We start from the raw sequence: 115343 nt of genomic DNA, 5'->3' as shown, positions 1-115343 counted from the left end.
TGGAGCTAGCCGAATACCTGACCGACGACATATTGATTCATCAGACTGACGCCTGCCGTGAGTTCATGCTGCAGACCAGCGTGCTGCCGCAATTGTCCGCGTCCTTGTGCGATGCAGTTACCGGACGCCAGGATAGCCGGCAGATGATCGAGTACCTGGAAAAATCCAATCTGTTTCTGCTACCTCTGGATGAAGAACGCCAGTGGTACCGCTATCACAACCTGTTCGCCAGTTTCCTGCGCGATGCACTGGAGCGAAAGCAACCAGGGCAAGCTCGCCACCTGCAACGCCGTGCAGCCGACTGGTACCTGGCGGACGGCAGACCGGTCCCCGCCATCGAGCTGTTGCTCAGCGCCAACGCTGAAGCCGAAGCTGTCGCGCAAATCTCGATCCATGCCAACAGCCTGATGGAGTCGGGACGTGCGCGCCTGATGTCGCGCTGGTTGGAACGCCTCAATCCGACGCTGTTGGATGAACACCCGAATCTGATCCTGACGTACGCATGGGCCCTAGCGTTATGCCAGCGATTCAATGAAGCCATCGACGTGATCAACCACTTCCTCCTACAAGGCCCGCAAGGCATCCAGCAGCAGCGGTGCGCTATGGAAGCCGAGTCGATCCGCTGCATGTTGTTAGCGATGACCGGGCAGGTCGAAGAATGCTGCAGGGCAGGCATGCAACTAATGGATCACCTCCCGGCACAAAAGTCATTCCAGTACGGTGTAATCGCAAACTCGCTGGCCTACAGCTTGATCTGCACTGATCAATACGACGAGGCCCGGCGTGTCCTGTCCCGGGCCATACGTGCGACCTCCAGCGATCCGTCGAACTTCATGCGCTGCATTACCGACTGTATCGAAAGCATCATTGACCTCGTCCAGGGTCGCTTGGGCAATGCGCTGGCGCGCTTGCAGGATTCGCGTGAACGTCACTGGGACGGCACCACCAGTGAAATCGTAGCCGGCAAACCGTCGTTCAACAGTACCCTGGCCCAAGTACTTTACGAAACAGACGCCACTGGCGAAGCCGAGCGAATCCTGCTCGAAATGCAGCCGTACAGTCGTAACAACGGCACGCCGGATGCGATGATCGCCAATCACATACTGATCTCGCGACTGGCCTATCAGCACGGTGACAAGGAAAGCTGGCAACGCTATCTGGCGGAACTGGAGCATAGCGGGCGGCAGAGTGACTCCACCCGAGCCATTTGTTGTGCTTGGCTTGAGCGCGCCCGCGTCGCAATCCTGGAAGGTCGTCTGGAAAATGCCGAACAGGATTTGCGCGCAGCCGATTTGCATGCCGATTGGGAGCGCCCGGGCGTTTCCATGCACAGCACGGACGTCGATGTACCGTCAATCGCACGCCTGCGCTTGCGCATCGCCCAAGGCGACTGCGCGGCAGCGGGCAAGGCACTGGCCCAGGCCATTGACCAGGCTCAGGGCCAGCAGCGTTATCGTCGTGTGCTCAAACTGCGGTTGTTGCAGGCCATGGCACTGGACGGCCAGGGTGAGAGCAAAGCCGCCTTCGAGGCACTGACAACAGCGCTGCGATTTGCCAGCCATGAGGGCTTCCTGCGGACCTTTATCGATGAGGGCCCCCGAATGGCGAACCTGCTGCATCGCTGGCATACGCAGCATCAGGAACGTGGGACGCCAAGTGGCATCGAAGCGGGCTTCCTGGTGACGCTGTTGGAGCGCTGCAAACCATCGGATGATTCAGGCAGGAGCACACAAGCCGCGGATAACGACATCGAGATGCTCACAGCCCGTGAAATTCAAGTGGTCCAGTTGCTGGCGGCCGGGCTGCGTAATCGGGCCATTGCCGAGAAGATGTTTCTTTCCGAGTTCACCATCAAGTCGCACCTGCGCAACATCAACGCCAAGCTGGGTGCCCAGGGGCGTACCGAAGCGGTGGCGATTGCGCGACAGAAAGGCTTACTCGACTGATTCGGCGATTCGCTGGAGAGCATGGCCGCAAGGAGTGCGGCCTGCTGTTTACATCAAATCAAGAAATGGCGCCCTCAGTCCTCAGTCGGGCTGTGTCACCCTCCCCTAACCTGAGCCCTTGCAACACACTGATCGTATGTTCTCCGGTCTGCGGCACACGTCCCGCTTGCGATGGCGTGCGACTATGGTGCTGCGCCGATGCCGGCCATTACCAGGACTTTTAGCCCTTGTAGCGGTCCTGCCCTTTCATCTCTCCAGTTGTTGTTCTTGTATGGCCAACAGGCGTTGCGCGCGGCTCAGAACCGGGGCATCAATCATCTGCCCGTCCAGTTGAAATGCCGCCTGAGCGCAATGCGCGGCAGCCAGCACTTTGCGCGCCCATTGCAATTCGACTTCGGTGGGGGCGAAGGCTGCGTGAATCGCTGGAATTTGTTTGGGGTGGATGCACAGAGCGCCGCCAAACCCCATGTCGCGTGCGCGACCGCTCGCCAGACGCAGGCCGTCAAGGTCATCGAACGCCGGGAAAACGCTATCCAAAGGCTCGACCAGTCCATTGGCCCGCGAATGCAGCAACACCGACAGGCGCACCTGGTCGAGCACGTTTTCGGCGGCGGCGCTGCCAGGGTTCAGACCGAGGTCCAGGCCCAGGTCTAAGGCACCGAAGGTCAGGCGTTCAACCCCCGGGCACGAGGCAATCTCACCCAGGGCGAGCAGCCCCTTGGCACTCTCGATGATGGGCCAGACCGGCTTGCCGGTCGCGGCGGCGCGAGCCACCTGATCAGCGTTTTCGGCCTTGGGCAGGACAATACCGGCGACGCCATCGTGACGCCGACAAAAGCTCAGATCAGCGGCATGCTCAGCGTGATCGGCCGAGTTGACGCGCACCAGCAGCCGTACCTCAACTGCCTCAGCGAGAAACTGATCGAGCATGTCACGAGCGTGCTGTTTGAGTTGTTCTTCGACGGCATCTTCGAAATCCACGATGACCACATCGGCGCCGCTGCTCAGGGCCCTGGAAAAACGCTCGGGCCTACTGCCCGGCACAAACAATGCCGAGCGGGCATTTGCGAAAGCCATTGCATCACTCCTCTATTAAACGATTAAACAGCGCCCATTCGACGCAGGCGTTCAATGTCGCCGGCGGCATAACCCAACTCTGCAAGCAGCCCGTCGGTGTGCTCACCAAGCCCCGGTACGCTGTCCATACGAGGCTCGAAAGCGCTGTTTCGCCCCGGTGGCAACAAGGCCGGAAGCCTGCCCACCGGGCTGTCGATCTCACGCCAGCTGTTACGCGCCTTGAGTTGAGGGTGAGCCCATACCCCGGCCATATCGTTGACCTGGGCATTGGCGATCTGCGACGCGTCCAGACGGGCGATCACTTGCCCGGTACTGAGCTGCGAAAAGACCTCGATGATTGCGTCGCGCAAGGCATCACGATTGCTGACCCGCAGACTGGTGCTGGTGAAACGCCCATCGTCGAGCAATTCCGGACGCTGCAGCACCTGCTGGCAGAACACTGCCCATTCGCGGTCGTTTTGCACACCGAGCATCACTGTTCCGCCATCACCGGCGGGAAAAGGCCCGTAGGGATAAATGGTCGCGTGTGCGGCGCCAGCGCGAGCCGGTGGCGTGGCGCCGTCGAAGGCGTAATACATCGGGAAGTTCATCCACTCGACCATACTTTCGAGCATCGATACGTCGATACGGCTACCCTCCCCGGTTTTGCCGCGCAAAAGCAAAGCCCCGAGGATGCCGGTGTAGGCATACATGCCCGCCGAAATGTCGGCGATGGAGCAGCCAGCCTTAGCCATCTGGTCTTTGCCCGGCCCTCCGGTCACCGACAGAAAGCCGCTTTCGCTCTGAATCAGCAGGTCGTAGGCCTTCTTGTCCTGATAGGGGCCGCCTTCGCCGTATCCGGAGATGTCGCAGACGATCAGTCGGGGGAAGCGTTCGTGCAAGGCATCGAATCCCAGCCCCATACGCGCGGCGGCGCCTGGGGCGAGGTTCTGCACCAGTACATCGGCCTGGCCCAGTAACTGCTCCAGCACGGCGCTGGCTTGATCCTGCTTGAGGTCAAGGGTCAGGCTTTCTTTCGAGCGATTGGTCCACACGAAGTGTGAGGCCAGACCCCGGGTGCGCTCATCGTAACCGCGGGCGAAATCCCCGGATCCGGGGCGCTCGATCTTGATCACCCGTGCTCCCATGTCCGCCAGCTGACGCGTACAGAATGGAGCGGCAATCGCATGTTCCAGGCTAATCACGGTGATGCCGTCCAGCGGCCGTGGCGTGTTGGTCAAGTCGTTCATCGGCTTACTCCGTCAAACCAATGAGGTCGGTGGTCGCGCGAAGCTTCCACACCCTGTCGATCAATGCACTGGCACGTCGGGTATCCGTGTCGCCGGCAAATGCCAGCAAACGCTGGAACTTGTCTTCCAGTTCCGGCCGAGACAGGGTGTTGCCCGGGTCACCTTTGGGCTCGTCAATGGCCGCCGTAAATTCACGGCCATCGAGGGTGCAAACGTCTACCCGGCCCAACCAGCGTTGCGGATAGGCATCGTCGACTTCGGCGTCCAACTGCATTCGGGTTTTCTCGCGCACGGCAGCGACGTTCGGGTCGGTCAGGGCGAACTGATCGAACTCGGGTAATCCGGCCTTGCCATGCACGGCAATCAGGCCCAGCACCGCGCCCATGGAGAACTTGGCCTGGTGTACAGTTTGCGGCACGTCCACCCGCCCGAGCACATCGATTGCCGCCTGATGCACGCGCGTGGTGATGCTGGCGATCTGATCGTGCTGCAGAGCCTCGCGTTGCATCAGCTCAAGCAAGGCGTCTGCCGCCGGGTGGGTATGGCGACAGGATGCATGGAACTTGAACGAGGTTTCCAACAAAGCCCAGCGGCTGCCCAGGCGATCGGACAAGCACGCCGGCCGGGCATCACTCGACATACCCGCCGCCATGCCCTGGTCGCCTTCCAGGATATTGCGCGCCCCGGTTAAGCCATCCGCTGTGAGGTAAGCGGCGAGCAGCCCATCGGCCGCCGCCTTGGCGGTGTGCAGTTGCTTGGAGTCGGCGGCGTCGCGCAAGAACTCCCACAATCCGGCAGCCTGGGTGCCAGCGCTGCCCAGCAGATTGATGAATTGCGCCTGGTCGAAGTTCATCAACTTGCCCACCGCCACGGCTGCGGCGAGGGTGCCCACGGTGGCCGTGGTGTGAAAAATCCGGTAGTGAGAACGTCCCAGGAATTCGCCGATGCGGATACCCGCCTCGTAACCGGCCACCGAGGCCAGCAACAGTTCCCGGCCGGACTTGCCCAGATCCTGGGCGGCGGCCAACGCGGCTGGAAATACCACGGTGGCCGGGTGCAGCACGGAACTGTTATGCAGGTCGTCTTGCTCCACCAAATGGGAGGACGCCGCGTTGACCAGGGCCGCGAAATAGGCCGAGGTGCGTCGACCGCTCACCAAAATGCCGGACGACCCGCCGTCCGGCCCCATCATTGCGGCATAGCGCTCGAACAACGGGATCGGATGCGCGCCCTTGCTGGCCAGGGACGAACCCAGCCAGTCGAGGAACAGGTCTTCGGTGCGTGCCAGCACCGCTTCAGGCAGATCGTCATAGTGCAACCGGGCGAGGAACGCCGCCAATGCTTTAGTGTGGTTCATTCACGTGCCCTCAGAAGCTGCGCGGCAGTTCGAGCAGATGCTCGGCGACATAGGAAAGAATCAGGTTGGTGGAGATCGGCGCCACCTGGTACAGGCGGGTCTCGCGGAATTTGCGCTCCACGTCGTACTCACAGGCGAAACCAAAACCACCGTGGGTTTGCAGGCAGGCGTTGGCCGCTTCCCAGGACGCCTTGGCAGCCAGGTACTTGGCCATGTTGGCGCTGGCACCGGCATTGCGCCCGGCGTCGTACTCCTCACAGGCACGCCAGCGCATCAGGTCGGCCGCTTCGATCTCGATATGGGCCTCGGCAATCGGAAACTGAACGCCCTGGTTCTGGCCAATGGGGCGGCCGAACACCACACGGTCGCGGGCATAGGCACTGGCCTTCTCGATGAACCAGCGGCCATCACCGATGCATTCGGCGGCGATCAGGGTACGCTCGGCGTTGAGACCGTCGAGGATGTACTTGAAGCCCTTGCCTTCCTCGCCAATCAGGCTTGAGGTCGGGATCTGCAGGTTGTCGAAGAACAGCTCGTTGGTCTCGTGATTGACCATGTTGGCAATCGGCTGCACGGTCAGGCCGTTGCCGATGGCTTCACGCAGATCGACCAGAAAGATCGACATGCCTTCGGATTTTTTCTGCACTTCGGCCAGCGGCGTCGTGCGTGCCAGCAAAATCATCAGGTCGGAATGTTGAATGCGCGAGATCCAGACTTTCTGTCCGTTGATGATGTACTTGTCACCCTGGCGCACCGCCGAAGTCTTTATCTTCGTGGTATCGGTGCCGGTGGTCGGCTCGGTCACGCCCATCGACTGCAGGCGCAGCTCACCCGAGGCCAGCTTGGGCAGGTAATAACGTTTTTGTTCTTCGCTGCCATGGCGCAGCAACGTGAACATGTTGTACATCTGCCCGTGGACCGTACCGGAATTGCCGCCACAACGGTTCACTTCCTCGAGGATGACCGAAGCTTCGGCCAAGCCCAGGCCCGACCCGCCGAATTCAACCGGGATCATCGCCGACAGCCAGCCGGCCTGGGTCATGGCATCGACGAAGGCCTCCGGGAAGCCTTTCTCTTCGTCGATCCTGCGCCAGTAGGCGGCATCGAATTGTGCACACAGGGCACGTACGCCCTCGCGGATAGCCATGATTTCTTGTTCTTGTGTAGAGGACAGCATTGCTTCAACTCCCGACTGCGGCGCAATGGCCGGATGTACTCGAAAACTGCTCGAAGTGAATTTCACTGGACTGGGCCAGCCCGCTCTCGTTACCGGCCCAGGTGCTTGCGATACCGGCACCGGTGATCCGTCCGCCGACCTCGAATGCATGGGGTGCAATCAATGGACGCAGTCCGCGGTAGGCGAAATGCCGCAGGCGTGCGTCCGGATGGGCGCGACAGAAGGCGGCCACGGTCAGGGTCGCGATCAGCGGCCCCTGCACGACGAGCCCCGGATAACCCTCGACAGCCGTGGCGTAGGGTTCGTCGTAATGGATACGATGTGCGTTGAAGGTCACAGCCGAATAGCGGAACAGCGCCACCGGCGAAGGCACGAACGTTTCCTGCCAGTCGCCGCTGATCAACCGCTGCGAACCGCCGGACTTGGGCGGTGAAAGCGCTCGAAAGACGATGTCCTGTTCTTCGCTGATCGCCAGGCGACCGTCCTGAATGTAGTCATGCTGGACAGTGACAAACAGCAGTGAACCGGTCGAACCGGTCTTTTCCTGAGCCTTGATGATGGTCGAGCTGCGAGTGGCCTTGATACCCACTCGCAGTGGCTCGACGAACTTCACCCGCCCGCCCGCCCACATGCGGCTGCGATTGGCCGGGGGTGGCAGGAATGCTTTCTCTTTTGGATGCCCGTCGTCACCCAGACAGGCTGTATCGAGCGGGCTCTGGAAGAATGCCCAATGCCATAGGGGGGGCAGCGTCTCTATTGGCTGCGCAACAGCTTGCCCCAGCGTCGCCGCGTAGCGTGCGACCTGACTGGGATCGATCAGGTCGTCGACCTCTTCGGTACGACCTGTCCAGTCGTGATTGACCACGTCATCCATTAAAAGATTCTCTTGTTGTAGTAGTCGTGGGAGCGTTCACACCAACAAGCCGAGCGCCTGTGCACGCATCACCGCCCGCGTGCGGCCGACGACGCCAAGTTTTTGTTTGACGCTGCTCGTATGGGTCTTGACGGTGTTGAGTGAAATAAACAGCTGGGAGCCGATTTCTTTGTTGGTCAGGCCTTGCGCCAGCAGCTTGAGGACTGCGGTTTCCCGAAAGGTGAGGACTTCCGTTTTATTCGCCTGCGTGTGCGTTGCCATCGGCGAAGATTCAGCCAGCCTCTGGTATTGCGCATCGAGCACGGGTTGAAACAAGTGCTTTGGAACGCGCCCGCATTGCATCAGCCGCTGAGCATCGCGCAGCAGCTTGAGTGCGCGCTCACCTTCGTCGCGTCGGGACGCCAGCTGTGCCTGACTCACCAGAACCTGAAAAATCCAGGGATCGCCGACGTCCCGGGCATGCTGCTCACTGGCGTGCAGATCTTCTGCGCATTCATCCAGATGCCCGGCTGATAAATGAAGCTCGGCGCGCAGCTGGCGCAATCGGCCGATCAGCAGGCGCTGATGCTCCTGGCCCCGGGCGTGTTCGAAACTCTGCTCCAACGTGGCGCGGGCCTGGGCCATTTCACCGCGGTGCATATGCAATCGAATGACGTCGACATCTATCATTAGTTCGCAGGTCAGGCTTGCGTTACGCCGCCCCAGTTCGATTGCCTGGTGCAGGTGGTCTTCGGCGGTTGCCATGTCATTGCAGCTCATGGCGACCCGCGCCAGCGTCGAGTGGCACCAGACCGACGAGCGCCAGTCCTCGGCCGGCAGATAAGCGATTGCTTCGTGGCAGTGCACCTTCGCCGATACGTTATCTGCGCGCAGCGCCGCCAGCGCCCCGGACAACGCCTGCAAATTGGCGAGTAGCCGAACGCACCGATCCTTGTCCGGCAAGGGCAAGAACTTGCCAAGGTTATCGATACAGGCTGCCGCCTCATCCAGGCGCCAGCTGATCAGCAACGCTCGGGCAAACAGGCACAACAATCGAGGCGTGCTGTGCAGCAGCTCCTCGGGAATTTGCTCTTTCCAGCGCAACAGCAGGGCCAGATTGCACTCACTGATCAGCCATTCAAGGCTTATGTGTTCCAGGTAGCTGGCCGCGACATCCGGCCTGCCGGCAAGCAGTGCCAGCTCGATGGCGGCATTGGATTGGCCCAGGCCGTGGTAGAGACGACATGCCCGTAGGTACAGAAGCTTGCGCGCACTGTTACCCAGCATGCTTTTCAGGGCCTGAGCCACCAGTGGCAGCAAACGGAAGTTGCCCCCCGCCCCTTCGGTTTGAAACAAAAAGGAATGGGCCTTTTGCAGACGAGTGAACATCTGTGCGCCCTGTTGTCCCTCCCACAGCTGCTCACAGTGCATCGCCGAGCATTCAGGCAAATGCGCCAATTCGATTAGCGCCGTGCATTCCTGGCCCTCAATTCGTTTCAGCCATGCCTGCTCCAGATAGTCCTTGAGCCATTCATCGGCGATACGCTCGCCCTCTTCACCGTTGCCATCGGCGGCCAGTAAAAAACGCGCCCCCGCGCACCAGCCTTGGGTACGCTGCCAAAGCGCTTGCGATTGGGCCATCGATGCATCAGGCGACTGGCGCAGTTGCAAACAGCGCAATTCCTCGACATTGAACGCCAAGGCTTTGGCATCCAGCTCCAGAAGGTCGTCGGCCAGCAAAAGTCTGGGCAACTGCCAGTCCGGTCGCTGACGGCTGGTGACATATAGGTGCAGCAAGATCTGGGAATGGCCGAGAAGCCTGTCGATAAGCGCGCTGAGTTCATCGCTCACCTGGACCGGAAAGTCATCGAGTACCAATCGTAAAACCGATCGGCGAAGGCGCAACCGCTCCAGCAACGACGCTTCGCTGTCCATCGAGCGCGGCGGCAGGCCCAGGGCCAAGGTGAGGCGAGCCAGAAACTGCTCCACCGATAGGGGACGTGCGCCCAGATCCAGCCAGACAAGGTCCTCGGTCGAGCGAGAGAAATACTCGGTCAGCAGCGCACTCTTGCCATAACCCGCCGGCGCCCAGAGCAACACCAGGCGTTTGGGCTGTGCTGCCAGCCGCTCGATCAGCCGGGGACGCGCCATGTGTGCAGAAGGCAACTCCGGCGCTCTGGAGTACTTGGTCAGGGTGACGGCCCGGTCGACAGTGTTGGATAACATAGTGCAGATCTCTTGCAGATGATTAACCGCGGCTGCGGCTGACAATCGACTGTAGAGATATACGCAAAGGGGGTTTTTGATGTTGAGCCGTAGCGGCCAAATACTGATCATCCCCGGCACTGAATGCCGGGGATGATCAGGCTTACTCAGCGAACGCCTGCGTTGCGCAGTGCGGCCGGGGTGAAGTCAGCCATTTTAGGGGCCATGTTGTAGGTAATGGCATGCTTGGCTTCGTTGCTCAACCCTTGAATGATGTAGCGACCAGCCATCAAGTCGTACAAGGCAATCCCCGCATAGTTGGCGATTCCTTCCTTGTAGTCGTTGATCGCAAAGCCCTCACCGACACGCCATAGCTGGCCACGTCCGTCGTAGTGATCGACTTCAACAGCAGACCAGGTGTCTTCATCGATGTAAAACGTGCGCTTGGCATAGACATGCCGCTCGCCCGGCTTCAGCGTCGCTTCCACTTGCCACACGCGGTGCAGCTCATAGCGGGTCAGGTCCTGGTTGATATGCCCGGCCTTGATGATGTCGGCGTATTTGAGCGAAGGCGAATACAACTTGTAATTGTTGTAGGGGATGTACATTTCTTTCTTGCCCACCAGCTTCCATTGATAGCGGTCGGGCGAGCCGTTGAACATGTCGGCGTTGTCGGCCGTACGCATGCCGTCGGCGGCGGTGCCCGGGCCGTCATAAGCCACTTGCGGTGCGCGACGTACGCGGCGTTGGCCGGCATTGTATTGCCAGGCCATGCGGGGCTCCTTGAGCTGGTCGATGGTTTCATGGACCAGCAGCACGTTACCGGCGAGACGCGAAGGCGCCGTAACTTCCTGCTTGTAGTAGAACAGTACGTTTTCGCTCTTCGCCCCATCAGCGCCCGACATGTATTGCGGGAAAGCCACTTCGTCCGTGACCTCAACGATGGTGTAGGCGCCATTGGTTTGCGGCACAGCCTGGGCCAGTTCGCGGTACAGGTTCTTGCCACGGTAGCGGGTCATGTGGTTCCAGACTACCTCGACCCCTGACTTGGGGATCGGAAACGCGTAGTAGCGCGAAATGAAATTGCTCAGGTCGTTGCCGTCATGCTCGGACTTTGTGTTGAGCGCGCTGGTCTTAGCCGCTTCGTAAACCTCCTGCGGCGAGGACGCGGTCCGGTGGGTCTTGTACACCGGGATCTTGTAGGTCTCGGGATATCGCTTGAACAGGGCCATCTGGCCCTCGCTGAGCTTGTCCTTGTACTGCGCGAAATTGGCGGCGGTAATAATGAACAACGGCTTCTCGTCAGCAAACGGGTCACCCAGGAAGCCCTTGCTGTCCACAGGGGCGGCATCGGCTTTCAGGCCACCGGTCCAAGCCGGGATACTGCCGTCGGCATTGCCCGCCTTTTCCCCACCCAACGGCGTTAGCGTGGTGCCCAGTTGTGCAGCTTCCTGAGGGGGCACTGATGCCAGAACATGGGTGGCGAGCAGTGTCAGCGCCACGGTACCGGCACGCAGCATTATTGTTGTTTTCATGTGCTTGTTCCTCACTTAGAAGTTCACGCCGAAGCTGAGCGCGACATAGTCGCGATCAACGTTGGTGTTGAAATCGCCGCCGAAAAAGTCGGTGTAACTGAGGCTGGCGGTATAGGCGTTGCGGTAATCGGCATCGACACCGACGCTAACGGCCTTGGAGCCTTCTTCGAAGTTCGGGCCGTAACCCTGAACGTCATGGGACCAGGCTAAGTTAGGCGACAGGTTGATACCGGCGATCGCGTTCGGATAGTCCAGCTTGGCGCGCGCTCGGTAACCCCAGCTGTTACTGGTGTAAAAGCCATCGTTGTTGCACTCCTGCGCCGGGTTGCTGGCGGTTGCAGTGCCTACGGCCGTACCGCGGCAGGCAACCGCACCTGCCGCACCAGGTAGCTCACCGGAGCCGTAGAGCGGGTTTCGGCCGAAACGCAACCCGGTGCCATCGGCCTTGTCCAGGCCGCCAATATGGTTGTAGCCAACCTCGGCGATCAGGGTCAGGCGGTCCGCTCCCATGACCTGTTCGAAGAACTGGGTCGCCGTGACCTGAGCCTGAGTGACTGGCATGCGCTTGTAGCCATTGACCTCAGCACCCAACGTATTACCGGCAAACCCGGTGGTGATCAGCGGCGAGGTGGGGGTCAACGTCGCCGCTGCCAGCAAATCAGTGGTGTTGATTTGCAGAGGCATGTTCGGCCGGTAGCTGACTTCGCCGCCCAGCGAGGTGCCCCCCAGGTTGGTCTGAAAACTCAGACCATACAGGCGGATATCTTCTGGATAGTCGATGAAATATCTGGCGCTGCGTACGCCGGCGAAAGGGTTGGCAGCCGATGCTCGCACCGCGCTCTGGTTGGCACTCAAGTACGGGTTGCGGCTGTGGTAGTTCATGGCATAGGCGGCCAGCTCGGTGTCGCTGAGCTCGGGGATGAACCAACGCAGGGCCAGGCCATACTGGCCACTGTCTCGCGCGTCGTTGTCCTTGGCGCGTGGAACGTAGACATTGTCCCGGCCAGCGGCGACAGCCGCCGGCCCCCCGGTGTTCGTCGCCACACCCGGCGCCAAGTCCCGGCCTGCGGCGACCAGGCGATCATCGCAGCCTTGGGCAATCGGGTCGGAACCAAAGAAGGTCCCGCAGTTGTCGACCACCGTTTTGTCCCATTCCAGTTGGTAAAAACCTTCTGCCGTGACGTACTCGCTCAGGCCTTGGGACAGGTAAAACATGTTGACCGGAATCAACCCCTCTTTCACTTCGGCACCAGGACGGCGTAATGCTGCCACGTCGACGGGGTTGATGGAGTTGATCGAGTTACCGATGAAGGTGCTTTCCCCCCAGCTCACCACCTGTTTACCCAAACGTACGTTACCGGCACGCTCGCCCAGGCTGTAGTTGTGGTAAATGAAGGCGTCGAGGAACTCGGCCCCCTTGGAACGCGCGGCCTCATCGCGGCCCTTGTCGGAGATGTCGTAGAAGTGCTGTTGACCGTCTTCCTGCTCGAAGTCGTACCAGTACTTGCCACGCACGAAGGCGCCACTGTCGCCGTACTGCAGCTCCAGATCGTGAGTGCCCTTGAAGATGGTCGAGAAATTTTCGCCGGCCCGAAAGTTCAGGCGGTTATCGTCGGCGGTACGCGATGACGCCCCGCCCCCTTTCACACCCTGGCTGTTGAAGTTGGAGATGAAACGCTTGTCCGCATTGGTCGTCGACCAGCTACCCCCAATCGACAGCGATGAGTCGAATTGCCCCTCGAGTTCCCCGATATTGAAAGCGACGGCCTGAACCTGACCGGCCAAACCCAAGGCAACGGCTGTTGCCAGCGCATGCGGCAGAAACGGCCCACGTATTTTTATTCTTATTGTGCTCATGCGGCTCTCCAGCAGAAACAGAACTTAAGTGGAGTGACGATGCTATTGAGCGCTTTGGTGATTTGGCACTGCCCGGATGGGCGATTTTGTGTCTCACCCTTTTGGTTGGGTACAGTGCCAATTGCAGCTGATTTCGCGCGTTTATTTCTCGTGGGTGACGTTTGAATCACTTGTATGGTCCCGCCGGGACTCAAGCTGTTACTACCGGTTACACAGATAACCGCTGAGGCGCGTAACCACGCAGAGCGCCCACCCTCCCTCCTTTATCCCTGCACATTTTTTGGCCCCTGAAGCCCACCCCACGCCGGCATTCGCTATTTATGCTAACCAGTCTGTTGCAGATCACCCATCAAACAACAACAATCAAATTGGAGTCGTCATGCCGATCCCTGCCAAACCGGTCCTGCTTGTCAGCCTGATTGTCGCCCTGGGCACACAACCGCTTTACGCTGCCGATCAGGTCGTCAGCAAACCTGCCAGCGCAATCACTACGGCAAAGAATGCCGAGGCGCTCAAAAACCTGCCTTTCAGTGACCGTACCGACTACGACTCGGTCAGTCGCGGTCTGATTGCCCCCTTTACCGGGCAGATCAAGAACGCGAGTGGCCAGCTGGTCTGGGACATCGACGCCTACTCGTTTCTCGCCCGGGAAAAGCCGGCCGACACCGTCAACCCGAGCCTGTGGCGCCTGGCGCAGTTGAATGTGCACGCAGGCCTGTTTGAAGTTGCGCCGAAGATCTACCAGCTGCGTGGCATGGACCTGTCGAACATGACCATCATCGAAGGTGACGATGGCCTGTTCATCATCGACCCTCTGACCGTGACTGAAACCGCTCGTGCGGCCCTCGACCTGTACTATCAGCATCGCCCTAAAAAGCCGGTGGTCGCGGTTGCCTACAGTCACAGCCATGCCGACCATTTCGGTGGCGTACGCGGCATAATCGACGAAGCCGACGTCAAGGCCGGCAAGGTGAAGATCTACGCCCCAGTCGGGTTCATGGAGCATGTGGTGAGCGAGAACGTCTTCGCCGGCACTGCCATGAGCCGTCGCTCCCAATATCAGTTAGGTTCGCTGTTGCCACGCAACGAGCAAGGTCAGCTGGAAGCCGGCATGGGTAAGACTGCTCCTGTCAACGGCTCGATGACGATCATTGCCCCCACCGATCTGATCAGTCAGACCTACGAGACACACAAGGTCGCCGGATTCGATGTCGAATTCCAGCTGACGCCAGGCACCGAAGCGCCAGCCGAGATGAACTTCTTCCTGCCGCAACTGCGCGCTGTATGCATGTCGGAAAACACCACCCAGATGATGCACAACATCCTCACGCCACGCGGCGCCCTGGTGCGTGACGCCAAGGCCTGGAGCGAGTACATCGACGCCAGCCTGGCGCGCTACGGTGACAAGGTCGATGTCATGTTCGTCTCACACAACTGGCCGACCTGGGGAGGCGAGCGTATCCGTACCTTGTTGGCCGATCAGCGTGACATGTATGCGTTCCTCAACGACCGCACTTTGCACCTGATCAACAAGGGCATGACGCCGACAGAAGTTGCACAAAACATGCAGAAACTGCCCGGTGACCTGGACAACAAGTGGTACACCCGCGGCTACTACGGCTCGCTCAGCCACAACTCCCGCGCGGTGTATCAGCGCTACCTGGGCTTCTACGACGGCAACCCGGCCAACCTCGATCCGCTGCCACCGGTTGAAGCCGGCCAGCATCTGGTTGAAGCTCTGGGCGGCGTCGAAGCCGTTATCAAGCTGATGCAGGCTGCCATCGACAAGGGCGACTACCGCTGGGCCGCACAACTGGGTAACAACCTGGTGTTCGCGGCGCCCGACAACAAGGATGCACGCAATTTGCAGGCCGACGCCCTGGAACAGATGGGTTACCAGGCCGAGAACGCCCTGTGGCGCAACATATACCTGACAGGCGCCATGGAACTGCGCAACGGCGTGCCGCAATACGAGGGATCCAAGGCGAAGCCGGACTTGGTCAAGGCCATGACCCCGAAGATGTTCTTCGACTACCTTGCCGTGCGCCTGGACAGCGAAAAAGCCGTGGGTCACGACATGGTCCTGAACTGGGTATTCGAGGACCTCCAGCAACCCTACACCCTGACCCTGCGCAATGGCGTGCTGACGCACCGCGATGGTGTGAAGAACGACCAGGCCGTGCTTACGGTGAGCATGGACAAGACCACCCTGGACAAAATCAGCTTGCGTGAATTGGACTTTCCGACGGCGATCAAACAAGGCGCGCTCAAGCTCGACGGAGATGGCAAGAAGCTGGGTGAATTGTTGTCGATGCTCGACAGCTTCAGCGGGCAGTTCAATATCGTCACCCCCTGATCACTTCCTTCTTCAACGCGGGACAGCTCAATGCCCGCGTTGCTTGAGTTTTTATCCATTGGGTGTGGTGGCTATGCTGGCCCCACCTAATGGATAAGCCCACAGCATATCCCGGCAATCCGTGAAAAAACCCAAAAAAAGGTTCTTCACGAATTGTCGGGGAGTAATTGGCTTTGGCTTTGGCTTTGAGCGCTGTGAGCTTATCCGTTTGGCGTGGTGGCTCCTCAGGCCCCTTCCGCCTTTACGGCGGCTGACTTTTTTCTTGGAAAAAGTCAGCAAAACCGCTCGCTCCTGCATCCGGCCCTACGCTGCGCTTCGGGTCCCTTCGCTCCGGCGCCCTCCAGGCCCGCGCGGCCTACGACTTGCTACGCAAGTCTACATCTCGCGCCTTCGGCACAGCCGAAGGGTGCTTACGCACCTGGCCCTCCAGGCACCTCCACTCAGCCTCCTGAAGTCGCAAAATTACGGGCAGCGCCTGCGCTGGCGGTATCTTCGATAGCGGCAAGCTTGAAGCTCCAAGCTTGAAGCTTGAAGCTTTTGTGGACTCGATAGTCCAGACGCTGCGGTCTGCGACTTCAGGAGGCCGAGTGGAGGTATTGCGTAGTGAGGTGACGGGCAGGAGCCCGTCAAGCGCTTCGGGCCATGGATGGCCCGTTAGCGCGGTCCTCACGGGAGCAATACCGGAAGGAGGGAACCCGGAGCGCAGCGTAGGGCCGGATGCAGGAGCCAGCAGTTTTGGTTCCTTTTGCCAAGACAAAAGGGACCCGCCGTAAGGGCGGAAGGGGCCAGTGGAGCCACCACGCCAAACGGATAAGCCCACAGCGCTCAAATCCAAATCCAATACTCCCCGATAATCCGTGAAGAACCAAAAAAAAAGCCCGACCAAAAGGACGGGCACTTTATCAGCGAAGCTACCGAACTAGACCAAGCTCTCCAGCGCTGGTACGGCTTCGAACAGGTCCGTGACCAAGCCGTAATCAGCCACCTGAAAGATTGGCGCCTCTTCGTCTTTGTTGATCGCAACAATCACCTTGGAGTCCTTCATCCCGGCCAGGTGCTGGATTGCGCCGGAGATACCAACGGCAATGTACAGCTGTGGCGCGACGATCTTGCCGGTCTGACCGACCTGCATATCGTTCGGTACGAAACCTGCGTCGACCGCAGCGCGCGAAGCACCGACACCAGCGCCAAGCTTGTCGGCCAAGGCGTACAGATGCTTGAAGTTGTCACCGTTCTGCATGCCGCGGCCGCCGGAAACGACGATCTTGGCAGCGGTCAGCTCAGGGCGATCGGACTTGGCCAGCTCTTCGCCAACGAAAGCCGAAGTGCCAGCGTTGTGCACGGCAGCAACGGCTTCAACAGCAGCCGAACCACCTTCAGCGGCAACGGCGTCAAAACCGGTGGCACGTACGGTGATGACCTTGACGGCAGCGTTCGATTGCACAGTGGCAATGGCGTTACCGGCGTAGATCGGGCGCTTGAAGGTGTCTGCCGACTCTACCGAAATGATTTCGGATATCTGGTCAGCGTCCAGCTGCGCGGCAACGCGTGGCAGGATGTTTTTACCGTTGGAGGTAGCTGGCGCCAGCACGTGGCTGTAACCCTTGCCCAACTCGGCAACCAGCGGTGCTACGTTTTCTGGCAGCAGGTTGGCGTAAGCGGCGTTATCGGCAACCAGCACCTTGGCAACGCCAGCGATCTTGGCGGCAGCTTCAGCGACACCACCAACATTCTGGCCAGCGACCAGCACGTGGATGTCACCACCGATCTTGGCGGCAGCAGCAACAGTGTTCAGCGTTGCCGGAGCAACGGTACCGTTCTCGTGTTCAGCGATAACCAGGATGGCCATTTAGATTACCTTCGCCTCGTTCTTAAGTTTCTCAACCAGTTCAGCAACCGACTTGACCTTGATACCGGCGCTGCGAGCAGCCGGCGCTTCGACTTTCAGGATCTTGCTGGTGGACGCCGTGGAAACGCCCAGCGCTTCTGGAGTCACGGTTTCCAGCGGCTTCTTCTTGGCCTTCATGATGTTCGGCAGCGATGCGTAGCGTGGCTCGTTCAGGCGCAGGTCGGTGGTGATGACCGCCGGCAGGTTCAGCGCTAGCGTCTGCAGGCCGCCGTCGATTTCACGGGTGACGTTGACCTTGTCACCCGCCACTTCAACCTTGGAGGCGAAGGTGCCCTGGGCGAAACCGGTCAGCGCAGCCAACATCTGGCCCGTCTGGTTGTTGTCGCTGTCGATGGCTTGCTTGCCAAGAATGACCAACTGAGGTTGTTCCTTGTCGACCACAGCCTTGAGCAGCTTGGCCACGGCCAGAGAGTTCAGCTCATCGTTGGATTCGACCAGCACCGCACGATCAGCACCCAGTGCCAGGGCAGTACGCAGCTGCTCCTGAGCAGTGGCCGGGCCGACGCTAACGACGACGATCTCGCTCGCCACGCCCTTTTCTTTCAGGCGGACAGCTTCTTCCACGGCGATTTCGCAGAAGGGATTCAGGGACATTTTCACGCTGGTCAGATCGACACCGGTGTTGTCCGCCTTGACGCGGACCTTCACGTTGAAGTCGACCACGCGCTTGACGGCGACGAGGACTTTCATAGGACTCTCCAAAAAAAGGACCCCGTGGGGCCCCAGGTATGCAATTCGTTCCCGCGCTCGGCACGGGAACGCCTCAACGGTGACTCAGGCGACCTGCATCAACCGGCTGTAGGCCTTGAGGTGGTGGTCGTCATCGCCGAACTCGTGGCTGATCATCACCAGATGCTTGGCGTAGTGCGAACCTGCGTACTCATCGGTCAGGCCGATGCCACCGTGCAACTGGATGCTCTGCTCGCAGATCAGGCGACCGGCGCGGGTGACGATGAACTTGGCGGCGGCCAGGGTGCGGCTGCGTTCTTCGCTGTCCGGCTGGTCAGCCACACAGGCGGCCAACATCGCCATGGAAGTAGCTTGATCCAGTTCGGTGCGCATATCGACCATGCGGTGTTGCAGCACCTGGAACTTGCCGATCGGTTGACCAAATTGCTTGCGTTGCTTGAGGTAGTCCAGAGTCAGGTTGCACGCAGCCGCCATCGCGCCGGTAGCTTCAGCGCACTGTGCCGCAATGGCACGACCTTGCTGGTAACGCAGCGCCGCCAGGGCTCCGCCGCTTTCACCCAACAGGGCATTGGACTCGACAAAAACGCTGTCCAGATACAGCTCACAGCCCTTGCGGCCATCAGCCAGAGGGTAGACGCGACGTTTGACGCCCTTGGCTTGCGGATCGACCAGGAACAGGCTGATCCCCTCTTCATCCCGTGCATTGCCTGCCACCCGCGCCGATACCAGGATCAGGTTCGCGCTGTGGCCACCGATAACCGCCACTTTGCGACCGGTCAGCTCGAAGCCGCCCTCGACGATTTCGGCATGGGTCTGCACATCATTGAGGTGGTAGTGGCTTTGCGGCTCTTCAAAGGCCACGGCCAGTTGCAGTTCGGCGCTGGCGACCTGCCCTAGCAGGTCATTTTTCTGCGCCTCGCTGCCCAGTTGCTGGATGAGACCGCCGGCGTAGATGACCGATTGCAGGTAAGGCTCAAGGCACAGGCCACGGCCCAGCTCTGTCATGACCAGCAGGGTCTCCACACCGCTGCCGCCGAAACCGCCGTACTGCTCGGCGAACGGTACCGAGGTCAGGCCCAGCTCGCCCAGGGTCTGCCAGAAGGCTTTGCCGTAGCCCAAATCCGTGTGCCGGAATCTTTCCCGCTGTTCGAAGTTATAGGCGTCGCGTACCAGTCGTGCAGCGGTGTCCTGCAGCATTTGCTGCTCTTCAGTCAGTTTGAAATCCATGATCGGAGCGACCTCATTAAAGTTCGAGAATCATCTTGGAAACGATGTTCTTCTGAATTTCGTTGGAGCCGCCGTAGATCGACAGCTTGCGCATGATGAAATACTGACTGGCGACGGTTGAGCTGTAGTCGGTATGCAGCTCGTCGTCGCCAAAAGCTTTTTCCAGCTCGTCCTCCAGGAACGGCAACGCATACGGGCCGACGGCCTTGCGCAGCAGATGGGTGATGGCCTGACGTATCTCGGTACCCTTGACCTTGAGGATCGAGCTTTCCGTACCGGGTACACCGCCTTCACTGCTGGTGGCCAGGATGCGCAGGTTGCTCATCTCCGTGGCCATCAGTTGCATCTCCACTTCAGCGATCTGCGCGCGAAACAGCGGGTCTTCAATCAGCGGGCGGCCTTCGCACAGCTCGCGGCCGGCAATGACTTTCAGATGTTTGAGCAACGCCTTGGAAGCGCCAATGCCTGCCAGGCCAGTGCGTTCGTGAGTCAGCAGATACTTGGCACAGGTCCAACCCTGATTCTCTTCGCCTACCAGATTGGCCACCGGCACACGCACGTTGTCGAAAAACACTTCGTTGACTTCGTGATCGCCGTCCAGGGTGATGATCGGACGCACGGTCACGCCCGGTGTCTTCATGTCGATCAGCAGAAAGGAAATGCCACGCTGGGCCTGGGCGTCCGGGTCGGTGCGCACCAGGCAGAAGATCCAATCGGCATGCTGAGCCATGGTAGTCCAGGTCTTCTGGCCGTTGACGATGTAGTGGTCGCCATCACGTACCGCGCGGGTTTTGAGCGAAGCCAGGTCGGAACCGGCCCCCGGCTCCGAATAACCCTGGGCCCACCAGTCGGTGGAATTGAGGATTCGCGGCAGGTAATGGGCTTTCTGCTCCGGCGTACCGAACTTGATGATGACCGGTCCCACCATCACCACACCGAACGGCAGAACGCGCGGGGCACCATACGCAGCACACTCTTCATCGAAGATGTGCTTGTGCACCACGCTCCAGCCTTTGCCGCCCAGTTCGACCGGCCACATGGGGGCGTACCAGCCGCGCTTGTTGAGCGCTTGCATCCAGCTGACGTTATCGCTCTTGGACAGACGCTTGCCAAGCCTGACTTTGGCAGCGACATCGGCTGGCAGATTATTGTGCAGAAAATCGCGCACCTCCTGACGGAAGGCGAGCTCATCGGGGGTGAAATGGATGTCCATCAAGACTCCTTGAGCAGTGTGAATTAAGGCCGGGCGGGATGAGTGCCCGCGCTGTGCAACGGACATCGAGTATCGGCCCGGCCCCAGGGGAACTCTCTAGTTCATTCGAACCAATTTGAGGGTGTGTGCAGGTCAGGCCTGGCGGAATTGCCGGGGCGTGACGCCGTACTGCTTGCGAAACGCTCGGGTGAAGTTGCCGGGCTGGCTGTAGCCCATCAGGCTGGCGATGTGTTCGATCGGGTGAGTAGAGCTCTTGAGCCACAGCCTGGCCTTGGCCAACCCTTCGTCTTCATGGGCAACGGTCGGTTGCTGCGATTGCCAATGCTCGAGCATGGCCCGATGGAAGAACTCGTCGGCTTTCACATGCCGCCAATCAAGGGCCTCGAGCGAGACCTCGAAGGCTGGCGAAGACGCCAACTCATGGACCACGTTCCACTCATCCAGGAGCCCGGTGCATTGCTGCTGCGGTGTAATCCACACCTTTTTCAGCAACTCTCCAGGCGCCTTGCCCACGCGGCGCGCTACGTTGCGCAACAGGGCCGATAGCGCGGCATCGAGCCAGAAAAAGTGCGGGGCCGGCTGCGGCACCGCAAGGGTAAAAATCACCGACTCGGCAGTCTGCCGGGTCTCAAGCCGCATGCGATCGGTTAGCAAGGGCAGGAACTGTCCCAGACAACGCAAGCCCACGGCCAGAGTCGGTGCCGAATCCATCAGAATGTTCAAACCGTGCAGACCGTTGGCGGTCAAGCGATGGGACATATCGCACCCCATGCGCTTGTCACCGCTGGCGCGTTCGCAAAGCTGGCAGAGCAATTCAAACTGTTCACATGGCAGTTTGTGCAGCGGGTTCGCGAGTTGGCTACGGCTGATGCCGGCCTCGAGTAACAGTTGCGCGGTATCCAGACCTCGGGATGCCGCATGATCAAGCATCAGGTTGACCAGTGTGCTGGTGGCGGAGAACGTTTTTGTCATTGTCATCATTCTCTTGTTTAGCGCTGTTGCGGCTTGGCAAATCGTTCGCGCCAGGTGCCTGGGCTGCTGCCGTACCAGCGCTGGAACGCGCGGGAAAAACTGGAGAGATCGCGGTAACCGAGCAAATCGGTTACTTCGATCAGGTTCAGGGACGAATCTTTGAGCAGGTCATAGGCACGATAACGACGGTGTTCATCGAGCAGATCGCTGTACTGTCCGCCCTGGGCTTGCAGGCGCCGACGGGCTGTGCGTCGAGTGATGTGGCGATGGTTGCAGAACGCCTCCAGCGTCGGTCCGTTGGACAGTTCGTGCGCGATCTGATCGCAGACTTCAGCCAGCAATGTCGGCCGACTGTACTGGTTGATATCAGCCATCAACGCCTGCAGCCGTGACACCAGCGCGTCGTCACGGCGGCTCACTTCGCGTACGAACAGCTCGCGATCGAAGTGCAAGGCGTGCCAGGGTTGCTCCCAACTGACCGATGCTTTAAAGGCAACTGCATGACGCGAAACGTCGGTCAGCGCCTCATGGGCGAACGACAGGTGTCGCAAGGGCGAGCCGGGCTGACCGCTACTCAACATCTTGCGCCGTACCAGCGCGCACAGTCCGGCAAAAACGTAATCGACCATCTGCGGTGTGGCTTGGAGGCTGCCGCAGTCATAAAGGCGCATCTGCACCTCGTCCCCACGAAATACCAATTCGCTACGGAAATGTCCCTGGAATTCGGCCATGTACCTGGCCAGATGCTCGAAACCACGCTTGAGCGAGGATTCCGCGTCAAACAGGTAGCTCATGCCATTGGGTTGTCTGGATACTGTGCTAAGCCCCAGCTCAAGGCCGATGCCAGGATCGCCGCTGAACTCGACAGCCAGGTCCCAGAAACGCCGGGACATGAGCATCGGCACCCGCACCAGCGGCGCCCTGATTTCTTCAAGGCTGCGCTGGAACACCGCCTCGATCCGCTCGACCGCCAGGCCAAGACGCAGCAGCCCGTCGATGGCCGGCACCAGGGTGGGCAGGTAGACGGTGTTGGGCTGTACGGGCGGTGTCGGTTCGATCTGCGAGGCCATGACGTCTTCCTGAAAGGCGGACCTTGCAGCAGCGCCGCTCCTGCAAGGTGGGTGTTCAGCTTGAGGTCAAGTATCCCGCCCGGTCCGCCCGTTGGCTCTAGATCATTCGAACCAATTTCAGAACCAGTCGTCTCAAAGCACCGCCTCGCTGCCCAGGAACGCCGTGACTTGGCTGGACAGCGTGCCGCCATTGCCGTGCAGCAAGGCGACATCGGCTTTTTTCAGCTGCCGTGCGCCGGCATTGCCGCGGATTTGGGTCACCGCCTCGACGATCAGGAACAACCCGTACATGCCCGGATGCACGCAGGACAACCCGCCACCGTTGGTGTTAACCGCCAAACCGCCGCCCGGTGCGATGTGCCCACCCTGTACGAAGCGCCCGCCCTCGCCTTTCGGGCAGAAGCCGAGGTCTTCGAGAAACAGGATGGTGTTGATGGTGAAAGCATCGTAGAGCATCACCAGGTCGACATCGGCATGCTTGACCCCGGCCATTTCCATGGCCCGTGGCGCGCTTTCCGAGGCGGCGGTAACGGTCAGATCCGGCATGCAGACTACAGAGCGGTGCCACTGGGCACCCGCGGCACCGAGAAAGTACACCGGCTTTTGCGACAAGTCCCGTGCCCGGTCGGAACGCACCAGCACCACCGCCGCACCGCCGTCGGTGACCAGGCAGCAATCGGCGGAACTCAATGGATCGCTGACCATGCGGCTGGCCATCACGTCTTCGATGCTCAGTGGCCCACGGGCAAACGCTTCCGGGTTAAGGTTGGCCCAGCCACGGGCGGAAACGGCCACTTCGGCGAGCATTTCGCGGGTAGTGCCGTACTGGTGCATGTGCCGACTGGCCGCCAGCGAGTAAGAGGTAATCGGGTGACGCGGCTTGTAGAAGGTCTCGTGCCACTGCGGCTCGCTCATGGACACCAGCTTGCCGCCGGCGGTGCGCTGGTTGGAGCCATAGCAAATCAGTGCCGCGTTGCACAGACCGGCCTCCAGGGCGAGGGTCGCCTGCAACAGGTGCATTTCGAAGCTGGAGCCGCCGACGTTAGTGCCGTCGACGTACTTCGGCTTGATGCCCAGGTACTCGCACACCGACAGGGTCGGGAACGCGTGCGAACTGGTGGCGGCGAACACGCCGTCGATATCGCCAAGTTGCAGCCCGGCGTCGGCGATGGCCTTCAGCGAGGCCTGGCCGAGCAGTTCGATGGCACTGAAGCCGCGGGCCTCGCCGCACCCGGCGGTGCCAATACCCACAATGGCGGTCTTGCCGCGAATGGCCTGGTTCATACCGACTCCTCTTCGATCAAGTCAAACACTACGCCGGCCACTGCGTCGACCTCGACGATGCGCGCCTTCACCCGACTGCCGATCGGTGCGGTTTCCACGCCTTCGATGCGCGACATCATGCGCACGCCCTCGTCAAGGTCGATCAGCGCCACGTTGTGGCTGCCGGTCCGGGCACGGTTGACGGTGATCGCATAGAGCGTCCCGGTGCCGGTGGCCTCGACCCATTCCAGGTCGGTCTCGCCAGTGCCGGGGATCATCACCCGCGGGTAGAACACGTAGCGACCGGTGGACTGACTGCGTTGCAGCATGAAGCGTCGCTGGTCGAGGAACGCCTGGTACTGGGCCTCGGGGCCCAGCAGCGGAAAAGATTCGGACATGGGATTACTCCAGATTCAGGATTTTGCCTGGGCCGCGACCGCGGCATGCAGGCTGTGCGTATTGGCGATCAGAGTGCCTTTGGCGCGCGCCACCAGGCGTTCACCGTCCATCAGGCTGAGACTGGCGTTGCACAAGGTGCGGCCGAGCTTGTGGACCTCGACATGCGCCTCGATCCACTGTCCCGGACGCGCCGGGCTGATGTAGTCGATGCTCAGCTCGACGGTCGCCGGCGGTAGTTCGTAGCCGCCCTGCACGCGGATAAATGCACCGAGCGCAGTATCGGCCAGGGTCGCCAGCAAGCCGCCATGGGCAATGTGCAGCGGGTTGAGATGCTCTGGCAGGATGCGTGCGGCGACCTCGCCGGTCGCCGGCCTGAAGTAGAAGCCGCGGCAGTTCTGCACAAAGCCGGGCAACCCCGGACGCTGCATCGGCACAAAGCCTTCGGGGATGTCGTCGATCGACTCGACGACTGGGTCCATGACACTCATGACGGATTCTCCATGCGAATTACAGGCCTAGTACCTGCTTGGCGATGATGTTGCGCTGCACTTCGCTGGTACCTCCGTAGATCGAGGCCTTGCGATAGTTGAAGTAGCGAGGCACCACCGGGCCGGCATAGGCCGGCCCCGGGCGCGGCGCTTCGGCACGGCCATAGACCTCGGCCCAGGTGTCGCGGATGAACGGCCAGCCCTGCGGACCCACCGCCTCCACCGCAAGCTCCGTGATCGCCTGCAGCGTTTCGGTACCGGCCAGCTTGATCATGCTCGACGCAGCGCCAATCGACGAACCGGAGTTGAGCCCGGAGAACACCCGCAGCTCCGCGGCATCCACTGCGGCGACCTGGATCTCCAGTTCCAGCAGGCGGCGGCGGAAATCCGCGTCGTCGATAAGCCGGCCGCCGTCGTCGGCTGGCTGCCGGGCGGCCATGTAGCGCACCTTGTCCAGCTGTTGGCGCAAGGTCGGGCCATAGGCGCCGCCACGTTCGAACTCCAGCAGGTACTTGGCGCAGGTCCAGCCCTGTCCCTCTTCGCCGATCAGGTTCTGCACCGGCACGCGCACGTCCTCGAAGAACACCTGGTTGACCTCCTGCTCGCCGGGCATCGGCCCGTCCAGCAGCGGGATCGAATCGACCTTGATCCCCGGGGTGGTCATGTCCACCAGCAGGAAGGAAATGCCGGCCTGCTTGCTGGCGTCGCGGCTGGTGCGTACCAGGCAGAACATCCAGTCGGCCCACTGCGCCTGAGTAGTCCAGATTTTCGAACCGTTGAGCACATAGTGATCGCCGTCGCGCACCGCCTTCATCTGCAGCGACGACAGGTCGGAGCCAGAACCCGGCTCGGAATAGCCCTGGCACCAGAAGATGTCAGAGGCCAGGGTGGCCGGCAGGAAACGCGCTTTCTGCTCGGCAGTTCCGAAACGCATGATCACCGGCGCGACCATCTTCAGGCCCATCGGCGAGACTTTCGGGCAGCCGGCGGCGGCAATCTCGGCCTGGAACAGCAAGCGCTGAGTCGGCGTCCAGCCCGGTCCACCGTACTCGGTCGGCCAGTCCGGCGCGGCCCAGCCGCGCGCGTGAAGGAGTTTTTGCCAGCGACGCTGGCCTTCCTTGTCGAGGTAACCGTTCTTCGACTGGGCGACCATCTCGCGCAACTGCTCGTCGAAGACGTCGGCGATCCAGGCACCGACCTCCTCGCGAAAGGCCTGCTCCTGGGCGGTGTAATCAAGATTCATGGGCAGCCTCCCCGGCCAGTTCGCTGTAGCGGCGCAGGTGATGATCCACCGAGCCGAACTGCTGTTCGATCACGGTGGCGCGTTTGAAGTAGTGACCGACCGCCAGTTCCTCGGTGATACCCATACCGCCGTGGATCTGCACGGCGCCCTGGCCGACTGCGCGCAGCGCCTTGCCGACCCGCACCTTGGCGGCACTGGCGGCCATCGCCCGTTCGTGCGGGGTGCCGGCCAGTTTTAAGGTGGCCATGTAGGTCAGCCCGCTGGCCTGCTGGATGTGGATGTGCATGTCGACCATGCGGTGCTGCAGGGCCTGGAACGAGCCGATTGGTATGCCGAACTGGCGGCGCTCCTTGGCGTAGGCCACGGTGTCGTCGAGCATTTTCTGCATGATCCCCACCGCTTCGGCGCACTGCGCCAGCAACGCTTCGTCGAACACCGCCTCGATCAGCGCCAGGCCCTGGCCCTCGGCACCGATCAGGTTGGCCGCTGGGACGCGGACGTCTTCGAACCAGACTTGCGCGGCACGCCCGCCGTCGACGGTCGGGTAGTCCTGGGTGCGGAGCCCGGCACTGGCCTTGTCGACCAGTAGCAGACTGATACCGTCGCGGTCACGACGCTGACCGGCACTGCGCACGCTGACCAGCAGGTGGGTGGCGAATGGCGCATCGAGCACCAGGGTCTTGTGACCGTTGAGCACGAAGGCATCGCCGTCGCGCTGCGCTGACAGTTGCACGGCGTGCAGGCAGTAGCGGCTCTGTGCCTCGCTCTGGGCCCAGGCGATGCGTACCTCGCCGGCCATGATTCTCGGGATGATGTCGCTGGCCAGTGCGCCTGGGCTGCGCTTGAGCAGGCCGCCAGCGAACACCACGGTGGACAGATAGGGCTCGATCACCAGAGCGCGGCCGAAGGCCTCCATGACGATGAGGTTATCCACTGCACCGCCGCCCAGGCCGCCCTGCTCCTCCGGGAAAGCTGCCGAAAGAATACCCAGTTCGCTGGCGAAGGCCTGCCAGCAGCCCGGTCGCCAGCCGTCGGCGGACGCCACGGCCTTCATCCGGCTGTCGAAATCGTATTGTTCGTCCAGATAACGCGCGAGCATATCGCGCAGCATCTGTTGTTCGTCACTAAAGGTGAAATCCATGGCTCGGTACTCCGGCGGCTGCAGATCAGTTGGCCCAGCGTTGGGCGGTCTGCAGGTGCGTGCGACATTCGGCGACCATGCGCTCGAGCAACTCGGCACAAGTGGGAATATCGTCGATCAGGCCGACGCACTGGCCGGCGGTGACAATGCCGTCGTCCGGCTGGCCAGCCTCCAGCGCCGCGCGACCACGCGCTCCGGCGACCAGATGACGGATGTCCTCGAACTGTGCGCCGCCCTTGCGCTCAATGCTCACCACCTCGTCGGAGATGGCGTTTTTCAGCACTCGCGCAGTGTTGTGCAGGGTGCGGAAGATCAAGTTGGTGTCGCGTTCGCTGGAGTTGACCAGCGCCTGCTTGATGTTGGCGTGGATCGGCGCTTCGACGGTGGCGCAGAAACGCGTACCCATGTTCACCCCTTCGGCACCGAGCGTCAGGGCCGCGGCCAGGCCGCGACCATCGGCGATACCGCCGGAGGCAATCACCGGGATCTTAAGCTTGCGCACCGCCTGCGGGATCAGTATCAGGCCCGGCACGTCGTCTTCGCCGGGGTGGCCGGCGCATTCGAAGCCGTCGATCGACACCGCGTTGACGCCCAGGCTCTGCGCCTTCAGCGCATGGCGGATGGCCACGCACTTGTGGATCACCTTGAGACCGGCGGCCTTGGCACGGGCGATGTGTTCACCCGGGTTGTTTCCTGCGGTTTCCAGTATTTTCACACCGGACGCGATGATCACGTCGAGGTACTCGGCGTACGGCGGCGGGTTGATCGACGGCAGCAGCGTCAGGTTGACGCCGAACGGCTTGTCGGTCATCGAACGGCATCGCTCGATCTCGCGGGCCAGATCTTCAGGCGTCGGCTGGGTCAAGGCGGTTAGAATGCCCAGACCGCCAGCATTCGAAACAGCCGCGACCAATTCCGCGCGACCGACCCACATCATGCCGCCTTGGATGATTGGGTAGCGGATGCCAAGCATTTCTGTAATACGCGTTTTCATTGACGGGTTCCCATCGAATGCAAAGGAAGAAAAGCCCGACCGTAGACCGGAGATGCCGACCGGCCGGGAGAAAAATTACTGGTCGAACACAATCACCGAGCGCGCCAGTTCACCGCGCTTGAGCTCGTCAAAGGCGCTGTTGATCTGCTCCAGCTTGATCCGCCGGGAAATCATCTCGTCGAGCTTCAGGCGACCCTGCAGGTAGAAGTCGACCAGGCGCGGCAGGTCCACTAGGAATCGGTTGGAGCCCATGTACGAGCCCTGAATTCTCTTTTCACCAAGAAAGTCCAGACCGTGCAGCTCAAGCTTGACGCCTGGTTTGATCATGCCAATCACCGTGGCGGTGCCGCCGCGACGCAACATGCCGAAGGCCTGCTCGGCGGTCTGCTTGAGGCCGATGCATTCGAACGAGTAATGCACGCCGCCACCGGTCAGTTCGAGCACCTGCTTGACTGCGTCACCATCCTTGCCATTGACCACGTCGGTGGCACCGAACTGCCTGGCCAGTTCCAGCTTGCTGTCAAGCATGTCTATGGCGATGATCCGCGCTGCGCCAGCCAGCGCCGCTCCGTTGATGGTGGCCAGACCCACGCCGCCACAGCCGATCACCGCCACGGTTTCACCCGGACGTACCTGAGCGGTGTTGAACACCGCACCGGTGCCGGTGATGACTGCGCAACCCAGCAACGCGGCACGATCAAGCGGCATGTCTTTACGGATCGCCACGCAAGCGTTCTCGTGGACCAGCATCTGCTCGGCGAAGCCGCCCAGGTTCATGAACTGCGCAATCGGCTTGTGCACGTAGCTCAGGCGCGACTCTTCGTCTTTACCTCGCTTGGTACTCGGCGACTGGCAGCGGTTCATGTGGCCGGTGACACAATCGCTGCAGCAACCGCAGAACGCTGACAGGCAGGTGACCACATGATCGCCCGGCTTGACACTGCGCACGTCGGCGCCGACCGCCTCGACGATGCCCGCCGACTCATGACCGAGCAGCAGCGGCAGCGCATAGGGATAGGTGCCATCGACGATGTGCAGATCGGAATGGCAGACGCCGCTGGCCATGGTGCGGATCAGCACCTCACGCGGCCCGGGTTTGCTGATGCTGACTTCTTCGATGGTCAATGGCGAACCCGGCTGATGGAATACGGCAGCTCTCATAAACAACTTCCTGTGAATGCGGGACGTAACAACGCGATCACGTCCCGCCGGATTAACGACTGATCAACGAGCTGACGATCTGGCGGACTTGCTCGACGTAGGGCGGACGCATCAGGTCCGGACCCTCGACCGGGCGATACACAGCCTTGGCGTGGCTGAAGGTCTTGAAGCCGTCCATACCGTGATAAGCCCCCATGCCGCTGGGGCCGACACCGCCGAATGGCAGGTTCTCGACGCCGACGTGCTTGATCACTTCGTTGAGGGTCACCCCGCCGGAAGTGGTGCGGCTGAGCACGTAGGCTTCCTCGTCGGCATCGGTGCCGAAGTAGTAGAGGCCCAGCGGACGCGGATGGGCATTGATATAGGCGACCACTTCGGCAATCGTCTGGTACGACTTGATCGGCAGCAGCGGACCGAAGATCTCGTCCTGCATCACCTTCAGATGATCGCCAGGGTTGCGCAGCAGGGTCGGGGCGATCTTGTGGTGTGGCTGGTCAGTGAAATCCTCGCCAGCCGGGTTCAGTTCGATCAGCTCAACGCCGGCCTCGCGCGCCTCGGCCAGGTATCCCTGCAGGCGCTCGAAATGGCGGGCGTTGATAACCGAGGTGTAGTCCGGGTTGTCCTTGAGGTTCGGGAAGTAGCCGGCCAGCACAACCTTGGCAGTGGCGATAAATTCCTCGACCTTCTCCTCTGGAACGAACACATAGTCTGGCGCCAGGCAGATCTGCCCGGAGTTATGCATCTTGCCGGTGATGACTTTAGTCACTGCGGCCTTGAAGTCGGCGGAGCGCGAAACGATGGTCGGCGACTTGCCGCCCAGCTCCAGGGTTACCGGCACCAGGTTCTCGGCGGCGGCGCGCATCACGTGCTTGCCGACGCTGGTTGCGCCAGTGAATAACAGGTGGTCGAAGGGCTGACTGCAGAACGCCTGACCGACCTGCGGACCGCCGGTGATCAACGCGACTTCCTCTTCGGCGAACACCGAGGCGAACATTCGCGCCATCAGCTCGGACGTGCGCGGAGTGAACTCGGACGGCTTGATCATCACCCGATTGCCGGCCGCCAGAGCGCCAGCCAGGGCACTGAAGGCCAGGTTGACCGGGAAGTTCCACGGGCTGACGATGCCAATCACGCCCAGCGGCTGGTACTCCACCCAGGCTTCGCCGCGGTCGGTGTGGCGGGTTTCGGGCTTCATCCACTCGGCCAACCGGGCCTTGGTCTGCTTCAGGGTCATCAGCGGCGACAGCACTTCACTGACGCGGGTGAAGTCCTTGCTGCGATGGCCAAAATCACGGGTGACCGCTTCGATGATCTCTTGCTCGTGATCGACCAACAGGCCGATGGCGCGGTCAATCAGTTCGATGCGCTGCTCGGCGCAAGACGGGCCTGCTTCCAGGAAAGCGGCGCGCTGCTTGTCCAGGATCGCGCGGATCTGCACACCGTTCGGGTTGTCATTCATGCTCATTGCAAACCTCTTTTTATCATCGTGATGGGTGGACGCTCAGGCGTCGTTGCGCTTGGATTTCGGCCACTGGAACAGCGCCGGCTCCTTACGGGTGAAACGGCCGGCGGCCTCCTTGAGGTAGTTCGAGGACATGCACACCGCCTGGTTGCTCGCTTCGGCATTGAGCATGCCGGCCAGGTCGCTTTCCAGTGAGGCGTTGAGCAGGCGCTTGGTCATGCTGAAGCCCGTGGGTGACAGGTTGGCCATGGCGCGGGCTAGCTCCTCAGCGCGGGCATGGAAGCGCTCTACTGGCAGCACTTCCAGGGCGATGCCTAGCTGCGCGGCTTCCTGGGCAGGGATTTCGCGGGCCGAGTAGATGATCTCCTTGGCCTTCTGCAAACCGACGATGCGCGGCAAGGTATACGAGGCGCCCAGGTCCGGGCCGAGGCCAAGTCGGGCGAAGGCCATGCAGAAGCGCGCTCGCTCGGAGGCGATCAGGAAGTCGCAGGCCAGCCCCAGGCTGAACCCGGCGCCGAAGGCCACACCGTCGACCGCGGCGATAAGCGGCTTGTCGAAGTCGGCCATGGCCAGCAACAGGCGGTTGTTCTCCTCCATGCGCCGGCGCACGGAGGCGCCTTCGACGAAGTCACCCTGCATGTTGCCGATGTCGCCACCAGAGCAGAAGTCGTTGCCCGCTCCGGTCAACAGTACGGCCTTGACCTCAGGGTTGCGGCGCAGTCCGTTGAGGGCATCGAGCAACTCGGCGAACATTTGCACAGTGAGCGCGTTCTTGCGCTCGGGGCGGGCCATGACCAGCGTGGCCAGGCCGTTGTCGATGGACAGTTCTATAGTCGACGGCTTCATTGCGGTTCTCGGTGCAGGGACGCCCGTCGCACGGGGCAACGGGCAGCAGTTGTAGGGCTCGCCGGCGCTTACAGGGTGCGTGCGATGATTTCCTTCAAGACTTCGTTGGAGCCACCGAAGATCTTCATGATCCGTGAGTTCACGTACTGACGGGCGATCGGGTATTCGACCATGTAGCCGTAGCCGCCGTGCAGTTGCAGGCATTCATCGACGATTTCACAGTAGCGCTGGGTGCCCCACCACTTGGCCATTGCGGCAACTTCGCCGGTCAGTTCGCCCTTGAGGACCTTGACCATGCAGTCGTCGATGAAGGTACGTGCGATGGTGTAAGTGGTCTGCATCTCGGCCAGCTTGAAGCGGGTGTTCTGCAGGTCTATCGAGGTCTTGCCGAACAGCTTGCGGTTGCGGGTGTACTCGATGGTGTCGGTGAGCGCGCGCTCCATACCGCCCAGCGCAGCGAGGGCGATGATCATGCGCTCCTGCGGCAGCTGCTGCATGAGCTGGATGAAACCCTGGCCTTCCACAGGGCCGAGCAGGTTGGCCTGCGGCACGCGCATGTCGTCGAAGAACAGCTCGGCAGTGTCCTGGGCCTTCTGGCCGATCTTCTCGAGGATGCGGCCGCGGCGGAAGCCCGCCAAATTCTCGGTCTCGACCACGATGATCGAGGTGCCCTTGGCCCCTTTCTCCGGATCGGTCTTGGCCACCACCAGGATCAGGTCGGCGTGGTAACCGTTGGTGATGAAGGTCTTCGAACCATTGATAACGTAGTCGTCGCCATCCTTCACCGCGCGGCACTTGATGGCCTGCAGATCGGAACCGGCACCCGGCTCGGACATGGCGATGGCGCCTACCAGCTCACCGCTGGCCATCTTGGGCAGCCACTTTTGCTTCTGCTCCTCGCTGGCGTAGCGCAGGATGTAGTGGGCGACGATGCCGCTGTGCACGTTGTTGCCCAGGCTGGCGGAGATCTGACGGCTCTGCTCGATGTTCAGGATGGCGTCGTGGGCGAAGCTGCCTCCCATGCCACCGTACTCTTCGGGAATGCTCAGCAGCAACATGCCGCACTCGCCGGCGCGCCGCCAGGTGTCACGATCGACTCGCTGTTGCTTGGCCCAGCGCTCTTCATTGGGGAGAAGCTCTTCGGCGACGAAGCGGCGCGCGGATTCCTGGAAGATCACCAGATCATCGACAATCCAGGGAGATTGGTAGTCAGTCATGGGATGCCTCGGATTGCGGTGCCCATAGGGCAGCAAAAATTCGTGAATGCACCGGGTCAATCGCACGATGGGTGCGATTGTTCCGCTATCGGGTGTTTACTTAGAAATTGCCGCCGGGGCCGCCGCCGCAGTAGATGGTCTGACCGGAGCAGTAGTCCGACTCCGGCAGGCAGAACAACACCACCGCGCCGGCCGCTTCCTCGGCCTTGCCCGGACGTCCCAGCGGAATAGTGGTGCTGACGGCGTCGAGACGGGCCTTCTGCACGCCAACCTTGATCTCGCGGCCTTCGATGTTGACGGTCTTGCTGTCTTCACCGGCCAGGGCCTGGGTCAGTCGGGTATCAATGATGCCGAAGGCCACGGCGTTGACGTTGACCTTGTAACGGCCCCACTCCTTGGCGAGCGCCTTGGTCATGCCGAGGATGCCGGCCTTGGCCGACGAGTAGTTGGCCTGGCCAGCGTTGCCACCGGCGGCGCCGGAGGAAATGTTGACCACTTTGCGCAGTACTTCGCGGCCTTCGGCAGCGTCTTGCTTGGCCAGCGCGCTGAAGATCGGCTGGGCGGCACGCAGGATGCGGAACGGTGCGGTCAGATGGCAGCCGATGATCGCGTCCCACTGTTCGTCGGACATCTTCTGGATCACGTTGTCCCAGGTGAAGCCGGCATTGTTGACGATGATGTCGATACTGCCGAAGTTGTCCATGGCGGTCTTGAGCAGGCGATCGGCAAAATCTTCGGCGGTCACGCTGCCGATGCAGGCGACGGCTTCACCACCGGCGGCGCGGATGTCGGCGACGGTTTGTTCGGCGGGCTCCTGATCGAGGTCGTTGATCACGATGTTGGCGCCCAGGGCCGCCAGTTGCAGAGCGACCTCACGGCCGATGCCACGGCCGGAGCCGGTGATCAGGGCAACTTTGCCTTCAAGTTTCTTGCTCATGTTTCTCTCCTCTAAAAGTCAGGCGCTCAGTGCGACGATGGCTTCGCCGCTGAGCTTGATTTCACCCGCCTGGTTGCGGGTGGTGATTTCCAGGCGCACGGTGCCGGCAGCTTCATCTTTCTCGAGCACCTTGCCTGAGCAGGTGATCTGCTCCTGCAGTTGGGTGATCGCGACGAAGCGCACCGTGTAGTGACGCAGCTGCTCCTGCGCCACCCAATTGGTCAGCAGGCGAGCCAGGTAGGCCATTGACAACATGCCGTGAGCGAACACGTCGGGCATGCCAGCCTTCCTGGCGAAGTCGATGTCGACGTGGATCGGGTTGTGATCGCCCGAGGCGCCGCAGTACAGCGCCAGGGTGGTGCGACTTATCGGCTCAGTGGTGAACGACGGCAGTTCGTAGCCGACTTCGGTTTGGGCAAGATTCATGGTCGGTTCCTCAATTACGCACGACGAGACTGTTGCGCAGCTCTGCCACCAGATCGCCGGTGGCGTTGGTTACACGGGTCTCGCGTACCACGAACTCCAGCGCTCCCCCCTTCTTGTCGTAGATGTCGACGATCCTGGTTTCAAAGCTCAGGCGATCGCCAGCAAACGCCGGTTGGTGGTAGGTGAATGCCTGCTCTGCGTGGAGGATCTTGCCGAGGTCGATGTTCAAGCGTTTGAGCACCGAGCCTGAACCGCCGGCTTCCATGTCCAGGCAGAACAGGAAGGTCGGTGGCACCGGCAGATTTTTGTAACCGGCTGCACGGGCGGCCTCGGGGTCGCTATAGCGTGGGTCTTGCTGGCCGGTGGCCTTGGCGAAGAAACGCAGGCGACCAGCTTCGACCTCCTGGGTGTGCTTGGAAACCACAGCACCGATATGGCTCTTGTCGATCATGGGAAGTGCTCCGGTCATTACTGACGCTGGTACAGGGTGACGACGCAGGCACCACCCAGACCGAGGTTGTGTTGCAGTGCAAAGCGCGCGCCCTCGACCTGGGTGGCATCGGCAGTGCCACGCAGCTGACGGGTCAGCTCGAAGCACTGCGCCAGGCCGGTGGCGCCTAGTGGGTGACCCTTTGAGAGCAGGCCGCCGGACGGGTTGGTGACCACGCGGCCACCATAGGTGTTGTCGCCATCGGCGATGAACTTCTCGGCAGTGCCTTCCGGCGTCAGCATCAGGCCTTCATAGGTGATCAGTTCGTTGGCGGTGAAGCAGTCGTGCAACTCGACCACCTGGATGTCCTGCGGGCCGACGCCAGCCTGTTCGAACACGCTAACCGCGGCGTTGCGGGTCATGTCATAGCCAACCAACTTACGCATGTCGGCTTCGTCGAACGTGCTATTGCGGTCGGTGGTCATCGACTGGCCGACGATCAGCACATCGGTGTTCAGGCCATGCTTCTTGGCGAAGGCTTCCGAGCAGACGATCGCGGCAGCGGCGCCGCAGGTCGGCGGACAGCACTGCAGGCGGGTCAGCGGATCGAAGATCATCGGCGATGCCATGACTTCCTCGACGCTCACCACATTACGGAACACTGCCAGCGGGTTACGTGCAGCGTGTTGGCTGGCCTTGGCGCGAATCTTGGCAAAGACTTCGCGGCTGATGCCGTATTCCTGCATGTAGACACGCCCGGCACCGCCAAAGAACTGCGCGGCGCGCGGTGCTTGCTCGTCAAAGCCCTGAACCTGGGTCATGGTCTTCGCGAAACGGTCCATCGGGCCGGTGCGGTCGGTGTAGGCGCCTTTCAGCGCGCCCGGCACCATCTGCTCGAAGCCCAGGGCGATGGCGCAGTCAATGGCGCCGCTGGCCACGGCCTGTCGGGCCAGGAACAGCGCGGTGGAGCCGGTCGAGCAATTGTTGTTGACGTTGATTACCGGGATACCCGTCAGGCCAACGCCGTATACCGCAGCCTGACCGCAGGTTGAGTCACCGTAGACGTAACCGACGTACGCCTGCTGGACCAGTGTGTAGTCTATGCCGGCATCGGCGAGGGCAGCTTTTGCGGCATTGGCACCCATGACATGGTACTCGTCACTCTGGCCTGGTTTGGTGAACTGGATCATGCCGACGCCGGCGACCACTACTTTATTGCTCATTGCTCTTTCTCCAAGTGATACATATTCACCACACAGTCAATTGACGGAGCGGGCCTTGCCTTTCCAAAAGGGTTCGCGCAAGTCGCGCTTAATGATTTTTCCGGCCCCGGACAGCGGTAACGTGTCGCGGAATTCCACGGATTTCGGGCATTTGTAGCCGGCGATGAATTCGCGGCAGTGGGCGCGCAGTGCATCTTCGTCGGCGCTGGCACCCGGTTTGAGGGTAACGACTGCATGCACCGCCTCGCCCCACTGCTCATGGGGAATGCCGATCACCGCGCATTGCGCGACGTCTGGATGCTTGGCAAGGACGTTCTCAACTTCCGCCGAGTAGACGTTCTCGCCACCGCTGATGATCATGTCCTTGACCCGATCGACGATGAACACATAGCCGTCGGCATCCATGTAGGCGGCATCGCCGGTATAAAGCCAACCGTGCTGCAGTGCCTGGGCGGTTTCTTCCGGCTTGCGCCAGTAGCCCTGCATTACCGAAGGTCCGCGCAGCAGGACCTCACCGACGGTGCCGCGCGGCACTTCATGACCCTGCGGGTCGACGATCATGAGTTGCAGGCCATGGATCGCTCGCCCAACGGAGCGCGAGCGACCGTTGGCACGCGCAGCCAGGCTGTGATCCTCAGGCATGTTGAGGGTGGCCACACCACCAATCTCGGTCATCCCATAGGCGTGCACGAATTCGATACCGGGTAGCACTTCCATGGCGCGCTCGAGCACCGTGGCGTTGATCGGCGATGCACCGTAGCTGATTCGCCGCAGGCTGCTGAGGTCGTACTCGGCCAGACGCGGATGCGCCAGCGTTGCCTGCAGCATGGCCGGGATGAACATGATTTCGTTGATCCGCTCGCGCTGGATGGTCTCCAGCACCTCAATCGCGTCGAAGAACGGAATGAAGGTACTCGGCACACCGGCAATCACCCGTGAGGCGACCAGCGCCATGCCTGCGACGTGGAACATCGGTGAAATCACAAGGCCCATGGAGTCGCGGCTGATTTGCGAGGTTGTCTGGCGCATCATCGCGCCAGACCACAGGTTGCGGTGCGAGAGCATCACCCCCTTCGACAAGCCAGTGGTACCACCGGTGTACATGATGACCGCGAGGTCCTCACCGCCTCGCCAGCTGTCTTCCATCGGCGCCGACGCGGCGATCAGTTGTTCGAAGTTGTGCATGCCCGCCGGTGTCTCGCCGTCGCCAGCATAGATCAGCACGGGTGGGCGCTTGGCGCGCGCGCACAGCTCGTCGGCCAGCGGCAGGTGGTGGTCATCGATGACCAGGTAGCCGGTGTCACAGTCGTCGAGCGAGTAGACGATCTCCCGCACGCTCCAGCGGATGTTCACCGGGTTGAGCACTGCACCGGCCCACCAGCCGGCGAGCATGTATTCGAGAAAGCGGTCGCTGTTCAGCGACAGCATGCCGATCCGTTCACCCGTCTGCAGGCCCAGCCCGCAGAAGCCGGCAGCCAGGCGCGCGACGCGATCGCCGAGTTCACGGTAGGTACGGCGGCGATTTCGAAAGACGCACGCCACCGCGTCGGGGGTCATCTGGATGGATTTGTGCAAACCTTGTGTCAAATGCATGGTGAAACCTCGATTCAGGTAGAAAGACATGGGCGGCGGCGTCAACGCCTGCGGTTAACTCACGCCATGCTTGTGATCTTTCCAATAGGGTGCGCGCAAATCGCGCTTGAGCACCTTGCCAGCACCCGAGATCGGTAGCGCGGTGACAAAATCGACTGATTTGGGGCACTTGTAGCCGGCGATGTGCTGGCGGCAGTGGGCAATGACCTCTTCGCCGCTGACCTCCAGACCAGGCTTGAGCACCACCACCGCGTGCACCGCCTCGCCCCACTGCTCACTGGGGATACCGATCACCGCGCAGGCGGCCACGGCCGGATGGGCGGTCACCGCGCTTTCCACTTCGCCGCAGTAAACGTTCTCGCCGCCAGTGACGATCATGTCCTTGATGCGATCGACGATGAACAGATAGCCATCTGCATCCATATAGGCGCCGTCCCCGGTGTGCATCCATCCACCGCACAGTGCTTGGGCGGTTTCTTCCGGACGGTTCCAGTAGCCGAGCATGACGTTCGCCCCACGCACGATGACTTCACCTACTTCACCGCGCGGCACTTCACGCCCCTCCCCGTCGACCACGAGCACGGCCACACCCTGGATCGGCCGTCCGGCCGAACGAAACCGGCCATTGGCGATGCTGGCCGCACTGTGATTCTCCGGGCCACTGCGAGCGATCACCGGCGAGGTTTCGGTCATGCCATAACCGTGCATGAACTCGACACCCGGCAGTAGCACAAGGGCCCGCTGCAGCACCGATTCAGCGATCGGCGCCGCACCGTAGGTCAGGCGCTTGAAGCTGCTGATGTCGTACTGGGCAAATGCTGGATGCATGATCAGTGCTTGCAGCATGATCGGTACCAGCAGGGTTTCCGACACCCGCTCGCGCTCGATGGTCTGTAGCACATCGAGGGGGTCGAACATTGGAATGAAGACGTGCCTGCCACCGGCCACCAACTGGCCGATCACCCGCGCCATACAAGCGGTGTGGAACATCGGTGCCGCATGCAGAACAATGCTGTTTGCCAGGGGCGGATGCTCGGCAAGCGCCATGACGGCCGAGGACCAGAGGTTCAGGTGCGATTGCATCACGCCCTTGGGCTGGCCGGTGGTTCCCCCTGTGTACATGATCGCGGCGATGTCATCGCCACCGCGATAGCGGTCTTTCATTGACTCGCTTTCAGCGATCAACTTCTCAAACGAAAGCATGCCTTCTGGTGTCGGGCCGTCGCCGACATGAATCAGCAGTGGACGATACTTGGCCATCGTACAGATAGCCTCAGTCATGGTCAGGAAGTTGTCATCGACGAAGAGGATGCGGGTGTCACAGTCGTCCAGGGAATAGACAATCTCCGGCACGCTCCAGCGGACGTTCACCGGGTTGATCACGCCGCCACCCCACCAGACAGCGAGCATGAATTCCATGTAGCGGTCTGAGTTCAACGCCAACATGCCGATTCGATCGTTATCTTCCATGCCCACGGCGCGCAGGCCACTGGCAAGACAGGAAACGCGATCGCCTGTTTGGCGAAAGGTGCGTTGCCTACCGCGAAAGGTCGTGGCAATCCAGTCCGGGTTCAGCTGCAAGGATCGGTGCAGGCCCTGTGTCAAATACATGCTTGCCTCTGGAAGTCATTATTTTTATTGGATTCGCAGTTGCTCGACTCACTACGATCTTAGGACGCTGAACGGGCCGTTTCTTGGTTCAAAGGAGGTAATTTGCGACGCGCTCGAAAGCTACCTCGAAAGGACCAGAGATCGATGGCTCAGCCGCTGCTACACGCTGCGGCTGGAGCACTAGCCGACTAGGTTCTGTATGAAAAGCCTTGATACTCGGTGATGCTGCGTTGAAAACAGCCTCGGAATGCTCATTTACAACCCGTAAACTCCGCTTCCTCGGCTGTTTTCGCCTTGCCTGACCTTCGTCTCAATACTTTTCATACAGCCCCTAGGGCGGCCTCGGGTGCCTTGTGCGTTTCGCCACTGGCCGCCGCGCGAATCAGGTCGGCCGCTTTCTCGGCGATCATGATGACTGGGGCATTGGTATTGCCGCCCACCAGCGTCGGCATGATCGAGGCGTCAGCCACCCGCAAGCCTTCGACACCGCGTACACGCAGTTGCGGGTCGACCACGGAATGGATATCGCTGCCCATGCGGCAAGTGCCTACCGGGTGGTAGACGTTATCGGCACGACGGCGAATCATGGCGCGCACAGCAGCGTCGTCCGTGCCATCGAATTTGAGGTGCCCGTAGTGCAGCGGTTTGCCGCCCAATTTGGCCAGCGGCGATTGCTTGAGGATGCCGTTCATTAGGTGCACGCCCTTGAGCATCACCTCCATGTCGCGCTCATCAGATAACAGATTAGTCTCTATCAGCGGCGCATCGCGCATATCCGCCGAACGCAGACGGACCTCCCCTCGGCTGTGCGGACGCAGCACACAAACATGACAGGAATAACCATGGCCGTAGTGGAACGTGCGACCATGGTTGTCCCCCGCAGACATCACAAAATGCAGCTGCACATCCGGTTCAGCCAGGCTGGGGTCCGTCTTAAGGAACCCGCCAGCCTCGGTGAAGGTTCGGGTGAAAATACCCGTGCGCTGTTTCCTGTACTTTAACCACTCATAGGCGTAGCGCAGTGCGCCACGTACCGAGACACCAAACAGGTCAGTATTGAACAAGCGCTTGTGCATGATCAGGTCAGCATGGTCCTGCAGGTTCTTGCCGACTTGCGGGGCGTCATGGACAACGCTGATATTGTGCCCACTCAGGTGCGCGGCAGGTCCCACACCGGAGGCCAACAGCAATTGCGCGGAACCAAACGTGCCGGCGCTGAGGATGATTTCCCGACGTGCGAACAGGACCTGCTCTTCGCCGTTGCGCAGCACGCGTACCCCCACCGCACGCTTGCCATCGAACAGGATGCGTTGCACCTGGGTGTCAGTCAGTACCTGCAGATGCTCACGCCCGCCATTGTTAGCGGCATCAGCGGCATTGCCTTTGTGCAGATAGGCGCGAGCAGAGTTCCAGCGTTCGCCGTCTTTCTGGGTCACCTGAAAATAACCAACACCTTCCTGTTTATGCCCATTGAAGTCATGGTTATAAGGGTGTCCAGCCGCTTCGGCGGCCTCGATGAAATTACGCATGACGCCGCAAGGCGAACGTGGGTCGACTACATGCAGGGGGCCAGTACCGCCATGCAGTTCATCATCACGCCCCGCCACCCGCTCGTTGCACTCCGAACGTTTGAAGTAAGGCAGCACATCCTTCCAGCTCCAGCCATCACAGCCCAGGCTCGCCCAACGGTCGTAGTCTGAAGGCGTACCGCGCAGGTACAACATGCCATTGATCGAAGAGCTCCCGCCCAACCCACGGCCACGTGGCAAGTAAGACGCCCGGCCGTCGAGCGAGGCTTGTGGCACACCTTCATAGGCATAGTTGCGCAGACCCGCGCGGGGAATCGTGGTGATGAGCCCTACCGGTATGGTCACCGCCGGACTATGGTCGTGACCACCGGATTCGAGCAGCGCAATGCTCTCCCTGCCACTGTCGGCCAGTCGACCGGCTACGGCACAACCGGCCGAGCCGCCCCCTATCACGATGAAATCGAAGGTGCTTTCCATCGTCGGTTCCTTTCTTGTTATGTGGGAACCGAAAGTATTGGCGCTGAAGGCCTCGCCGCCATCGTTCCTTCGAACCATTTGAAGGATGTAAACGAGGCATCGTGGCGTGGCGGTTTTTCACGCCTGGACGCGAAATCCGATTAACAAGACTGCGAAAAGCATCAAGTAAAGGTCCTTCCAGAATGCATCCTCCTCATGAGGCGTTAAGGATGCACCATGAATCTTTGGGGCTGAACGCCTAACAGCACTACGGCGTATCACACGAATTCAGCTGGGTAGCTTTCGACTCGCTCCAAGTAGAAGAAGTAATACTTGCCGTTGTCGACTATGTCGGGAAACGGCCCTTCGAATGATTTGCCATCCATGATCCCGAACAACGTGTTGTCGTCGACCTTGCGCAGGTGGTCGAAGATCGGCACTCCGTCATAGATCATCGTGGTCGATACCTTGCCACGGAATTCCAGTTCCCACAGCGAGGCCTCCCCCTTCATCGTCTTGTTGGAAAACAGGCAGCCATGCTCGTCGTAACATACCAGTGGGACAGCATCCAACTTACTCCGGTACCACTTGCCATACCATTTCATGGCCTTCAAAGCGGCGTTGCCCCAGTGCCCGGTGTTGAAGTCCCCGCCTTTCCAACGCCCCAGGGCCTGATCCGGCGTGACCGATTCGAGAGAGTCAAAGAAGGCCAACAGTTCATCATCCTTCAACAAAGGCGTACTTTTCAGTTGCTCAAATTTTTCTTTCGCGCTCATCTCAAGCTCCGCGGGTGTTTATTCGACTACCACCGAGCAGCCTGATACGGGATCAACAGCTGCTCATACCTGCCTATAGAAAACCGTGACACGGCACCCAATGTCAAAGACGGGATTTTGGTCGATTAAGATCAAATCTATCTTAATCAGAATGCCATGCACGGTTGCTGGCTCCGACCAGAGGCACTTGGCAGAAAACCCTATAAAATGCCCTGCAGACGATCAGGCTTGCTCACTGGCAGTGAGAGGTCTGCCCAGAGTGCTCAGGTAAAGAGGCGAGGTAATGAAACTAGACCCGCGCATGGTGATTCAATTCGCGGTTATCGCCGAGGAAGGTTCGTTCACGCGAGCTGCCGAGCGCTTGTGTGTGGCCCAACCCTGGCTTTCTGCACGGTTGAAGAAACTCGAAACTCAGTTAGGTTTCCCACTGTTTGACCGCTCCACTCGCCATGTCACGCTAACGGACAAGGGACACAAGCTCCTCCAGGCAGCTCGCAACGTGCAGGCTTCAATGACGGCGACGGAAGCCTTGGCCGCGCAATTGCAGCGTCGAGATGAAGGGCGGTTGAGAATAGGTACCCCACCTTACAGTCACCAGATTGCGGTCAGGCCCGACCTTATTGACCGTTTCGGTTTGCACCAACCCAACATACATATTGAGCTCGACTTTGGCTGGACTCCGGGATTAATTCAGCGCGTCATGCAGGGGGAACTCGACCTGGCTTTCGTCTTGGGTGAGCAGGATAACCAAGCCTTGGAAACTATCAGGCTTTGCGAGCTAAACGTTGAATTGATGATGGCTGCAGACCACCCATTGGCTAGTGAACCAAAATTGGTAGCAGCCAATCTAAAAAACCATACCGTAGCACTGTTCAATAGAGCGCTTTACCCGGCGCTATATGACACCATTTACCTGAAATGGGCAGATGCCGGCGCCTTGCTCATTCCCTTCGTAGAGCTCAATCAAGCACTTCTGGATCGTGCGCTTACGCATGAGCGAATCATCATTGCGTGCTTTGAGATGAAGGATCGCCTTCTGGACGAGAAGGCGATCATCAGAAGGACCTTGGAGGACAGTTGCTCTATTCCGTTTTCGTTAGTCCGCAGGGTTGGATGCGAAACCCCCGAAAGCCAGCGTTTCTGGGAAGTTGCCCAGGGTTACGCATCAGCTCCCAGCCAGCGGAACTGCGAGCACAATGGCTGAAACGTAGGCAGGCCCGCATCGCGTGAAAGACGCGAACCAAAGAATTTGCCCCGCCATGTACATCGTCATCTACTGCCGCCGCGTGAAAGGCATTGACCAACGCGGCAGCGGCCTGAACTACAACACCTCCCCCCGCATTCCCCCCGGCTGAGGGGGATGTGATTTCCGCCCGCTTCCATACCCTTGGGTCACGTGTAATCAGATTTGCTTCGTTTGATGCCACCCCAAGGATCTTCTCCATGACAAGAAAAACAGTAACGGTCTTTTCGGCTACAGGCGTTGCGGGCAGCGCCTGCGTCGAGGAACTGCTTGCACAGGATCTGTTTAACGTTCGCGTGCTGATGCGCGACGGAAATTTTCGCGAAAAGTCCTCGTCCGGTCTCATGCTGACCACCGAGGAGAAGCAGAAGAAGTGGGCCGATTGGCAGGAGCGTGGAGTCGAGTTACGCACCGCAGATATCAACAGCGTCGAAGAACTGGTTCCCGTCCTGGAAGGAACCGACTACCTCGTTTCCTGCGTGCCGCTTTATGCGACCGAGTCCCAGTACCCGTTGATCTATGCTGCACGGGCGGCTGGGGTTGAGCGCTTCGTACCTTCCGAGTTTGGCTTCATCTATGAGTGGGAGGCCCGCCAGCCCACACTCACCGTGCACAGCCGGATTGCCCGCCAGAAGGTATTCATTCAGAGAATGATCGAGATGGCAGGCCTGGATTACACCATCATTCCCGCCGGGCTCTGGCCTGAGTACTACATGCAGGAACCGGTGGGGATTATGGGTGACGGCAATCAAAAGTTCTCCTGGTCCACAGGCAAGGATGTCGGCCGGATCATTCCCCATGTACTGGCCCATCCTGCTTCGCGTAACGCCATCTGTCCCGTGGCCGCCACCGCCTATTGTTCCTGGAATGAGTTGCTCGATGTTCGCGACCGCGTATTGGGCCGCAAAGTCGAGCGTAACTACCGCAATGGCGCTCAGTGGAAGGCCGCCTACAACGCCGCTCCTGACGGCCCCATGAAAACCATCCTCGGCATTGGTGTCGCCGCGACAGAGCAGCCGGAAGGCATGCCGCTCTGGGCCAACTGGAACGGCCTTTACCTGCCGGAGTTCAAGGGAACGCCCCTGGAGGCGCTTTTCGTGGATTACATCGAACCCTTCACTGCAGCCCTGCAGTCGTCGGCGAACTGACCTGGCCGGACAGTCGGATGTCGGGGCTGCCATAGGGCCATGTCCATACAGCCCCGGACACCGCTGATGCCTTCCGGGCCAATCGGCAACATCGACAACAAGCACACGCCCGCCGCATCGCCCGGGCCGTGTCGACTTCTTACCGTCGGGAGCTCTCAGAATGATCACCCATGCTCGCTGGCTCATGGGCACTGCCGCCCTCTTCAACTGGTCCGTCGTACTTGGTTTTCTGTTCCTGAACACCCAACTCGGGCTACTGCTTCATCTGGATAGCTCCAGCGGCAGCAACCTGGCCATGCGCGACCTCGCGCTTGCGCTGGTTGCAACCTTCGGGATCGCCTACTTCTTCGCCGCCATCAATCCCGTGCGCGGTCGGCCCTATATCGTCCTCGGCGCCATTGGCAAAGCCTTCGCCGCGCTGACGATCTTCATTCACTGGCTGGTCGGGAACATTGGCTGGCAACTGCCAGTGCTACTGCTGGGCGACGTGCTCTACAGCCTGCTGTTCCTCCACTTTCTGGGCCGTTACTGAGTATCCAGGGCAGGTCACCTTGTGCAGTGGCGGCGGACCCTGTTGCCTGCTCCAGCGCTTGCGCTAAAGTGGCTGGAGCATTTTTGGTGCACCAACCACAACAAGAATAAGCAGGCCCTAATCCGTGCTGATCACCAAGCTCCTGCCCCCGCGTTACCACCATGCCCCGTTGCTGCGTGAGCGTCTGCTCGAGCGCCTGAACAACGTGGCCTACCAGCGCCTTGTTCACCTTCGGGCGCCAGGAGGCTTCGGCAAGACTACCCTGCTGACGCAATGGCGAAAGGTCCTTATCGAGCAGGGGCACAAGGTCGGCTGGATCAACCTGGACGAAAGCGACAATGAGGAAAGCCAGTTCCTCGACTATTGGGTCGCGGCCTTGAAGCAGGCCGACTGCCCTATCCAGCAGCAGCTGACTGACACCTATGAGCGCGGGCGCCCGGAAACCCTGGACAACTTCCTGACCGTGCTGGTCAACGTACTCGCCGAGTTCGAGCACGAGCTCTACCTGATTCTTGACGACTACCACTGCATAGACAATCCGCGCATCCATGAACTGCTGGGCCGTATGGTGAAGTACGCGCCGGCCAACTTCCACTTGGTCATCACCTCACGCACCGAACTGCCCGCGTGCCTGGAAGAGCCGCGGCAGAAGAGCCGCGGCAACGAACTCAATGTCCGCAGCCTGCGATTCTCCGAAATCGAAACCCAAGCCTTCCTCGCCGAGCGCATGGCAATTCCGGTAAGTGCCGAATCCTGCCGGGCCCTGTTCGAGGCCACCGAAGGCTGGATCGCCGGTATCCAGATGTTGGCGATATCCAACGAGCTGAAGGATCCGGACCTGGCGGACTGGAACAAAGGCCTCTATCCCCTCGCGGAAAACATCCTGGAGAACACCTTAAGCAACCTGCCTCGGGACACCCAGGACCTGCTGCTGCGGATGTCCGTGCTGGATCGCTTCAACGTGGAACTCTGCGAGGAAGTACTGGGCGTCAAGCATGCTCAGCACATGCTCGAAAGCCTCGCTGCTGATGGGCTGCTGCTGGTCCCGCTGGACCACGACGAACAGTGGTATCGCTTTCATGCACTGTTCAGCGAGCACCTCCGACAGCGTCTCGCCAAGCGCGTGGTGGCTAGTCTGGGCGACCTTCACCAGCGGGCGCAGCGTTGGCTGGACGCCGAAAGCGCCGAAAATCGCCACAGCCTTTCGTCCTTCCTGCGCGAGTGCAAGAGCGAACTCAACGCTATCGACCTGCCCTCGTTCCACTACCGCGCCAGCCTATGGTTCGAGCGCAAAGGCCATCTTGTCGAAGCAGTACAGCATGCCCTGGCTTGCGAGGGTGAAGAACGCGCCTACGATCTGATCGATCGCTGTGTCATGAACGTGCTGGCAACCGGCGACCTCAATAGGATCATGGCCTGGACCGACAAGGTTCCCGCTTCGGAGCTCGGCCGCCGCTGGCACCTGCGCTTAGCGCGTTTCTGGGCGATAGTACTGGGCGGGCTCCCCGTTCAGAATGCGCGTCGGGAACTGCGCGAGCTGCATCAGGCCGTTGGCATCGAGGGAGGTATCAGCGCCTTCGAGTATCAGGTCTGCCTGAGCACCCTCGACGCCTTCAGCGGTGACAGTCTGTCCACGCTAGAGCTACTGAACCACTGCCCTCCCAGCGGCGATGCCTACCACAATGGCGTCGCCTGCAATGCGCTGATCTATGTCCTGGCCACCGCCTCGCGGTTCGATGATGTACCCAACATCCTGGTCTACCACCCCGAACCACCTCCCAGCGCTACGCGTGGCTTCACCTACGCCTACCGGCAATCGATCATCGGCTGGATACAGTTCCTCAAGGGCAACCTTGCCAAGGCGAGCAATGGGCTGGGTGAAGCGCTGCAGCGGTTGGACGAGTGTTTTGGCAGGCGCTCTGCCCCTGCTTGCGTGGTATCGGGTTACCTGGCGGAAACGCTATACGAAAGCAACGAGCTGGATGCTCTCAAGACGCTGCTCAGTGGCCGACTGGAGGTCATGAATGAACGGGGATTCTTCGAAAGCTATATCCGCTCGCTCCTGGCCGGGTCGCGCTTGCACCACCTGCAAGGCAACGACGATGCCGCCCACGAACTACTGGAACGTCTGCGTCTATTCGGCCAAAGCACGGACCTGCACCGGCCTATCGCCGCTGCTTTAGCCGAACGCATCCGTCTGCTATTGCTGGCCGCTGATTCACAGGGAGCGTGGCGATTACAGATCCAACTGGAGCAATTGGCCGCCTCGTATTATGACGCACCGCTGACGCCGGCAGCGATGGGGAGCGGTTTCGACATTCCCGTCCTTGCCCTGCTCTCTCGCGCCCGCTGTGCGCTGAACGGAGGGGACGCACCAGAAGCCCTGGACCAGCTGAGTCGCCTCGCTGGCCTTACAGCGGAGCTGCGCCTGGACTACTTCCTCAAGGTGCGCCTGCTGCGCTGCATCGCGCTGTACCAACTTGGCGAACCCAATTGGCACGATGAGCTGACACAACTCCTGGAAGTCAGCGCGCGCTGCCAGATGATCCGCAGTCTCTGCGACGAGGGGTTGCAATCACAGCAAATGCTGCAGGCAATGGCGGGCAAGCTACCCACCCCGGCCCAGGAAGAACATCTTGCCCGGGTCCTGCTCGGGTTCCAGAGAACTCATCTGGCACAGTCCTCCAGGCAGCAAACCGAATACAACCTGAGCGGCCGCGAGCAAGACATCCTCGAACTACTGGTGCAGGGCATGCCAAACAAACGCATCGCTCTAGCGCTGAACATCTCGGCGGAAACCGTGAAGTGGTACCTCAAGAAGCTCTTCACCAAGCTGAATGTGAGTGATCGATTGCATGCCATTGACAAGGCACGCCGCGAAAAACTGGTCTGCGACAAGAGTTCAGGCTGAACCACTAGCTGCGTAGTGTCTGGAGATAACGCCTGCAAAACGGACTGTTTCCAACGCCCCCGGCAATCTATGAAGAACCCAAAAAGCGGCGTGAGGCAGTTCACTCACGCCGCAAAGCTCCATGGCAATCAGTGGCGCACGATCACCTCGGCCAAACCGTCACGTTCCATGGCGGCTAGCAGATAGCGCGCACCAAAGGCCTTCGCCGGGCTGACGAAGCCGGCTGCGGCCAGGTCGCCGGACAGAATACGCTCGATGCCGGCAACGGCCACGGACCCAGCCTGCTCGTAGCCGCAGTTACCCTGGAGGATGACCGTCGACTGGCTCATCGGGCCGCTACCGTGGCAGGAGATCACCGCACGGCAGAGATCCGGGTTCTCACGCGGTGGCTCGCTGGGCGTCCACTCATGGCCCCAGCCGTTAGTGACGGTCTCCTGCTCTTTCGGCGATTTGTGCTTGTGTACGTCGTTGAACTCACGCGCAAGCTGCAGCACATTGCTCATCACCTGCGGGTTGCCGAAGTTCACCAGCATGCTGCAGTTGCGTACGCGCGGATCGTCGGCGTACCAAACCGGCTCGCCACCACCGCTCCACGGCAGGCAGTCGAGCACCTGGTGGAACGTCGGTGCCACCGCCTGGTACGCGGTCGCCGGCGCCCAGGGCACCAACTGCTTCTGCGCGAGGTGGTACTGCGGCTGGCAGCACATGCGCAGGAAGGACAGGGTCGAGCTCACCGAAGGCAAAGAACCGCGGGTCACATAGACCAGGTCCAGCGTGTCGATGCCGGGGGTTTCCAGGCAGACTTCCGCCGCCAGATGGCCTGAGGCCCACATGAAGGCCAGGGCCGGTATCAGCAACAGTCCGCGCTCGGCGTACGCCGCGGCATACCGCTCGCGCAGAAACAGCATCCAATCCTGCTCACCCGTGCTGTCCAGGTAATGGCAACCGGCCTCCAGCGCCGCCTGGACTACCGGCTCCGCCAACTGCATGAACGGGCCAACGGTGTTGTAGATCACACTCTTGCCTTCCAGGAAGGTGCTCAGTGCCTCTTTCTCGTTCGCTACCTCGGCTACTTCGTAGCGAGCGTCCTTGAGTTCCGGCAGCGTCGCGAGCTGCTCGCGAATCTTCGCAGCGCTGCGCCCGGCCGCAATAAAGGCAATGTTGCGCCCGGCCAGATGGCGGGAGATCAGTTTGCCGGTGTAACCACTGGCGCCATACACCACGACTTTGATATCGGACATTTTTTGCTCTCCGGTTTCACGCTTGTTGTTGTGATCTGCTGACAAAGGCCGCTTGCGCTGCCAGTTCGCCTTCGAGCTGCTCAAGGAGCACGCGCTCAAGGGGTTTCTCCGAAGCGGTCTTGGGAATTTCATCGACCCGCTGCACGTGGCTGGGAATGAGGTTGCGCGGCAGGTGGCGGGCGCAGTGCGCCAGCAGCTGGCGAACGTCCAGCGCGCGACCAGGCGCCTGGACCACGGCAGCGACGATTTCCTTTTCGCCCGGCGCGCACGCCAGCGTGCCACGGCCATAGACGAATACGTCGGCGACCTCATCGGCTTCGGCGATCACCTTCTCGACCTGCGTCGGGTCGATGAATTCGCCGTTACGGCGGATGCCGCTACCGTCGCGGTAGTCGAAATACACCCAACCCTGTTCGTCGGTGTGGCCGATGTCGCCAGAGTGGAACCAGCCACCCCGGGTTTTCGCGGCGCTGGCCTCAGGGTTGTTCAGGTAGGACACCGGGGGATGGTCGTCACCGGAGGCCGTACGGAAGCAGATTTCCCCGCGCTGGCCCGCCGGCAGCTCTTGCCCCTCCTCATCGAGGATTGCGCAACTCAGATGGGACGGTGGCTTGCCGATCGAACCCATGGGACCCGCGCCCGGGGGATTGAGGGTCAGGCCACCTTCCGCGGTACCGTAGAATTCGAAAATCTCGACGCTGAAGCGCGCCGCGAAGTCCTTCCAGATACTGGCCGGCATGCCGGCACTGAACACGTAGCGGACCGGGTTGTCGGCGTCGTCCGGACGCGGCGGCTCCGAATAGACGGCGGTGGTCATGCCGCCCAGTAGGTTGAACACCGTACATTGGTGACGACGCAGGATTTCCCACAGGCGAGACTTGGTGAACTGCCTGCTGATTACCGCGCGCAACCCCAGGTACAGTGCGTTGCCCAGGGTGATGCATTGGGCATTGGCGTGAGTCAGGCTCAACCCTGTGTAGGGCCGGTCGCCAGGGCGTAATCCCACCTGCTCGCCAAGCCCGGCGATGGCAGCGAAGCGCGCATAAGGCGCCACGATGGCCTTGGGATTCCCGGTAGTGCCGGAAGTGAACAGCAACTGCATCGGTTGCTGCAGATCCGTTGCCCGAACGCAAAGATCCGGAATGCGATCCTCCAGGACATCTTCCAGCGCACGTACCCGCACTTGCCGATGGGGCTGCAGGTCGACGGCAGCGTTACCTGTATCCAGCACCCAGAGCCACTGCAATTGCGGCAGAGCGTCCACCCGCTCAAGCACTGACTTCAGCGCATGGTCGGCGACTATGGCTCCGCGGCAGCGGGAGAAGGACAGCAGGTACTCCAGCTTGTCGCCACTCGCTCGGGCATCGATGGGAACAAATACCGTGTTGGCAATGGACGAACCCACCATGGCCTCGACGAACTCGGGGTGGTTGAACATGATCAGGGCGAATGCCTCGCCTTGGGCCATGCCCTCGTCGTCGAGGCCGGCGGCGATGCGCTGGCCGTTCTCCCACAATTGGCGATAACTGCGGGTGCAGTCACGCAATTGTTGATCAGCATCGACATGGACAAAGGTCAGCACATCCAGATCGGGGGTTTCTTCGACCTTGCGGCGGATCACGTTTGCGAAGATCAATGAAGCATTGTTGTGCATGGGGGCGCCCTCCTAGCGAGTCAGTAAGGTCATGCTCATCACCGCGGCATCCGCGCCGATGAAACCACCGCCGTTTTCAGCCAGCCCGACGCGGGCACCCTCGACCTGGCGCGCACCGCAATTGCCACGCAGCTGCTCGACCAACTCGAAAACCTGGCCCAGACCCGTCGCGCCGATGGGGTGCCCCTTGCGGTTGAGGCCACCCGACACGCTCACTGGGATGCGCCCACCCAGCTCAGTCGCACCGGACTCCAGCAGCGCCACGCCTTGGCCACGGCCACACAGGCCCAGGCTTTCGTAGTACATGAGCTCGGACGCCGAGGAAGCATCGTGAAGCTCCACCAGGCTGAGGTCGGGCGGGCCGACTCCAGCCGCCTGGTACGCCAGATCGGCAGCCCAACGCGCAACTTCCGGCATGCCCTCATCGACGTAGTCGTAGCCGCTGACGATCATCGATGCGGCAACCCGCACAGGTTGCCGTGCCCCAAGGCGCTTCAACGCGGCCTCGGAGACAATCACCGCCGCCGCCGCGCCATCGCCGATGGGCGAACACATCGGCAGGGTCAGCGGATCAGCGATCTTGCGCGCGGTGAGAATCTGCTCGACCGTCAACACATCCTGGAATTGAGCGCGCGGATTGAGCGCGCCATGTCGAGAGTTCTTCGCCGTGACCATCGCCAGATGGCGCGGTTCGCCACCGGCCATGGCCAAGTAGTCGCGGGCCCAGGTGGCATAGATATCCATGAACAGTGATCGGTCCTTGCCAGCTTGGGCGAGATCGACCTGAGCGCCTGAGCGATGAATACTCTCGCGCAGGAAACCCAGCACGGCATCCTGTTCATCCACGTCGACACAGCCATCGAATACAGAGAAGGTACGCGCCTTGTCGTCGTGATAGAGCTTTTCGAAGCCTGCCGCGAGCACCACGTCGTAGAGCCCGTGGGTCACCATGGTGCAGGCCTGCTGAAAGGCCGTAGAGGCTGTCGCGCAGGCGTTTTCCACATTGACCACCGGAATGCGTCCGACGCCCAGCCCGCGCAGCACCGCCTCACCAGCGATGCACACCTGCCCGGTGATGACCGGCGCGGCGCCAGTCCCCATCCAGGCGGCATTGAGCTGACCGGCTTCAATGCCGGCGTCGTCCAGCGCCTGCTTGATCGCCTCACGCGCCAGGCTGTTCAGGCTACGACCCAGGTGCTTGCCGAAGCGAGTCATGCCAACGCCGATCACATAGGCGTTCTGCCGGGCGTTGCGGACCAGTTGCCGGTCCAGTTCCACGTTCAAACTCAAGCTCATCACAGCCACTCCGGGTTGATCAGGTTGTAGCCGCCCTTGATTGCCAGCATCTGGTTGCAGCCGTCCTCGATCATTGAGGCCCGGGCATCCCGGAAGATCTTCTCCACTGGGTACTCGCAAGTCAGGCCATTGCCGCCGAACATCTGGATCGCATCGCTGGCGACCTCAAAGGCAAGCTCGGTAGCGTTGACCTTGGCCAGCATGGCAGCCTGCAAGGCGGGCACGGGTTCGAAGGCATTGAAGCGGGAAACACGACGGGTCAGCGCCTGGGCGGACTCTACCTTGCGCAGCATGTGGAACAGACGGCGCGCCACGTCCTGGTGGCGAATGATCGGCAGACCACCCTGCTTGCGCTCGTGGGCGTAGGCCAAGGCATGGTCGTAGGCCGAGCGCGCCACGCCACTGAAGGTGGCGCCCATCAGCAGATTGGCATCGGTATGGATGGCGTAGACGGCGCGCTTGAACTCGTCGGGGCCGGCCAGCAGGTGGTCGAGGCTAACCTTGACGTTGTCGAAATACAGCTCACCCTGGGGCAAAGCACGCTGGCCAAGCTTTTCCAGCGGCTTGCCACGGGAAACTCCGGGAAGGTGGGTCGGCACCACCACGCAGAAGCCGTGCTGCGGATCAGGACCATTGGCGGTCTCCGCTGCGCAATAGAGCACGCAGAGATCGGCGATGCTGCCATTGGAGACCCATGCGGCCTTCTGACCGTTTATGACGATATGGCCATCGCTGACCCGCGCCGTGCAATTGGGGCGGCCGTAACGCCCCTGAGAATTGAACAGTTGTTGGCTGACGTCGAGCGAGTCCGTACCGTGGTCCGGCTCGGTAATTCCCCAGCAACCAATCAATTGCTCGGAGTACTCCTTGAGCACGAACTGGTTGCCCATCTTCGCCGCCATGTAGAAGGGCAACATGCGCGCCGCAGCCGCGATGGCCAGCCCCGCATCCCCCCAACCAAGCTCTTCAAAGAGGATCGGGAACATCACCGCGCGTTGTTCATCGCTGAGGCTGAACAGTAGCTCAAGGCTGATACCCAGCTTGTCGTATTCGCTGAAAAACTCGTAGAGCCGGGAGCCTTTGGCTGCCACCTGCTCGGCACTCAGCCGATCCAGATCCTGGCCGATAGGACGCATCACTTTGGTGGCGAATTGACGCAAGCTCTGGCGAAAAGCCTCGGACTCATCGTCCAAAGGCGCCTCACAGGCCCAGGGGCCGAACTGCACCTTGGGCTCTGCTGGCCACTCCTGGGTTGGCAGATTGGAAGGGTTCATAATGTTGACTCCTATTGAGCTGGAGTCGCCAGCCGTCCGGCCAGCGACGATGAAATCACTTGCCGGCCGCCTCGAGCTTGCCCAGGGAGAAGTCGGACTCCTTGGCGCCCTTGCGGTTGATCACGTAGTTCGAAACGAAGTTGGTCGCGTGCTGACGCTTGAAGTCGATCTGCTGTCCTTGCACCGGCAGAATCGCCTTGTAACCATCCTCACCGGTGACTGGCTGTTGCTGCAGATGGTGGAAACGCCAGAACTCGCCGTTCTTGTCGTAGATCTCGGACATCAGCGGACGATTGGCCTGTACGTCCACATAGACGATCTTCTTGCCGTAAGGGTGGGCGTCCGGCGGTGTACCCTCAATTACCCAGACTTCACGAGGCTGCCAGCCCAGTTTCGGATTGGGGTTCCAGTACGGGGGGGTGGTCATGTCCTGCCAAGGGAACAGTGCAGCCGGATCCTTCTCGCCCATACTCACGGTTTCGGGCGCGTCAGTCACAGCGAGAATCCAGCGCTTGTCGACAAGCTTGATGCCCTTGTACCAGTTGGGTGGAGAGTCCCAGACGTCGATATCGTCACCCAGGATATCCAGCCCCCCTACCGGGTCCATCCACGCATTGCCTGAAACCCGGCGCACGCGGCGCACCGACTTCAAGTAAGCCCACACGTCGTCGTTCTTGAAACCGTCGGCGTAACGTTTGGTGTAGGTGCCGATACCCTTGATGTCCTGCGGTGCCTCGGCGAACAGCAGCGTGTTCTGCAGCATGAACTCGTCGCCAATGCTGGCCGGGCCAGCAAGCCGACCACGGGTGTAGAAACGGTCCAGCCGATAGCGTTGCACCCGTTCCACGCCCTTCTTGGCATCGATGAGAACGTAGTGGAAATTCTTCAACTCCTGGGAGTCGCCCATGGGGCGGCCATAAATGAAGTTCCAGACAATCTTGTCGCCGGCGTCCGGATCCTTCGGGTCGATCTGCGGGAAAGGCACGCCCTTCTCCCAACCCTGCACCGTACGGGTGGCCTTGTCGAAGGTCACCTTACCGGCGTTGCCCGCACTGGCATTGAGATAGGCAGGATCAAGCTTCACTGGCTTGGAGGCCGCCAGGGTCAGCCCCAGGTTGTAGTTCTTGATCTGCCACTGCACCTTTTCGGTCAATAGCTGGCGCAGGGGTTTGCCCTCGAAGGTGTCATTGAGGACCTGCTCAAGATTGCTCTTGTCTACGCGCGTGCCCGAAGGCAGATCAGCGGCAACTGCGCAGGTAGAGAGGGTCAGCAAGGTGCAAGTGAAGGCTGCATACTTGGAAAGTACGTTCATCGTGATTCACCGGGCTTAGAATTGACGGGTCAAACGCAGCACTAGCTGGTCATGGTTGTCGAAGTAGCCAAACAGACGGGTGGAACTACTGTCGTCCTGGGCGGACTCATTGCTGTTGCCGGCGGCGAAGAACAAATCGGCTTCGGCTCGCAGGCGCCAGTTGTCGCCCATCACGAACTCCACCGCCGGGATCAGGAAGCCGCCGCCATTGCCTACGTCGACGCCACCGGCCAGGGATGGGTTGATGGTGTCGTTGCGGTAGTTCATTTGCAGGACGGTGGTGAGTAGCGTGGTGTTGCGCTTCTTCTTGGCACTGAACGCCGCCAGTTCGACCAAGTCGTCGTCCTTCGAGAAACCAAGGACGCGGGTGTTGAACAACTGCGTAGAGAGGAAGGACGGCCGACTGGTACCGAGCAGGCGCGTCAGATCCACGGTCTTGTCCATACGCACCATTGACGTAAAGGTGTCCTTGCGCTTGATGCCGCCAAACCCTGGCGGTACGGCGCCACCGAACAGGGGCTCGCTACCCAGGTTGAACGCGGCGTCCTGTGTGTAGACCAACTCGGTGGAAAACACCGCATCTGCCGCCGCCACGTAGGTACTTGCCGTCGCGCCTATCACAGTGATTTCGGGGTGGATGGCATCGCCCAGTATCCCCTTCGGGGTCTTCTTGTAAGGGTTGAATCGCGAGTTGATTACTGGGTCGCCTTGGTAAGACTTGAGCCAGGCCAATGAGTAGTTCACGTCGCCGATGAGTCCCGCCCAGCGCAGCCCTGCGGTGACTTTCTCGTTGTCGCCTTGCGGATGGTCGTAGTCGGTATCCACTACCGAGAAAAAGTCGGTCCCACGATAAGGCTGAGGGGCCCAGCGGCCGCCATAGAAGTCGACGCTATTGCCGATGGCGTTGTGCGCATCCAGCCCCGGGCGCACCAGTACCTGCAGCGAGCCGTCCAGCTCCGGCACCTGGAGGGTGGTGTTGAGCATGATCAGCGGCTTGCGCAGTTCCTCGTTTTCCGGCTCAAGGAACGAACGCCAGCGGTAGTCAAAACCCTGCACCACGTCCATGGCACGGAAAAAGTCGGTCTCGCCCCATACCACCTGCTGCTTCCCAACGCGAAACTTGACCCGGTCGTACTCGTAGTCGAAATAAAATTCGCGCAGTTCCGCCTGGTCGTACTCGCCCATTAGATCGCTGCCCCGCCCGCGAGCGCCGGTATTGACCATGGAGCGGTTGATGTCCTGCAAATCATCCTGGTAGTCGGTCATCACCTCCTTGTCGAGCCGAGCGATGGCCTTCCAACTGAGGGGGCCGGTGACGGCATCGGCATCCAACATCAGGGAGCTGCGCACCATCGACAGCTTGCCCTTGTCATCGGCACGGGTTTCCGGGGCATCCTTGAGATTGAAGGACGACCAACCTCTGACGTAGCCACCCAGGCTGAAGCCGAAGTCGTCGTTGCCGTAGTCCATGGCGTGAGCCCCCGCAGACAAGGTCCACATTGGCAGCAGCGCCAGGGCCAACCAGGGCCGGTGGGCCTGAGATTTCAATTGCATCCTGAACACCTCTCATTGTTTTTATTGGTGGCAAGGCCTTATTCGAGCCGACCGATTACACCGCCGGCTCAGAATCGAAGTCGCACCGCTCCACCGGATGCGCTACGGCGAAGATAAATTGGGGTTTGAATACCAAGGCCAGCGCCGGCATGACGAACAACGACGTGAAGGCGGAAACCATCAGCCAGAGGCCAATCAGCAGCCCCATCTCGGCCTGGAATCGCAGGGAGGAGAAAGTCCAGAGCAATACACCGGCAGCCAGAGTGAAAGCGGTCAGCAGTACGCCGCGTCCCGCCGAACCAATGGACTGAAGCACGGCCTCAAGGGGGGACGCTTCGGGGTACTTCTCCAGGTATTCCTTGATCGAATCGACGATGTAGAAGGCGTAATCCACCCCCAGGCCGATCCCCAGTGCAACGACCGGCAATGTGCTGATGCTCATGCCGATTCCCTGCCAGGACATGAAGGCGAACGTGACGACGTTGGAGACCAGCACCGGGATGATGAAGAAGACGCCACTGATTGAAGAGCGGTAGACCACCAGACAACAGATCACCACCACCAGGAAAGCCAGGGCGATGGCCTCGATCTGGTCACTGAGTAGCACCTCGTTGACCGCGGCGATTACCCCCAGGCCACCGCCACCGAGCTTGACGTCGGCCTGTTCCAGTGGGTTCTCGGCGATGAAGCGATTGGCGTAGTGCACCGCGTTGCGCAGGGTGTCACCCTTGTGGTCGCGGAAGAACAGGGTTATGGCGCCATTCTGGAACTGCCGGTCGGCATACTGCGCCATGTCTTCCGGCGCCGCGCCCTGCAGGTAGAAGTTGATCAGCTCGCCATTCTCGGTCTGCGACGCCCCCAGTTCACGGTAACGCGGGTTGCCTTCGTAGAGATTGCGCCGAATATCCACCACCAGGTCGGCCAGCGATACGCTGCCGCCGATTTCCGGTTGGCGTTCCATGTAGCGCGAGAAACGTTGCGCCCAGTCCAGAACCTCTGGCGCCTTGAGCGAATCCGGCCCGCGTCCCTCGATGACCACGAACATCTGTTCGGAACCCGGATACAGTCGGTTGATTAGAGCGCTGTCACGGTTGAACGCGGCGTCCTTCCAGAGAATCGGTGAACCGTCGCTGGCATCCCCGACCTGGATTCGCGATGCCTCGAACAGCAGGCCGGCGAGCAGCACCACACAAACCGGCGCCACCAGGTAACGGGCCCGGGTGGATACCAGCCGCGAAGCGACGCGCAGCACCGCAGCAAGAATGAAGTCGAGGTTCAGAGGGTGCACGAAGCCCTGCGGCCGGCTCACCCAGGACAGCATGATTGGCGTCATCACGACCGCAGACACAGCAATGCTCATCACCCACACGGCCCCAATGATCGCCACCTTGTGCAGCAGGGAGATCGGCGTAAGCATCACGCAGAGGATGGCCCCGGCGTCGGCGTACAACCCGAGCATGCTGGGACGGAACAGCTCGGTCATGGCCTGCTCGGCAGCGCGTCGCGACACCACCTGTCCGTCCAGGACCAAGTCGTCGTAACGAGTGATCAACTGCACCGAGTGGGACAAAGCGCGCGCCGTGATGATGAAAGCCACAACCACCACCAGCGGGTCCCAGTTGTAGCCCAGCAGCGCACTGATCCCCAGCGCCCAGATGCCGGAAATACTCCCCGCCAGTAGCGGCAGCAGTGTGCCGCGCCAAGTCCGGCTGAAAACGAACAGCAACACCAGCATTGCGCCGAGCGACAGCAGCGATAGCCCTAGCGTTTCCGGCAGGTAATGAGCGACCCAGCCGTAGAGGATCGGTTCGCCGACCAGGTGCAGACTGACTTGCCCCTGGATCGGCGACGCATCGAGGATCGCTTGGATCTGAGGAAAGATCGCCTTGTAGTTCACCAGATGGTCATAGAAGTCCACCTGGATCAGGGTGGAGGTGAAATCACGATCGACGAACAGGCCATAAACCATCGAGTTGTTGAGGATCGCCTGGCGCAGAACACGCAGTTCAGCCTCAGTTCGAGGTACGCGCTCGCCCATCAGCGGCTCGGTCTCAATACCTTCGGATGAGGCATTTACTCGCTTGAGCTTGCGCGAGGCGAGCGAGACGATCTGCTGCGGGTTAACCCCCTCCACCTTGCGCAAGGCGCGGGTGATGCGCTGCACCTCTTCGAGGATGTCGCCCCGCAGGATGTCGCCCTCGCGCGCCTTGACCAGGATTGAGACCCGGTTGCTAGCGGCGAAGCTGTCCTTGTACGTCTGATGCACCTTCACGTACGGATGGTCGTGGGGAACCATGTCCGAGAAACGGGTCTGGATCTCCAGACGCGTCAGGCAGAATGCGAAAAACAGGGTGATCAGGCCGACCACTAGCGTGACCGGAACGCGATGGGCAATCGACCACCCGGCCAGGCGGGCGGCAAAGCTCTGCAGCTGCCTCATGGCCGACCTCCTGCCGTGATGACGGTCAGGCGCCCACCTTCAATCATGGCCAGCTGCTGACCCACCAGCAAATTACCGCCCGCAATCGGCAGCACCCGGGTGAAGTAGCCCTTGCTCAACCCAGCCGGGGCGGCGTTTTGCCAAGCCTCGCTGGGACTGAGGGTTTGGAAGTAGGTGCCATGGTCGCCCACCACACTCCAGAGCCCCTCCTTCACCGCGACATCATGCAAGTGGTCGGTGGTGAAAGGCTCAACCGCACTCCAGCTGTCGCCACCATCCCGGCTGACATAGGCATGTCCTGCATTGCCGACCGCAACGCCGACCTGGCCCTCGAATGCCACGGCGCGAAGGCTCTCGCTGCCTAACTCCTGCGTGCTCCAACGCTTGCCACCATCACGGCTGCGAAGCAGTCGACCAAACTCCGCCGCAATCCAGAGGTCGCCACCGGCTCCAGGGCGAATGGCATTGAAAGCCACATCCTGCTCATCCCCCAGGCGTTCCCAAACGCCAGCGTCCGGCCCCGCACGAAAAAGCGAGCCCATCTCGCCGGACACCCAAAAGTGTCCGTCAATGAATGCCACGTCGAGCAGCTTTGCGCCCACCTCTCCCACCGGCAGCGGTGTGGAGAGCCAAGCCTGGCCAGGCGCCTTAAGCCAGAGGTCACCGTGGTTACCCACGGCAACCACGACACCCGCTGGCGAAACTGCAACGGCCTGCAGGCTGGTGCCGGTCGGGAGAACGTTCCGGCTCCACTGGGTGGCACCGTCCACGCCATGCAGTATCGCGCCGTGTTGTCCCACGACCCACAGCGAGGCAAGATCGCCCGCTGCACCGTAGAACATGTCACGGCGCTCGAGCACGGGTTGCGACAATGGCGCACCATTGGCGCTAGGTTTGACGAAGACGGCTGCATAGGCGAGGCCGGCGATCAGAACCCAGGGCGAGAGACGCCCGATCCAAGGCAAGATCACACCTTGCGCCTGCGTCTTGCGAAAGGAATGCGCCGTAGACCTGGAAGGCGTTCTGAAACGCGGATCAGGACGGGAGACACCGGCACGCGACGGCGGGCAAGCAGAGCCCGATGAACCCGCATCGGGAACGATTTGTGAGCGTTGCATGAGGCCACCTGTAGTTGTTCTTATGTGTGAAATTCATCATCACGACTCCTCCGCGCTGAAGCGTCCCCCCAGGGCAGGTGGCTGGCGGGGGGAGCGCTCGCGGCGTGCGGCCAGGTGCAAGAGTGTTCGGCAGGAACAGCCGGGCGCCCCCCAGGCCAGGAGGCTGGCTGGGCGGTACAAGAGGGAAACAGGAAAGGCGGCAGGCCCTCGGAAGGGCCTTGCCTATCGGTCAGGTTGACCGACTTGCGCTACCCGAAAACCGCGAGCCGGTCACCTGGCTCGCGGGAGCTGCGTCAGAATGCAAAGCACGAGCAGCCGAAGGCGCCCCAGAAGCCCTGGTAGTCACTGACCGGCACGTTCGAGCGACGCGCCCGGTCATGCTGGTGCGAATGCACCGCGCAGGGCCCGGCGCACTGGTGTACCTGGGCAACTAGCGGCGCGGCAGGTTTCCAATGCCCGGGCACCTTGTTCACCGGCGACCAATCAGGCATCACGGGCAGCGCGGGTGGCGAAAGCTTGTCGAACTCGGCCGCCCCGTAGACGACTTTGCCATCCACCACCGTGAGTACCGACTCAAGCCATTTGATCGAAGCTTCGTCGACGCTGAAGAAATCTGCCGACAGCGCGATCAAATCGGCGAACTGGCCAACCTTGATTTGGCCTTTCTTTCCTTGTTCGCTGGAGAACCAAGCACTGCCGTGGGTGAAGATCTGCAACGCCGTTTCGCGGGCAAGCCCTTGGGGGTGCAGCGCCAACCCGCCCACCGTCTTGCCACTGACCAGCCAGTACAAAGCCGTCCAAGGGTTGTAGCTGGCCACCCGCGTGGCGTCGGTGCCCCCCCCGACCGGCACGCCTTCGGCCAACATACGCTGGATCGGTGGGGTATGTTCGGCAGCCTTGGCGCCATAGCGATCGACAAAATATTCGCCCTGGAACGCCATGCGGTGCTGGATGGCAATACCACCGCCCAGCGCCCTGATGCGCTCGATGTTCTGCGGGCTGACTGTCTCGGCGTGGTCGAAGAACCACGGCAGGCCATTGAACGGGATATCCCGGTTGACCTTCTCAAACACATCGAGCATGCGTGAAATGGATTCATCGTAGGTCGCATGCAGGCGGAACGGCCAACGCTGCTCCACCAGATGACGAACCACCGGTTCCAGTTCCTGCTCCATGGTCGCCGGCAGATCCGGACGAGGCTCTAGGAAGTCTTCGAAATCGGCAGCAGAGAACACCAGCATCTCGCCGGCACCGTTGTGGCGGAAGAAGTCCGAGCCATCGCCTGGTTTGACCAGCTTGCTCCAGTTCTGGAAATCAGCCAGCTCTTCCTTGGGTTTTTGAGTGAACAGGTTGTAAGCAATCCGCACGGTCAACTGGCCGTTGTTGGCCAGTTCCTGAATCACTTGGTAATCATCGGGATAATTCTGGAAACCACCCCCGGCGTCGATGGCGCTGGTCACCCCCAGACGGTTCAGCTCGCGCATAAACTGGCGGGTGGAGTTGACTTGGTATTCCAACGGCAATTTGGGCCCTTTGGCCAAGGTCGCATAGAGAATCATCGCGTTCGGGCGCGCGATCAGCATGCCGGTCGGCTCGCCATTGGCATCGCGCTGAATCTCACCGCCAGGCGGGTTGGGCGTGTTGCGGTCATAGCCTACAACCTTCAACGCCGCGCGGTTGAGCAGCGCACGGTCATACAAGTGCAGGACGAATACCGGCGTATCGGGCGCGGCTTTGTTCAATTCCTCAAGGGTTGGCAGGCGCTTTTCAGCGAACTGAAACTCTGTCCAACCGCCGACCACCCTTACCCACTGCGGGGCCGGGGTACGGTCAGCTTGATCCTTGAGCATCCGTAGCGCATCGGCCAAGGACGGCACGCCTTCCCAGCGCAACTCCAGGTTGTAGTTCAGGCCTCCGCGGATGAGGTGCAAGTGGGAGTCGTTCAAACCAGGCACCACTGTGCGCCTGTTCAGGTCGATGGTGTGCGTGGTATCGCTGCGCAGTGCCATGACCTCGGCATCGCTGCCTACCGCCAGGAATCGGCCATCCTTGATGGCGACGGCGGTGGCACTTGGTTTATCCGGATCAACGGTATGGAAACGGCCATTGAACAATATCAGGTCGGCAGTCATGGATCCTCCTGGGTGACTGGCATGGGTCGGATCGCTAGCAGCGGCGAACGGGAGCGACGACCAGAGTGCGCCCGCAGCACCGAGCACGGTGCTAGCGGCAAGGAAATGACGACGGCTGTTGCTGGGTGGATCCTGTTTCATGGCGTCTTTCTCGCAAAGCCGATACACGTCGGCGTCAACAATGCAGATTAGCCACCCTTGCTTAAATGCTCATTTTTCCGAACGCCGTACAAGGAGATGGCATATTCCGCCATTGCGACATTGAACAGCCCACGGAGGCTTGTGAGGCACTCCTTGGGCCTTTCGATCAATGGCCTTCGGAGGCGTTGAACATGCTCTTGGCGTAGATCAGGCCCAAGCCATAGGCGCCACCATGGGCAATCGAGGTCTGGACGGTCTCGTTGTAGGTCTCGCCACGTGCCCAGTCGCGCTGTAGCTCGAGCAGGTATTGCAGCGAAGTCATGGGGCGGGCACCGAGCTGGATCATTCGCTCCATGGCGTGCTGATGGGCTTCGTTGGACACGTCGCCGCAGGCGTCAGCGATGACATAGACGTCAAAGCCCTGATCCAGTGCCGAGAGCGCTGGGCCAACAATACACACCGAAGTCCACAGGCCAGCCAGAACGATCTTTTGCTTGCCAATCTTGTTGACCTCAACGGCAATGCGCTCGTCTTCCCAAGTGTTCATGGTAGTGCGATCGATCACATGATGCTCAGGGAAGACCGAACGAATTTCATCGAAGATTGGGCCAGAGAAGCTTTTTTCCGCCACGGTGGTGAGGATGGTGGAAACCTTGAACTCCTTGGCAGCCTTGGAGACCAGCGCCGCATTGTTGCGCAATGACACCGCATCAATCGATTTGGTGGCAAAGGACATCTGCGACTGATGGTCGATCATGATCAAGGTGTGGTTGCTAGGATCGAGCAGGGTCTTGCCGGGTTCAGCTTTTGCGATAGCCATAAGATTGAGCCTCTGGTTGCGTTGTAGAGCCCAAACTGTGTGCCAGTAGAACCGGAAGCGTCTTGCACGAATGATCCCGATTTGAACGTTTGTGCTCCCAGCGCCTCAGTGCTGCCTCAATTGCATGTCCCTCCCCTGACCCAGGACGCACTGGCCAGATGGGAAACAAGGAACTCCAACAGCAGGGTCACGCGCACAGGCCGCAAACCACCCGGCGGTGTCACCAGATGAATGGCGATATCAGCGAAGTGCCAGTCGGCCAGCACATGCACCAGTTCCCCGGTTTGCAGCGCCTCCCATGCAAGGAACTCAGGCTGCAGGGCCAGCCCCTGCCCGGCCAGCAATGCCGGTTGCAGGAGGTCGGCATTATTACCACTAATGCCTCCACGCACCGGCACCACGCAGTCGCCCAAGGTCGAATGCGAGAACCGCCAACGCTCAGGCGTGGGTAGGTTGGTGTAGATCAGGCACTGGTGCTGCTCCAGCTCCTTGGGATGGGCAGGTTGCCCGTAACGTTGCAGGTACAACGGGCTTGCCACCAGAAGACGACGTACAGCAAAAAGCCTGCGCGATCTCAACGAGGAGTCTGGCAACTCCGCGATACGTATCGCGATGTCGTAACGGCCCGCCAACAGATCGACGATGCGATCATCCAAGGATAGATCAAGTTCGATTAGCGGATACTGTTGGCGAAATTCTGGCAACAGGGGGGCAAGGTATTTCAAGCCAAACGACATTGGCGCAGCCACACGTATCCTTCCGCTGGGAACACTCGCCTGAAGTGCTGCCTCGGCCTCTATGGCTCGCCCCTCCTCAAGCAGGCGCTGAGCCCATTCCAACGCCTGCTCACCAGCGCTCGTCAGTTGCAGAGAACGAGATGTACGAAGCAACAGAGCAACGCCCAAACGTTGTTCCAAGCGCGCAATTGCCTTGGACACCGTGGGCTGGGATATGCCTAATGTCTGCGCGGCTCGGGCAAATGAACCGCTGTTGGCCACCTGGGCAAAAATCGCCCAAGCCTGCAAGTCAGGAATGGTGTTCATAAAAAACAGAATAGATGAAATGCCATTTATTCTATTCAGCGTACCGAGCGTTCTCAATACTATTCTGGTGTACTCGGAAGGACTTGAGGATCAAGCCGAGGGCAATTGGCCACAGACCAGCTTGCAGTCCATGAAGGGAGCCGCCCATGCGCTTTACAATGTCCCCCAAGCGCCCAGCAAACATCGGTAGTTCACCCAGAAGTGCAAAGACCGGAAACTACTCGATTATCCGAAGCAGCGAAGACCACCCCGACCCTGACCTGCACGTTAATATTCCATGCGCCGATGCCTATTCCGTCGTTATCCAGCTCAAGGATTTCAACGCGCATCGGCTGTGGCAGGGTCGAGAACTCACCTATGTCGGCGGGCATGCCTGTCAAAGCACCTCGATCGTTTATCTTGGAGACGAGATCCGCTGCCAGCATCGGGCCGCTTATGACAACCTCAAATTCATCCTGCCGCGCAGCACGATCCAGTCGCTTTTCTACGAGGCTGGAGGCTCGACGACAGAAGGGCTTGAGCGAGTGCGAAGCCAGGTTGACCCCGTTGTTTACCATCTCTCCCTGGCATTGCTGCCGGCGCTGACGACACCGAGCGAAACCAACGAACTGTTCATTGACCAGGTGATGCTCGCCCTGCTGACACACCTTGACAAGCGCTATGGCAACGCCATTCTTACCAACGAAAAGACCAGGGGCCTCGCCACCTGGCAGCTCCGTCGAGCCAAGGAACTGATTGCCAACCATGTTACCGAAGGGCTCTCGGTGGAGCTTCTTGCCAAAGAGTGCTCACTGTCGCGCAGCTACTTCACCCGGGCCTTCAAGCAAAGTACCGGGCAATCACCTCACGAATGGCTAACGAAAATTCGCGTCGACAAGGCGAAAGCCCTGATGACCGATTCCGCGCTCAACCTCTCTGAGATCGGTCTGGATTGCGGCTTCGCTGACCAGTCACACTTTTCGCGCGTCTTTCTCAAACAGGTCGGTATGGCCCCCGCAAGCTGGCGACGCGCGCAGCGTCAAGTCTTCGATGGCGAGAGCACATATGTTCAAAACTGACACATCCCTACAAGAAACTCGGTAATCGCTGGGCTAACGTATCCGTGAACTCCCCACGCAGGCGGCAGACCGATGACCGATGACCTTCCTCAACACGATATCGCGACATTGCTTGTACGCCATTGCGTGAGACGAGATGCCGAGCCGGCATACGAACAATGGTTGCGCCGCACCGTCACTGCGGCAAAACGCTATCCCGGCCACCTGGGCGTCGATGTCATGCGTAACCGAGACGGCGATCAGCACCAGTTCACCTCAGTGATCCGTTTCGCCACGACCGTGCAACTGCAGGCATGGCTAGACTCCGATGAACGGCGCGAACTGGTTGCTGAGATAACCCCGCTGCTGATCGCGGGCGATCGAACCGAAGCCAATGCCAACCGTGAGTTCTGGTTCACGCCATCTGAAGAAAGTACCGCACCCGTGCGCTGGAAACAGGTGTGCGTCACGTTTCTGGTGATTCTGCCTTTAAGCTTGGTGGTGCCCTTGCTGTGGCAACCTTTGTTTGCCAAGTGGCCCTGGTTGGGCGGGTACATTGCCAGCAACGTGCTGATCACCCTCAGCATCGTATTGTTGGTGGTTTATATCTTCATGCCGTGGGCGACACGCTTGTTTTCGACGTGGCTAAAACGCCAATAGCGACGTACAAAAAAAAACCATGAACAGGAGCTAACCCTAAAAGACACCGCTGCATTGTTGGTATCGGCACTGTTTGCGCGAGTTTTCACAGCCTCCTTACTTGATGGTGGCTCATGAGCTACGGAGTGACCACCATGCAGGCACCAAGCCCCTCTCTGCGCAATCAATTGAGACACATTGTCGGCCTGTTGGCCCGGCTCTGCAGCCTGCCAATGCTCGGCGTGCTCTTCATCTGCGTGATATTCGTTCATCCGGACTGGGCGCTGGAACAAGGCCAGTTCGCCTGGCTGCTGATCATTCTTTATGGCGGTCGACTCCTTACCGGGCGCGGCAGCATTTCAATTCAAGGCGATAGCTTGCGCAGGATCGTACCGTGATCAGCGTACGCACCTGTGCGTGCACTTGTCTGTGTTTAGTCGCGGCTGCCAGCCACGCAGACGAGCCCATGGGTGAGTGGTCATTGCTGTCACGAAATTTCTTGCTCGATAGCGATTTTCGCAACAAGGAACCTGGAGCACCCGGCAGGCGCCGGGAATGGGCCCAGGGGTTCATTGGCGCCCTGAGTTCTGCCTACACCCCTGGCATCGTGGGGATAGGCGTCGACCTTCACGGTTTCGTCGGCATAAAGCTTGATGGCGGACGAGGACACGCAGGGGTTGGACTGCTGCCGGTGGATAGCGATGGCCGGGCAGCGTCCGAGTATTCGGACGCAGGCGGCGCGCTGAAGTTGAAAGCCGGCAATACCGTGTTGAGCTACGGCGAAATGCTGGTGGAGACTCCAGTCTTCGACACGGGCGACAAGCGCCTGCAACCGGAATACGCCACTGGCTGGTTCCTTGACAGCACGCTGTCGTCGGTTTGGAAGCTGCAAGCTGGGCGTTTCACCGCTTTCAAGAATCAGGCGGGTAGCTCGTCCTATGAAGACTTCGAAGGCTACGGCGCTACGACTAAAAACAATGCGATCAGCCTGGTGGGCTCGCTCTACAAGGTCAGGCGCGAGGACTACAGCTGGGGCGCCTCCGTGTTCGGTGGCCAGCTAGAAGACGTCTGGCAGCAGCGCTATCTGAACCTGAATGCCAGCACTGGCGCTCTGTCAGTGGATGGCAACCTCTACAAGGTGCGCGACCAGGGGCTGGCAAAAGCTGGAAAGATCGACACCCTGGCCTACAGCATCCTGACGTCCATCGCAATGACGAGCCACACGTTGAGCCTGGGCTACCAGAAAGTTGAAGGCAGCACGCCTTTCGACTTTGTCGGTGGCGACTCCATCTACCTCGCCAACTCCATCAAATTTGCCGACTTCAACGGCCCGGGTGAGCAATCATGGCAAGGGCGATATCAGTGGAACGCTGCAACTGCAGGCGTGCCGGGGCTGACCTTCTCGCTGCGCTACGTCACCGGTAGAAGTATTGATGGTACTCATGCTCCCCGTGGCGGTGCATACAACCCGTTCGACCCAGATGCAGGAGCCTTCGTGCCCGCGCAAGGCAAAGGGGGCAAGCACTGGGAGCGGGATATGGATCTTCGCTACGTCGTGCAAGGCGGCCCCGCTAAAGACCTTTCGATCGCACTGGCTCATGTCAGCCACCGGGCTAATGATGCCCAGGCGGGGCCCGATCTTGATCGGATCTATGTGGTGATCGAGTTTCCTCTTAAATGAACCAGGGCGACGGTATACGCGTCGCCGCACTTGATAGAGAAGAATCTACTACGTTCCTCGGGCGGTGTTGTGGATGTCCTCCAGTTTCTTGATCTTGGCGTTGCAGTTGGTCTACGCGGTGAACGGCGCGGTCCCGTCCTTTGGGGATCTTCACGCCCTATGAACGAACACTGAGCTAAGGGCGCTGTTACAGGTGAAAATCGCCTGCGGCCTCCGGCTGGTAAAGCACTTTCCTGATCTCGATCCGGCGGGTGCGATCAGAAATTCGCCAGTCGATGGCGTCCCCCTCCTGATAGCCCAGGATGGCGGCACCGATGTCGGAACACACGGAATGCTTCCCGGCGCTGCTGTCCGCGTCTTCAGGGTAAACCAAGGCCACTTCAATCTCTTCGTCGTCCAGCTGCAGCAACGCCCTGGAGTTCATCGTGACGACATTGCGTGCCACCTGCTGCGGTTTGACGACAATGGCTCGTTCAAGCTCATGTTCGAGTTCAATAATGGCCGAGCCTTGCTCGAGCACGATCAGGCTCTCGAGCCTGGCCTTGTCGATTTCAGTGATGTAGATCCCCGTGGAGTCGCCAATCGCACCTTCGCGCAATAACTGGAGATAGCGCCCCGCCGTCATGGAAAATGACTTCAATGTCGGCGATTCGCGCTCAAGCACAAAGCCGCTGCGCAGAAAGGCTTTCAGCGAACGCACGTTGTCCGGGTGGATCTTGGCGATGAGCTTCTCGGCCCGCATGTCGAGGAAGGCCAGCTTCATGCCTTCGCGGATCGTGCGGGCGCCAAGGTTTCGGCCCCATTTATTGCTGTCGCCGATGACCAGGACTATCTCGCAATGTGAACCGGTCTTGATGAGGCGGACAAAGCCCACCGGAGCGTCATGCCGGTCATAGGCCATGAAGAATCGGCCGCCTTGGTTGAACAGATGGGTCAGGATCGGCGATTGCGTCCGATCGATGGCTTGCTCGATGGAGCGAGAGACATGACGCGAATCACTCAGATAGCAGGTGACGCGCTCATCCTCCAACCAATCCACCAGCTTCAACGCGTGCGCCCGAGTAATCTCAGGGCACAGCGAAATGAAAGGCTTATTCATCTTCACCACACTTATTCGTAAAGGATGAAAGCCCTCCATGGCTATGGCCATGACGGTTCTTTCGGCAACCGGCTATCTTAAGACATAACGCGAGTAATGCCGAACATTCTGGCATCCACGCGCTCAGTACCGGGACAGTTCCTTGAAAAACCGGCCCATACAGGCACCGGTCAATAAGGTGGTTCGCTTGATCAGGCGACTTGCATTAGCCGGCTGAAGCTTTCCAGATGATGGTCATCATCACCGAACTGGCGGGCGACCATCAGCAAATGCTTGGCGTGGTGCGACAACACGTATTCCCAGGTCAGGCCTATACCGCCATGCAGCTGGATGGCGTTGTCGGCGATGAAGCGCCCAGCGCGGCAGGTCACCACCTTGGCGGCAGCCAAGGCGCGGCTGCGTTCGTCGCTGTCGGGCTCATCGGCAACGCAAGCGGCCAGGATTGCCATCGCACTGGCCTGGTCCAGTTCCATGCGCATTTCCACCATGCGGTGTTGCAGCGCCTGGAAACTGCCGATGGCCACACCGAACTGCTTGCGGGTTTTCAGATAATCGAGGGTCAGCTCGCACGCAGCTTCCATGCTGCCGACCGCTTCGGCACATTGCGCGGCGATGGCGCGGCCCTGCTGGTAACGCAGCGCCGCCAATGCCTTGCCCGGCTCACCGAGCAGCTCGGCAGCAGTAACGTGCACGTCGTCAAGGAGCAACTCGCACGCCTTGCGGCCATCGATGCTGTGATACTCACGACGGGAAACGCCTTCGCAGTTCGGGTCGACCAGGAACAGGCTGATGCCGTCTGTGTCACGCGCCTCCCCGCTGGTACGTGCAGACACCAGAATCAGCCCGGCGCTCTGCCCTCCCACAACCACAGATTTACGCCCCTGCAGCTTCCAGCCCCCCTCTTCCGGAATCGCAGTGACTTCGACATCATTGAGCAGGTAGTGGCTCTGCGGCTCGTCCACCGCAACCGCCAATTGCAGTGTGGTGCTGGCCACTTGGGGCAAAAGTACGGCCTTCTGCGACGCATTGCCGAGTTGCTCGACCAGCCCACCGGCGAAGACCACCGAGTGCAGGTAGGGCTCCAGGCACAGGTTACGGCCGAGTTCCTTCATGATCAGCATAAGGTCCACACCGCTGCCGCCGAAGCCGCCGAACGCTTCGGCGAACGGCACGGCTGCCAGCCCCAGCTCACCGAGCTGTTGCCACAGCTGCGCGCTGAAGCCCTGGGCGCTTTCGCGGAACGTCTCCCGCTGCTCATAGCCGTACGTGTCACGTACCAGCCGGGCAGCAGTTTGCTGCAGCATTTGCTGCTCTTGGTTGAGTGTGAAGTCCATGATCCTTGCCCCTTACAGCCCGAGAACAGTCTTGGCGATGATGTTTTTCTGAATTTCGTTGGAGCCGCCATAGACGGTGGCCTTGCGGTTATCCAGGTACTGCGGGACAGACGTGCAGCTATCGGCAGAGTAAAGCGGCGCCGCGACCTCGTCGTAGCCCAGTTCATCCTCAAGGAACGGCATGGCATAGGGGCCTGCGGCCTTGTTGATCAGGTGCGAGATGGCCAAGCGGATTTCAGTGCCGCGAATCTTCAGCATCGAGCTTTCCGCGCCTGGCGCGGCACCATCCACGGCAGCCACCAGGGTTCGCATATTGCTCACCTCAATGGCCATCAACTGGATTTCCACGTCGGCGATCTGGGCACGGAACTGCGCGTCTTCGATCAGCGGCCTGCCGTTCTTCAGTTCCTTAGCGGCAATGCGTTTCAGGCGCTCCAGCATGGCTTTGGCAATGCCCACCCCGGCGATGGCCGTGCGTTCATGGGTCAGCAGGTATTTGGCGCAGGTCCAGCCTTCGTTCTCGCGACCGACCAGGTTCTCCAGCGGTACACGCACGTTGTCGAAGAACACTTCGTTGACTTCGTGCTCGCCGTCCAGGGTGATGATCGGACGCACAGTGATGCCCGGCGTTTTCATGTCGATCAACAGGAAGCTGATACCGCGCTGCTGTTTGGCTTGCGGATCGGTACGCACCAGGCAGAAGATCCAATCGGCCATGTGCCCGGTGGTGGTCCAGGCCTTCTGGCCGTTCACCACATAGTGGTCGCCGTCACGTACGGCGCGGGTCTTGACCGCAGCCAGATCAGAGCCGGCGCCCGGCTCGGAATAGCCCTGGCACCACCAGTCCTCGACACTGAGAATACGTGGCAGAAAGCGGGCCTTCTGCTCCTCGGTCCCGAATTTGATCAGCACCGGCGCCACCATGTTCACGCCAAAGGGCACGATCCACGGGGTTCCAAAGAGGTTGCACTCTTCATCGAAGATGTGTTTTTGCACAGCACTCCAACCGGTGCCACCAAATTCCACCGGCCAGTTCGCTGCCAGCCAGCCGCGCTCGCTCAACAGGCGTAACCAGATGACCTGGTGCTCCTTGTTGAAGTGCTTGCCGTGGCGACCGCGCTCGGCGATTTCCGCAGGAAGGTTGTCACGCAAAAATGCGCGCACTTCCTCACGAAAGGCCTGCTCGGTCGCAGTGTAGTGGATATCCATCGAAGCATTCCTCAGCGTGTTGTAACCATGCCGAACGCACGTCAACGACGTGCGTCCATGTGCAAGCAGAGGGGCACTGGCCCCGGATGCGCCCGATTACTGATCGAAGACGATCACCGAGCGGGCCAACTCACCGCGGCGCAGTTCGTCGAAGCCTTCGTTGATCTGCTCCAGCTTGATGCGCTGAGAGATCATCTCGTCGAGTTTCAGCCGGCCTTGCATGTAAAAGTCGACCAGCATCGGGATGTCCACCGGGAAGCGGTTCGAGCCCATGCGCGAACCCTGGATGCGGCGCTGGCCTTGCAGCAGCGCCAAGGGGTCCAGCTCCAACTTGATGCCTGGCTTGATCACCCCCACGATGGTGGCACTGCCACCACGCGTCAGCATGGCAAAGGCCTGTTCGGCGGTCTGTTTCAGGCCAATGCACTCGATGGCGTGCTGTACGCCGCCTTTGGTCAGCTCCAGCACCTGCTGTACCGGGTCGCCATTTTTCGGATTGATCACATCGGTCGCGCCGAATGTCTTCGACAGTTCCAGTTTCGAGTCAACCATATCGATCGCGATGATCCGACCTGCGCCGGCCAGTGCGGCGCCGTTGATGGCCGATAGCCCGATACCGCCGCATCCGATGACAGCCACGGTATCTCCAGGGCGAACACCACTGGTATTGATCGCAGCGCCCGCACCGGTGGTGACTGCACAGCCGATCAAAGCGGCACGATCGAGCGGCATGTCGCGGCGAATGGCAACCAGCGCATGCTCATGCACGAGCATCTGCTCGGCATAGGACGACAGGTTGACGAACTGTGGTATCGGCTTTTGCAGGTAGCTCAGCCGCGACTCTTCTTTCGCACCGCGCTGGGTTTCCGGCGACTCGCAGAGGGTCATCTGACCGGTCAGACAGTGGGCGCAGTGCCCGCAATACACCGAAAGGCAGGTGACCACATGATCCCCCGGCTTGACCGTGCGCACATCGGAGCCGACCGCCTCGACAATACCGGCCGCTTCGTGGCCCAGCACCAGCGGCCCAGGGTAAGGAAGCATGCCGTCGACAATGTGCAGGTCAGAGTGGCACATGCCAACTGCGACGGTACGCACCAATACCTCGCGCGGCCCGGGCTTGCTGATGCCGACATCCTCAATGGTCAACGGAGAACCCGGCTTGTGGAACACAGCTGCTTTCATGGGAATACCTCGGATGTTGTTGTTATGGGGCAGGCCCCGATACCAGAGCAGTGATTGCACAGCATCAGCGCCAGATCGTCACGACGCTCCGGTGTCTCGCCAGAGGGCAGCAGCGCCCGGCACCGGCATTCCGGGCACGTTACCCAGACGTACGGATTGAACTCCCACCCCAAAGTGGGTAGGCGCCCTCCTGCATACATCGACAGCCGCCACCCTCCCCTCAATGGGGAGGGACATTCGCAGCGTCTTGCCCAGATGGTAGGCAGCGATGCTGTGAAAAACGCCGTCGGCGATAACAACAAGAGGACTTCAGCACCATGAAACCAACGGGAACCTGGTTCAAACGAACGCCATTGCTCAGCGCTACCAGCGTAGCCCTGGCCGCAAGCCTGTTTGCCATCGCCTCGGCGGCGCAGGCGCAGCCAGAGTCGCCACCGCGCAATCCTTTCCTCGCCGACTCGAACTATTCGGTGGTGCACGGCAACCCGGCGCAAACCGATTCGACAGTGGATGCCGGGCCGGTCGACAGCAGCCGTCAACTCAGGCCCGAGGAACTGCGCTACCACGACCTGGGCATGTTCAATCTGCTGTACCTCGTCTCGGGCAAGTACGCCGACGGCAAGCGCGTGATCTGGACCAACGGCAGCCAGTTCATGACCAAGCTCGACTACGACAGCTTCAACGTCATCTCCTCGCTGCGCATGCCCGGCACCGATCACAACGACCACCTGGCACACGAGAACTGGCTGAAAGTCTTCGATTCCAACGCCGACCTTCAGACCAAGCTCGCGGCTGCCCGGCAGTCCGGCATACCGGCGGCCTCCGGGGTCTATACTCTGTTGGACAAAGACAACCAGTACGTGGTCGGTGGCAACGGCTTTGTCCGAATCTACGGTGATCAGATTCCCGGCGACCGGCAGTCCGGGGTTGTGGTTCGCGCCGAATGGCTTCAGCCCAAGGAGATCACCGGCACCTTCATGGGCATGAACATGACCTATGACGGCCGGATCATCCTGGCGACCACCGATGGTTACCTGGTTGCCCTGTCGCGCGACTTCAAGGATGTGCAGAGCATCCGCCTGCCTGGCGCAACGGAGGAAATCCCCAAGCAACCCAAAGGCGTTTTCTGGGTGCGCAACGGCTTTGCCATCGACGAAAAAGGTGGCATTTACATTGCGTCGCAGAACCATCTGCACAAAGTGGTGTGGAATGGCGAGCGCTTCTCGACACAAGAGAAAGATGGTGCCTGGAGCGAGCCCTATAGCAACTCGCTCGGCCGCGGTACCGGCGCCACGCCGACCCTGGTGGGTTTCGGCAACGATCCGGACAAGCTCGTTGCCCTCACCGACGGCGACAAGCTGATGAACGTCGTAGCCTTCTGGCGCGATGCAATTCCCGAGAGCTGGAAACAGCTGGACGGCACGCCCTCGCGGCGCATCGCCGGGATGCTGCCGGCGAACTTCGGCGACCCGGATCTGCAAGCGGCTCAGAGCGAGCAGTCGCTGGCGACGTCCGGCTACGGCATGTTCGTGGTCAACAACGAGCCACGCAACGTGCCTGAGGCCATCCTCAACGCCCCGCGCGAAAAGCTGCTGTTCATCGGCTACCTCAGCTACCTGAAAGAGCACGCCCCGGTCGGCGGGCAGAAGTTCGAGTGGGACCCCAAGCGCAAGACACTTACCAGCGCATGGGCAAACAGAGAGATCTCCTCGCCCAACAGCGTGCCTTTCGTCTCTACCGGCTCGAACATGGTGTACCTGTCCGGTGCACGCAACGACCAGTGGACCCTCGAAGCTATCGACTGGACCACTGGCAAAAGCGCATTCCACTACACCCTCGGCGGCGCTCGCTTCAACAGCTTCTATTCACAACCCCAGGTCGACGACCAGGGCCGCGTGATGGTCAGTGCGCTGTACGGGGCGCTGCGCATTCAACCGAAAAAATAACCCTTGGGCCCTAGGCTCTGTATGAAAAGTTTTGAGACGAAGGTCAGGCAAGGCGAAAACAGCCGAGGAAGCGGAGTTTACGGGTTGTAAATGAGCATTCCGAGGCTGTTTTCAACGCAGCATCACCGAGTATCAAGGCTTTTCGTACAGAGCCTAAGCCCGCGACTGGCAGGAGCGGCCTTGCCCCCTTCTGCACGGCGCGGGCCTTACGACGCACCGCACCCATTAAAACAAGAGGACTGCAACAACATGAAGTGGAAAGGAAAATGGCTAGCGAACCTGGCCCTGACCGGCTCGCTGCTCAGCGCTGTCTTTGCCGCCAACGCTGCAGAAAAACCGAACATCCTGGTGATTTTCGGTGACGACATCGGTTACTTCAACCTCAGTGCCTACAACCAGGGCATGATGGGTTACGAAACCCCCGGCATCGACCGCATTGCCAAAGAAGGAGCGTTGTTCACCCACGCCTACGGCGAACAGTCTTGCACGGCCGGCCGTTCGGCATTCGCGCTCGGCCAGCACCCGTTCCGCACCGGCCTGCTGACCGTCGGCATGCCAGGCTCCGAGCACGGCATCCCTGATTGGGCGCCGACCATCGGCGACGTGATGAAACAGCAAGGCTATACCACTGGCCAGTTCGGCAAAAACCACCTCGGCGACCGCGACAAACACCTGCCGACCAAGCACGGCTTCGACGAGTTCTTTGGCAACCTCTACCACATGAACGCCGAGGAGGAGCCGGAGACGTACTACTACCCCAAAGACCCTGAATTCCGGAAAAAGTACGGCCCACGCGGGGTGATCCACTCCTACGCTGATGGCCGGGTCGAAGACACCGGCCCACTCACCCGCAAGCGCATGGAAACCATCGACGATGAACTGGTGCAGGCCACCGAAAACTTCATCGACAAAGCGCACAAAAACGACAAGCCGTTTTTCATCTGGTTCAACAGCACCCGCATGCACGTCTGGACTCACCTGAAGAAGGAGTCCGAGGGCAAGACCGGCATCGGCCTGTACCCCGATGGTATGGTCGAGCACGATGGTCAGATCGCCCAGCTGCTGAAAAAGCTCGACGACCTTGGCATCGCCGACAACACCATCGTCATCTACACCACCGACAACGGCGCGCAGAAACTCAGTTGGCCAGACGGCGGCACCTCGCCATTCTATGGCGAGAAAGGCACCTCCAACGAAGGCGGCCATCGCATCCCGCTGCTGGTGAAATGGCCGGGCGTGATCAAGCCGGGCAGCCGCTACAACAACATGATCGCGCACAACGACTGGATGCCTACCCTGGCAGCGGCCGCTGGCGACAACACCCTGGTAGCAGACCTGGCCAAAGGCGCCGAGCGCAACGGCAAAGAATGGCGTGTGCACCTGGACGGCTACGACTTCCTGCCGTTCTTCAAGGGCGAGGCCAAAGACAGCCCGCGTGAGGAGTACTTCTACTTCAGCATGGGCGGTGACCTCGACGCCATCCGCTGGAAGGACTGGCGCCTGAGCTTCGCCAACATGGAAGGTGACTTCAGCACCGCGGTGCGCACGGTGAGCAACGTGCCGACCCTCACCAACCTCAAGGCCGACCCCTTCCAGACCGCACGCAAGGAATCTCAAGCGTCCCGGCGTTGGTCGAGCGACCAGGCCTGGCTGCTGGTGCCTATCCAGGCGAAGGTCAAGGCGTTTCTCGCCACCATTCCCCAGTACCCCTTCCAGGAAGGCATGAGCCTGAACGTTGCCAACATCAACTACCAGAGCCTGGGCCTGAAGAAGACATTGATGAATCTGCAGCAGGCCAAGCAACCCGCCGCCAACTGATCACCACCCCTCCGGTAGGAGCGGGCTTGCCCCGCGATTGAGGTCTGTCAGACACATCGCATCGCGGGGCAAGCCCGCTCCTACCGGAGGATGGCCTACCCACAGTTGGTAGGACCCTCGCAGCCTCGCTTCTGCAAGCATCGTATAGACGGTGGCGCCCTCCAGTGATCGCCCCGAATCCCCCAGAATCCAGGAGTCAGCATGAGCGAGAAGGTAGTAGTTGCCGGCGTCGGCATGATCCAGTTCACCAAGCCGGGTGCAAGCCCCAGTTACATCGAGATGGGTGCCGACGCCGTGCGCCTGGCACTGAAAGATGCCGGCATCGAGTACAACCAAGTGCAAATGGCCTTTGCCGGCTACGCCATCGGCGACACCACGTGTGGCCAGGCTGTGCTCTATCGCGTAGGCCGCACCAGTATTCCAGTGATCAACGTCAACAACGCCTGTGCCAGCGGCTCCTCTGCCCTGTACATGGCGCGCCTGGCAGTTGCCAGCGGCCAGGTCGAATGTGCCCTGGCGGTGGGCTTCGAACAGATGTACTCCGGCCCGACGCGTTCGGCCTTCTCTGACCGCCCGTTCCCTCGCGCTGACGTTCAGCCGATCCAGGATGAACTGTGTGCTGATGTTGGCGAGATTCCGCGCAACCTGATTACCTTCGGTGGCGCAGGCCGTGAGCACATGCACAAGTACGGCACCAAAATGGAAACCTTCGCCGCGATCCGCGCCAAGGCCAGCCGTCACGCTGCCAACAACCCGCTGGCGCTGTTCAAGAAGGTCGTCAGCACCCAAGACGTAATGAACGACACCCTGATGTGGCCCGGCGTGATGACCCGCCTGATGGCCTGCCCACCGACCTGCGGCGCGGCGGCGGCGATCATCTGCACCGAAGCCTTCGCCAGAAAGCACGGCCTGCGCTCCGACGTGAGCATTCTCGCCCAGTCGCTGCGCACCGACCCGGTCGAGTCCTTCGAGCCGAAGTCGATGATCAGCCTGGTCGGCTTCCACATGGCCAAAGCCGCCGCCGATGAAGTCTACGAGAAAGCCGGCATCGGCCCGGACGACATCCGCGTCGTCGAGCTGCACGACTGCTTCGCCCACAACGAACTGCTCACCTATGAATCGCTGGGCCTGTGCCCGATTGGTGGTGCCGAGCGCTTCGTACTCGATGGCGACAACACCTACGGCGGCCGTGTGGTCACCAACCCGTCCGGCGGCCTGCTCTCCAAAGGCCACCCGATCGGCGCCACCGGCCTGGCGCAGTGCTATGAGCTGACCCACCAACTGCGTGGCAGCGCCGACAAGCGCCAGGTCGATGGGGTGCAGATCGCTCTGCAGCACAACCTGGGCCTGGGTGGCGCCTGCGTCGTCACCCTGTACGGCAAGAACTGAACATCAATCCAACACACGCGCCCTGCCGGGCGCGCCACCCTAAGGAGTGATTCATGACCGACAAGAGCCTGATCGGGCACCCGCTCGGCACATTCAGCGTCGATGTGGAAAAAGGCCGCCTGCGTTTCTTCGCCAAGGCGACCGGCCAGAACGACCCGATCTACACCGATGAGGCTGCCGCCAAAGCCGCCGGCCACAAGGCCCTGCCGATGCCGCCGACCTTTCTGTTCTGCCTGGCTGGCGAAGGTGTCGACCGCGTGTCGCTGTTGAAGATGCTGAACTGGGACCTGGGGCGCATCCTGCACGCCGAGCAGTCCTTCACCTACCACAAGATGGCCTACGCCGGCGACGTGCTGACCTTCGAGACCCGCATTAGCGATATCTACGAGAAAAAAGGCGGCGCCTTGCAGTTCATGGTCCAGGAGACACGCGTGACCAACCAGGATGGCGAGCACATCGCCGATGTCCGTTGCTCGCTCGTGCAACGCTAAGGAGCCCGTCATGACCACTCAATTTTCCGATGTGAAGGTCGGTGACCAGATCCCGCCGCTGAAACTGCAGCCGGTCAACCGCACCACCCTGGCCCTGTACTGCGGTGCTTCGGGCGACCACAACCCGATCCACATCGACATCGACTTCGCCCGCAAGGCGCGCCAGCCCGATGTGTTCGCCCACGGCATGCTCTCGGCCGCCTACCTGGGCCGCCTGCTGACCAACTGGGTCCCGCAAGCGCAGCTCCGCAGCTTCTCCATGCGTTTTACCGGCATCACCCAGCTCGGCCACATCCCCACCTGCACCGGCAAGGTGGTGGAGAAATTCGAAGAGAACGGTGAACAGCGTGTGCGCTTGCAGATCTGCTGCGCCAACCAGTACGGCGAAGAAAAACTCGCCGGCGAAGCCATCGTCGCCCTGAACTAAAACAACCTGAACATAGGAAAACACCCATGAACAAGCTTCAAGACAAAGTCGCCCTGATCACCGGCTCCGGCCGTGGCATTGGCCGTAGCATCGCCCTGAAGATGGCCTCCGAAGGCGCCAGAGTGGTGGTCAACGACCTCGACCGCGAACCCGCCGAGGAAGTGGTTGCAGAAATCATCGCCGCCGGCGGCCAGGCCGTTGCCTGCGTTGGCAGTGTCACTGCGCCAGACTTTGCCGAGCGCTTCGTCAAGACCGCAGTCGATACCTACGGCGGCCTCGACATCATCGTCAACAACGCTGGCTTTACCTGGGACAACGTCATTCAGAAGATGACCGACGAGCAGTGGTACAGCGTCGTCGACTGCCACCTGACTGCACCATTCCGTATCCTGCGCGCAGCTCAACCTGTGATCAGCGCCCTGGCCAAGAAGGAAGCAGCGGAAGGCCGTGAAGTGTTCCGCAAGATCGTCAACATCTCCTCCGGCGCCGCCTCCGGCAACCCGGGCCAGTCCAACTACTCCGCAGCCAAGGCCGGTATTCTCGGCATGACCAAGACCCTGGCCAAGGAGTGGGGCCGTCTGAAGGTCAACGTCAACGCCGTAGCTTTCGGCCTGATCGAAACCCGCCTGACCCAGGCCCTGGCCGGCGACGAGAGCAAGACCGTGAACATCGAAGGCCGCGAGATCAAGGTCGGCGTGCAAAAGGCCATGCTCGAAGGCGCCGCCACCCGCATTCCACTGGGCCGTGCCGGCACTCCGGAAGAAGCCGCCGGTTGCGTCTACTCCTTCTGCACGCCAGAAATGAACTTCGTGTCCGGCCAGGTGATTTACTGCTCCGGCGGTGTCGTGGTGAACATGTAAACGCGACAAGGCTCCCCGGTCATTGCGCCGGGGCACCCTGAGCACAACAAAACCCCGGCGCCGCAGTGGCGCCGGGGTTTTGTCTGGCGCTAATCCCTCGCACCGTCCCTACAGGTGCCATTCAACTGCAAGTTCAACCTGACCATTGGCGAGTTGAGCCTCACCCCTGTGCCGCTGACGACAGCGCCACAATCCTGGGTGGCATAGCCAGGCGTCACCCGCTCGGAATCACTCTCGTTGCGAGGGTAATCAACCCCAGCCTGCGAAATCCCCCCCCGATGTGTGTAGCCCACCCACCTACCCATAGTTGGCAGGTCCCTCCGACAGCAACTCCATAGACGATTGAGCTCGAAGCGCCACAACTCGATACCAGCATTTGTCCGGAGCATACACATGAGTCAGAAAGTCATTGTCGGCGGCGTCGGCATGATCCCCTTCTCCAAACCCGGAGCAAGCCCGAGCTACACCGACATGGGCGCCGAAGCCGCCCGCCTGGCACTCAAGGATGCCGGCATTGCGTACGACCTGGTTCAACAGGCCTTCGTCGGCTACGTCTACGGTGACTCTACCTGCGGCCAGACCGCGCTGTACGAAGTAGGCCTGAGTGGTATCCCGATCACCAACGTCAACAACAACTGCTCCACCGGCTCCACCGCACTGTTCCTGGCACGCCAGCTGGTCGCGCTCGGTGGCGCCGAGTGCGTGCTGGCCGTGGGCTTCGAGCAGATGCAGGCCGGCGCGCTGAAAGCGCACTGGGATGACCGCGTACGGACCCGCGCTCGCTTCATGCCGATCCTCGACGAACTGACCGCCGATGCCGAAGGCGTTCCGCAGGCTTTGCGCGGCTTCGGTGGCGCCGGCCGTGAACACATGCGCAAGTACGGCACCAAACTGGAAACCTTCGCGGCGATCCGCGCCAAGGCCAGCCGCCATGCAGCCAACAACCCGCTGGCCCTGTTCAAGAATGTGGTCACCACCGAAGACGTGATGAACGACAAGGTGGTCTGGCCAGGCGTGATGACCCGCCTGATGGCCTGTCCACCAACCTGTGGCGCCGCCGCGGCGATCATCTGCACTGAAGCCTTCGCCAAGAAGCACAACATCCGCACCGATGTGCAGATCCTCGCGCAGTCGATGACCACCGACCCGGCCGAGTCCTTCAACTTCGCCGAGCCTTCGCTGATTTCCTACGTGGGCAGTCACATGGCCCACAACGCCGCCCAGCAGGTGTACGAAGCGGCCGGTGTCGGCCCGCTGGACATCCGCGTGGTCGAGCTGCACGACTGCTTCGCCCACAACGAACTGCTCACCTATGAAGCGCTGGGCCTGTGCCCGGTCGGTGGCGCTGAACAGTTTGTTCTCGACGCTGACAACACCTACGGCGGCCGCGTGGTCACCAACCCCTCCGGCGGCCTGCTCTCCAAAGGCCATCCGTTGGGCGCCACCGGCCTGGCGCAGTGCTACGAGCTGACCCACCAACTGCGCGGCAGCGCTGGGGCGCGCCAGGTCGAAGGCCTGCACCACGCGCTGCAGCACAACCTCGGCCTGGGCGGCGCCTGCATCGTCACCCTGTACGGCAAGAACTGACCCCGCCTCCGGGCGCGCCGCGCAAGGCGCGACTTACAACAAGAAGGAAAACAGCAATGGCAGACAAACGCCTGATCGGTCACAAGACCGGCACACACAACGTCGACGTGGAGAAGGGCCGCCTGCGCTTCTTCGCCAAGGCCACCGGCCAGAACGACCCGATCTACACCGACGAAGGCGCCGCCAAAGCCGCCGGCCACAAGGGCCTGCCGGTACCGCCGAGTTTTCTCAAGTGCCTGGAAGGCGAAGGCCGTGACCTGAGCGCCACCCTCAAGCTGCTGGGCTGGGACCTGGGCCGCATCCTGCACGCCGAACAGTCCTTTACCTACCACAACATGGCCTACGCCGGCGACGTACTGACCTTCGACGGCTTCATCTCGGATGTGTACGAGAAAAAAGGCGGCGCCTTGCAGTTTTGTGTCTTCGAGTGCCGCGTGACCAACCAGGATGGCGAGCACATCGCCGACATTCGCTCTTCCCTTGTACAGCGCTAAGGAGCCTGCCATGACCACTCAATTTTCCGATGTACAGATCGGTGATCAGATCCCGCCGCTGAAACTGCAGCCGGTCAACCGCACGACCCTGGCCCTGTATTGCGGCGCTTCGGGCGACCACAACCCGATTCACATCGACATCGACTTTGCCCGCAAGGCGCGCCAGCCCGATGTGTTCGCCCACGGCATGCTCTCGGCCGCTTACCTCGGCCGCCTGCTGACCAACTGGGTCCCGCAAGCGCAGCTCCGCAGTTTCTCCATGCGTTTTACCGGCATCACCCAGCTCGGCCACATCCCTACCTGCACCGGTCAGGTGGTGGAGAAGTTTGAAGAGCAGGGTGAAAAGCGTGTGCGCCTGCAGATCCGCTGCGCCAACCAGTACGGCGAGGAAAAACTCGCCGGCGAAGCCGTGGTCGCCCTGGCCTGAAACCTCCTAACCACATTGACAGGAACACAATAATGAGAAAGCTCGAAGGTAAAGTTGCCCTGGTTACCGGCTCCGGCCGTGGTATCGGCCGTGAGGTCGCCGTGCAACTGGCCGCTTACGGCGCCAAGCTGGTGGTCAACGACCTGGATCAGGCGCCAGCCGATGAAGTGGTCGCCGAAATCCGCGCCGCTGGTGGTGAGGCCGTTGCCTGTGTCGGCAGCGTTACCGCGCCAGACTTCGCCGATCGCTTCGTGGCAACGGCAGTGAAGAGCTTCGGCGGCATCGACATCATCGTCAACAACGCCGGCTTCACCTGGGACAACGTCATCCAGAAGATGACCGACGAACAATGGTACGCGATCATCGACTGCCATTTGACCGCACCGTTCCGCATCCTGCGCGCTGCCCAGCCGGTCATCAGCGCCGCTGCCAAGGCCGAAGCCGCCGAGGGCAAGGAAGTGTTGCGCAAGATCGTCAACATCTCGTCCAGCGCTGCCGGCGGTAACGCGGGCCAGACCAACTACTCCTCGGCCAAAGCCGGCATCCTCGGCATGACCAAGACCCTTTCCAAGGAATGGGGCCGCCTGAAGGTCAACGTCAACGCCGTGGCCTTCGGCCTGATCGAAACCCGCCTGACCCAGGCCCTGGCCGGCGACGACAGCAAAACCGTGAACATCGAAGGCCGCGAGATCAAGGTCGGTGTCCAGCAGTCCATGCTCGAGGGCGCCAGCCGCATGATTCCGCTGGGTCGCGCCGGTACGCCAACCGAAGCCGCAGGCTCGGTGGTCATGCTGTGCTTGCCAGAGGCCAACTACGTATCCGGCCAGACCATTATTTGCGGTGGTGGCTTCGGCGCCGTCTGACTTCAGGAGAAGCTACCATGCTGGACAACTACCGCTCCCCCTGGATGACCGAAGAACTCGATCAGTTCTCCGACCAGGTCAAACGCTTTGCCAAAGAGTACGTCGAGCCTAATGTACTCAAGTGGCGCGAGCAGAAATTCGCTGACCGCAAAGCGTGGCTCAAGGCTGGCGAACTGGGTCTGATCCTGCCTTCGGTGCCCGAAGAATACGGCGGCTCCGGTGGCCATGTCGGCCACTATATCTGTGTCATGCAACAGCTCAATCACCTGGGCAGCGGCCTGGGCCTGGGCCTGAGCTATATCGTCGCCCACTACATCCTCGACTCGGGCACCGAGGCACAGAAGCAACACTGGCTGCCGAAAATCGCCTCCGGTGAAGTGATCTGCGCCGTGGCCATGACTGAGCCTGGTGCTGGCTCCGACCTGCAGTCAGTGCGTACACGCGCCGTCAAGCAAGGCAACAAGTACATCATCAACGGCGCCAAGACCTTCATCTCCAACGGCCAGACCTGCGACATGGTACTGGTGGTGGCCAAGACCGACCTGGCCGCCGGTGCCAAGGGCGTCTCGCTGTTCATGGTTGACACCCGTACCCCGGGCTTCCGCCGTGGCCAGTGCCTGGAGAAAATCGGCATGCACGCTCAGGACACTTCGGAGATGTTCTTCGACGACGTCGAAGTTTCCGAAGAGTGCCTGCTCGGTGGCGTCGAGGGGCGCGGCTTCTACACCTTGATGAGCCAACTGGCTTACGAGCGCGCGCAGATCGGTGTCAATGCCGTGACCATCATGCAACACGCCTTCGAGCTGACCGTCGAGTACACCAAGGACCGCAAGGTGTTCGACAAACGGGTGATCGACTTCCAGAACAGCCGCTTCGTCCTCGCCGATCTCAAGGCCACCATCCTGGCGGCGAGAACCTTCGCCGACCACATCATCCAGAAGTGGATCGACGGCAGCCTGGACACCGTCACCGCCTCGATGGGCAAGTTCTGGCTGACCGAGCGCCAGTGTGAAGTCGTCGACAAGTGCCTGCAGCTGTTCGGTGGCTACGGCTACATGAACGAATACCCGATCGCCCGCCTCTACGCCGACTCGCGCATCGCCCGTATCTACGGCGGTTCCAACGAGATCCAGCGCGAAGTGGTCGGCCGCTCGCTGTAACCCTTTCAAGTGGCCGGCGCCTTGCGCCCGGCCACACCTGTGTCCCCGACGCACACCACAGCATCAGGAGAACATTCATGAATAACCTCGAAGGCAAAGTTGCCATCGTGACCGGCTCCGGCCGCGGTATCGGCCGCGCCGTGGCCCTGAAACTCGCCCGTCACGGCGCCAAAGTAGTGGTCAACGACCTTGACATGGCACCGGCCGAAGAAGTGATTGCAGAAATTCGTGCGCTCGGCAGCGACGCTGTCGCCTGCTGCGGTAACGTCGCCGCGGCCGACTTCGGCGAGCGCTGCGTGAAAACTGCGCTGGACGCCTTCGGCCGCATCGACATCATCGTCAACAACGCCGGCTTCACCTGGGACAACGTCATCCAGAAGATGTCCGACGAGCAGTGGGACGCCATCATCGATTGCCACCTGAAGGCCCCGTTCCTGCTACTGCGCGCTGCCTTCCCCTACTTGCGTGAAGCGGCCAAGGCCGAAGCCGAAGCGGGCCAGGAAGTGTTCCGCAAAGTGATTAACATCTCGTCCATCGCCGGCACCCAGGGCAACGTTGGCCAAGCCAACTACTCCTCGGCCAAGGCCGGCCTGATCGGCCTGACCAAAACCCTGGCCAAGGAGTGGGGTCGCCTTAAGGTCAACGTCAACTGCGTGGCCTTCGCCGCCATCGAAACCCGCCTGACTCAAGCGGTGGCGCCCGGCGAAGTGAAGACCGTGAGCGTCGAGGGCCGTGAAATCCGGGTCGGCGTTCCAGCCGACAAAGTGGCCGCTGCCGCTGCGCAGATCCCTATGGGCCGCTTGGGAACCATCGAAGAAGCAGCAGGCTCGGTGTACATGTTCTGCATCCCCGAGTCCAACTACGTCAGCGGCCAGACCATCATCTGCGGTGGCGGCCGCGGCGGTTTCTGATACCCATGTTCCGGGGATGCTGGCGCACCGGCACCCTCCTCCACAACAAGAACTCCCCGGCCCGGCGCTGCGCCGCCAGCGCACGCCCGCGGCTCGTCAAGAGAAGACCCAGAGAAGCGTCGCCATGCCCAAATTGACTCGACATTACGCACACTGGCCGAAAGGCGTTCCCCACACCCTGGAGACCCCCGACCGTCATCTGTTCAGCTTTCTCGAGGACAGCGCCAAGGCGGCGCCCGACAAGACTGCGATCTACTACTACGGGCGCCAGATCAGTTTTCGCCAATTGCATCAGGCCAGCCTCAACCTCGCCGGCTACTTGCAACAACACCTTGGCGTACGGCGCGGCGATCGTGTCTTGCTGCTGATGCAGAACTGCCCGCAGTTCGCCATTGCCTACTACGCCATCCTGCGCTGTGACGCCGTGGTGGTGGCCATGAGCCCGATGAGCACCGCCGAAGAAGTTGGCCACTACGCCGAGGATTCCGGGGCGCGCGTGCTGCTGGCCAGCCAGGAGCTGCTCGCCAACGCCCTGCCGCTGCTCGACGATGGCCGCCTGGAGGCCTGCATCGTCAGCGCGCCCCAACAGTTCGCCGGTCAACCGCACGACGTGCCGTTCATGGACATCCCCGAATTCGTCCGCGAGCCACGCCGCGCACAAAACCACCCTCGGCTGCACGAGCTGGCCGATGCCCTGCAGGCCGGGCTCACGCCCGGCGCCGTGCAGAACCGCGGCAGCGACCTGGCGATCCTCGGTTACACCTCCGGCACCACTGGCAAGCCCAAAGGCGCCATGCTGTTGCACAGCCACCTGATTCTGTCTTCGCTGCAACGCTCGATCTGGATGCCTGAAGGCGACGATTACATCTCGCTGTCGGTGCTGCCAGTCAGCCACCTGGCCGGCATGAGCATCCTCAACCAAGCAATGCTCACCACCGGATCTCTGGTGATGCTGTCGCGCTGGGACTGCAACGCGGTGGTCGAACTGATCGAGCGCCTGCGCATCACCAGCGTGGGGGTGGTTACGCCAATGGTCGCAGAGATGTTCGCCCGTGACGATATCAACCGTCGCGACCTGTCGTCGATCCGCCGTATCTACGGTGGCGCCACGGCCATGCCCGAAGCGCTGGCCGCTGCGATCGAACAGCGCCTGGGCATTGCTTTTGTCGAGGGCTACGGGATGACTGAGTCGTGCGGCGGTAGTCATGTCAACCCGCCGGATGCAGCACGCCGCCAGTGTGGCGGCATTGCGCAGATCAACGTCGATGCACGGATCATCGATCCCGACACTGGCGTCGAACTGGGGCCAAACCAACCAGGCGAGATCGTCATCAACTCGCCCACCGTGTTCAGCGGTTACTGGAATCGTCCGCAGGCCACCCTTGAGGCGTTTATCGAACTGGACGGTAAGCCCTTCCTGCGCACAGGCGACATAGGCTACTTCGATGATGACGGCTACTTCTACATCACTGATCGCCTCAAGCGAATGATCAATGCCTCTGGCCTCAAGGTCTGGCCAGCCGAGATCGAGACGGCCCTGTACGCCCACCCGGCGGTACAGGAAGCCTGTGTGATTTCTGCGTTCGACCCCAAACGCGGTGAGACCGTCAAGGCGCTGGTTATCCTCCGTCCAGCTGCGCGCGGCACGCTGCAGGAAGCCGAGCTTGGCGAATGGGCCAGGACCCGCATGGCGGCCTACAAGGTGCCGCGCATTATCGAGTTCGTCGACTGCTTGCCGAAGACCAACACCGGCAAGACCCTGTGGCGTGAACTGCAGCGCGAGCAGGACGAACGCGACCGTGCGCTACGCCCGGCGCCCCTGCCTGCCTGAAAACCGCAGTCGCCCCGCTCAACTGCGGGGCGGCGCTGCACCTCACTGCCGGGATACATCACGGCTGCCCAATGCCTGTCGAGGAATTCGCCGATCATGAATGCCAAGCAAGACCTGCTGAAACTGGAAGTGGATATCTACTGGGACGACCTGCCAGTGGGTACGTGCTTTCACTCGCGCAAACGCACGGTTACCGAAACCGACCTGGTGAACTTCGTCAACCTTGCCTGGCTGGGTGAGGAGCTGTTTGCCAATGCCGACCCGGAAGATCGCGCCGCCATGCCCATCACCGGCCGTGTGGTGCCCGGGGCGCTGACCTATGTGTTCGCCGAGGGCCTGACCACGCCATCATTTCAGGTTGCGGGCCTGGCCTTCCTCGGCACCAGCCTGGAAATCCAGGGCCCGACACTGGTGGGCGATACCTTGCACGTACAGTGCGAGGTGATTGAGCAGCGCATGACCTCCAAGCCCGGCCGCGGGCTGGTACGCACCCGCAACCTGGTGGTCAATCAGCACGGCAAAACCGTGCTCACTTACTGCCCGCTACGCCTGATGCGTACCCGCGACAACCCACATGCCTAAACCCCGCCCCGGCCACAGTTGCCGGGGCTTTGCGCTCCCACCCAACGTGGGGAGGAGTTTTAAGGGCCCAACGGCCGCACGATTTATCCAGTCCGAAACCGGCCGTCAGGGTCGGCAAACCCAACACTGGAGCCTTCTATGCAAGTCACCCGTAATCTCTTCCGTGAAGACCACGAAATGCTGCGCGAAACCGCTCGCCGCTTCTTTGAGCGCGAGTGCGTGCCACGTCAGGCCGAGTGGGACAAAGCCGGTAAAGTCGACCGCGAAACCTGGCTCAAAGCCGGTCGCGAAGGCCTGCTGTGCACCATGATTTCCGAGGAGTACGGCGGCGGTGGCGGTGACTTCGGCCACGCCACTGTGATCACCGAAGAAGTACACCGCGCGGGCGTCTCGGGGGTAGGTTTCGGCCTGCACTCAGACGTCATCGCCATGTACATCGACCGCCTGGGTAGCGAAGAACAGAAACACCAATGGCTGCCGGCCATTTGCCGTGGTGAGAACATCCTCGCCATCGCCATGAGCGAGCCGGGTGGCGGTTCCGACCTCAAGGCCCTGCGCACCACCGCAGTACGCGACGGTGACGAATACGTCATCAACGGCAGCAAGACCTTCATCAGCAACGCCTTCAACTGCGACACCGTGCTGCTGGCCTGCAAAACCGACCCAGCCGCCGGCGCCAAGGGCGTCAGCCTGATCCTGGTGGAAGCCAGCCGCGCCGGTTTCACCCGTGGCCGCAAGCTGGAGAAGGTCGGTCAGCCGGCCTCCGATACCGGCGAGCTGTTCTTCGACAACGTCCGGGTACCGGTAAGCAACCGGCTTGGCGAGGAAGGCAAAGGTTTCGTCTACATGATGGAAGAGCTGCCGACCGAGCGCTTGTACATCGGTGTTTACGCTGCGATTCAGCTTGAGCGCCTGCTCAACCTGACCGTCGATTACGTCAAGGACCGCAAGGCTTTCGGCCAGTCGGTCTGGGACTTCCAGAACACCAAATTCAAACTGGCCGACGCCAAGGCCGCCGCAATCGCCGTGCGCACCCTGGTGGACTACTACATCGGCGAGCGCATGAAGCGCAAGCTGACAGTCGAAGAAGCAGCGATCGTCAAGTTGTATGCCACCGAAACCCTGTGGAAGCACCTGGACGACATGGTCCAGCTACATGGCGGCTATGGCTACATGCTGGAGTACCCGATCGCCCGCGCCTTCTCCGACTTGCGCGTGTCCCGCGTGGTCGGCGGCGCCAACGAAGTCCAGCGCGAGCTGATCGCCCGCAAGCTGTAAGCAGATCAACCCGGGCCGCCCCGTGCGGCCCGTCCTCCACCCTGGAACATAGGTGAGAAGTTGAATTCGACACCCGTCTCCCGCGACCTTGTGCATACCCGAGAAATCATCTGCCAAGGCTTTCGACGCAGCGATGGCCTGGTGGACATCGAAGGCCGCCTCCAGGACATCGCCAACCTGAAAAGCGATACCCCCTACCACCCGGTCGAGATTGGCGAGGCCTTGCATGACATGCGCCTGGTGATGACGCTGGACAGCGACATGGTGATCCAGGCCATAACCGCGTACACCGACACCGGCGCTACGCCGATCTGTGACCGGATCTGCCCGGCCTACACCAGCCTGAACGGGCTGCGCATCGGCCCTGGGTTCAAACAGCAGGTCAAGGCACGGGTTGGCGGCGTTCAAGGTTGCACACACCTGACCGAGTTGCTCGAACGCATGGCCAGCGCCGCCATGCAAGTGCGTTTCACCCTCGCCCGCGCCGAACGTTGCAAACACCCACAAAGCGCGCAGGCACCGATCAAGGTCAACAGTTGGGTGATCGATACCTGCCATGCCTATCGCAGCGACAGCGAGCTTGTCCGACAAATTGCCACCAGCGACGCATCACCGCCAGACGCCAAAAACAACAACTGAATCCCACCTGCACCCTGAGCACGTGGGCCCCACTGGCAAGCACCACCGACGTATAAAGAGCCGTATTACTCATGGACAATGCAAAATACCTGGGCGACTTTGCCCGCCTGACTCCGGACAAACCTGCCGTCATCAACGGCAGCACCGCCGAGCAAATCACCTACCGCGAACTTGATCAGCGCTCCAATCGCCTGGCCCACTACCTGCTGGACGCCGGCCTGCGACATGGCGACCGCATCGCTGTGTTCCTGGAGAACCACATCCGCTGTTTCGAAGTGTGCTGGGCAGCGCTGCGCTCCGGCCTGCAGATCGTCACGATCAATCGCTTCCTGACTACCGACGAAGCTGCCTACATCGTCAATGACAGCGGCGCTAAAGCCCTGGTGACCTCCTGGGCCCTGCGCAACGTCGCCAGCGAATTGCCGCCGCTGATTCCCGACTGCCCGAACCGACTGATGATCGACGGCAACATCGACGGCTGGAGTCGCTTCGAGGATGCAGTCGCCACCTTCTCCAGCGAACCTCTCAGCGAGCAATGGCTGGGCGGCCTGATGCTGTACAGCTCGGGTACCACCGGCCGACCGAAAGGCATCTACCGTACGATGCCCAAGACCAATGCCACTGCCGGCCTGCCGTTGAGCCCGGTCTTGAGAATGTGCGGCTTCAACGCTGACTCGGTCTTTCTGTCTACTGCGCCGCTGTACCACTCCGCCCCCATCGGTAACTCACTGAGCATGCAATGCATCGGCGCTACCCTGGTGTTCATGGAGAAATTCGATGCCCTGCAGTCGCTGGAGCTGATCGAGCGTTACCGCGTCACCCATAGCCAATGGGTGCCGACGATGTTTGTGCGCCTGCTCAAGCTCAGCGAAGCCGAGCGTCGCCGCCACGACCTCTCCAGCCTGCGCCTGGCCAACCACTCGGCTGCGCCTTGCCCGCTCGACGTCAAACGCCAGATGATCGACTGGTGGGGGCCGATTCTGGTCGAATACTACGGTGCCACTGAAACCGGTGCGGTCACAGCCCTCGACAGCCAGCAGTGGCTGCAGCACCCAGGCTCGGTCGGCCACCCGATTCCCGGGGTGACACTGCACATCTGTGACGACGACGGCATCGAGCAGCCAATCGGCAGCGCCGGGCTGATCTACATCGAGCGCGATCAGCCAGGTTACGTCTACCATAACGATCCGAAGAAAACCCGCGAGTCCCGCCATCCTCAGCATGACAATTGGTGCTGCGCCGGCGATATCGGTTACCTGGACGAGGACGGCTACCTGTACCTCACCGACCGCAAGTCGTTCATGATCATTTCCGGGGGCGTCAACATCTACCCGCAAGCCATCGAAAACGCCTTGGTCATGCACGCCAGCGTCGATGACGCCGCGGTGATCGGCGTGCCCAACGCCGAGATGGGTGAAGAAGTAAAGGCCATCATCCAGCCCATGCCCGGACTCGTCGCCTCCGACGACCTGTCGCGCGAACTGTTGGCCTTCCTTGATGGCAAGATTGCTCGTTACATGATGCCGCGCTCCATCGAATTCATGGAGCAACTGCCGCGCCTGCCCACCGGCAAGCTCTACAAGCAACAACTGCGTGAACGCTACTGGCCCAAGGCCTGAGTAGCGGTAACCGCTCCTACCTGAGTCCACGCAAAAGGATCGCCTGCCCACCGGCAAGGCCCAGGGCTTGAGTAGCGGGAAAGAGCCAGGCAATAGCGCTGACTCCCACATCCTGCGGTACCGGTGGGAGCGGGCTTGCCCCGCGATTAGGGTTGCCTGCTAAATCGCTTCGCGGGGCAAGCCCGCTCCTACCTAGGTCTGAGCCTGCCTGCTGCGTCAACGACGCAGGCAGGCCTGCGCAGGATCACTGGGCGATGGACTTGTATTCGAGGTACTCATGCAAGCCATAGACCCCCAGCTCGCGGCCGTTACCCGACTGCTTGTAACCGCCAAATGGCGCACCTGGGTCGGTTTGTGCGCCATTGATACGGACCATCCCGGCGCGCAAACGACCGGCTACACGACGGGCACGCGCCGGATTGCACGACCAGACATACGCGGCCAGCCCGTACGGGGAGTCGTTGGCGATGGCAACCGCTTCGTCCTCGGTGTCGTATGGAATCAGGGTCAGTACCGGGCCAAAGATTTCTTCACGGGCAACGATCGAATCGTTGGTGGCGCTGGCGAATACCGTCGGGCGTACAAAATAGCCCTTCTCCACGCCCTCTGGCAGCCCAGCCCCCCCTGCAACCAGCTCGACACCTTCTTCGATACCAAGCCCGATCAACTTCTGCACTTTCTCGAACTGCGGGCGGTTGGCCATCGAGCCTACCTTGAATTCCTCACGGGTCGGATCGCCCGCCGGCATGGCCGCAACCACTGCCGCGGCAATCGCCTTGGCCTGCTCGTGCAGCACACGCGGTACCAACAGTCGGGTCGGCGCCACGCAGGTCTGCCCGGAGTTGACCATTACGCTGACCACACACTCCTTCACCGCCGACGGCAGATCGGCGTCATCGAGAATCAGGAACGGCGATTTACCACCAAGCTCCAGCAGCACGCGCTTGACGGTCGGCGCGGCAGCCTTGGACACCTCGACCCCGGCCCGGGTCGAGCCGGTCAGGGAAATCACGTCTACCTCTGGGTGACTGGCCAACGCCGCACCAACCACCGGCCCTGCGCCGTAGACCATGTTGAACACACCTGCCGGGACCCCCGCCTCGTGCAAGATCTCGGCGAAGATCCGGGCGTCCAGAGGGGCAAACTCGGATGGCTTGTGCACCACGGTGCAACCGGCAGCCAAGGCAGAGCTGACCTTGCCGGCCACGGTACCGATCGGCCAGTTCCACGGGGTGATCAACGCTGCGACACCCATGGCCTCGCTGACCACCTCGGTATTGCCGATCTTTTTACTGAATTCGATTTCCTTCAGCGCATCAATAGCGCTCTTCATGAAGTACAGGCCCATCGGCGCCTGACGGCCGGTAGCCAGCCACTGCGGCGCACCGATCTCTTCGTGGATGGCCTGAGCAATATCGCCCTGGCGGGCCATGTACAACTCCATCACCTTGCCCAGCAACGCCAGGCGTTCTTCTCGGCTGGTTGCAGACCAGGCCGGGAACGCGGCACGTGCGGCCGCTACAGCGCGGTCCACGTCCGCTTCGCTGCCCAGCGCCACGGTGCCGATCACCGCCTCAGTGGCCGGGTTGACGATGTCGAGCATATCGGCACCGGCGACCGGGTCGACCCACTGACCATTGATGTAGAACTGATTCAGTTGATGCACGTGCAAATCTCCAGATGCGCGGCGTGGCCTGCTGGCCAGCACCGTATGGGCTTGTCATTGTTCTTGTTGTCGTTTCATCGCCTCCTGCAACCGCGACAGGAACATGCGGGCGCTGGAGCAGGTCTTCCAACCATCAGACTGATAAAACTCGAAACGCAACGCCCCACCCCACGATGGGTAGGTGTTCGCCAGGTCTTGAGGATTGGGGGCTTATCCCGGTAGGAGCGGGCTTGCCCCGCGAAGCGATTTAGCATGCAAAACCCAATCGCGGGCCAAGCCCGCTCCTACCGGGATAAGCCCCCAATGCCATAAAGCGGTACAGCAGCAACACCCACAGGCGCCCTCTGCGTACCGCAAAGGATCACTCGCCCACGCCCCCCAACACACCAGCGGCAATCAAACGCTCAACCTGCGCTTGCGGCAGCCAGCCGTCCAGGGCCGCCGGGGCGCCCTGCACCGTAGCCTGCTGCGGCGGCGTCGGCACCGCTGCCGGCGTACGGCTAAAGCGCGGTGCCGGCGCCGGCTGTGCAATACCATCAACCTCGACAAAGGTACCCCGCGCCTTGAGGTGCGGATGCTCCGGCGCCTCGGCAAACGACAGCACCGGGGCGAAGCACACATCGGTGCCTTCCAGCAGGCTGCACCACTCGGCACGGTTACGCTGCTTGAATGCTTGAGCGAACAGCTCGCGGGCTTTTGGCCAGTTACGCGGATCGTTCTGCGCGCCGATCAGCGCCGGATCGATATCCAGCAACTTCAGCAACTGAATATAGAAGCGGCCTTCCAGCGGACCGATCGACACCAGTTGCTCATCTTTGCACGCATACACGTCATAGAAAGGCGCACCGGAATCGAGAATATTGGTGCCCCGCTCGTTGTTCCACTGGCCACTGGCGGTAAAACCGAAAAAGCCCAGCGCCATCGACGCGGTGCCATCGCAAATCGCCGCATCCACTACCTGGCCTTTGCCGGACTGGCGCGCTTCGATGATGCCCGCGAGCATCCCCATCGCCATGTACAGCGCACCGCCGCTCATGTCACCAAGCAGCGCCAGCGGGATCGCCGGCAGTTGATCTTTGCGGCCGATGGCATTCAGTACGCCGGTGATAGAGATGTAGTTGATATCGTGGCCAGCAGACTGTGCCAACGGGCCGGTCTGCCCCCAACCGGTGATGCGCCCGTACACCAGACGCGGATTGATCGCCAGGCAATCGTCCGGACCAAGCCCTAGCCGCTCGGTGACGCCCGGACGGAAGCCTTCGATCAGGCCGTCGGCATCCTTGACCAGCTCCAGCACCAGTTTGACCGCTTCCGGGTCCTTCAGGTCAAGAGCAATGGCCTTGCGGTTGCGCGCCAGCAGGTTGTACTTGGGCTCCTTCTTCACGCCCAGTTCTACCGCTTCACGGCGTTCGATGCGCAGCACCGTGGCGCCGAGGTCAGCAAGCATGGTGGCAGCCATCGGCCCTGGGCCGATACCGGCCAGCTCGACGATCTTCACTCCTGCCAATGGTCCCATGGGGTTTGCTCCTTTATTAGATTCGGTGCGTGCCGCCTCGTTGTGCAGACGCGGCACGCGCTGGGTTATCGGATCACGCCGCCTCGCTGGGCGACAGTCGGGTACGGATGAAATCGAACAGGCTGTGTTCGGTGTCGGCCAGCACCGCATGGCCAAGGATCTCGGCACAGCGCAGCTCGCTACCGGCCGTGGCGCGCCATTCGTGCAGGCGGGCGGTAAACAGGCCAAGCGGATGCTCCTCGGTGATACCGATGGCACCCAGCACCGCATGGCCGATGGCCGCAGCACGCGCCGCAGCTTCGCTTGCACGCAGTTTGGCGGTCGCTGCCAGCAAGCGGTCCGGCAGATAGCCATTGCTCATGCAGCCCATGCGCGCCGCCAGCACGGCCGTGCAGGCCTGCTCGGCCAGCACCGCCAGTTCTTGCTGTACGGCCTGGAATTGGCTGATCGGCCGACCGAACTGGCGACGGTCGTTGGCGTATTCCACAGCGATGGCCAATACCCGATCCATTGCCCCCGCCATGGCAGCGGCATGAATGGCATTGCACAGCGCCTCGGCATCGGCTTCGGCACGGCTGAAGCGCCAGCGTGCCAGTTCGGCCGAGCGCCAGGTCAGTGAAGCCGACGCTTCCCGGCGATAGCAGCCAGGCAGTACCTGGGCGTCGGCTCGATCGAGCAGCAGCCACTCGCCCTGCCACTGCACCAGAACCCGAGCAGCCAGCATGGCTCCCGGTACATCGGCGCAGAAAATGCTGCCGTCTGCTACCGGTTCGGCGCGGGCCAGAGCGATGCAACTGCCGTCGTTGGTGTAGCCGGCATCGGCCAGCAGTGCGCGGGCCACGGCAGTTTCGCCGAACGGCAGACTCAAGCCAACCTTGGCGGCCACGTAGAACAACTCCTGCACCTGGGCCAGTGGCAGCCCGGCACCGCCGTGGCTTTCCGCAACCAGCGCATCGGTGTAGCCCAGCGCATCAATACGCTGCCAAAGGGCGGCAGCACCCGCCGGGGATTCCTGCACACGCAATTGGTCCAGTGGGCAAAGGTCGAGCAGCGCGCGCTCGAATCCATCGAAAATGGCGTCAGTCATGATGTCTCCCGATCAACGAAGGCCAAGACCGCGGGCGATGATGCCGCGCAGAATCTGCCGGGTACCGCCGCGCAGCGAGAAGCTCGGGCAGATTTGCGTGACAAAGGCCAAGGTCTGGCGCAGGGCCTGTGATGGCGGGTGATCACGGGTCAGTTCCAGCGCTTCGCTGATCCAGCCCGGCACAGCCTGTTCGAACTCGGTGCCCAGATCCTTGACCAGCGCCGCCTCCAGGTCGACGTGCTCGCCCTTCTCCAGCTTCGCGGCAACGGCAATGGACATCGCGCGCAATACCGCCAGGCGGCCAGTTATCCGACCGAGCAGCGAAATCACCGCCACACCGGGGTTGGGGACCGCTCGCAGTTCCGTCAGCCAGCCCTCGATCAGCACCATGGCAGAGTAGATGCGGTCCGGCCCGCTACGCTCGTAAGACAGCTCGGAGGTTACTTGCTTAAAGCCCGAACCTTCTTCGCCGATCAGCGCATCAGCCGGCAACAGCACGTCTTCGAACAGCACTTCACAGAAATGCTGGTCATCGGCCAGGTCTTTGATCGGGCGAATACTCACACCCGGCAGAGACAGGTCGATGATCATTTGCGACAAGCCCTTGTGACGGTCTTCGGTGGTGCCGGAAGTCCGTACCAGGGCACACATGTAGTGGGCGTACTGGGCGTTCGAGGTCCAGATCTTGCGACCGTTGAGCAGCCAGCGACCGTCGTCGGTGAGCACAGCGCGAGTGCGTACGCTGGCCAGGTCGGAGCCGGTATCCGGCTCACTCATGCCGATGCAGAACAGTGCTTCGCCAGACAGCATGCGCGGCACGTACTTGGCCTTTTGTTCCGCGCTGCCGAATCGCAGCAACAAGGGAGCAGTCTGGCGGTCGTTGACCCAGTGCGCAGACGCCGGAGCGCCAATCACCAGCAACTCCTCAGCCAGTACGTAGCGCGCAAAGTAGGTGCGCCCGCCTCCGCCAGCCTCTTTCGGCAGCGCCAGGCCAATCAGGCCTTTCTCGCCGAGTTTGCGGCTGAACTCAGGGTTCGCATCGGCAATGCCACGGGCCAGTCGATCCATGGGAATGCCACGCAGCTCCTCTTGGAGCAATGCCCGAATCGGCGCGCGCAGCGCCTCTTCTTCAGCCGGAATGGCGGCAAGGGTCAGGTTTGCAAAGGCTGAATTCATCGTTTCTCCCGATTCACCTTCAATGGAAATCCGCCGTCCCGCAGCGCAACGTGCCGGCAACGGACGATTGCGTGTATGATTTGCCGCCCGCCAGCGAGCGTCCAATTCCGCTTTCAAATCGAGCGATTCACAGGACGCATGCCAAGCGCGCAACTGGCATAAATACTTACTCTCGGCGGTCCCGGTCATGGAACTTCGTCAGCTCAGGCAGGCCCTCGTGCTCGCCGAAACACTCAATTTCCACCGCGCTGCAGAGCAGCTGAACATGACCCAGCCGCCGCTCTCCACCTCGATCAAAAAGCTGGAAGAAGAACTCGGCGTGCAGTTGTTCGAACGACTGAGCACGGGCCTGCGGCTTACCGCGACCGGCGAGGAAGTGCTGCGCAATGCGCGCAGCGCACTGTTTTATGCAGAAGAAATGCGCCGTGCCGCGCGCGAGGGGGACGCAGGAGAAAGTGGCCAGGTACGCGTCGGGTTCGTCGGCTCGGCCGCCTACAAACTGCTGCCAGCCATCATTCAGAGCTATCGCGAGCGCTATCCGCGCGTCGACCTGGTTCTGGAGGAAGGCGCAGGAACCCAGTTACTGCGGCGGGTGGAAGAGCGCGAACTGGATGTTGCACTGGTGCGCTGCCCGATCCTGCACAGCGATGCCGTGCAGGTTCACACCCTGCAACGCGAAGCCATGGTGCTGGTGGTCAGGCATGACTCACCCCTGGCCGAGCGCGCTTCGCTGAGCCTGGCCGACCTCGCCGACCAACCGTTCATCATCAGCCCGCCCGACCGCTCGCCGTCGATGCATGCACTGTTCCTGCATGCCTTCGAAGAATCGGGCATCCAGCCGCGCATCGTCCAACAGGCCGCCCATTTGACGACCATCCTCGGCCTGGTGGAGAGCGGCTTGGGCATATCGCTGATTCCTGCCTCGGCCGCCAGGTACATCGGCCCGACTATCCGTGCCATTGCCCTGACCGACCTGTCGCACAAGCTCACATCAGGCATTGGCCTGGCGTGTCTGCCAGACCGGCTGACCGCCACCGCGCGCAACTTTCGCGAGCACGCACTGCAAGCGGCCAGCCCGTCTCAGGCGGTTACTTGGCACGCAGACGAGCGAGCATGACCTCGACGGCATCGCGATGCGCCTGGGTGTAGTGCGCCAGCGACTGCATCGCAGCAGAGAGCTCCAGCACGTCTGCCAGGCGCGAATGACGGGCTTCTAGCATCAAACGCTTGGTCATGCGCAGGGCGTCGCCGGGATTGCAGGCAATGCGCTGGGCCAGCTCAAGGGCCGCAGGCATTAATTGCTCGTGCGGCACCACCCGCGAGACCAGGCCCCACTCCAGCGCCTGGGCCGCACTGATTGCCTCGCCAGTGAAAGCCATCTCGCAGGCACGTGAAGCGCCCAGGGCACGCTGCAACAGCCAGGCGCCGCCATCACCAGGAATCAAGCCGAGCTTGATGAAGCTTTCTGCGAAAGTGGCCTTTTCCGACGCAATGCGAATGTCACACATCATCGTCAGGTCGTTACCGGCACCCACCGCCGGACCATTGACCGCAGCGATGGTAGGCACCTCAAGATTGCACAGTGCCAGTGGAATCTGTTGGATTCCATCGCGATAGAAGTACCGCGCCTGGATCGCTTCCCCAAACACACCCTGGCTCGCCTCGCTGATTTGCTGGAGGTTGCCACCGGCGGAGAACGCCGACCCGGCGCCGGTTAGCACCACCGCGTGAATGCTGCGATCACGGTTGACCGCTGCGCACATTTGCAGCAGTTCGTCGATGGCACTGCCATCGGAGAGCGCATTGCGAGTCTGCGGGCTGTTCAGGGTGACCACAGCCACGGCGCCGTCGCGCTCGATTTTGAGAAAATCACTCATTGCAGTTGTTCCTTTAATGGATGGGGATCAGGCCAGAATGGTGGTGCCACCTGCAGCCAGCGCGGCGATCTGCGCATCGCTGTAGCCTGCCTCGCGCAGAATCTGCGCACTGTGTTGGCCAAGGCGCGGCGCCGGATGCCCTGCTCCGGGCTGAGACTTCGACCAGCGCGACGGCACTTGCATGCTTGTCAGGCAACCTTCGGAGGGGTGTTCGACAGGCTCGAAAAAGCCGACCGCGCGCAGGTGCGGGTCATCTCGCAGGGACTCGATGCTGTGCATGGGCATGACCGGGATGTCTGCCGCTTCCAGTGCGGCCGTCCACTCGGCGCTGGTACGTGTGGCGATGATCTCGGCGACCATCGCGTACAACGCATGGATGTGCTCGGTGCGCTTGCCGATCGTGTTGAAACGTGGATCGCTGTCCATCACCTCGGGGCGACCGATCAGTTCAAAAAAAGCCCGCCATTGCTTGTCGTTGTAGAGCATGACGCAAAGGTGACCATCGCGCGTGCGGTATGGCTTGCGGTGCGGGTTGAGCAAGCGGGCGTAGCCGGCCGGGCCCTGCGGTGGATCGAACGTCAGGCCGCCGAGGTGATCGCCAAGAACAAACTGCGCCATGGTTTCGAACATCGGAATGTCGATACGCTGGCCCTCCCCGCTGCGCTCGCGATGCAACAGACCGGCTGTTACAGCACTGACCGCGCTCATGCCGACAATGCGGTCGGCCATAGCGCTCGGTACATAGCGCGGCTCATCGGCGCCGGCAAGCATCGCCAAGGTCGGCAAGGCAACCGCCCCCTGAATCATGTCGTCGTAGGCCGGCTTGGCTGCGTAGGGGCCTTGCTGGCCATAGCCGTAGACGCCGACGTAGAGAATGCTCGGGTTGACCGCCGCAACATCCGCGTAGTCCAGCCCTAACCGCACCATCGCTTGGGGGCGGATGTTGTAGATCAAGACATCGGCATCGGCGGCCAGGCGCAGCAACGCCACACGGCCCTCGGCGCGCTTGAGGTCGAGGACAATGCTGCGCTTGCTGCGGTTGGCGTGCAGGAACGCAGCCGCCATGCCTGGGTTGCGCCGTACACCGATGTCGCGGGTACTGTCACCCGCCGGCGCTTCCACTTTGATCACGTCGGCGCCCATGTCGCCGAGGATCTGGGTGGCATAAGGCCCCATCAGCACGCTGGTCATGTCGAGGATGCGGATGCCCGCCAGTGGTCCGCTCACGTCTGCGCTCCCCGTCCGGGCAACGCCAGGCGCACCTTGATCAACGCTGTGAATGTCACGACTGTACCCACGTGAATGGTCTCCTGAACTTTCTCGCTATGCTAGGAAGCAGTGGGCTGGCTGGATAATTTTTTCTTCGACTCGGCTAATACAAAAAGCGAATCGGCAAGCCCGTGCCTGGCAGCGTAAACTGCGGCCATAAGAAAAAAATGTCCGGAGTTCATCGTTATGCCCACACCCTCGCCTAGCGGCCTGCACCTGCCAGCCAACCGGGCCTTGCAGGTCATCCCCGACACCAAGGTGATCCCGCCCCGAGGCGCCCGTTACCTGATGCCGCGCACGGCGTTGATGGCACGTCTGATGGAAGCTCGCCGCCAGCGTTGCGTGGTGATCCAGGGTCCGGCTGGCAGCGGCAAGACCAGCACCATGCTGGCCTGGCGCCGGGAGCTGATGGGGATCAACTTCGATGTGGCCTGGCTGTCGGTGATCAATGAGGACAACGACCCGATCCGGCTGGCGCACTGCCTGCGCGCCGCGCTGGCCGAAGTGGACGAAGAAATGACCCGCGATGCCGCTGTCCTGCTTGGCCGCGACACCGACGAGCTGGCCTTGGAACACTGGGTCATTGTGCTGCTGCAGGACATCGCCAAGCGTGAGCGTGAGCTCATGCTAATGATTGACGATATTCATCAACTGGAAGACCCGTTGATCTTCCAGACCCTCGGCTGGCTGCTGGACTATGCACCACCGAACCTGCACCTGGCGCTGGGCTCGCGCACCAGCCTTCCCCCTTCGCTACCGCTGGCACGCTTGCGCTCGCAGGGGCGCCTGGACGAGCTGGACCTGCGTGACTTGCGTTTTTCCGCTGAAGAGTCCGAACGCTTTTTGCGCGAGCAGCTTGGCGAGGTCCACAAGCGCGATGCCGAAACCCTGCACGAACTGACCGACGGCTGGGTCGCAGGCCTGCAACTGTTCGCCATCGACATAAAGTCACGACGCGGCGCCACCTTCAGCCACCGTCAGGTGCGCGATGCCAGTGCCTTCGCGCAGTTCTTCGAACAGGAGGTGCTCAACCACCTACCTGCCGACGACCTGGAGCTGCTGGGCCGGGCCTCGATCTGCAACCGCTTCTGTGCGGCCCTGTGTGCGCGCCTGATGGGCAAACCGAACGCGCTGGCCTGGATGATGAATCACCTGAGCCGCCTGGACAGCGAGAACCTGTTCATCACCCAGATCAAAAGCCACGACCGCGAAATCTGGTACCGCCTGCACCCGCTGCTGCGCGAGGTGCTGCGCGCACGCCTGGCCGACCGCTCGCAAGAACAATTGCAGCAGTTGCACGCCTGCGCGCGAGACTGGTTCTTCGATCAGGGTTATGTGGACGAAGCGGTGCGCCATGCGGTACTGGCCGGCGACGCCCAGGCCGCGGCAGACATTGTCGAAGCCTGTGCCCACGACCTGATGTCGCGCGGCACCCTGAGCCATCTGCCCAACTTGCTGCGCAAACTGCCTCTGGAACAGATTCAGGAACGCTTCGGCCTGCAATTGGCCATGCTGCAGTTGCAGCTGTATGCACAAAACTTCGCCGAAGCGCAGAAAATCATCGAGCATTTGCTGCCTCAGCAAGAACGGCTGAGCGTCGGCGAACAGCAAACCTTGCTGATCTCCCGTGGCACCCTGGCGATGCAGCTCGACAGCAGCGAAGACACCTGGGCACTGGCCCCGGCAATCGAGGCCCTGCCCGAGACTGCCGATGACTTTGTGCTGACCGGGCGCGCAACCGTGTTGGGCTGGCTGTATTCGTTCAGTGGCGAATTCGAGCGGGCCCGAGGCCTGATCCAGCAGAACGACCGCCTGGCCACTTCGCCGCGCCGTACCTTGCTGGGGCGCTGTATCTTTGCCTTGGGGCTGGCCATCGAGGGCCGCCACAGCGAGGCGGAGCACATTCTGCGCATCGCCCTGGGCGAGGCGCAGCAGATCGGCGACAGCGCGATCCCCTCTGCCCTGGCCATCAGCGCCGTGCTGTCGAGCACGCTCTACGAGCAAGGCAACATCAAAGAAGCCTGCCACCATCTGGAACAGCACTTGGCTGTGCTCGAGCGCGTGGCGCTGCCGGGTGTGGTCATGACAACCTTGCTGACCCTGGCCAACAGCCACTGGCTCAGCGACCGCCGCCTGGAGGCGCAAGCCTCCATCGATCGCCTGGAAGAGCACGCCCAGCGCTTCAAGCTCGACCGCTTGATGGCCACAGCCCTGTTCACCCGCCTGCGGTGGGCGGTACAGAAAAACCAGTCGGTCCAGGCCGAAAGCCTGATGGCTCAGCTCAACGACCTGGCCGCCAGGCATGCCGGTATCGACCGCGGCGTACCGCAGATGATCCAGATAATCGCCAAGCGTGGGCAGATTGAACTGCACCTGTTTCGCCAGGAATTCAGCCAGGCGGTCAGCCTGTTGTTGCCCCTGGTCAACCTGGCGGAAACCAAGCGGCGTTGGCCGCTGGCCACCTACCTGCGCCTGCAGTTGGCCATTGCCGAAGAAGGCTGCGGACATATCGCATTGGCCCGCAAGCAGTTGATTGAAGCATTGCGTCAGGGCCACCGCCTGGGCCTGACGCGCAGCCTACTGGATGCCTCGCCACAGATCCCCGGGGTGTTGCAGGCGATGCTCGACAAAGACGTGCTCGACCCGGTGCTGGCATTCTATGCGCAACGACTGCTGAGCGCGGCGACACCCGTCCAGGCACCAACACGCAAATCGTCGGCCAGGATCGAGGCGCTCAGCGACCGGGAATCCGAAGTCTTGCACCTCATGGCTCAGGCTATGACCAACAAGAAGATCGCGCGCATCCTCAACGTTTCACCCGAAACCGTGAAGTGGCACCTGAAAAACGTCTTTGGCAAACTCGGCGTGACGGGTCGCGACGAGGCCATCGCCAGGTGGCGCGATCAGACCATCGGCAAGTACGACGACGGTCAGGGCTGAAGGGCTGAGAATGACGCCCCTCGCAAGAGGGGCGTTGCTTACGAGCGCCAGGCGCTCGCCGGGTCACCGGCGTTGAGTGCCGCCATCACCGCTTCGGTATCTTCGCCGCGTCGTGGAATCGGGCCAGGCTCGACCACCTTGCCGTCGAAGCGCGGCGCCGGTGCGGCACTGATCACCCCATCGCGCTCGGTATAAACACCGCGCTCGACCAGATGCGGATGGCTCACTGCTTCGCGCGGGCTCAGCACCGGGGCGAAACACACGTCAGTCCCTTCCAGCAGCTCGCACCAATGGGCCCGTGGCTGGCTGGCAAAAATCTCGGCAAGATGCGCTCGCATCTGCGGCCAGCGCTGCTTGTCCCACTGCTTAGCGAAACGCGGGTCGTCTTCCAGGCCAAGTTTGTGCAGCAGCAAGGCATGGAACTGCGGCTCCATCGAGCCGACCGTCACATAGTGGTCGTCGGCGCAGCGGTAAGTCGCGTAGAAGTGCGAGCCGTCGTGCACGCTCTTGCCGCGCTCTTCGCCAATCAACCCACCACGGGCGAGGGACTGCATCAACTGCATCATATGCGCCGAACCATCGACAATGGCGGCGTCTACCACCGTACCTTGGCCGGTAGCGCGCGCATTGAGGATGCCAGACAAAATGCCGACCGCCAGGTACAGCGCACCGCCGCCGATGTCACCGATCAGGGTGATGGGCGAAGACGGCGCTTCGCCGGCCGTACCGCTGTGGTACAGGGCACCTGACAGTGCGATGTAATTGTTGTCATGGCCGGCTGCATGGGCCATCGGGCCGCTCTGGCCCCAGCCGGTCATGCGTCCGTAAACCAACTTCGGATTACGTGCCAGACACACCTGCGGGCCGAGGCCCAAACGCTCCATCACACCCGGGCGCATGCCTTCGATCAGCGCGTCGGCGCCCTCGATCAACTGCAGTACCGTTTCGCGGCCCTCGGCAGTCTTCAGGTCAGCGACCACCGAACGCTTGCCGCGGTTCATCGGGTTGCTCGGCGTATTGGCCTCACCGGTGATGGACATCGAGGCCGCACGCTCGACGGCAATAACCTCGGCACCGAGGTCGGCCAGGTGCATGGCACAGAACGGACCCGGGCCAATTCCGCAAATTTCTACAACTTTGATCCCTGACAGCATGTCGCCCCCTTTTGTTGTTATTGCGCACTGACGAACGGCAGTGCCCCAGGCCCCACGCTAGCAACTGGCAGTCAGACGTCCAGCCCCCCGATAGCGGTGGCCCACCCCTACCTACACCGGGTAGGGACATTGAAAGTCGCCGCTCACTATGGTCCGTACCACGCCAGACAACAATCACAAAAATCGGTCGACGAGAAACTACTGTTGCCCAGCCACAGGATCCTGCCAGTGCAGAGCATTGCGCAACACTGACACTGCCACTCGTCCTGCGCCTAGCCCTTCAAGAACAATGACAAGGTAATCCGCAGTATGAAGTACCGCTCCCTCGCCTCGCCTCCCTCTCTTTTGGCACTTTCGATCGCCGTCGCTTCGCTGGCCGGAACCGCTCGCGCAGCCGTCTGGCAGATCAACGACGACTGGAGCCTGAGCAGCAATAGCACACTGTCGCTGGGCACCAGTTGGAGCCTGCAAAGTGCCGACAAGCAGCAGTTGACCCGCGCCGACGCTGCCAGCATCGGCAAGGTCGGCACCGGCTCCAACTACAACACCGATGACGGCAAGCTCAACTTCGACAAAGGTGACATCATTTCCACGGTGTTCAAGGGGCTCACCGAATTCGACCTCAATGACGGCAACCAGGGCGCGTTTATTCGCTTCAAGTACTGGTATGACCACCAACTGGAAACCACCGACGGCGACTTCCGTAAATTCAACGACTCCGGCTGGCAGGACCTGGCACGCTTCAAGGGGTTCGAAGCACTCGACGCCTATGTCTGGAAAAGCTTCGACCTCGATGGGCATGCCCTGAATGCCAAGCTCGGTAAACAGGTCCTGAGTTGGGGCGAAGCGCTGTTCCTGCAGAACGGTATCAACGCCATCAACCCGCTGGACGTCTCCGCCTTCAACCGCCCTGGTGTGGAACTCAAAGAAGGCCAGTTGCCGGTGGAGATGTTCAGCTTCAGCCTCGACCTGACGGATGCCATGAGCCTTGAAGGTTTCTGGCAGTACAACTTCCGCCCCTCGGTGCTCGATGGCTGCGGCACCTTTTTCAGTACCGGCGACAACAACCAGGAAGGCTGCCAGTTCCGCACGGTGATTGCCGGTGCCAATGGCACCACCGACCAGGCCGTGGCTGCCGGCCGCATCATCCCCCGCGGCCAGACCCAATGGGCCAGCGACACCGGCCAGTACGGCCTGGCCATGCACTATGTGTTCGAGGAATTGAACAGCACCGACCTTGGCCTGTATTACGCCAACTATCACAGCCGCACCCCAGTGGCCAACGGCACCATTGCCACCGGCGGCTTGCCCACCGCACGCTACTTCACCGCCTACCCCGAGGACATCCGCATGTTCGGCGTCAGCCTGAGCAGCGTTCTGGGTACCACCGCGCTGTTCAGCGAATTGAGCTACCGGCCCAACCAGCCGGTGGGATTCAACTCCGGCGACACCTTCGCGGTGTTGGCCGGGCAGACCAACAGCCCGGTGCTGCAAGTCAGCGACATCACCCCTTATCGCGGCACCGAGCTGCAGGGCTACGCCCGTTTGCCGGTTTGGCAGTTCAGCCTGGGCGCCACCGATACGGTGGACAACATTCTTGGCGCCAACCGCTTCTCCTGGGCTGCGGAGGCCGGCGCCAACTGGGTCGACGACATTGACGGCCAGCGGCTCGGCCGTGCCAGCGCCTTCGGCCGCACCCCGCCGACCGACGGTGCCGCCTGCGTCACGGGCGGTGGCGGCATGGACGCTAACCAGAGCGCCGCGCTGAATGACCTGGGCTGCAACACCAAGGGCCTGGTCGATCACTTTTCCTGGGGCTACCGCGCGCGTCTGGCACTGGCCTACGAAGGTGTCCTGCCGGCCATTACCGTCACCCCGGCACTGACCTGGCGTCACGACGTCGACGGTTATGGCCCGAACTTCCAGGAAGGCCAGCAAGCTGCGGGCCTGAGCTTGACCTTCGACTACCGCAACAACTATTCGCTGGAACTGGCCTACAACGCATTTTTCGGTTCCAACGACTTTTCCACCCTCGATGATCGAGATTTTGCCTCTGTAACTGCCAAAGCGAGCTTCTGAACATGACAACTACAATCAGGAAACTTCCCTTTGCCTTCGCCCTGCTGGCCGCCTGCAGCCTGGCACACGCTGCTGACAACAACCTCAGCAAGCTTGATGGCCCACTCACCCCGGTTGGCGCCGAGCGCGCCGGCAACGCCGACGGCAGTATTCCGGCCTGGAACGGCGGCTTGAAGCCCGGTGCCGCACCGATCGAGGCCAACGGCAATTACGTCAACCCGTTCGCTGACGAGAAGCCGCTGCTGGTCATCAACAAAGGCAATGCCAGCCAGTACAAAGACCTGCTCACTCCCGGCCAGCAGGCGATGATCACTCGCTACCCCGAGTACCGCATCAACGTCTACCCGACTCACCGTACCGCGCGCATTCCCCAGGAGCAACTGGATCAAACGCGCAAGAACGTCGGCAAGGTGAAACTGGCCGACGGCGGCAACGGCCTTGAGAACTACAGCTACGGCGTACCTTTCCCGATGCCGACCGAGGCGCTGGAAGTGCTCTGGAACCACCTCACCCGCTACCGTGGCGGTGCCATCCGCCGCGACCTGGCCTCGGCGACCGTGCAGGAAAATGGTGATTTCACCGTCGTCGACTACGACAGCCTGACGGCCTTTCGCCAGAACGTGAAAGACGCGCCCAAAGACGCCAACCTGTTGTTCTACACCTATACCCGGACCCTGAGCCCTGCTCGCTTCTCCGGCGAAGTGACCCTGGCTCATGAACCGATCAACCAGGTGATCGAAGCGCGCAATGCCTGGCAGTACATTCCTGGCCAACGTCGAGTACGCCGCGCACCGACTGTTGCCTACGACAGCAGTGCGCGCTACACCTTCGGCCAAGTGGTGTCCGATAGCCTTGACGGCTACAACGGAGCGCCGGATCGCTACAACTGGAAGCTGATAGGTAAAGAAGAGCGTGTAGTGCCCTACAACGCCTACAAGCTCATGGACAAGAACAAAACCTACAAAGACCTGCTCAAGACCAACTTCGCCAACACCGACATGGTTCGCTATGAAAAACACCGTGTCTGGGTACTCGAAGCCAATCTCAAGCCTGGCCAACGCCACGTCTATGCCAAACGTCGCTTCTACTTCGACGAAGACAGCTGGCAACTGGTCGCCGCTGAACTGTACGACAGCCGTGGTGAACTCTGGCGTGTGCAGGAAAACCACATGGTTCAGTTCCACGATGTGGAAGTGCCGTATTACGCTGGCGAAATCACTTACGATCTGATGTCCGGACGCTACGCGGCGAACACCCTCACCAACGAAGTGAATCACAAGTGGACCTGGGGCGAAGTATTGTCCAAGGCTGACTTCACCCCTGCACTGCTCAAGCGCTTGGGTAAGTAGCGGGAACTGGCTTGCTGATCCTGGTGGGAGCGGGCTTGCCCCGCGATGCGGTTAGTCTGTTACACCGCATCGCGGGGCAAGCCCGCTCCCACCTGTGGAAGTGCCGTATTACGGTGGCGAAATCACTTTCGATCTGATGTCCGAGCGCCTGGGTAAGTAACGGCAGCTGGCTTGCTGATCATGGTGGGAGCGGGCTTGCCCCGCGATGCGGTTAGTCTGTCACACCGTATCGCGGGACAAGCCCGCTCCTACCGTTTCTTGCGCGCAGTGCAAGCGCTGGTATTCACTCGGGCACATTCCGCACCAACCCCGAAACGTCCGGGCGAAATTGCTCAGGTTGCCGAAGCCCAGCAAGTAGGCAATCTGCTTGATCGTGTAATGCCCCTCGCGCAGGTATTGCTCAGCCAGTTGGCGTCGCACCTGGCTGAGCAAATGAGAGAAGCTCACCCCTTCTTGCGCCAAGCGCCGTTGTAAGGTTCGCGTACTCAGATCAAGGCACGAGGCCATGCGTTCCATGTTCAGCACGCCCTCCGACATCTGCAGGCACACCGCCTGTGCCAAGGTCTTGGCATAGGCCATGCGTAACGCTGACAGCTCATCACCGGCCAACGGCGCCGCAACCCGTGGCAGCTGCAGATACAGCCGGGTATGCGGCGCATCAAACTCAAGATCACAACCAAAGAATTCGCCAATGCGATGCTCGGCACGGACGTTGCTCGGTCGCCCCAATGCCAATTGCACCCGGCTCAGCTTCAGGTCGAGCCGGGAGACGCGTCGCCAAGCCTCAAGGCAAAGCGACAAGGCAGCCAACTGACGCAAGGGCGAAAAACCAGGATAAGGGGGCTGCACACAGAGTATGAACTGGCCGTCATGCACGCCCTGACTGTAGATCGGTGTGCGTTCGAGCACCTTGACCGTACTGACCAGGTATTCAGTTGTGCTGCGCAATGTCGGGCAACGGCGTTCGTCAACCTTCAAGGTGTGCAGGAACCGCGGGACCAAACGCTGCAGATCGACAGCCAGGCTCTCATCGTCCAGCTCGGCCACGCCCAGTTGCCACAGTGAGTCCAGCAGGCGTGAGTTGATCTGTGCGTTGGGCTGGTCAAGTAGTTGCTGGTCAACGTCGGCCTGCTGCAACAACTTGTCGGTGTCCAGGCCGCATTGGCGCAGGCCGGCCACAAAGGCCTGCAGCGGTCGAACCGAAAGCATCTGATCATCTGCGGTCATGATTGAAGTCGACATCTGTCCTCCCAACCCAACGAGCAGGTGATCACGAAGAAAAAGTGGCGCGTGCCGCTGATGGCACGCGCGCGGTACCTCAGTTGCGGCCGTACAGGGTCACCACGCAGGCGCCGCCCAGGCCTAGGTTGTGTTGCAGAGCGAGTTCGACACCTTCCACCTGCCGCGCCTCGGCAGTGCCACGCAGTTGGTGGGTCAGCTCGTAGCACTGGGCGAGCCCGGTAGCCCCCAGCGGGTGGCCCTTGGAGAGCAGACCGCCCGATGGATTGGTGACCACCTGGCCGCCGTAGGTGTTGTTGCCATCGACCACGAACTGCTCGGCGCCACCGACCGGGCAGAATCCCAGCGCTTCATAGGTGAGCAACTCGTTGTGGGCGAAGCAGTCGTGCAGTTCGGCGACACGGATGTCGCGCGGATCGACGCCCGCTGTTTCAAACACTTCGCGTGCCGCGCGCTGGGCCATGTCGAAGCCAACCACCTCGATCATCGAACGGGCCTCGTGGGCAACGGCACGGTCGGTAGTCAGCGACTGGGCAAGGATGACCACATCGGTGCGCAGACCGTGCTTCCTGGCAAACGCTTCTGAGCAGATGATTGCGGCGGCGGCGCCGCAGGTCGGTGGGCAGGCCATCGAGCGGGTCATCACACCCGGCCAGATCATCTGGTCGTTCATGACGTCTTCGGTGGTCATCACTTTGCGGAACATCGCCAGCGGGTTGTTGGCAGCATGGCGACTGGCCTTGGCGCGGATCGCGGCGAAGGTTTCCATCTGGGTGCCATACTTTTGCATGTGTTCACGACCGGCACCGCCAAACATCATCAGCGCGCCCGGCACACCGGTCACATCGGCGGTCAGTTCGTTGATCACACCCTGGGTCATCACGGTGGTGGCGTTCGGCCGGTCATCCCAATGCGCCTTCAGGGCGCCCGGTTGCATTTGCTCGAAGCCAAAGGCCAGGGCGCAGTCGACCATGCCGCTTTGCACCGCCTGGCGAGCCAGCCACAGGGCACTGGAGCCAGTGGCGCAGTTGTTGTTGACGTTGACCACCGGGATGCCGCTCATGCCGACCTGATAGAGCGCAGCCTGGCCACAAGTGGACGAGCCGTAGACATACCCGGCATAAGCCTGCTGCACCAGGTCGTAGTCCAGACCGGCGTCTTTCAGTGCCAGGCGGATGGCTTCGGCGCCCATCTCTATGTAGTTGCCGCTGGTGCCCGGTTTGACGAAAGGGATCATGCCCACACCAGCAACGAGAGACTTCTGTGACATCGTGTTCTCCAGATCAAGGTTCGCAAGACCGGCCCTTGAAGCAGGCCGGCGTTGCCTCTATCTTGGCCAGTTCAGCCTGCTGGAGTCCCTGCCCACGATGGGTAGGGGCCTGCCCCTCTACGATGGGTAGGAAGCAATGGCCCCGCCGATCAGGAGATGCCGCGGCTACGCCCGGCCCAAAACGGCTTGCGCAGTTCGCCCTTGAGTACCTTGCCGACACTGGAAAGTGGCAAGGCATCGCGAAACTCCACGCTGCGCGGGCTCTTGTAGCCAGCGATACGTTCGCGGCAGTGGCTGATGATTTCTTCAGCGGTGGCGCTCATCCCCGGCTTGAGCACCACCACCGCGTGTACACGCTCGCCCCACGTATCGCAAGGAATGCCAATCGCCGCGCCCTGCGCCACCGCAGGGTGACTGGCGATGGCGGTCTCGACCTCGGCGGAGTAGATGTTTTCGCCACCGGAAACGATCATGTCCTTGAGCCGGTCGCAGATGTACACAAAGCCGTCATCGTCCATGTAACCGCCGTCGCCGGTGTGCATCCAGCCGCCACGCAGCGCCTCGGCGGTTGCCTGCGGATTCTTCCAATAGCCGAGCATCACGTTCGGCCCCTTGACCACGACTTCGCCCACCGTGCCATGCGGTACCTCGTTGTCGGCTTCGTCGACAATGCGCAGTTCCACACAGATTTGTGGCCGTCCGGCCGAGTACATCTTGCCGCTCACCTGGTGCTCGACGCAGTGGTATTCAGCATCCAGGGTGGTAGCCATCGGGGCCAGCTCGGTCATCCCGTAGCCTTGGCTGAAACCGGACGACGGGAAGGCTGCGCGGGCACGATCAAGTAGCGCCGGGGTAATCGGCGAAGCGCCGTAAGCGATGTTGCGCAACGAACCGAGATCAAGCTCGGCCAACTGCGGGTTGCCATCGCGGCAATCCAGCAGCATCTGGATCATGGTCGGCGCCAGAAGAATCTCGTTGACCTGCTCACTGGCAATGGTTTCCAGCACGGCCTGCGGCGCAAAGCCGGGCAGCACCACATGGACCCCGCCACTGATCATCAAGGCAGTCATGCCCGAGTAATCGGCCAGATGGAACATCGGCATCACGTGCAGGAACCTTGCAGCGGCATGAAACAAGCCGGTGCTCAGCACGGCCATGGCGGAAAAGCTGACATTGTTGTGGCTGAGCATCACCCCTTTGGGAAAGCCGGTGGTGCCTCCGGTGTAAAAAATGCCGAGCAACGCGTCGCCCCCACGACGGGCGTCCTCCACTGGCGCACTTTCGGCCAGCAGTGTCTCGTAGTGATGCATCCCAGGCGGGGTCTGGCCATCGCCAGCATAGATCAGCGTACGCAGGGTCTTGGCTTCAGCGATGACGTCCTGCGCCAGTGCAAGGAACGTATCGTCGACGATCAACACAGCGGTTTCCGAGTCATCCAGGGAGTAGACAATCTCTGCCAGGCTCCAGCGGATATTCACCGGGTTGAGCACCGCGTCCGCCCAGGGCACGGCCTGGTAGTACTCGATGTAACGCTGGGAGTTCAGCGACAGCATGGCCACACGCTCGCCACTGCCCACGCCAAGGGCTTTCAACGCCCCGGCCAGACGGGCGACACGCTCGCCAAGTTGGCCATAGGTCACGCTGCGGCCCCGGTCGCGAATGGCAACGGCGTGGGGCCGCTGTTGCAGATGACGGTGCAAAGCCTGGGTGATGTACATCGAAACCTCCGGTGTTGTTGTAAGGATATCGGTAGGGTCTTCGCGCTTTCGTGGTCCAGGCACCGGGCGCCGCCTGGCTCATTGGTCATGCGATCGCTTGGCGATCAGGTTCTCCTCTTGCCAGCGCTGATCAAGGGCCTGCGCCGCTTCGCCTTCAGGGTGGAAGGTGTGGCAGGTGCCGATGAAAAAAGGCTGCGCCGGGTCGAATCCGGGTTCACGTGCCGCCCGTTCGAGCTCGGCCTGGCGGCGCAGTCCGGAAGCGGTCTGGAACAGTGTGGTGGCCATCGGGCCAAGCAATTCGGTCAGGTGGGTACAACCACGCACCCCGCCGACCCGCAAGTTGACCTGCCGGGTGAAGCCTGGGCCGATCCGCAGCCCGACCAATGCCTGGTAGGCTGGCGTAATCTGGTTGCAACCGGACAGCGGCGCGGCTTCAGTCACCGCCTTGACCTCGCGGATCACGAAATCCAGGTCCACTGTCAGCCGCAGGTGCATCAGGTGACAGGGCTCACCGGCGGGAATCATGCGTTCCACCGACTGATGGTCGTTGGCTTTGGTGTCCAGCAAACGCCCTTCGATGTCGATCAGGCCGTCGTCGCGCAGGTAACCGGTACAGCTAACCTGCCGGGTGTGCAGCTGCCTGCGAGCGTGTGTGGGAGGTATCTCGTTCATGTCGCCAGACTCGCAAATGTCAGGGGAGAAACCGGCCTTGAGCCGGCCCGCAAGGACCGTCCCAAGGGCCGGCAGTGAGTACCCGGTTCAGCCACGGCCGTAGAGGGTAACCACGCAAGCACCGCCCAGCCCCAGGTTGTGCTGCAAGGCCAGGCTGACATCCGGGACCTGGGTGCCGCCGGCGCTGCCACGCAGTTGGCGGGTCAGCTCAAAGCACTGGGCAAGGCCTGTGGCGCCCAACGGGTGGCCCTTGGACAGCAGGCCGCCGGAGGGGTTGGTGACCACACGGCCGCCATAGGTGTTGTTGCCATCGCGCACGAACTGCTCTGCCCCACCGACCGGGCACAGGCCGAGGGATTCATAGGTCAGCAGCTCATTGTGGGCAAAGCAGTCATGCAGCTCGACCACACGAATGTCCTGCGGACCGACACCAGCCTTCTCATAGACCTCGGCAGCGGCGCGCTGGGCCATGTCGAACCCCACCGCCTGAATCATCGACGGCGGCTCGTAGGCGACCACGGCGTCGGTGGTCAGCGACTGGGCGAGGATTACTACATCGCTGCGCAAACCGTGCTTCTTGGCGAACGCTTCAGAGCAGATGATCGCTGCGGCCGCACCACAGGTGGGCGGGCAGGCCATCAGGCGAGTCATCACCCCCGGCCACATGACTTTGTCGTTCATCACGTCTTCGGTGCTGACCACGTTACGGAACACCGCCAGCGGGTTGTTCGCGGCGTGGCGGCTGGCCTTGGCGCGAATCGCAGCGAAGGTTTCCATCTGCGTGCCGTACTTGTGCATGTGCTCGCGACCGGCACCGCCGAACATCTTCAGCGCCATCGGTACGCCTTCGGCATCGGCGCACAGCTCGTCGGTAACGGCCCAGCACTTGCCCATCACCGCAGGCCGGTCATTCCAGACACTGCCCAGGGCGCCTGGCTGCATCTGCTCGAAGCCCAGCGCCAACGCGCACTCAACCGCACCACTTTCCACGGCCTGGCGCGCCAGCCACAGTGCCGTTGAACCGGTGGAGCAGTTGTTGTTGACGTTAACCACCGGGATGCCGGACAGGCCGACTTCATAGAGCGCCGACTGCCCGCAGGTGGAGTCGCCGTACACATAACCAACGTAGGCCTGCTGCACCAGGCGATAGTCCAGGCCGGCATCGCGCAGCGCCATTCGGGTCGCCTCGGCACCCATCTCGATGTAGCTGGCACTGGCGCCCGGCTTGGTGAAGGGAAGCATGCCGACGCCGGCAACACAGGTTTTCTGCGACATTTCAATCTCCAGGAAAGATGCCGCGCGAGGTGCCGCGCGGCGATCGAACAAAGGTTGGGTATACAGCTGCTCAGGCGGTGAGCGAGCCTTGAGCCTGGCCAGCACTGGCCGCCAGGTTGCTACTGGCTGCCGCACGAATCAGGTCGGCGGCCTTCTCGCCGATCATGATCGACGGCGCGTTGGTGTTTCCGCCCACCAGCGTTGGCATGATCGAGGCGTCCACCACCCGTAGCCCCTCGACACCCCGTACGCGCAGTTGCGGGTCGACGACTGAAGCGGCGTCGGCGCCCATCCGGCAGGTGCCTACCGGGTGGAACACGTTGTCCACGTGTTCCACGATCAGCTCGCGGATGCGTGCATCATCGGCCTCGCTCGCGTCGAACTTCAGGTCTTCGAAATGCAGGACCTTGCCGCCAAAGCGCTTCAGCGCCTGCTGATCGAGAATGCGCTTGACCAGATGCACGCCCTTGATCATGACCTGCATGTCGCGCTCATCAGACAGCAGGCGGAAGTCGATCACGGGCGCATCACACATATCGCTCGACGCCAGGCGTACTTCGCCACGGCTGTGCGGGCGCAATACGCAGACATGCACTGCATAGCCGTGCGGCACGTACCCGCCCTTACGGCCGTGCTCCTCGGCAGAGGCCATGACGAAATGCAATTGCACATCAGGGTCAGCCAGCGTCGGGTCTGTCTTCAGGAAGGCGCCCGCCTCGGTGAACGAACGGGTGAACATACCCGTGCGCTTGCGTCGGAACTTGGAGAGTTCCCACAAACAGCGCAACACGCCGGCCGGCGAGGTGCCCATCAGGTCAGTGCTGAAGGTGCGCCGATGCAGGAGCATGTCGGCATGTTCCTGCAGGTTCTGCCCCACTTCGGGCGCATCCACCAGGGTTTCGATGCCGTGCGCGGCCAGTTGCTTGGCCGGGCCGATGCCCGACACCATCAGCAACTGCGGCGAAGTGAACACGCCGGCGCTGACAATCACTTCACGGCGCGCGCGCAGGGCCACTTCCTTGCCGTCACGCAGAGCCAGCACGCCCACCGCGCGCTTGCCTTCGAACAGAATGCGCAACGCCTGAGTCGCGGTCAGCACGCTGAGGTTGTCGCGCCCGCCGTTCACCCCTTTGCGCTCGGCCTCGCCCTGGTGCAGGTAGGCACGCGCCACGCCCCAGCGCTCACCATTGCGCTGGGTGACTTGGAAATAGCCGGCACCTTCCTGCCGCACACCGTTGAAGTCGTGGTTGTAGGGGTGCCCGGCCTCGGCTGCGGCCTCAATGAAATGACGCGCAAACGAACACGGCGAGCGCGGATCGGTGACATGCAGCGGGCCGTTGCCACCGTGCAGTGGATCGTCGTCGCGACCGGCGGCGCGCTCGTTGCACTCGGCCCGGCGAAAGTACGGCAGTACCTCGTTCCAGCTCCAGCCCTGGCACCCCAGCGCCGCCCAACCGTCGTAGTCCGAAGGCGTACCACGAATGTAGATCATGCCGTTGATGCTGGAGCTGCCGCCCAGGCCACGGCCTCGCGGAATGTAACTGCGGCGCCCGCCCAGCGACGGTTGCGGCACGCTCTGGTAGGCGTAGTTGCAGGCATGGGCATGCGGAATCGTCAGGGCACAGCCGATCGGTACATTCACCAGCGGGGTGAGGTTGTTGCCGCCGCTTTCCAGCAACGCAACGCTGTCCATGCCGCTGTCGGCCAGCCTCCCCGCCACCGCGCAGCCGGCTGAGCCGGCACCGATGACAATGTAGTCGTAGACGTTCTGCATACGCTTTTCCTGTTGTTGTAATGGCGTCCGAGGGCGCTGCCTTGAGAGGACAGGCAGGCCAATCTGTCGTGCATTCGAAAGTAGGCAAAAGGGGGCGCGCTGCCACCTCCCCGAAGTGGGGTGTTCAGTCAGGCGCAAAGCGCTATCGAAGAGGAAAAATAAAACGCCACGTCAGGGACGTAATTGCCCAACCAGGGAGGTCGTAGAAGGTTCCGGCACGCCGGCTATCGCAGCGTCGGTAAAATTGAAGGCGTTGGTTGCGCCGCTGACAGGCCTGTTGGCCGCGTCAGGTATGTAAACGGGGGCGCATTCGCGCCCCCGATCCAAGGTTAATTTGCAGGCGCGGGTGATGCAGGCTTCTGCACGCTCATCATCATTTTCTTCACCGCCAGGCTCTGGTAGTTGATGTTACCGGCATTCAGGCTCACCCCCTCCTGGAACGGGTACTCACCCAGCGTACCGAGGAAGGCCTTGATCTTGGCCTGGATTGGCACCAACAGCCATGCCTGGTCGGCGGCCCAGCGCCTGGCCATCGGCGATTCCTTGCGTGCGGTCTGGAAGGGGTCGGCCTTAAGGTTGGTGAGGGCCGGCACGTTGCTGACCGTGCGCACCGCAGTGCTGAAGTCACCGTCCATGTTGGCCAAGCTCAGGCGCCAGTCCTTCCAACGGATGGCGTCGAGGTCGCCGCCCATGCTGAAGTAGAAGTACTCCTCACGCGGGCTGTCTTTGGCCTCGCCCTTGAAGAACGGCAGGAAGCTATACCCGTCCAGATGCACACGGTATTGCTTGCCATTGAGCTCAGTGCCCTTGGCCAGGTCGGCCACCAGGTTCGGCGCACCCGCAGCGGCGGCAAGCGTCGGCATCCAGTCGTTGTGGGCAATCAGTTTGTTGGAGTGAGTCCCGGGCTCGAGCACCTTCGGCCACTTCACCAGCAGCGGTACGCGATGCCCACCTTCATTGGAGGTACCCTTCTCGCCCTTGAACGGCGAGGTGCCGCCATCCGGCCAACTGAACTTCTGCGCGCCGTTGTCGGTGGTGTAGATCACGAT

At 61.3% G+C, this 115343-nt stretch carries 92 protein-coding genes (2 of these 92 cut by a window edge); 31 read left to right on the top strand and 61 right to left on the bottom strand.

Annotated features, from left to right (window positions below; translation table 11 throughout):
• On the top strand, positions 1-1946 hold the 3' portion of the coding sequence (locus E1573_RS09015; RefSeq protein ID WP_165957312.1) for a LuxR C-terminal-related transcriptional regulator. It extends 520 nt beyond the left edge of the window; the window shows 1946 of its 2466 coding nt (coding positions 521-2466); its start codon lies beyond the left edge, outside the window; it ends in the stop codon at positions 1944-1946.
• Positions 1947-2192: 246 nt separating this feature from the next.
• Here the strand turns inward: E1573_RS09015 and E1573_RS09010 are convergent, their stop codons facing one another.
• The 8 genes from E1573_RS09010 to E1573_RS08975 all read right to left on the bottom strand — a co-directional run bounded on the left by E1573_RS09010 (position 2193) and on the right by E1573_RS08975 (position 13236).
• Complete coding sequence (locus tag E1573_RS09010; RefSeq protein WP_133212748.1) at positions 2193-3023, bottom strand: CoA ester lyase; 831 nt, start codon at positions 3021-3023, stop codon at positions 2193-2195.
• Between the two features lie 23 nt (positions 3024-3046).
• Positions 3047-4252, bottom strand: a complete 1206-nt coding sequence (locus E1573_RS09005) for a CaiB/BaiF CoA-transferase family protein (protein WP_133212746.1) — start codon at positions 4250-4252, stop codon at positions 3047-3049.
• Positions 4253-4256: 4 nt separating this feature from the next.
• Entirely contained in the window at positions 4257-5609 is a 1353-nt protein-coding gene (locus E1573_RS09000) for an MmgE/PrpD family protein (protein WP_133212744.1), read from the bottom strand.
• 10 nt (positions 5610-5619) lie between these two features.
• On the bottom strand, positions 5620-6786 hold the full coding sequence (locus E1573_RS08995) for an acyl-CoA dehydrogenase family protein (RefSeq protein WP_133212742.1): 1167 nt from the start codon (positions 6784-6786) through the stop codon (positions 5620-5622).
• Between the two features lie 4 nt (positions 6787-6790).
• A complete protein-coding gene (locus E1573_RS08990) occupies positions 6791-7660 on the bottom strand; it encodes a MaoC family dehydratase N-terminal domain-containing protein (protein ID WP_133212740.1) in 870 nt (289 codons plus the stop codon).
• Between the two features lie 36 nt (positions 7661-7696).
• Positions 7697-9865 (bottom strand): LuxR C-terminal-related transcriptional regulator, encoded by a 2169-nt coding sequence (locus tag E1573_RS27115; protein ID WP_165957311.1) that lies wholly within the window; start codon positions 9863-9865, stop codon positions 7697-7699.
• A gap of 146 nt (positions 9866-10011) precedes the next feature.
• Positions 10012-11379 (bottom strand): DUF1329 domain-containing protein, encoded by a 1368-nt coding sequence (locus E1573_RS08980; RefSeq protein ID WP_133212738.1) that lies wholly within the window; start codon positions 11377-11379, stop codon positions 10012-10014.
• A gap of 15 nt (positions 11380-11394) precedes the next feature.
• Complete coding sequence (locus E1573_RS08975; protein WP_133212736.1) at positions 11395-13236, bottom strand: DUF1302 domain-containing protein; 1842 nt, start codon at positions 13234-13236, stop codon at positions 11395-11397.
• Positions 13237-13615: 379 nt separating this feature from the next.
• Between E1573_RS08975 and E1573_RS08970 the strand changes: the two genes are divergently transcribed.
• Positions 13616-15592: an alkyl/aryl-sulfatase gene (locus E1573_RS08970; RefSeq protein WP_133212734.1), complete on the top strand. Its 1977-nt coding sequence runs from the start codon at positions 13616-13618 to the stop codon at positions 15590-15592.
• 919 nt (positions 15593-16511) lie between these two features.
• Here E1573_RS08970 and E1573_RS08960 read toward each other — a convergent pair.
• From E1573_RS08960 to E1573_RS08845, 24 genes are all read right to left on the bottom strand, one after another.
• Entirely contained in the window at positions 16512-17441 is a 930-nt protein-coding gene (locus E1573_RS08960; protein ID WP_133212730.1) for an electron transfer flavoprotein subunit alpha/FixB family protein, read from the bottom strand.
• Positions 17442-18191 carry an electron transfer flavoprotein subunit beta/FixA family protein gene (locus E1573_RS08955; protein WP_133212728.1) on the bottom strand — a complete coding sequence of 250 codons (750 nt, stop codon included), beginning with the start codon at positions 18189-18191 and terminating at the stop codon, positions 17442-17444.
• An 84-nt stretch (positions 18192-18275) separates the two neighbouring features.
• On the bottom strand, positions 18276-19418 hold the full coding sequence (locus E1573_RS08950; RefSeq protein ID WP_133212726.1) for an acyl-CoA dehydrogenase family protein: 1143 nt from the start codon (positions 19416-19418) through the stop codon (positions 18276-18278).
• 16 nt (positions 19419-19434) lie between these two features.
• Entirely contained in the window at positions 19435-20631 is a 1197-nt protein-coding gene (locus E1573_RS08945) for an acyl-CoA dehydrogenase family protein (RefSeq protein WP_133212724.1), read from the bottom strand.
• A gap of 132 nt (positions 20632-20763) precedes the next feature.
• Positions 20764-21603 (bottom strand): AraC family transcriptional regulator ligand-binding domain-containing protein, encoded by an 840-nt coding sequence (locus E1573_RS08940; RefSeq protein WP_165957310.1) that lies wholly within the window; start codon positions 21601-21603, stop codon positions 20764-20766.
• A gap of 17 nt (positions 21604-21620) precedes the next feature.
• Complete coding sequence (locus E1573_RS08935) at positions 21621-22673, bottom strand: AraC family transcriptional regulator (protein WP_133212720.1); 1053 nt, start codon at positions 22671-22673, stop codon at positions 21621-21623.
• Between the two features lie 132 nt (positions 22674-22805).
• A complete protein-coding gene (locus E1573_RS08930) occupies positions 22806-23957 on the bottom strand; it encodes a thiolase (protein WP_133212718.1) in 1152 nt (383 codons plus the stop codon).
• Complete coding sequence (locus E1573_RS08925; RefSeq protein WP_133212716.1) at positions 23954-24334, bottom strand: Zn-ribbon domain-containing OB-fold protein; 381 nt, start codon at positions 24332-24334, stop codon at positions 23954-23956. The genes E1573_RS08930 and E1573_RS08925 overlap by 4 nt, the downstream gene beginning before the upstream one ends.
• A 15-nt stretch (positions 24335-24349) precedes the next feature.
• Entirely contained in the window at positions 24350-24823 is a 474-nt protein-coding gene (locus tag E1573_RS08920; RefSeq protein ID WP_133212714.1) for a PaaI family thioesterase, read from the bottom strand.
• A gap of 19 nt (positions 24824-24842) precedes the next feature.
• Positions 24843-26066, bottom strand: coding sequence for an acyl-CoA dehydrogenase family protein (locus E1573_RS08915; protein WP_133212712.1), 1224 nt, complete (start codon positions 26064-26066; stop codon positions 24843-24845).
• Positions 26056-27207, bottom strand: coding sequence for an acyl-CoA dehydrogenase family protein (locus E1573_RS08910; protein WP_133212710.1), 1152 nt, complete (start codon positions 27205-27207; stop codon positions 26056-26058). The genes E1573_RS08915 and E1573_RS08910 overlap by 11 nt, the downstream gene beginning before the upstream one ends.
• 25 nt (positions 27208-27232) lie before the next feature.
• A complete protein-coding gene (locus E1573_RS08905) occupies positions 27233-28201 on the bottom strand; it encodes a nitronate monooxygenase family protein (RefSeq protein WP_133212708.1) in 969 nt (322 codons plus the stop codon).
• Between the two features lie 75 nt (positions 28202-28276).
• Positions 28277-29362, bottom strand: a complete 1086-nt coding sequence (locus tag E1573_RS08900; protein WP_133212706.1) for a Zn-dependent alcohol dehydrogenase — start codon at positions 29360-29362, stop codon at positions 28277-28279.
• Between the two features lie 52 nt (positions 29363-29414).
• Positions 29415-30827: a coniferyl aldehyde dehydrogenase gene (locus E1573_RS08895; RefSeq protein WP_133212704.1), complete on the bottom strand. Its 1413-nt coding sequence runs from the start codon at positions 30825-30827 to the stop codon at positions 29415-29417.
• 36 nt (positions 30828-30863) lie between these two features.
• On the bottom strand, positions 30864-31670 hold the full coding sequence (locus E1573_RS08890) for an enoyl-CoA hydratase/isomerase family protein (RefSeq protein ID WP_133212702.1): 807 nt from the start codon (positions 31668-31670) through the stop codon (positions 30864-30866).
• A 68-nt stretch (positions 31671-31738) separates the two neighbouring features.
• Complete coding sequence (locus tag E1573_RS08885) at positions 31739-32887, bottom strand: acyl-CoA dehydrogenase family protein (protein ID WP_133212700.1); 1149 nt, start codon at positions 32885-32887, stop codon at positions 31739-31741.
• 100 nt (positions 32888-32987) lie between these two features.
• The gene (locus E1573_RS08880; RefSeq protein WP_133212698.1) at positions 32988-33824 is read right to left on the bottom strand and encodes an SDR family NAD(P)-dependent oxidoreductase; all 837 of its coding nucleotides are present in this window, start codon (positions 33822-33824) and stop codon (positions 32988-32990) included.
• An 18-nt stretch (positions 33825-33842) separates the two neighbouring features.
• Entirely contained in the window at positions 33843-34250 is a 408-nt protein-coding gene (locus E1573_RS08875) for a MaoC family dehydratase (RefSeq protein ID WP_133212696.1), read from the bottom strand.
• A 10-nt stretch (positions 34251-34260) separates the two neighbouring features.
• Entirely contained in the window at positions 34261-34701 is a 441-nt protein-coding gene (locus tag E1573_RS08870; protein ID WP_133212694.1) for a MaoC family dehydratase N-terminal domain-containing protein, read from the bottom strand.
• A 17-nt stretch (positions 34702-34718) separates the two neighbouring features.
• Complete coding sequence (locus E1573_RS08865; RefSeq protein ID WP_133212692.1) at positions 34719-35903, bottom strand: lipid-transfer protein; 1185 nt, start codon at positions 35901-35903, stop codon at positions 34719-34721.
• A 36-nt stretch (positions 35904-35939) separates the two neighbouring features.
• A complete protein-coding gene (locus E1573_RS08860) occupies positions 35940-37496 on the bottom strand; it encodes a long-chain-fatty-acid--CoA ligase (RefSeq protein ID WP_133212690.1) in 1557 nt (518 codons plus the stop codon).
• 54 nt (positions 37497-37550) lie between these two features.
• Positions 37551-39107: a long-chain fatty acid--CoA ligase gene (locus E1573_RS08855; protein WP_133212688.1), complete on the bottom strand. Its 1557-nt coding sequence runs from the start codon at positions 39105-39107 to the stop codon at positions 37551-37553.
• Positions 39108-39427: 320 nt separating this feature from the next.
• Positions 39428-41113, bottom strand: coding sequence for a GMC family oxidoreductase (locus E1573_RS08850; RefSeq protein ID WP_133212686.1), 1686 nt, complete (start codon positions 41111-41113; stop codon positions 39428-39430).
• A 257-nt stretch (positions 41114-41370) separates the two neighbouring features.
• Positions 41371-41868, bottom strand: coding sequence for a DUF4334 domain-containing protein (locus tag E1573_RS08845; protein WP_133212684.1), 498 nt, complete (start codon positions 41866-41868; stop codon positions 41371-41373).
• A 283-nt stretch (positions 41869-42151) separates the two neighbouring features.
• Here E1573_RS08845 and E1573_RS08840 point away from each other — a divergent pair, with 283 nt between their 5' ends.
• The 4 genes from E1573_RS08840 to E1573_RS08825 all read left to right on the top strand — a co-directional run bounded on the left by E1573_RS08840 (position 42152) and on the right by E1573_RS08825 (position 47702).
• Entirely contained in the window at positions 42152-43072 is a 921-nt protein-coding gene (locus tag E1573_RS08840) for a LysR family transcriptional regulator (RefSeq protein WP_133212682.1), read from the top strand.
• Positions 43073-43311: 239 nt separating this feature from the next.
• Entirely contained in the window at positions 43312-44259 is a 948-nt protein-coding gene (locus tag E1573_RS08835; protein ID WP_133212680.1) for an NmrA family NAD(P)-binding protein, read from the top strand.
• Between the two features lie 160 nt (positions 44260-44419).
• Complete coding sequence (locus E1573_RS08830; protein ID WP_133212678.1) at positions 44420-44791, top strand: hypothetical protein; 372 nt, start codon at positions 44420-44422, stop codon at positions 44789-44791.
• Positions 44792-44915: 124 nt separating this feature from the next.
• On the top strand, positions 44916-47702 hold the full coding sequence (locus tag E1573_RS08825; protein WP_133212676.1) for a LuxR C-terminal-related transcriptional regulator: 2787 nt from the start codon (positions 44916-44918) through the stop codon (positions 47700-47702).
• 128 nt (positions 47703-47830) lie between these two features.
• Here E1573_RS08825 and E1573_RS08820 read toward each other — a convergent pair whose 3' ends face one another.
• The 11 genes from E1573_RS08820 to E1573_RS08770 form a co-directional block, all read right to left on the bottom strand.
• A complete protein-coding gene (locus E1573_RS08820) occupies positions 47831-48943 on the bottom strand; it encodes a trans-acting enoyl reductase family protein (RefSeq protein WP_133212674.1) in 1113 nt (370 codons plus the stop codon).
• Positions 48944-48959: 16 nt separating this feature from the next.
• On the bottom strand, positions 48960-50597 hold the full coding sequence (locus E1573_RS08815; RefSeq protein ID WP_133212672.1) for an AMP-binding protein: 1638 nt from the start codon (positions 50595-50597) through the stop codon (positions 48960-48962).
• A gap of 12 nt (positions 50598-50609) precedes the next feature.
• Complete coding sequence (locus tag E1573_RS08810; RefSeq protein ID WP_133212670.1) at positions 50610-51893, bottom strand: thiolase family protein; 1284 nt, start codon at positions 51891-51893, stop codon at positions 50610-50612.
• Positions 51893-53167, bottom strand: coding sequence for an acyl-CoA dehydrogenase family protein (locus E1573_RS08805; RefSeq protein ID WP_133212668.1), 1275 nt, complete (start codon positions 53165-53167; stop codon positions 51893-51895). Before E1573_RS08805 ends, E1573_RS08810 begins: the two co-directional genes overlap by 1 nt.
• A gap of 55 nt (positions 53168-53222) precedes the next feature.
• The gene (locus tag E1573_RS08800; protein ID WP_133212666.1) at positions 53223-54479 is read right to left on the bottom strand and encodes a DUF1329 domain-containing protein; all 1257 of its coding nucleotides are present in this window, start codon (positions 54477-54479) and stop codon (positions 53223-53225) included.
• Positions 54480-54494: 15 nt separating this feature from the next.
• Positions 54495-56033 (bottom strand): DUF1302 family protein, encoded by a 1539-nt coding sequence (locus E1573_RS08795; protein ID WP_218568370.1) that lies wholly within the window; start codon positions 56031-56033, stop codon positions 54495-54497.
• Positions 56034-56088: 55 nt separating this feature from the next.
• A complete protein-coding gene (locus tag E1573_RS08790; protein ID WP_133212664.1) occupies positions 56089-58473 on the bottom strand; it encodes an RND family transporter in 2385 nt (794 codons plus the stop codon).
• Positions 58470-59444, bottom strand: a complete 975-nt coding sequence (locus E1573_RS08785; protein ID WP_165957309.1) for a YCF48-related protein — start codon at positions 59442-59444, stop codon at positions 58470-58472. The genes E1573_RS08790 and E1573_RS08785 overlap by 4 nt, the downstream gene beginning before the upstream one ends.
• Before the next feature lie 440 nt (positions 59445-59884).
• Positions 59885-61864, bottom strand: coding sequence for an amidohydrolase (locus tag E1573_RS08780; protein ID WP_133212660.1), 1980 nt, complete (start codon positions 61862-61864; stop codon positions 59885-59887).
• 166 nt (positions 61865-62030) lie between these two features.
• On the bottom strand, positions 62031-62684 hold the full coding sequence (locus tag E1573_RS08775; protein ID WP_133212658.1) for a hydrolase: 654 nt from the start codon (positions 62682-62684) through the stop codon (positions 62031-62033).
• Positions 62685-62800: 116 nt separating this feature from the next.
• The gene (locus E1573_RS08770) at positions 62801-63727 is read right to left on the bottom strand and encodes a LysR family transcriptional regulator (RefSeq protein WP_133212656.1); all 927 of its coding nucleotides are present in this window, start codon (positions 63725-63727) and stop codon (positions 62801-62803) included.
• 146 nt (positions 63728-63873) lie between these two features.
• On the opposite strand from E1573_RS08770, the gene E1573_RS08765 reads away from it, so the two are divergent.
• From E1573_RS08765 to E1573_RS08750, 4 genes are all read left to right on the top strand, one after another.
• The gene (locus tag E1573_RS08765) at positions 63874-64785 is read left to right on the top strand and encodes a helix-turn-helix domain-containing protein (RefSeq protein ID WP_256659502.1); all 912 of its coding nucleotides are present in this window, start codon (positions 63874-63876) and stop codon (positions 64783-64785) included.
• 72 nt (positions 64786-64857) lie between these two features.
• Positions 64858-65424: an antibiotic biosynthesis monooxygenase gene (locus E1573_RS08760; protein WP_133212654.1), complete on the top strand. Its 567-nt coding sequence runs from the start codon at positions 64858-64860 to the stop codon at positions 65422-65424.
• A 113-nt stretch (positions 65425-65537) separates the two neighbouring features.
• Positions 65538-65801: a hypothetical protein gene (locus E1573_RS08755; protein ID WP_133212652.1), complete on the top strand. Its 264-nt coding sequence runs from the start codon at positions 65538-65540 to the stop codon at positions 65799-65801.
• Positions 65802-65830: 29 nt separating this feature from the next.
• The gene (locus E1573_RS08750) at positions 65831-67084 is read left to right on the top strand and encodes an OprD family outer membrane porin (RefSeq protein ID WP_371925151.1); all 1254 of its coding nucleotides are present in this window, start codon (positions 65831-65833) and stop codon (positions 67082-67084) included.
• Between the two features lie 187 nt (positions 67085-67271).
• Here the strand turns inward: E1573_RS08750 and E1573_RS08745 are convergent, their stop codons facing one another.
• The 4 genes from E1573_RS08745 to E1573_RS08730 all read right to left on the bottom strand — a co-directional run bounded on the left by E1573_RS08745 (position 67272) and on the right by E1573_RS08730 (position 71911).
• Positions 67272-68234 carry a bifunctional GNAT family N-acetyltransferase/nucleoside diphosphate kinase regulator gene (locus E1573_RS08745; protein ID WP_133212648.1) on the bottom strand — a complete coding sequence of 321 codons (963 nt, stop codon included), beginning with the start codon at positions 68232-68234 and terminating at the stop codon, positions 67272-67274.
• Positions 68235-68374: 140 nt separating this feature from the next.
• Positions 68375-69517 (bottom strand): acyl-CoA dehydrogenase family protein, encoded by a 1143-nt coding sequence (locus E1573_RS08740; protein ID WP_133212646.1) that lies wholly within the window; start codon positions 69515-69517, stop codon positions 68375-68377.
• Positions 69518-69529: 12 nt separating this feature from the next.
• Positions 69530-70726 (bottom strand): acyl-CoA dehydrogenase family protein, encoded by a 1197-nt coding sequence (locus E1573_RS08735; RefSeq protein ID WP_133212644.1) that lies wholly within the window; start codon positions 70724-70726, stop codon positions 69530-69532.
• 96 nt (positions 70727-70822) lie between these two features.
• The gene (locus E1573_RS08730) at positions 70823-71911 is read right to left on the bottom strand and encodes a Zn-dependent alcohol dehydrogenase (protein ID WP_133212642.1); all 1089 of its coding nucleotides are present in this window, start codon (positions 71909-71911) and stop codon (positions 70823-70825) included.
• A gap of 317 nt (positions 71912-72228) precedes the next feature.
• Here E1573_RS08730 and E1573_RS08725 point away from each other — a divergent pair, with 317 nt between their 5' ends.
• The 17 genes from E1573_RS08725 (at position 72229) to E1573_RS08645 (ending at position 90233) form a co-directional block, all read left to right on the top strand.
• The gene (locus E1573_RS08725; RefSeq protein WP_133212640.1) at positions 72229-73857 is read left to right on the top strand and encodes a hypothetical protein; all 1629 of its coding nucleotides are present in this window, start codon (positions 72229-72231) and stop codon (positions 73855-73857) included.
• A gap of 249 nt (positions 73858-74106) precedes the next feature.
• Positions 74107-75675, top strand: coding sequence for an arylsulfatase (locus tag E1573_RS08720; protein WP_133212638.1), 1569 nt, complete (start codon positions 74107-74109; stop codon positions 75673-75675).
• A gap of 201 nt (positions 75676-75876) precedes the next feature.
• A complete protein-coding gene (locus E1573_RS08715; protein ID WP_133212636.1) occupies positions 75877-77064 on the top strand; it encodes a lipid-transfer protein in 1188 nt (395 codons plus the stop codon).
• 53 nt (positions 77065-77117) lie between these two features.
• Positions 77118-77555: a MaoC family dehydratase N-terminal domain-containing protein gene (locus E1573_RS08710; RefSeq protein ID WP_133212634.1), complete on the top strand. Its 438-nt coding sequence runs from the start codon at positions 77118-77120 to the stop codon at positions 77553-77555.
• Positions 77556-77565: 10 nt separating this feature from the next.
• Positions 77566-77982, top strand: a complete 417-nt coding sequence (locus E1573_RS08705) for a MaoC family dehydratase (protein WP_177494571.1) — start codon at positions 77566-77568, stop codon at positions 77980-77982.
• A 26-nt stretch (positions 77983-78008) separates the two neighbouring features.
• Positions 78009-78842, top strand: a complete 834-nt coding sequence (locus tag E1573_RS08700) for an SDR family NAD(P)-dependent oxidoreductase (RefSeq protein WP_133212630.1) — start codon at positions 78009-78011, stop codon at positions 78840-78842.
• A 393-nt stretch (positions 78843-79235) separates the two neighbouring features.
• Complete coding sequence (locus E1573_RS08695; RefSeq protein ID WP_133212628.1) at positions 79236-80429, top strand: lipid-transfer protein; 1194 nt, start codon at positions 79236-79238, stop codon at positions 80427-80429.
• Positions 80430-80485: 56 nt separating this feature from the next.
• Entirely contained in the window at positions 80486-80923 is a 438-nt protein-coding gene (locus tag E1573_RS08690) for a MaoC family dehydratase N-terminal domain-containing protein (RefSeq protein ID WP_133212626.1), read from the top strand.
• A 10-nt stretch (positions 80924-80933) separates the two neighbouring features.
• On the top strand, positions 80934-81350 hold the full coding sequence (locus E1573_RS08685) for a MaoC family dehydratase (protein WP_133212624.1): 417 nt from the start codon (positions 80934-80936) through the stop codon (positions 81348-81350).
• A 32-nt stretch (positions 81351-81382) separates the two neighbouring features.
• Positions 81383-82213 (top strand): SDR family NAD(P)-dependent oxidoreductase, encoded by an 831-nt coding sequence (locus tag E1573_RS08680; RefSeq protein WP_133212622.1) that lies wholly within the window; start codon positions 81383-81385, stop codon positions 82211-82213.
• Positions 82214-82230: 17 nt separating this feature from the next.
• A complete protein-coding gene (locus tag E1573_RS08675) occupies positions 82231-83373 on the top strand; it encodes an acyl-CoA dehydrogenase family protein (protein WP_133212620.1) in 1143 nt (380 codons plus the stop codon).
• Positions 83374-83450: 77 nt separating this feature from the next.
• Positions 83451-84284 (top strand): SDR family NAD(P)-dependent oxidoreductase, encoded by an 834-nt coding sequence (locus tag E1573_RS08670; RefSeq protein WP_133212618.1) that lies wholly within the window; start codon positions 83451-83453, stop codon positions 84282-84284.
• 124 nt (positions 84285-84408) lie between these two features.
• Positions 84409-86115 (top strand): AMP-binding protein, encoded by a 1707-nt coding sequence (locus E1573_RS08665; RefSeq protein ID WP_133212616.1) that lies wholly within the window; start codon positions 84409-84411, stop codon positions 86113-86115.
• Between the two features lie 96 nt (positions 86116-86211).
• A complete protein-coding gene (locus E1573_RS08660) occupies positions 86212-86697 on the top strand; it encodes a MaoC family dehydratase N-terminal domain-containing protein (RefSeq protein WP_133212614.1) in 486 nt (161 codons plus the stop codon).
• A gap of 138 nt (positions 86698-86835) precedes the next feature.
• A complete protein-coding gene (locus tag E1573_RS08655; protein ID WP_133212612.1) occupies positions 86836-87975 on the top strand; it encodes an acyl-CoA dehydrogenase family protein in 1140 nt (379 codons plus the stop codon).
• 60 nt (positions 87976-88035) lie between these two features.
• Entirely contained in the window at positions 88036-88614 is a 579-nt protein-coding gene (locus E1573_RS08650) for a DUF2889 domain-containing protein (protein WP_133212610.1), read from the top strand.
• A 71-nt stretch (positions 88615-88685) separates the two neighbouring features.
• On the top strand, positions 88686-90233 hold the full coding sequence (locus E1573_RS08645) for an acyl-CoA synthetase (protein ID WP_133212608.1): 1548 nt from the start codon (positions 88686-88688) through the stop codon (positions 90231-90233).
• Positions 90234-90477: 244 nt separating this feature from the next.
• Here E1573_RS08645 and E1573_RS08640 read toward each other — a convergent pair whose 3' ends face one another.
• The 4 genes from E1573_RS08640 to E1573_RS08625 all read right to left on the bottom strand — a co-directional run bounded on the left by E1573_RS08640 (position 90478) and on the right by E1573_RS08625 (position 95678).
• Complete coding sequence (locus E1573_RS08640) at positions 90478-91899, bottom strand: aldehyde dehydrogenase family protein (protein ID WP_133212606.1); 1422 nt, start codon at positions 91897-91899, stop codon at positions 90478-90480.
• A 361-nt stretch (positions 91900-92260) separates the two neighbouring features.
• Positions 92261-93415, bottom strand: coding sequence for a CaiB/BaiF CoA-transferase family protein (locus E1573_RS08635; protein ID WP_133212604.1), 1155 nt, complete (start codon positions 93413-93415; stop codon positions 92261-92263).
• Positions 93416-93488: 73 nt separating this feature from the next.
• Positions 93489-94502, bottom strand: coding sequence for an acyl-CoA dehydrogenase family protein (locus E1573_RS08630; RefSeq protein ID WP_133212602.1), 1014 nt, complete (start codon positions 94500-94502; stop codon positions 93489-93491).
• A gap of 12 nt (positions 94503-94514) precedes the next feature.
• The gene (locus E1573_RS08625; protein WP_133212600.1) at positions 94515-95678 is read right to left on the bottom strand and encodes an acyl-CoA dehydrogenase family protein; all 1164 of its coding nucleotides are present in this window, start codon (positions 95676-95678) and stop codon (positions 94515-94517) included.
• Between the two features lie 187 nt (positions 95679-95865).
• Between E1573_RS08625 and E1573_RS08620 the strand changes: the two genes are divergently transcribed.
• Positions 95866-96795 carry a LysR family transcriptional regulator gene (locus E1573_RS08620; RefSeq protein ID WP_133212598.1) on the top strand — a complete coding sequence of 310 codons (930 nt, stop codon included), beginning with the start codon at positions 95866-95868 and terminating at the stop codon, positions 96793-96795.
• Here the strand turns inward: E1573_RS08620 and E1573_RS08615 are convergent.
• Together E1573_RS08615 and E1573_RS08610 are read right to left on the bottom strand one after the other, a co-directional pair.
• Positions 96767-97555 carry a crotonase/enoyl-CoA hydratase family protein gene (locus tag E1573_RS08615; protein WP_133212596.1) on the bottom strand — a complete coding sequence of 263 codons (789 nt, stop codon included), beginning with the start codon at positions 97553-97555 and terminating at the stop codon, positions 96767-96769. The two genes, E1573_RS08620 and E1573_RS08615, sit on opposite strands and share 29 nt — an antisense overlap.
• 27 nt (positions 97556-97582) lie before the next feature.
• The gene (locus tag E1573_RS08610; protein ID WP_133212594.1) at positions 97583-98782 is read right to left on the bottom strand and encodes a CaiB/BaiF CoA-transferase family protein; all 1200 of its coding nucleotides are present in this window, start codon (positions 98780-98782) and stop codon (positions 97583-97585) included.
• A 228-nt stretch (positions 98783-99010) separates the two neighbouring features.
• On the opposite strand from E1573_RS08610, the gene E1573_RS08605 reads away from it, so the two are divergent.
• A complete protein-coding gene (locus E1573_RS08605; protein ID WP_133212592.1) occupies positions 99011-101764 on the top strand; it encodes a LuxR C-terminal-related transcriptional regulator in 2754 nt (917 codons plus the stop codon).
• Between the two features lie 38 nt (positions 101765-101802).
• Here the strand turns inward: E1573_RS08605 and E1573_RS08600 are convergent, their stop codons facing one another.
• Positions 101803-102918: a CaiB/BaiF CoA-transferase family protein gene (locus E1573_RS08600; RefSeq protein ID WP_133212590.1), complete on the bottom strand. Its 1116-nt coding sequence runs from the start codon at positions 102916-102918 to the stop codon at positions 101803-101805.
• A 309-nt stretch (positions 102919-103227) separates the two neighbouring features.
• Between E1573_RS08600 and E1573_RS08595 the strand changes: the two genes are divergently transcribed.
• Positions 103228-104997, top strand: coding sequence for a DUF1302 domain-containing protein (locus E1573_RS08595; RefSeq protein ID WP_133212588.1), 1770 nt, complete (start codon positions 103228-103230; stop codon positions 104995-104997).
• 2 nt (positions 104998-104999) lie between these two features.
• Positions 105000-106346: a DUF1329 domain-containing protein gene (locus tag E1573_RS08590; protein ID WP_133212586.1), complete on the top strand. Its 1347-nt coding sequence runs from the start codon at positions 105000-105002 to the stop codon at positions 106344-106346.
• Between the two features lie 219 nt (positions 106347-106565).
• Here E1573_RS08590 and E1573_RS08585 read toward each other — a convergent pair whose 3' ends face one another.
• From E1573_RS08585 to E1573_RS08555, 7 genes are all read right to left on the bottom strand, one after another.
• A complete protein-coding gene (locus tag E1573_RS08585; RefSeq protein ID WP_133212584.1) occupies positions 106566-107588 on the bottom strand; it encodes an AraC family transcriptional regulator in 1023 nt (340 codons plus the stop codon).
• Positions 107589-107664: 76 nt separating this feature from the next.
• Positions 107665-108855 (bottom strand): lipid-transfer protein, encoded by a 1191-nt coding sequence (locus E1573_RS08580; protein ID WP_133212582.1) that lies wholly within the window; start codon positions 108853-108855, stop codon positions 107665-107667.
• Between the two features lie 149 nt (positions 108856-109004).
• A complete protein-coding gene (locus E1573_RS08575) occupies positions 109005-110573 on the bottom strand; it encodes a long-chain-fatty-acid--CoA ligase (RefSeq protein WP_133212580.1) in 1569 nt (522 codons plus the stop codon).
• Between the two features lie 78 nt (positions 110574-110651).
• Positions 110652-111245: a DUF2889 domain-containing protein gene (locus tag E1573_RS08570; protein WP_133212578.1), complete on the bottom strand. Its 594-nt coding sequence runs from the start codon at positions 111243-111245 to the stop codon at positions 110652-110654.
• Positions 111246-111332: 87 nt separating this feature from the next.
• Complete coding sequence (locus tag E1573_RS08565; RefSeq protein ID WP_133212576.1) at positions 111333-112520, bottom strand: lipid-transfer protein; 1188 nt, start codon at positions 112518-112520, stop codon at positions 111333-111335.
• Between the two features lie 70 nt (positions 112521-112590).
• On the bottom strand, positions 112591-114294 hold the full coding sequence (locus tag E1573_RS08560; RefSeq protein ID WP_133212574.1) for a GMC family oxidoreductase: 1704 nt from the start codon (positions 114292-114294) through the stop codon (positions 112591-112593).
• 329 nt (positions 114295-114623) lie between these two features.
• Positions 114624-115343 carry the 3' portion of an arylsulfatase gene (locus tag E1573_RS08555; RefSeq protein WP_133212572.1) on the bottom strand. 864 nt of this gene lie beyond the right edge of the window, so 720 of the gene's 1584 nt are visible here — the last part of the coding sequence; its start codon lies off the right edge, out of view; the stop codon is at positions 114624-114626.

The sequence above is a fragment of the Pseudomonas sp. H9 genome, from assembly GCF_004353925.1.
Lineage (GTDB): Bacteria > Pseudomonadota > Gammaproteobacteria > Pseudomonadales > Pseudomonadaceae > Aquipseudomonas.
Note: the sequence above shows the minus strand (reverse complement) of the source record. Positions and strands in the feature narration are given on the sequence as shown.

Coding starts and splice junctions, on each gene's coding strand:
- E1573_RS09010 (WP_133212748.1), bottom strand. CDS start 3,023: ATGGCTTTCGCAAATGCCCGCTCGGCATTGTTTGTGCCGGGCAGTAGG.
- E1573_RS09005 (WP_133212746.1), bottom strand. CDS start 4,252: ATGAACGACTTGACCAACACGCCACGGCCGCTGGACGGCATCACCGTG.
- E1573_RS09000 (WP_133212744.1), bottom strand. CDS start 5,609: ATGAACCACACTAAAGCATTGGCGGCGTTCCTCGCCCGGTTGCACTAT.
- E1573_RS08995 (WP_133212742.1), bottom strand. CDS start 6,786: ATGCTGTCCTCTACACAAGAACAAGAAATCATGGCTATCCGCGAGGGC.
- E1573_RS08990 (WP_133212740.1), bottom strand. CDS start 7,660: ATGGATGACGTGGTCAATCACGACTGGACAGGTCGTACCGAAGAGGTC.
- E1573_RS27115 (WP_165957311.1), bottom strand. CDS start 9,865: ATGTTATCCAACACTGTCGACCGGGCCGTCACCCTGACCAAGTACTCC.
- E1573_RS08980 (WP_133212738.1), bottom strand. CDS start 11,379: ATGAAAACAACAATAATGCTGCGTGCCGGTACCGTGGCGCTGACACTG.
- E1573_RS08975 (WP_133212736.1), bottom strand. CDS start 13,236: ATGAGCACAATAAGAATAAAAATACGTGGGCCGTTTCTGCCGCATGCG.
- E1573_RS08970 (WP_133212734.1), top strand. CDS start 13,616: ATGCCGATCCCTGCCAAACCGGTCCTGCTTGTCAGCCTGATTGTCGCC.
- E1573_RS08960 (WP_133212730.1), bottom strand. CDS start 17,441: ATGGCCATCCTGGTTATCGCTGAACACGAGAACGGTACCGTTGCTCCG.
- E1573_RS08955 (WP_133212728.1), bottom strand. CDS start 18,191: ATGAAAGTCCTCGTCGCCGTCAAGCGCGTGGTCGACTTCAACGTGAAG.
- E1573_RS08950 (WP_133212726.1), bottom strand. CDS start 19,418: ATGGATTTCAAACTGACTGAAGAGCAGCAAATGCTGCAGGACACCGCT.
- E1573_RS08945 (WP_133212724.1), bottom strand. CDS start 20,631: ATGGACATCCATTTCACCCCCGATGAGCTCGCCTTCCGTCAGGAGGTG.
- E1573_RS08940 (WP_165957310.1), bottom strand. CDS start 21,603: ATGACAAAAACGTTCTCCGCCACCAGCACACTGGTCAACCTGATGCTT.
- E1573_RS08935 (WP_133212720.1), bottom strand. CDS start 22,673: ATGGCCTCGCAGATCGAACCGACACCGCCCGTACAGCCCAACACCGTC.
- E1573_RS08930 (WP_133212718.1), bottom strand. CDS start 23,957: ATGAACCAGGCCATTCGCGGCAAGACCGCCATTGTGGGTATTGGCACC.
- E1573_RS08925 (WP_133212716.1), bottom strand. CDS start 24,334: ATGTCCGAATCTTTTCCGCTGCTGGGCCCCGAGGCCCAGTACCAGGCG.
- E1573_RS08920 (WP_133212714.1), bottom strand. CDS start 24,823: ATGAGTGTCATGGACCCAGTCGTCGAGTCGATCGACGACATCCCCGAA.
- E1573_RS08915 (WP_133212712.1), bottom strand. CDS start 26,066: ATGAATCTTGATTACACCGCCCAGGAGCAGGCCTTTCGCGAGGAGGTC.
- E1573_RS08910 (WP_133212710.1), bottom strand. CDS start 27,207: ATGGATTTCACCTTTAGTGACGAACAACAGATGCTGCGCGATATGCTC.
- E1573_RS08905 (WP_133212708.1), bottom strand. CDS start 28,201: ATGAAAACGCGTATTACAGAAATGCTTGGCATCCGCTACCCAATCATC.
- E1573_RS08900 (WP_133212706.1), bottom strand. CDS start 29,362: ATGAGAGCTGCCGTATTCCATCAGCCGGGTTCGCCATTGACCATCGAA.
- E1573_RS08895 (WP_133212704.1), bottom strand. CDS start 30,827: ATGAGCATGAATGACAACCCGAACGGTGTGCAGATCCGCGCGATCCTG.
- E1573_RS08890 (WP_133212702.1), bottom strand. CDS start 31,670: ATGAAGCCGTCGACTATAGAACTGTCCATCGACAACGGCCTGGCCACG.
- E1573_RS08885 (WP_133212700.1), bottom strand. CDS start 32,887: ATGACTGACTACCAATCTCCCTGGATTGTCGATGATCTGGTGATCTTC.
- E1573_RS08880 (WP_133212698.1), bottom strand. CDS start 33,824: ATGAGCAAGAAACTTGAAGGCAAAGTTGCCCTGATCACCGGCTCCGGC.
- E1573_RS08875 (WP_133212696.1), bottom strand. CDS start 34,250: ATGAATCTTGCCCAAACCGAAGTCGGCTACGAACTGCCGTCGTTCACC.
- E1573_RS08870 (WP_133212694.1), bottom strand. CDS start 34,701: ATGATCGACAAGAGCCATATCGGTGCTGTGGTTTCCAAGCACACCCAG.
- E1573_RS08865 (WP_133212692.1), bottom strand. CDS start 35,903: ATGAGCAATAAAGTAGTGGTCGCCGGCGTCGGCATGATCCAGTTCACC.
- E1573_RS08860 (WP_133212690.1), bottom strand. CDS start 37,496: ATGCATTTGACACAAGGTTTGCACAAATCCATCCAGATGACCCCCGAC.
- E1573_RS08855 (WP_133212688.1), bottom strand. CDS start 39,107: ATGTATTTGACACAGGGCCTGCACCGATCCTTGCAGCTGAACCCGGAC.
- E1573_RS08850 (WP_133212686.1), bottom strand. CDS start 41,113: ATGGAAAGCACCTTCGATTTCATCGTGATAGGGGGCGGCTCGGCCGGT.
- E1573_RS08845 (WP_133212684.1), bottom strand. CDS start 41,868: ATGAGCGCGAAAGAAAAATTTGAGCAACTGAAAAGTACGCCTTTGTTG.
- E1573_RS08840 (WP_133212682.1), top strand. CDS start 42,152: ATGAAACTAGACCCGCGCATGGTGATTCAATTCGCGGTTATCGCCGAG.
- E1573_RS08835 (WP_133212680.1), top strand. CDS start 43,312: ATGACAAGAAAAACAGTAACGGTCTTTTCGGCTACAGGCGTTGCGGGC.
- E1573_RS08830 (WP_133212678.1), top strand. CDS start 44,420: ATGATCACCCATGCTCGCTGGCTCATGGGCACTGCCGCCCTCTTCAAC.
- E1573_RS08820 (WP_133212674.1), bottom strand. CDS start 48,943: ATGTCCGATATCAAAGTCGTGGTGTATGGCGCCAGTGGTTACACCGGC.
- E1573_RS08815 (WP_133212672.1), bottom strand. CDS start 50,597: ATGCACAACAATGCTTCATTGATCTTCGCAAACGTGATCCGCCGCAAG.
- E1573_RS08810 (WP_133212670.1), bottom strand. CDS start 51,893: ATGAGCTTGAGTTTGAACGTGGAACTGGACCGGCAACTGGTCCGCAAC.
- E1573_RS08805 (WP_133212668.1), bottom strand. CDS start 53,167: ATGAACCCTTCCAATCTGCCAACCCAGGAGTGGCCAGCAGAGCCCAAG.
- E1573_RS08800 (WP_133212666.1), bottom strand. CDS start 54,479: ATGAACGTACTTTCCAAGTATGCAGCCTTCACTTGCACCTTGCTGACC.
- E1573_RS08795 (WP_218568370.1), bottom strand. CDS start 56,033: ATGCAATTGAAATCTCAGGCCCACCGGCCCTGGTTGGCCCTGGCGCTG.
- E1573_RS08790 (WP_133212664.1), bottom strand. CDS start 58,473: ATGAGGCAGCTGCAGAGCTTTGCCGCCCGCCTGGCCGGGTGGTCGATT.
- E1573_RS08780 (WP_133212660.1), bottom strand. CDS start 61,864: ATGAAACAGGATCCACCCAGCAACAGCCGTCGTCATTTCCTTGCCGCT.
- E1573_RS08775 (WP_133212658.1), bottom strand. CDS start 62,684: ATGGCTATCGCAAAAGCTGAACCCGGCAAGACCCTGCTCGATCCTAGC.
- E1573_RS08770 (WP_133212656.1), bottom strand. CDS start 63,727: ATGAACACCATTCCTGACTTGCAGGCTTGGGCGATTTTTGCCCAGGTG.
- E1573_RS08765 (WP_256659502.1), top strand. CDS start 63,874: ATGCGCTTTACAATGTCCCCCAAGCGCCCAGCAAACATCGGTAGTTCA.
- E1573_RS08760 (WP_133212654.1), top strand. CDS start 64,858: ATGACCGATGACCTTCCTCAACACGATATCGCGACATTGCTTGTACGC.
- E1573_RS08755 (WP_133212652.1), top strand. CDS start 65,538: ATGAGCTACGGAGTGACCACCATGCAGGCACCAAGCCCCTCTCTGCGC.
- E1573_RS08745 (WP_133212648.1), bottom strand. CDS start 68,234: ATGGCCATAGCCATGGAGGGCTTTCATCCTTTACGAATAAGTGTGGTG.
- E1573_RS08740 (WP_133212646.1), bottom strand. CDS start 69,517: ATGGACTTCACACTCAACCAAGAGCAGCAAATGCTGCAGCAAACTGCT.
- E1573_RS08735 (WP_133212644.1), bottom strand. CDS start 70,726: ATGGATATCCACTACACTGCGACCGAGCAGGCCTTTCGTGAGGAAGTG.
- E1573_RS08730 (WP_133212642.1), bottom strand. CDS start 71,911: ATGAAAGCAGCTGTGTTCCACAAGCCGGGTTCTCCGTTGACCATTGAG.
- E1573_RS08725 (WP_133212640.1), top strand. CDS start 72,229: ATGAAACCAACGGGAACCTGGTTCAAACGAACGCCATTGCTCAGCGCT.
- E1573_RS08720 (WP_133212638.1), top strand. CDS start 74,107: ATGAAGTGGAAAGGAAAATGGCTAGCGAACCTGGCCCTGACCGGCTCG.
- E1573_RS08715 (WP_133212636.1), top strand. CDS start 75,877: ATGAGCGAGAAGGTAGTAGTTGCCGGCGTCGGCATGATCCAGTTCACC.
- E1573_RS08710 (WP_133212634.1), top strand. CDS start 77,118: ATGACCGACAAGAGCCTGATCGGGCACCCGCTCGGCACATTCAGCGTC.
- E1573_RS08705 (WP_177494571.1), top strand. CDS start 77,566: ATGACCACTCAATTTTCCGATGTGAAGGTCGGTGACCAGATCCCGCCG.
- E1573_RS08700 (WP_133212630.1), top strand. CDS start 78,009: ATGAACAAGCTTCAAGACAAAGTCGCCCTGATCACCGGCTCCGGCCGT.
- E1573_RS08695 (WP_133212628.1), top strand. CDS start 79,236: ATGAGTCAGAAAGTCATTGTCGGCGGCGTCGGCATGATCCCCTTCTCC.
- E1573_RS08690 (WP_133212626.1), top strand. CDS start 80,486: ATGGCAGACAAACGCCTGATCGGTCACAAGACCGGCACACACAACGTC.
- E1573_RS08685 (WP_133212624.1), top strand. CDS start 80,934: ATGACCACTCAATTTTCCGATGTACAGATCGGTGATCAGATCCCGCCG.
- E1573_RS08680 (WP_133212622.1), top strand. CDS start 81,383: ATGAGAAAGCTCGAAGGTAAAGTTGCCCTGGTTACCGGCTCCGGCCGT.
- E1573_RS08675 (WP_133212620.1), top strand. CDS start 82,231: ATGCTGGACAACTACCGCTCCCCCTGGATGACCGAAGAACTCGATCAG.
- E1573_RS08670 (WP_133212618.1), top strand. CDS start 83,451: ATGAATAACCTCGAAGGCAAAGTTGCCATCGTGACCGGCTCCGGCCGC.
- E1573_RS08665 (WP_133212616.1), top strand. CDS start 84,409: ATGCCCAAATTGACTCGACATTACGCACACTGGCCGAAAGGCGTTCCC.
- E1573_RS08660 (WP_133212614.1), top strand. CDS start 86,212: ATGAATGCCAAGCAAGACCTGCTGAAACTGGAAGTGGATATCTACTGG.
- E1573_RS08655 (WP_133212612.1), top strand. CDS start 86,836: ATGCAAGTCACCCGTAATCTCTTCCGTGAAGACCACGAAATGCTGCGC.
- E1573_RS08645 (WP_133212608.1), top strand. CDS start 88,686: ATGGACAATGCAAAATACCTGGGCGACTTTGCCCGCCTGACTCCGGAC.
- E1573_RS08635 (WP_133212604.1), bottom strand. CDS start 93,415: ATGGGACCATTGGCAGGAGTGAAGATCGTCGAGCTGGCCGGTATCGGC.
- E1573_RS08630 (WP_133212602.1), bottom strand. CDS start 94,502: ATGACTGACGCCATTTTCGATGGATTCGAGCGCGCGCTGCTCGACCTT.
- E1573_RS08625 (WP_133212600.1), bottom strand. CDS start 95,678: ATGAATTCAGCCTTTGCAAACCTGACCCTTGCCGCCATTCCGGCTGAA.
- E1573_RS08620 (WP_133212598.1), top strand. CDS start 95,866: ATGGAACTTCGTCAGCTCAGGCAGGCCCTCGTGCTCGCCGAAACACTC.
- E1573_RS08615 (WP_133212596.1), bottom strand. CDS start 97,555: ATGAGTGATTTTCTCAAAATCGAGCGCGACGGCGCCGTGGCTGTGGTC.
- E1573_RS08605 (WP_133212592.1), top strand. CDS start 99,011: ATGCCCACACCCTCGCCTAGCGGCCTGCACCTGCCAGCCAACCGGGCC.
- E1573_RS08600 (WP_133212590.1), bottom strand. CDS start 102,918: ATGCTGTCAGGGATCAAAGTTGTAGAAATTTGCGGAATTGGCCCGGGT.
- E1573_RS08595 (WP_133212588.1), top strand. CDS start 103,228: ATGAAGTACCGCTCCCTCGCCTCGCCTCCCTCTCTTTTGGCACTTTCG.
- E1573_RS08590 (WP_133212586.1), top strand. CDS start 105,000: ATGACAACTACAATCAGGAAACTTCCCTTTGCCTTCGCCCTGCTGGCC.
- E1573_RS08585 (WP_133212584.1), bottom strand. CDS start 107,588: ATGTCGACTTCAATCATGACCGCAGATGATCAGATGCTTTCGGTTCGA.
- E1573_RS08580 (WP_133212582.1), bottom strand. CDS start 108,855: ATGTCACAGAAGTCTCTCGTTGCTGGTGTGGGCATGATCCCTTTCGTC.
- E1573_RS08575 (WP_133212580.1), bottom strand. CDS start 110,573: ATGTACATCACCCAGGCTTTGCACCGTCATCTGCAACAGCGGCCCCAC.
- E1573_RS08570 (WP_133212578.1), bottom strand. CDS start 111,245: ATGAACGAGATACCTCCCACACACGCTCGCAGGCAGCTGCACACCCGG.
- E1573_RS08565 (WP_133212576.1), bottom strand. CDS start 112,520: ATGTCGCAGAAAACCTGTGTTGCCGGCGTCGGCATGCTTCCCTTCACC.
- E1573_RS08560 (WP_133212574.1), bottom strand. CDS start 114,294: ATGCAGAACGTCTACGACTACATTGTCATCGGTGCCGGCTCAGCCGGC.